This is a genomic window from Pseudomonas sp. zfem003, assembly GCF_032621675.1.
Taxonomy (GTDB): domain Bacteria; phylum Pseudomonadota; class Gammaproteobacteria; order Pseudomonadales; family Pseudomonadaceae; genus Metapseudomonas; species Metapseudomonas otitidis.
Window position 1 is genome coordinate 54,798 of record NZ_JAVYJG010000002.1, and the last position, 112,389, is coordinate 167,186.

Here is a 112,389-nt window from a genome sequence, read left to right on the forward strand (position 1 = left end):
TATAGACGGGTGATTTCGAATATCAAAGATGTTCGAAGAGAATTTATTGATATCGAGTCAATTCGAAGAACTTAAGTCCTGCTTAAATCCTAGTGCGACAAGGGTTTCGCTGGGATGACCCAAATTGGTGCAGTCAGGGAAGGCGACGAAAGGACGTGCAGCGAAGGGCGGGAGGTCGCCTGGAGCGTTATAGCCGGCTTCGACCTCTTTTGCGATGCCGTTGGTCAAGTCGGCATTTTCGCCATGGCGTCCGTTAACCATGTCAGTTATATGGCAGTTTGATGTTATTCGGATTCGTGCCCCCTGTAGGACTTCACTTTGACGAAGTTTTCACAGCGCCTTGGGCACAGTCCTTTCGGATAGCGCCGACCCTGTCGGTACCCGAAGCTCGAACTGGGGAGTCTGTATGTCGCAAGCGCAGGTTGCAGGGAAGCATGGAAAGGTCGACTGGGCCGGCATTGGCCGGTTGTTCCTGTACTTCTGGCTGTTCTCAGGCCTCACCCAGACCCTGATCCTCGCCACCGGCACCAGTGGTTTCACCGGCTTCCGCCAGGCCTTCCTGCTGAGCGGCCTGTGGCTGATCCCGGTGCTGCTGTTCCCCGCCCGTACCCGGCTGATCGCCGGCGTCATCGGCGTGGTCCTGTGGCTCGCCTCCCTGCCGGCGTTCTTCTACTTCCTGGTGTACGGCCAGGAGTTCTCCCAGAGCGTCATCTTCATCATGTTCGAGTCCAACACCGCCGAGGCCAGCGAGTACCTGACCCAGTACCTCGCCTGGTGGATCCCGCTGGTGGTGCTGGCCTACGCCGGCGTGGCCTGGCTGCTGTGGCGCGGTCTGCGGCCGATCCACCTGCCCCGGCGTACCGCCTGGGTGGCCAGCCTGGTGCTGGGCATCGCCCTGCTGGGCTACCCGGTGACCCGGCAGATGGTGGTGAACGCCAACATGGCCGAGGCCATGGACGCCATCGACAAGCGCCTGGAGCCGGCCGTGCCCTGGCAACTGGCCGTGGGCTACCGCCAGTACCGCCAGCAACTGTCGAACATGCAGGACCTGCTGGAAGGCAACCGCGCCGTGGCCACCCTGCCGGGCCTGAAGGACAGTCTCGGCAACGCACCGGCCACCCTGGTGCTGGTCATCGGCGAGTCCACCAACCGCCAGCGCATGAGCCTGTACGGCTACCCCCGCGCCACCACGCCCAACCTCGACCGCCTGCGCAGCGAACTGCAGGTGTTCGACAACGTCGTCACCCCGCGTCCCTACACCATCGAGGCGCTGCAGCAGGTGCTGACCTTCGCCGACGAGCAGCACCCCGACGCCTACCTGTCCACGCCTTCCATCGTCAACGTGATGAAGCAGGCCGGCTACAAGACCTACTGGATCACCAACCAGCAGACCCTGACCAAGCGCAACACCATGCTCACCACCTTCTCCAAGCAGGCGGACGAGCAGTTCTACCTGAACAACAACCGCAATCAGAACGCCCGCCAGTACGACGATGACGTCTTCGAGCCGTTCTCCAAGGTCCTGGCCGAGGACGCGCCGCGCAAGTTCATCGTGGTGCACCTGCTGGGCACCCACATGAGCTACCAGTACCGCTACCCGGAAGCGTTCGAGCGCTTCACCGACCGCCAGGGCGTGCCGCCGAACGTCACCGACGACCAGCTGCCCACCTACAACAGCTACGACAACGCCGTGCTGTTCAACGACCACGTGGTTTCCACCCTGATCGAGCGCTTCAAGGCCACCGACCCCAACGGCTTCCTGCTCTACCTGTCCGACCACGGTGAGGCGGTGTTCGACCCCGAGCACCCCACGGTGCTGGGTCGCAACGAGGCGGCGCCCACCTCGCCCATGTACACCATCCCCTTCATGGTCTGGACCAGCCCGAAGTGGAAGCGTGACCACCCGCAGCAAGTGGCCGGCGTCGAGTCGCGTCCGCTGAGCAGCAGCGCGCTGATCTACACCTGGGCGGACCTGGCGGGCCTGCGTTTCGACACCTTCGACCCCAGCCGCAGCGTGGTGAATGCCGCGTTCAAGGAACGCCCGCGGCTGATCGGCGACCCCGGCCAGCCCAAGTCGCTGATCGACTTCAGCCTGATCAAGCCGAAGCCAAAGGCGCCCGCCCCGGTGGAGGTGGCCCGTGAGGGCGATGAGGTGCCGCTCAAGAGCGGCCCGCCCAGCACCCGGGGCTGACCCCCCCAGCGGCCCGCGTCGGATGACGCGGGCCGTTTCGTTTCACCCCCTCGTCCGATCGCGCCGCTCTTCCATGAGCGGTGAGGGCGTCTTTTTTGTCGGTTTTTTCCATCCCGTGCATGGAATGGGGCAGGGCACTGTTGCATCATGCCGCCCCAGCGTTCCACCGCCCAACCGACGAAGGATTCCCCCATGGCCGGAGCCAGCCTGCTCACCCTGATCGACGACATCGCCAGCGTGCTCGACGACGTTTCCCTCATGACCAAGGTCGCCGCGAAGAAGACCGCCGGCGTATTGGGCGACGACCTCGCGCTCAATGCCCAGCAGGTTTCCGGCGTGCAGGCCGAGCGTGAGTTGCCGGTGGTGTGGGCCGTGGCCAAGGGCTCGGCGGTGAACAAGGCCATCCTGGTGCCGGCCGCGTTGCTGATCAGCGCCGTCGCCCCCTGGCTGGTGACCCCGCTGCTGATGGTGGGCGGCGCCTACCTGTGCTTCGAAGGCTTCGAGAAGCTCGCCCACAAGTGGCTGCACAGCGCCGAGGACGACGAGAAGGCCCATGCCGAGCACGTCGACGCCCTGGCCAAGAGCGACGTCGACCTGGTGACCTTCGAGAAGGACAAGATCAAGGGCGCGATCCGCACCGACTTCATCCTCTCGGCCGAAATCATCGCCATCACCCTCGGCACCGTCAGCGAGTCCAGCTTCGCCGTGCAGGTCGCGGTGCTGGTGGGCATCGCCGCGATCATGACCGTGGGCGTCTATGGCCTGGTGGCCGGCATCGTCAAACTCGACGACCTGGGGTTCTATCTGGTGCGCAAGGCCAGTGCGACGGCCCAGGCCATCGGTCGCGGCATCCTGCGGGCCGCGCCGTACATGATGAAGGCGCTCTCGGTGATCGGTACCGCCGCGATGTTCCTGGTCGGTGGCGGCATCCTCACCCACGGTATCCCCGCCGCCCATGAACCCATCCATCACCTGGCCGAGGCTGCCGGCTCCATGGGCGTGGCCGTCCCGACCCTGGTCAACGGCGTGGTCGGCATCCTCGCCGGCGCCGTGGTGTTGATGGGCGTGAGCCTGGTGAAGAAGGTGCTGGGCAAGGGCTGACCTTCAGCCGCTGCGCGTTCCCGGGCGGAAGCCCGGGCTGCAGGAGCCCCGCCTGGGGCGAGGGCGATCAGGCCTCGATCGGCTTGAAGGCGCAGTAGCCGGGGCGGGGGCCGATCTTCGGGTGGTTGCGGCAGGTTTCCGGGCGCTTGTCGTAGATGCTGCACAGGCGCGTCTTGCGGTTGAGGAAGTAGCAGTCGTTGTTGCTCATCCGCGTCAGGGTGAAGAGCCCGGTCTTCTGGTTGAAGCGCTCCACCACCCCGTCCTTCATCAGCCGCTTGGCGATGTTCTTCAGCGGCTCGCCGCGCTCGAATTCGTCCACCAGCTCCATGCGGATCAGGTCGCTCAGGCGGGCTTCCACCGGCATGGTGCAGCAGCTGGAAACGCATGCGTGGCACATGCTTTTCTCGTAGCGGATCCAGGTTTCGGTGCGATCGAGATCGGCGCCGACGATCAGCAGGGTCTTCATGTCAGGGCAGGGTCAGGGCTTGGAGGGGCGCGCATCATAGCGGGATTGGCCAATTTGTGAACAGCGCGCCGCCGACCGGCGCGTGACGGCCCGAATTTCCGTGAAATTGCTGTGTCTGTGAGGCAACCGGCATTCGTCTGTAGGGAGCGGCACCTTGCGCCGAATATACTGGCGCATCGCCGCAAGGCCCGGCCTCGATGCCGGCACGGCGACTTTCTCACTCTCGGGAAGACAGCGCATGCAATGGATTTTCATGCTGGTCGGCTTGGCCATGGGGGCGGCGGCTGGTGAATCGATCACCGGCGCCTTGCTGGGGGGGCTGATGGGCCTCGGCCTGGGGCAGGCGATCCGCCTGCAGGGCCTGGGGCAGGAAAATGCCCGCCTGCAGAAGGAACTCCGCGAATTCTCCACCCGCTTCGAAAAGGGCACCGAAGCCCTGTTCCAGCGCCTGCTGGAGGTGGAGAAACGCACCGCCGAGCGGCCGACCCGCGCCCCGGCGGCCGACGCGCCGCCCACCCCGGCGGTGGAAACGCCCGCCGCTGCGCCTCAGCCCGAGGTCACCGCCCGGCCCGAGCCGCAGCCTGAAGAGACCGAACTGGTCTGGGAACTGCCGGCCGACGTGGAGCCGCCCGTGGCCGCGCAGGTCGCCGCCGAGGGGCCTGCCGCGCCCGAAGCGCCGCTGGACTGGACCCTCGAGCCCCTCCCCGAACCCGTTGCCGCCGCTGAAGCGGCGCCTCAGCAACCGGAGCAACCTGCACCACGCCCCATCGTCCGGCATGCTCCGGCGCCCCGCCGCGAACCGGCCTACCGCCACGAGCCCTCGCTGTTCGAGCGCGGTTTTGCCGCGGCCAAGGCCTGGCTGTTCGGCGGCAACACCGTCCTGCGCATCGGTGTGCTGCTGCTGTTCCTCGGCCTGGCCTTCCTGCTGCGCTACGCCACCGAAGGCATGGTGGTGCCGATCCAGGTGCGCTACGCCGGCGTGGCGGCGGCCGCCATCGCCCTGCTGGGGCTCGGCTGGTGGCTGCGCCGCCGCAACCCCTCCTATGCCTTGATGCTGCAGGGCGCGGGGATCGCGGTGCTGTACCTGACGGTGTTCGCGGCCATGCGCCTGCACCCGCTGCTGGACCCGAAGGCCGCGCTGGTGCTGCTGGTGGTGGTCACGCTGTGCTCGGCCGTACTCGCGGTGCTGCAGGATGCACTCGGCCTGGCCGCTGCTGCGGCGCTGGGCGGTTTCGCCGCGCCGATCCTCACCTCCACCGGCAGCGGCAACCATGTGGCGCTGTTCTCCTACTTCGCCCTGCTCAATGCCGGCATCTTCGCCATCGCCTGGTTCAAGGCCTGGCGCCTGCTCAACCTGATCGGCTTCGTCGGCACCTTCGGCATCGGCATGGCCTGGGGCATGCGCTCCTACACGCCGGAACTGTTCGCCAGCACCGAGCCCTTCCTGGTGCTGTTCTTCCTGATGTACGTGGCCATCGGCCTGCTGTTCGCCCGTCGGCGCCTGCGCGAGGCGGCCAACGCACCGACGGAGCGTGACGCGCTGCTGAACTGGTCGGTCCGCCAGGGTGACTACCTCGACGCCACCGTGCTGTTCGGCCCGCCGCTGGTGGGCTTCGGCCTGCAGTACGCGGTGATCCGCCACCTGGAATTCGGTGCCGCCTTCAGCGCCCTGGCCCTCGGCCTGTTCTACATGGTGCTGGCGCGCCTGGTGGCCGGGCGCACCGCCGGCCGCGCACTGCTGCTGGTGGAAACCTGCCTGGCCCTGGGCGTGGTGTTCGGCACCCTGGCCATCCCGCTGGGGCTGGACGCCCGCTGGACCTCCGCCGCCTGGGCGGTGGAAGGGGCCGGCATCTTCTGGCTCGGCCTGCGCCAGGGTCGCCCGCTGGCCCGCGCCTTCGCCCTGGCCCTGCAGGCCGGCGCGGCGCTGGCCTTCATCAGCGGCCTGGAGCTGGGCCGCAACAGCCTGCTGGAAGGCGCGCCCCTGGGCGCCCTGATGCTGGGCGTGGCCGGCCTGTTCAGCTACTGGCAGCTGCGCATCACCCCGGCGGACCGCCTGCGCAGCCACGAGCCTGGCCTGCAGCCGGTGCTGGCGGCCTGTGGCCTGGGCTTCCTCTACCTGATCGCGCCGCTGTGCTGGTACGCCGAAGGCACCGCCATCGCCTGGGCGCTGGCCGGCCTGGCCACGCTGTTCGCTGGCCTGTGCCTGCGTTCGCGCACCTTCCTCTTCGCCGCCTTTGCGGTGCAGTTGCTGGGTGGGGCGGTGTTCCTGCTGGGCATCGACCGCGACAGCCTGGGCGCCGGCGGCGCGCTGGGCTGGCGCAGCCTGATCACCGCCTCGCTGATCGGCCTGGCGCTGATCGGCGGCATGCTGGTGGCCGCGCGGGACGAGATGGTGCGCGACGACGCGCGCCTGCTGCGTGGCATGTCCGTGGTGCTGCTGGCGGGCCTGGTGTTCATCAACCTGGCGGTGCTGTTCGTCCTGCCGTGGCGCTCGGCCGCCGCCGTCTGGGGCGGCAGCGGCCTGCTGATCATCTGGCTCAGCCTGCACCTGCAACTGCGCGCCAGCTTCGTCTTCGGCCTGGGGCTGCAGGCCGTGGCCGGCATCACCTTCCTGGCGGTCAGCCCGCTGCTGCTGGGTGAGCTGAGCAGCGAGGGGCTGCGCCCGCTGGCCCATGCCGGCTTCTGGACGCCGGCCGTGCTGGCCCTGGCGGCGCTGGTGGGGGCCTGGCGCCTGCACCGCGAGCACCGCCGCGAAGACCCGCGCCTGCCGGGCGTCAGCCTCGGCCACCTGGCCCAGCTGCTGCTGGTGTGGAGTGCCGGCTGGTGGGCCCTGGCGGGGCTGTCGGAGATCATCCGCTTCGCCGAGCCGGCGCTGCGCGTGCCCCTGGCACTGGTGCTGGCGGCCCTGAGCGTGGCGGCCTGGTCGCAACTGGCGCGTCGTGAGCGCTGGGAAGGCCTGGCGCTGCTCTGCCTGCTGCTGGTGCCGGCGGCGCTGGTGGCCCTGCTCGGTGCCTGGACGCCGCGCTACCACCCGGCGGCCGACTTCGGCTGGCTGGGCTGGGGGCTGGTGTTCGCCGCTCACCTGCTGGTGCTCAAGCGCCTGCATGACCTGCTGCCGGAGGGCGCGCGCAGTGCCGCCCACGTGCTCGGCTGCTGGTTGATCCTCGGTGTGCTGGCGCTGGAGCTGCGCTACCTGCTCCTGCTGCTTTCCGAGCACTACAACGCCTGGCGCTGGCTGGGCTGGGCGCTGCTGCCGAGCCTCTACCTGCTGGCGATGACCCGCCTGCCGCGCTTGCCCTGGCCGGTGTCCGCGCACCCGCGCGAGTACCGCCTGTGGGCCGCGCTGCCGCTGGCGCTGATGATGCTCGGCTGGTTCTGGGTGGCCAACGCCTGGAGCGACGGCAGCGCCGATCCGCTGCCCTACCTGCCGCTGGTCAACCCGCTGGAGCTGGGCCTGCTGTTCGCCCTGCTGGGGGTCAGCCTGTGGCTGCGCGACTACCTGTCCGAGTTCGGCCTGGGCGAAGACGTGGAGCGCTGGCTGCCCCAGGTGGTGGTGGGCGCCTCGCTGTTCGCCCTGGCCACGGCCGTGGTGTTCCGCACCGCCCACCATTGGGGCGGCGTGCCCTTCACCCTGCAGGCCCAGCTGGATTCCATGCTGGTGCAGGCGGGGCTGTCCCTGGTCTGGACCACCATCGCCCTCGGCCTGATGGTTGGCGGCCACCGCCGCGTGCACCGCGAGCTGTGGCTGGTGGGCGCGGCGCTGATCGGCGTGGTGGTGGCCAAGCTGTTCTTCGTCGAACTGGGCAACCGGGGCGGCCTGGAACGCATCATTTCCTTCATCGGCGTCGGCGTGCTGCTGCTGGTCGTCGGTTACTTCGCGCCCTTGCCGCCCAAGCGGGGCGCCGCTGAAACGGAGCAGGTCAGTACATGAGTCGTCTAACCTTGTTGCTGGGCGCCTGCCTGGCAGTGGCCAGCCCGGCGTTCGCCGCCGAGAAACTCGCCGACTACACCGCCCAGGTGCCGCTCAAGGTGGAGGGGCAAGGCCCCTGGTACCGCCTGGAGCTGCCCATGGCCCTGCAACTGGCAGCAGCCCATGGCGACCTGCGTGACCTGCGGGTGTTCAACGCCGAGGGCGAGCCGCTGGCCTATTCGCTGACTCGCAGCGAAGGCAGCACCGCCCGCACCGAGCAGGCGCTGGACCTCAAGTGGTTCCCCCTGCGTGGCCCGGCCAATGTGGACAGCGCGCCCCGCGTACGGGTGGAGCGCAGCACCACCGGCACCCTGGTGGAAGTGGTGCCGGAGGAGCCCGCCGCACCGGGCGAGCGCCTGCGCGGCTGGCTGCTGGACGCCAGCGCCGCCCAGGGCCCGCTGGAGCGCCTGGTGCTGGACTGGACGACGGGCGAGGAGGGCTTCCAGCGCTTCTCCATCGAGGCCAGCGACGACCTGCAGGACTGGCGCCCCTGGGGCACCGGCCAACTGGCCCGGCTGAGCTTCGGCGGGGATCGCATCGACCAGCGTGAAGTGGCGCTGCCGGGCCAGCCCGCCCGCTACTTGCGCCTGTTGTGGCTGGACGCCGAGGCTCCGGTGCTGTCCGCCGCGCGGGTCACCACGGCCAGCCGCGAGAGCCGTCCGGCGCCGATGGTCTGGTCCGATCCGCTGCCGGCGCGCAGTGAAGGGGAGGGTGAGTACCGCTGGGACCTGCCGCTGCCCATCGCCGCCGAGCGCCTGCGTTTCGCCCTGGAGCAGCCCAACACCCTGGCACCGGTCCAGCTGCAATCGCGCAACGACCCGGCCGGCCAGTGGCGGCCGCTCACTTCGGGCCTGCTCTACCGCCTGCCGGGGGAGGGCAAGGAAAACGTCCATGACGAGCTGATCCTCTCCGGCTGGGACCGCATCCAGCAGGTGCGCCTGAAAGTGGACCTGCGTGCCGGCGGCTTCGGCACCCAGGGCCCGGCGCTGCAGGTGGGCATGCGTGCCACCGAGGTGGTGTTCCTCGCGCGGGGCACCGGCCCCTTCGTGCTGGCCGTCGGGCGCCCGGCGGCCACGTCCTCGGCGCTGCCGCTGGGCACCCTGGTGCCCGGCCTGCGGAACGACTCGCTGGCGAAGATGGGCCAGGCGCGGATCGAGGGCGACCTGCGCGTCACCCAGGCCGTGGCGGAGGAGAAGGCCGCCGTCCAGGCCGAGCAGACCGACTGGAAGCGCTTCGGCCTGTGGGCCGTCCTGCTGCTGGGCGTGGGGCTGCTGGTGATGATGGCGGTCAGCCTGCTGCGCACCCAGAACAAGGGCGTATAAGCGGCGTTATTGCCACCATCTGTCACATGAATGGTGGCTTTTTGCTGTATCTTTGTCCGGTCGCGCGGCATGGGCCGCGCCTCCCTTCCAGACAGGTTCCGACGCCGTGAAACGCGCTTCCTCCCCGCTGCCCCATGCCCTTGTCCGGCATGCCGGGGCCGCTCGCCCGTTGGAAGCGCGTCGGTGAGCCTGTGTTCGATCCCGGGCTGGAGCCTCACGCCGCCGGTGCTGTTCACCGGGGTGGTGGCGGTCGGGGTCATCCTGCTGGCGCGCTGGGTCGGCCGGCAGCGTTACTTCCCCGGCCGCGCCAGCTTCATCCTCATGCACCTGGGCATCCTCTGGTGGCTGGGGGCCGCCGGCCTGGAGCTGGCTGCCGAGGGCGCCTCGTGCAAGGTGCTGTGGGCCACCATGGCCTGGCCGGGCATTGTCGGGGTACCGACGCTCTGGGCGGTGTTTCTCTGGCAGTACGTCAACAGCATCCGTGAGCCCCTGTCGCCGCGCCGTTACCTGGCGCTGTCCATCGCGCCGCTGCTGGCCTGGGCGCTGGCGGCCAGCAACCCCTGGCACCAGGCCTTCTACGGGCCGGGCACGTCGCCGCTGAGCGACCTGCCCGGCGCACCGGTGCGCTATGAGCACGGGGTGCTGTTCCACGGCGTGGCGGTCTACGTCTACCTGCAGATGCTGTTCTGCCTCTACGTGGTGGCGCGCGCGGTGCTGGCCAGCCACGGCCTGCACCGCCGGCACTACCTGGCGTTCGTCTTCGTCACCTGCGTGCCCTGGGTCGCCAATGCGTCCTACGTGATCTTCGGCTGGACCCTGTTCGGGTTCGATCCGACCCCCTTCAGCTTCGCCTTCACCCTGGCGGCATTCGCCTGGCTGATCGTCGGTGTGCGCCTGTTCGACCTGATGCCGGTGGCGCGCCACCTGCTGCTGGAGGAGCTGCCCGACCCGGTGCTGGTGGTGGATGCCAAGGGCCGGGTCATCGAGGCCAACCCGGCGGCCCTGCGCCTGGCCGGTCTGCGCGGTGGCTGGCAGGGCCGGGTGCTGGCGGAGTGGCCGGTGGTCGGCCAGCCGCTGCAGGCGCTGTTGCAGGAGTCGGGCAACCTGGAGGCGATGCTCACCCTGGAGGCGCCGGAGCGCTACTTCGAGGTGCGCTGCCGGGCCATCGAGCGGCTGACCCGCACCGGCAACCACGTGCTGGGGCGGATGATCTACCTGCGCGACGTCACAGCGCGGCATTGCAGCGAGCTGCAGCTGGCCGAGGCCCTGGCCACCAGCGAGGAACGACTGCGGACCATCTCCAGCCTCCACGAGCAGTTGCGCCAGCAGGCCCTGCGCGACCCGCTCACCGGCCTCTACAACCGCCGCTACCTCAGTGAGTTCTTCGAGCGCGAGATGGCCCGTGGCTTGCGCGAGCAGAGCCCGATCGCCCTGGCGCTGATCGACCTGGACCACTTCAAGCAGCTCAACGACCGCCACGGCCACCTGGTGGGGGACGACGTGCTCAAGGGCGTCGCCGGCTACCTGGAGTGCAGCCTGCGCAGCTCGGATGCGGTATTCCGCTTCGGCGGCGAGGAGTTCCTGCTGGTGATGCCCGGGGCCGATGCCCACGAGGCGGCCGAGCGCCTGGAGGCGATCCGCCGTGAACTGGCCACCACCGCCCTGGTGACCCGCAACGGCGAGCTGCGGGTGACCCTGTCCGCCGGCCTGGCGGTCTGGCCGGGCCAGGGGCAGGGCCTTGACGAGCTGCTGCAGATCGCCGACGCCGCCCTCTACGAGGCCAAGCGCAATGGCCGCAACCGCGTCTGCAGCCTGGCGAGCCTTTCGTCCTGAGCCGTCACTGAACCTGTGCGCCCGTGTCGCGTCTGATCCTTCGGCGCCGCTTCGTCAGGGCCCTGCCTGCCGTCCGCCGTGTCGCCTGGCGTGAAGCAATGCGCCGCGAGTCGCGCTAAACTGCGCGCGTTTTTTCCCCATTCCATCCGGAGCCAATTCATGTCCCGCGTTACCCTCAGTCGCTATCTGATCGAGCAGACCCGTAGCCACAACACCCCTGCCGATCTGCGCTTCCTCATCGAGGTGGTGGCGCGTGCGTGCAAGGAGATCAGCCACGCGGTGTCCAAGGGCGCGCTGGGTGGCGTGCTGGGCAGCATGGGCACCGAGAACGTCCAGGGCGAAGTGCAGAAGAAGCTCGACGTGCTCTCCAACGAGATCCTGCTGGAAGCCAACGAATGGGGCGGCCACCTGGCCGGCATGGCCTCCGAGGAAATGGACAACGCCTACCAGATCCCCGGCAAGTACCCCAAGGGCGCGTACCTGCTGGTGTTCGACCCGCTGGACGGCTCCTCCAACATCGACGTCAACGTCTCGGTCGGCACTATCTTCTCGGTGCTGCGCTGCCCGGATAAGTACCTCTCGCAGAATGACAGCCTGAACGAACAGGCCTTTCTCCAGCCCGGCACCCAGCAGGTCGCCGCCGGCTACGCCATCTATGGCCCGCAGACCATGCTCATGCTGACCCTGGGCGACGGCGTGAAGGGCTTCACCCTGGACCGCGAGCTGGGCTCCTTCGTGCTCACCCACGACAACATCCGCGTGCCGGAAACCACCGCCGAATTCGCCATCAACATGTCCAACCAGCGTCACTGGGAAGCCCCGGTGAGCCGCTACGTGGGCGAGATGCTGGCCGGCAAGGAAGGCCCGCTGGGCAAGAACTACAACATGCGCTGGATCGCCTCCATGGTGGCCGACGTGCACCGCATCCTGACCCGTGGCGGCGTGTTCATGTACCCCTGGGACGCCCGTGAGCCGGAGAAGCCCGGCAAGCTGCGCTTGATGTACGAAGCCAACCCGATGTCCTTCATCATCGAGCAGGCCGGCGGTGCCGCCACCAATGGTCGCCAGCGCATCCTCGACCTCCAGCCCGAGTCCCTGCACCAGCGTGTGCCGGTGTTCCTGGGCTCCAGGGAAGAAGTGGCCCGGGTCACCGGCTACCACCTGGAGTAACCCATGCAGCCCTGGCAGCCGCTGCTGGACTGGTGGTTCGGGCCCGAGGCCCCGGCCAGCGAGGTGGTGGCGAGCCGCCAGGGCCTGTGGTTCGGCAAGCGTGACAGCCAGGACCGCGAGGCCGGGGAGCGCTTCGGCCCGCTGGTGGAGCAGGCCCTGGCCGGCGGCCTCGCCGAGTGGGGCCAGTGCCCGGACGGCTGGCTGGCCCGGTTGCTGTTGCTGGACCAGTTGCCGCGCATGATCTTCCGCGACCAGCCCCGCGCCTTTGCCGGCGATGCCCTGGCCCGCGAGCAGGTTCGCGATGGCTTGGCGCAGGCTTGGGACCGGCAGCTCCCGCCGATCCGCCGCGTCTTCGCCTACCTGGTGCTGGAGCACGCCGAGGACCTGGCCCTGCAGGACGAAGCCGTGCAGCGCTTCGCCGCCCTGCGGGATGCGCTGCCCGAGGCCGAGCGCGGCCCCTTCGACAGCTACCTGGACTACGCCGAGCGGCACCGTGCGGTGATCGCCCGCTTCGGTCGCTTTCCCCACCGCAACGCCATCCTTTCGCGCGCCTCCACCGAGGCGGAGCTGCGTTTCCTCGAGGAACCCGGCTCGCGCTTCTGAATCCAATGGGCATCCGCCGCCTCGCTGTGCCAAGCTTTGCGGCGTTCCTACCCCTGAACGGAGTCATCCATGCGCCTGCGTATCCTCGCCCTGCTGTCCGTCTGCGTCGCACTCGCCGCGTGCAACAAGATCAACCAGGAGAACTACTCCAAGATCAAGGCCGGCATGGCCAAGACCGAGGTGGAGCAACTGATCGGCGAACCCACCGAGTGCTCCGGCGCGGTCGGCCTCACCAGTTGCACCTGGGGTGACCAGCAGACCTTCATCAGCATCCAGTTCGCCGCCGACAAGGTGGTGATGTACCAGGGCAAGGGGCTGAAATGATGCGCCGGACCCTGTTTGCTGCCGCCCTGCTGCTGGCCGGCTGCGCCGGCACCGGCAGCCCGGCGGAACCGCCGCGTACCGCCGGGCAGGTGGACCTGCAGCGCTACCAGGGCACCTGGTACGAGCTGGCGCGCCTGCCGATGTTCTTCCAGCGCAACTGCGCCCAGTCCGAGGCCCACTACAGCCTGGAAGGCGAGGGCCGCGTCGGCGTGCTCAACCGCTGCCGCACCCCCGAGGGCGAGTGGCAGGAGGCACGCGGCTACGCCGTGCCTCAGGTGGAGGGGCAGACCGACAAGCTCTGGGTGCGCTTCGACAACGTCTTCACCCGGCTCTTCCCGAACCTCGCCAAGGGTGACTACTGGGTGCTCTACCTGGACGAGGGCTACACCACCGCGCTGGTGGGCAACCCGAACCGCGAATACCTGTGGATGCTCTCGCGCACCCCGGTGGTCTCGGAGAAGACCCGCGCGCGCCTGGTGCGCCTGGCCCAGTCCCAGGGCTACGACACCGACCGGCTGATCTGGCGTACGCCCGACAGCCAGATGCCCTGACCCCGGCGGCGGGCCTTCAGCCCAGGACGGTCCGCAGCACCTCGGCGAAGGCCCAGGCCGTCGCTTCCTCGGCAGGGTGGTGGCCGTTGCGCACCACCCAGCGCCCGCCCACCATCACATCCCGCACCTGACGGTCGCCGCCGGCGAACAGCCAGCGGTTGAGCAGCGCATCCCCCTCGGCGGTGGCCAGGTAGGGGTCGGTGCCGTCCAGCACGATCCAGTCGGCCCGGCTGCCCTCGGCCAGTGCCCCCACCGGTTGGCCAAGGGCCTGGGCGCCGCCGGCCAGGGCCGCGTCGAACAGGGTGCGACCCACCTGGGGCTGCTCCGGGCGATACAGGCGATTGCGCCGCTGGTCACGCAGGCGCTGGCCGTATTCCAGCCAGCGCAGTTCCTCCACCACGCTCACCGACACATGGCTGTCGGAGCCGATGCCCAGGCGCCCGCCCCGGGCGAGGAAGTCCACCGCCGGGAAGATCCCGTCGCCCAGGTTGGCCTCGGTGGTCAGGCACAGACCCGCCACCGCACCGCTGCGGGCCATGGCCTGCACCTCATCGGCTTCGGCATGGGTGGCGTGCACCAGGCACCAGCGCGGGTCCACCGGCGCGTGTTCGTACAGCCACTGCAAGGGACGACGGCCGCTCCAGGCCAGGCAGTCGTCCACCTCCTTCTGCTGCTCGGCGATGTGGATGTGGATCGGCCGGGCCCCGTCTTCGGCGGCCAGCACCGTGGCCAGTTGGTCGGGCGTCACCGCCCGCAGGGAGTGGAAGCACAGCCCCAGCCCCTGGTCCGCCGGCAGTGCCTCGCGCAGGCACTGTTGCAGGGCCAGGTAGCTGTCGGTGCTGTGGATGAAACGGCGCTGGCCCTCGTTGGGCGGCAGACCGCCGAAGCCGGCGTGGCTGTAGAGCACCGGCAGCAGGGTCAGGCCGATGCCGCTGTCGCGGGCGGCGCGGCTGATGCACAGCGCCAGCTCGGCGGGGTCGGCATAGGGCCGGCCGGCCGGGTCGTGGTGAACGTAGTGGAACTCGGCCACGGCGGTGTAGCCGGCCTTGAGCATCTCCACGTAGAGCTGGCGGGCGATCACCTCCATCTGCTCGGGGCTGAGGCGGCCCACCAGGCGGTACATCAGCTCGCGCCAGGTCCAGAAGCTGTCATTGGGGTTGCCTGCCACCTCGGCCAGACCGGCCATGGCCCGCTGGAAGGCGTGGGAGTGCAGGTTGGGCATGCCCGGCAGCACCGGCCCATGGAGCCGCTCGGCGCCCTCGGAACCGGCATCGGGGAGGACCTGTTCAAGCAGGCCGGAAGCCCCGACCTCGAAGCGGACATTACGTGCCCAGCCCGAGGGCAGGAGGGCTCGTTCAGCGTGGAAGGCAGGCATGGCGCGGGCTCCCGGTGAGTGGTCTTATTTGTATATACATATACAGACGTTGTGGGGCGCCGTAAACTTGCGCCTGTCCGTGCTTGTCCGCCGGTGTCGAATCCGGTACATGCCGGTAGCGGGTGCCTGCCTGGTGCCCGCCGTTTCCACAAGGAGATTCCCGTGTCCCCATCGCCCTCCGCGCCGTCCTCCCTGGCCGCCCAGATCGGTGACGCCCCCGCGCCGCTGTACGCCCGGGTGAAGCAGATGATCACCCAGCAGATCCAGTCCGGCGCCTGGCCGCCGCACTACCGGGTGCCGTCGGAGAGCGAGCTGGTGAGCGAGCTGGGCTTCAGCCGCATGACCATCAACCGTGCCCTGCGCGAGCTGACCGCCGACGGCCTGCTGGTGCGCATGCAGGGCGTGGGCACCTTCGTCGCCGAGCCCAAGGGCCAGGCTGCGCTGTTCGAGGTGCACAACATCGCCGAGGAAATCGCTGCCCGTGGCCACCGTCACCACTGCGTGGTGGTCAGCCTGCAGGAAGAGCAGGCCGGCCCCGAGCGCGCCCTGGCGCTGGACCTGCGCGAAGGCCAGCGGGTGTTCCACTCGCGCATCGTGCACTTCGAGAACGACGTGCCGGTGCAGATCGAGGACCGCTACGTGAACCCCGCCGTGGCCCCCGACTACCTGGCCCAGGATTTCACCCGCCAGACGCCCCACGCCTACCTGTCCCAGATCGCCCCGCTCACCGAGGGCGAGCACGTGGTGGAGGCCATCCTCGCCGACGCCGACGAGTGCCGCCTGCTGCAGATCGAACGGGGCGAGCCCTGCCTGCTGATCCGCCGCCGCACCTGGTCCGGGCGCAACACCGTCACCAGCGCCCGCCTGCTGTACCCCGGCTCGCGTTACCGCCTCGAAGGACGCTTCGGCTCATGAACCGCATCCGCCTGCTCAAGGCAGCCGACTACCCGCGCATGCCGTGGAAGAACGGCGCCGGCTCCACCCTGGAGATCCTCCGGGATGCCGGGGACGGCCTCGACGGCTTCGGCTGGCGCCTGTCCATCGCCGATGTCGGCCAGTCCGGCCCGTTTTCCGCCTTCACCGGCTACCAGCGCGTCATCACCGTGCTGGAAGGTGCCGGCATGCGCCTGACCGTGGACGGCCAGCCTTCCCGCGACCTGGGCCCCCTGGATGCCTTCGCCTTCGACGGCGGGGCGGCCGTGGACTGCACCCTCATCGACGGGCCGATCCGCGACTTCAACCTCATCTACGCCCCCGCGCGCTACGCCGCCCGCTTGCAGTGGCTGCGCCTCGACGGGCCGCAGTCGCTGTTCAGCGATGCCGACCACCTGCTGCTGTTCGCCGCCGAAGCAGGCGCCGGCCTCCAGGGCGGCCCGCTGCTGGAGCGCCACGACTGCCTGCACCTGGAGCGCTCGGGCGGCCTGACCGAGGTCCGTCTCGAGGGGACCGGCACCCTCTGCCTGATCGAGCTGCTGGCGCGCTGAGGCGCGCCCGACCTTCCCTGCGTTCCCCACGCTGCTCGCCCTTGTCGGGCACCCCCGTCTGCCTGCCTCCCACTGTTACCGAACGCCTCAACGGTGTGCGGTGCTGCTCCCGAATGATGCGCCGCTGCCCCAGGTAGCGGTCGGATCGGTTGCGTCCGTGCAAACCGGGGATGCCTGCCCGAGCCCAGGTAATCCGGCGCTTCTCGCCGTCATGCAGGCGCAGCGGAGCGGGTTGGTCCCTGAATTGCATATGCTTGTATGTACAAGTAGATACGTGTCTGTTCCTGAACCCTGAACACCCTGTAACCGGAGACGCGCGATGCCTGGCAACCTTTCAGCGACTGCACAGCCGAACCGCGCCCTGGCACTCGCCCGCCTGCTGGGCTACAGCGCCATCGGCCTCGTGCTGTTCTTCGTCCCGTTCGAGATCGCCGGCCGTTCCACCATCCTGATCGACCACGCCGCCTCGGCCCTGCAGGTGCACGCGCGCCCGCTGGTCATCGGCCTGGCGTTGCTCTTCATGCTCTACGGTGCCATCGAGCCCTGGCGCAGCGGGCGCTGGCGCCAGGGCCTCACCCACCTGGTGTTCAGCGTCCTCAAGGGCGTCGGCTTGCTGGTCGGCGTCGCCTACCTGTTCCAGGCGGGCCCCGCCGCCGTCTATGAGCCGGGCATGCTGCCGTTCCTCTTCGAAAAGCTGGTGCTGAGCCTGGCCCTGATCGTGCCGCTGGGGGCCCTGGCGCTGGTGTTCCTCATCGGATTCGGCCTGCTGGAGCTGGTGGGCGTGCTGATGCAGCCGGTGATGCGCCCCATCTGGCGGACCCCGGGCAAGTCGGCCATCGACGCCGTGGCCTCCTTCGTCGGTAGCTACTCCGTCGGCCTGCTGATCACCGACCGCATGTACCAGCAGGGCCACTACAGCGTGCGCGAGGCCGCCATCATCGCCACCGGGTTCTCCACGGTGTCGGCGCCCTTCATGGTGATCATCGCCAAGACCCTCGGCCTGATGGGGCAATGGAACCTCTACTTCTGGGGCGCCATGCTGGTGACCTTCGCCGTGACCGCCGTCAGCGCGCGGATCTATCCGCTGTCGCGGCTGCCGTCCGAGGGCCGGGCCGAACCGCCGCTGGCACCCGGTGCCAGCCGCCTGGCCAGTGCCTGGCGCGCTGGGCTGGAGCAGGCGGCCCAGGCCCCGACGCTGGCGTCGGCCCTGCGGGAAACCTTCATCGATGGCCTGCGCATGACCGCCGCCATTCTGCCCAGCATCCTTGCCGTCGGGCTCCTCGGGTTGCTGGCCGCCCGCTACACGCCGCTGTTCGACGCCGTCGGCCTGCTGCTCTATCCCGTCACCTGGCTGCTGGGCCTGGGCGAGCCGATGGTGGTGGCCCGCGCCCTCGCCGCCGGCCTGGCCGAGATGTTCCTGCCGGCGATGCTGCTCAAGGACGCCGACGTGCTGGTGCGCTTCGTCACCGCCATCGTGTCCGTCAGCAGCGTGCTGTTCCTGTCCGCCTCGATCCCCTGCGTGCTGGCCACGCGGATCCCGCTCCGCCTGCGGGACCTGCTGCTGGTCTGGCTGCAGCGCACCCTTCTCAGCCTGGTGTTCAGCGTGCCGCTGGCCTACCTGGCGCAATTCCTGGGCTGGCTGTGAGCCGCCCGAACATCCATCCACCTTCGCTGGAGACTGCCATGACCAAGTACCGCGACATCGAGATCCGCGCCCCGCGCGGCACCACCCTCAACGCCCGGAGCTGGCTCACCGAAGCCCCGCTGCGCATGTTGATGAACAACCTCGACCCCGAGGTGGCGGAGAACCCGAAGGAGCTGGTGGTGTACGGCGGCATCGGCCGCGCCGCACGCAACTGGGAATGCTTCGACGCTATCGTCGACAACCTGAAGAAGCTCGGCGACGACGAGACTCTGCTGGTGCAGTCCGGCAAGCCGGTGGGGGTGTTCCGCACCCACGCCGACGCCCCCCGCGTGCTGATCGCCAACTCCAACCTGGTGCCGCACTGGGCCACCTGGGAACACTTCAACGAGCTGGATGCCAAGGGCCTGGCCATGTACGGCCAGATGACCGCCGGCAGCTGGATCTACATCGGCAGCCAGGGCATCGTCCAGGGCACCTATGAAACCTTCGTCGAGGCCGGCCGCCAGCACTACAACGGCGACCTCAAGGGCCGCTGGGTGCTCACCGCCGGCCTGGGCGGAATGGGCGGCGCCCAGCCCCTGGCCGCGACCCTGGCCGGGGCCTGCTCGCTGAACATCGAGTGCCAGCAGAGCCGCATCGACTTCCGCCTGAAGACCCGCTACGTGGACGAGCAGGCCAAGGACCTCGATGACGCCCTGGCGCGCATCGCCCGCTACACCGCCGAAGGCAAGGCCATCTCCATCGCCCTGCACGGCAACGCCGCCGAGATCCTCCCGGAGCTGGTGCGCCGGGGTGTGCGCCCGGACATGGTCACCGACCAGACCAGCGCCCACGACCCGCTCAACGGCTACCTGCCCGCCGGCTGGACCTGGGAGCAGTACCGCGACCGTGCGCAGACCGACCCGGCCGGCGTGGTCAAGGCCGCCAAGCAGTCCATGGCCGTGCACGTGCGCGCCATGCTCGACTTCCAGAAGCAGGGCATCCCCACCTTCGACTACGGCAACAACATCCGCCAGATGGCCCAGGACGAGGGCGTGACCAACGCCTTCGACTTCCCCGGCTTCGTCCCGGCCTACATCCGCCCGCTGTTCTGCCGGGGCATCGGTCCGTTCCGCTGGGCCGCGCTCTCCGGCGACCCGCAGGACATCTACAAGACCGACGCCAAGGTGAAGGAGCTGATCCCCGACGACGCCCACCTGCACCGTTGGCTGGACATGGCCCGCGAGCGCATCGCCTTCCAGGGCCTGCCGGCACGCATCTGCTGGGTCGGCCTGGGCCTGCGCGCCAAGCTGGGCCTGGCCTTCAACGAAATGGTGCGCTCGGGCGAACTGTCCGCCCCGGTGGTGATCGGCCGTGACCACCTGGACTCCGGCTCGGTGGCCAGCCCCAACCGTGAGACCGAAGCCATGGCCGACGGCTCCGACGCCGTCTCCGACTGGCCGCTGCTCAACGCCCTGCTGAACACCGCCAGCGGCGCCACCTGGGTGTCGCTGCACCATGGCGGCGGCGTGGGCATGGGCTTCTCCCAGCACTCCGGCGTGGTGATCGTCTGCGACGGCACCGACGCCGCCGCCGCGCGCATCGCCCGCGTGCTGACCAACGACCCGGCCACCGGCGTCATGCGCCATGCCGATGCTGGCTACGCTGTGGCCATCGATTGCGCCCGCGAGCAGGGCCTGAACCTGCCCATGATCGGCAAGGGGGAATAAGCCGAAATGAATGCCTTGCACCTCACTCCCGGCCACCTGACCCTGGCCCAGCTGCGCGCCGCCTTCCAGCAGCCCCAGCGCATCACCCTCGACGCCTCGGCCGATGCGCCCATCGCCGCCAGCGTCGGCTGCGTCGAAGCGATCATCGCCGAGGGCCGCACCGCCTATGGCATCAACACCGGGTTCGGCCTGCTGGCCTCCACCCGCATCGCCCCCCATGACCTGGAGAAGCTGCAGCGCTCCCTGGTGCTGTCCCACGCCGCCGGAGTCGGCGAGGCGCTGGACGACGCTATGGTGCGGCTGATCATGCTGCTCAAGGTCAACAGCCTGGCGCGCGGCTTCTCCGGCATCCGCCGCACGGTGATCGACGCCCTGGTGGCGCTGCTTAACGCCGAGGTGTACCCGCACATCCCGCTCAAGGGCTCGGTCGGTGCCTCCGGTGACCTGGCGCCACTGGCGCACATGTCCCTGGTGCTGCTCGGCGAGAGCCGCGCCCGCCACAAGGGCCAATGGCTGCCCGCCCGCGAGGCCCTGGCCATCGCCGGGCTGGAGCCGCTGACCCTGGCCGCCAAGGAAGGGCTGGCGCTGCTCAACGGCACCCAGGCGTCCACCGCCTACGCCCTGCGCGGGCTGTTCGAGGCCGAGGACCTGTTCGCCGCCGCCACCGTCTGCGGCAGCCTCAGTGTCGAGGCCATGCTCGGCTCGCGGGCACCGTTCGACGCGCGCATCCACGCCGCCCGTGGCCAGCGCGGCCAGGTGGACGTGGCGGCGGCGTACCGCGAGCTGCTCACCGCCAGCAGCGAGATCGCCCGCTCCCACGAGAAGTGCGACAAGGTCCAGGACCCGTATTCCCTGCGCTGCCAGCCCCAGGTCATGGGCGCCTGCCTGACCCAGCTGCGCCAGGCCGCCGAGGTGCTGGAGATCGAAGCCAACGCGGTTTCCGACAACCCCCTGGTGTTCGCCGAGGAAGGCGACGTGGTGTCCGGCGGCAACTTCCACGCCGAGCCGGTGGCCATGGCCGCCGACAACCTGGCCCTGGCCATCGCCGAAGTGGGCTCGCTGTCCGAGCGGCGCATCTCGCTGATGATGGACATGCACATGTCCCAGCTACCGCCCTTCCTGGTGGAGAACGGTGGGGTCAACTCGGGCTTCATGATCGCCCAGGTCACCGCTGCCGCCCTGGCCAGTGACAACAAGGCCCTGGCCCATCCCCACAGCGTCGACAGCCTGCCCACCTCGGCCAACCAGGAGGACCACGTGTCCATGGCGCCGAACGCCGGCAAGCGCCTCTGGGCCATGGCCGAGAACGTGCGCGGCATCCTCGCCATCGAGTGGCTGGGGGCCTGCCAGGGGCTGGACTTCCGCACCGGCCTGAAGACCTCGCCGAAGCTGGAGCAGGCCCGCACCACCCTGCGCCAGCAGGTGCCCTACTACCAGGAGGACCGCTTCTTCGCCCCCGACATCGAGGCCGCCAGCGACCTGCTGGCCAGCGGTTGCCTCAACGCCCTGGTGCCGGCCGGCCTGCTGCCGAGCTTCTGAGCCCCTTCGCCGCCCCGGTCCCGGGGCGGCTCCATGCCTGCCTCTGCATGACAAGAACAATCAGGAGAGCAATGGAATGACCACGTCACACTCTTCCCTCCAGCGAGGCCTGAGCGCCCGCCACATCCGCTTCATCGCCCTGGGCTCGGCCATCGGCACCGGCCTGTTCTACGGCTCCGCCTCGGCCATCCAGATGGCCGGCCCTTCCGTGCTGCTGGCCTACCTGGTGGCCGGTGTCGCGGTGTACATGGTGATGCGCGCTCTCGGTGAAATGGCCGTGCGCAACCCCACGCCCGGCGCCTTCGCCGAATACGCCAGCACCTACATCGGTCCGCTGGCCGGGTTCATCACCGGCTGGACCTATGCGTTCGAAATGGTGATCGTCTGCCTCGCCGACGTGACCGCCTTCGGCATCTACATGGGGTTCTGGTTTCCCGACGTGCCCCGCTGGATCTGGGTGCTGTCGATCATCTGCTTCATCGGCGCGCTGAACCTGTGCACGGTGAAGGTCTTCGGTGAGCTGGAGTTCTGGCTGTCGCTGATCAAGGTCGGGGCCATCGTTGCCATGATCCTCGGCGGCTTCGGCATCATGCTCTACGGTTTCGGCCTGGAGACCGGCCATGCCGGCACCGGTCTCGAGAACCTCTGGCAGCACGGCGGTTTCATGCCCCATGGTTTCGGTGGCCTGGTGGCCTCCCTGGCCGTGGTGGTGTTCGCCTTCGGCGGCATCGAGATCATCGGCGTGACCGCTGCCGAAGCCCGCGACCCGCAGAAGGTCATCCCCCGCGCGGTGAACGCGGTGCCGGTGCGCATCCTGCTGTTCTACGTGCTGACCCTGTTCGTGCTCATGGCGATCTTCCCCTGGCCGCAGATCGGCACCCAGGGCAGCCCCTTCGTGCAGATCTTCGACGGGCTGGGTATCGGCTCGGCCGCCATGATCCTCAACCTGGTGGTGATCTCCGCCGCCGTGTCGGCCATCAACAGCGACGTATTCGGCGCCGGTCGCATGCTCTATGGCCTGGCGCTGCAAGACCAGGCGCCGTCCGGCTTTGCCCGGGTCTCGCGCCACGGCGTGCCCTGGCTAACCGTGGTGGTGATGGCCGGCGCACTGCTGATCGGCGTGGTGCTGAACTACCTAATCCCGGAGCGGGTGTTCCTGCTGATCGCCTCCATCGCCACCTTCGCCACCGTCTGGGTCTGGCTGATGATCCTCGTTTCCCAGGTGGCCATGCGTCGGCGCATGAGCCCGGCCGAACAGCAGGCATTGGCGTTCAAGGTGCCGTTCTGGCCGGTGGGACCGGTCCTGGCCATCGCCTTCATGCTGTTCATCTTCGCCGTGCTGGGCTGGTTCCCGAAGACCCAGATGGCGCTGCTGGTGGGGCTGGTGTGGATTGCACTGCTGGTGCTCGCCTACTGGCTCTGGGTGCGTCCGTCGGGCCGCGAGCCCGAGCCGGTCGCCGAACTGCCTTGAACCCCGTGCCGCCCGCAATGCGGGCGGCCTCATCCATGGAGGACCCATGACCCTCGCCCATTCCAGCCATGCAAAGGGCCCACGATCATGAAGACGTTCTGGCACAACGCCCACATCGCCACCCTGCGGGACGGGCGCTATTCCATCATCGAGCAGGGTGCGCTGCTCACCGAAGGCGCGCTGATCCGCTGGGTCGGTCCGCTGGCCGAGGCCCCGGATACCGGCGATGCCAGGCGGGTCGACCTCGGTGGCGCCTGGGTCACCCCGGGGCTGATCGACTGCCACACCCACCTGGTGTTCGGCGGCGACCGCAGCGCCGAGTTCGAGCAGCGCCTGGAGGGCGTCAGCTACGCCGAGATCGCCGCCCGGGGCGGTGGCATCGCCAGCACCGTGCGTGCCACCCGCGAGGCCAGCGAGGACGAACTGCTGGCCAGCGCGGTGACACGCGCCCGGCACCTGCTGCGCGACGGCATCACCACCCTGGAGGTGAAGTCCGGCTACGGGCTGGACCTGGCCAGCGAGCGCAAGATGCTGCGGGTCGCCCGGCGCCTGGGCGAGGTGCTGCCGGTGACGGTGAAGACCACCTGCCTCGCCGCCCACGCCTTGCCGCCGGAATACGCCGGCCGCGCCGACGACTACATCGAGGTGGTCTGCACCGAAATTCTGCCGGCACTGGCCGCCGAGGGCCTGGTGGATGCGGTGGACGCCTTCTGCGAGCACCTGGCCTTCTCCCCGGCCCAGGTCGAGCGGGTGTTCCAGGCCGCGCGCGGGTTGGGGCTGCCAGTGAAGCTGCACGCCGAGCAGCTGTCGTCCCTGCATGGTTCCAGCCTGGCGGCGCGCTACGACGCGCTGTCGGCGGACCACCTGGAATACATGACCGAGGACGACGCCATCGCCATGGCCGATGCCGGTACCGTCGCCGTGCTGCTGCCGGGTGCCTTCTACCTGCTGCGCGAGACCCAGCTGCCACCCATCGACGCCCTGCGTCGCCATGGCGTGACCATGGCGGTGGCCAGCGACCTCAACCCCGGCACCTCGCCGGCGCTGTCCCTGCGGCTGATGCTCAACATGGCCTGCACCGCGTTCCGCCTGACCCCGGAAGAGGCCCTGGCCGGCGTCACCCTCAACGCCGCCCGCGCCCTGGGCCTGGCCGAGCGCTGCGGCAGCCTGGAAGCGGGCAAGCTCGCCGACTTCGTCGCCTGGGACATCCAGCGCCCGGCGGAGCTGGCCTATTGGCTCGGCGGCACCTTGCCCAACCGGGTGGTGCGCCACGGACAGGAGATCGACCTTGGATAACGTCCTCGACTTCACACCCGGCCGCGTGCCGCTGCTGATCAGCATGCCGCACCCCGGCACCCGCCTGACCCCGGCGGTGGAGGCCGGCCTGAGCGATGCCGCGCGCTCGCTGATCGACACCGACTGGCATATCCCGCTGCTCTACGACTTCGCTGCCGAGCTGGGGGGCGCGACCCTGGCGGCGCGCTACTCGCGCTACGTCATCGACCTCAACCGCCCGGCGGACGACGCGCCGCTCTACGCCACCGCCACCACCGGCCTGTTCCCCGACGTGATGTTCGACGGCCAGCCGCTGTTCCGCGAAGGCGCGGCACCGTCCGCCGAAGAGCGCGCCGGCTACCTGGAACGCATCTGGACGCCCTACCACGGGCGCATCGCCGAGGAGCTGGCGCGGCTGAAGCGCGAGTTCGGCTATGCGCTGCTGTTCGACGCCCACTCCATCCGCGCCTTCATTCCCCGCCTGTTCGACGGCCACCTGCCGGATTTCAACCTCGGCACCCACGCTGGCGCCAGCTGCGACCCGGGCCTGGCCGATGCGCTGGTCAGCGTCTGCGCCCGTGCCGAGGGCTACAGCCACGTGCTCAACGGCCGCTTCAAGGGCGGCCACATCACCCGCCACTACGGCCAGCCGGCCCAGCACATCCACGCCGTGCAACTGGAACTGGCCCAGCGCACCTACATGAATGAAGAGGAGCCCTTCGCCTTCCGCGAAGACCTCGCCGTCCCCACCCGCAAGGTCATCCGCCAGCTGCTGCTGGCGATGCTCGCCTGGGGGCGGGAGCGCTATGGGCGTTGAGCCAAACCGGGTACGTACATGAGACCGAGGCCGCGTTGCGGCCCTTGGGCGAATGAATTCGCCCCTACAGGCTTGTTGGCCGGGGCCTGCGCGTAGGGTGGGCAGGGCGGCGTTCCGCTTCAGCCCACCGGTACGCTGTCAGGCGTGGGGGAATGCTCAGGCCGGGATCACTCCCAACTGAGGCGGGCGAGCTTCCAGTCGCCGTCGTCGCGCCACCATTCGAGCTTCACGGCGTATTGGCGGGCGGCGTCGGGGATGAGGCCTTCGGCGCCGGTGAGGGCGACGCGGGCGTCGGTGTGGCCCTTTTCGCGGTAGGTGGGGTCGAGGCGGCTGTCCTGGCTCAGGGCGATAATCGCGATGTTCTTGTGGCGCATGAACAGCAGCGCCATGGTGCGCCGTGCCCATTCGCGGTCGTTGCCGTCTGCGGTGGTGAACTGCGGGTGCAGCTGCTTCATCACCGCGCCGGTGTCCTTCGCTTCCAGGTTGGCCTGCAGGGCCTTGACCGCTGCCTCCAGCTCGGCGGCCGGGTCTTCGCGGCCGCAACCGGCGAGCAGGGCCAGGAACAGTACGATCGGTAGGGTGAACAGCCTCGCTGACATATTCGAACTCCATTTCCCTCGTTTATGATGCCGGGCACATTAGGCGGCGGATGTCCCGTGGGGCATTGGCCTAGAGCACAGAATCGGAGCCCAGCATGCTGACTTTGTATCCGGAAATTAAGCCCTACGCCCGCCACGAACTGGCTGTGGACGAACCGCATGTGCTCTACATCGACGAGAGCGGCACCCCCGACGGCTTGCCGGTGGTGTTCATCCACGGCGGCCCGGGTGCCGGCTGCGATGCCCTGAGCCGGCGCTTCTTCGACCCGACCCTGTACCGCATCGTCACCTTCGACCAGCGTGGCTGTGGCCGCTCCACCCCCCACGCCAGCCTGGAGAACAACACCACCTGGGACCTGGTCGCCGACCTCGAACGCATCCGCGAGCACCTGGGCATCGACCGTTGGGTGCTGTTCGGCGGCTCCTGGGGTTCCACCCTGTCGCTGGCCTACGCCCAGGCCCACCCGGACCGGGTGCGGGCACTGATCCTGCGGGGCATCTTCCTGTGCCGTCCCCAGGAGCTGAAGTGGTTCTACCAGGAGGGCGCGAGCCGGCTGTTCCCCGACTACTGGGAGGACTACCTGGCGCCGATCCCGGCGGACGAGCAGGACGACCTGATCCAGGCCTTCTACAAGCGCCTCATCGGCACCGACCAGATCGCCCAGATGCACGCCGCCAAGGCCTGGTCCACCTGGGAAGGCCGCACCGCCACCCTGCGCCCCAGCGCCTCGGTGGTGGAGCGCTTCAGCGAGCCGATGCGCGCGCTGTCCATCGCCCGCATCGAGTGCCACTACTTCGTCAACAACGCCTTCCTCGAACCCAACCAGCTGCTGCGCGACATGCCGCGCATCGCCCACCTGCCGGGGGTGATCGTGCACGGTCGCTATGACGCCATCTGCCCCCTGGAGAACGCCTGGGAGCTGCACAAGGCCTGGCCCAACAGCGAGCTGCAGATCGTCCGCGACGCCGGCCACGCCGCCTCCGAAGCGGGCATCACCGATGCCCTGCTGCGCGCCACGGACAGCATCGCACGCCGCCTGCTGGACCTGCCGCCGGAAGAGGAAGCCTGATGAAGGCGCTGCTGCAACGGGTCTCCGCCGCCCGGGTGGATGTCGCCGGAGAGACCGTCGGCGCCATCGACCGCGGCCTGCTGGTGCTGGTGGGCGTTGAGCCCCAGGACACCGAGGCCAGCGCCGACAAGCTGCTGCACAAGCTGCTCAACTACCGCGTGTTCAGCGATGCCGAAGGGAAGATGAACCTGTCCCTCGGTGCCGTGGAGGGCGGCCTGCTGCTGGTCTCGCAGTTCACCCTGGCCGCCGACACCCGCAGCGGCCTGCGCCCGAGCTTCTCCAGCGCCGCGCCGCCGGCCCAGGGCGAGCGCCTGTTCGACTACCTGGTGGCGCGGGCCCGTGCCCAGCACGCCCAGGTCGCCACCGGGCGCTTCGGCGCCGACATGCAGGTGCACCTGGTCAACGACGGCCCGGTCACCTTCCTGCTGGAAAGCTGAGCCCGCTTCGCTCCGCGCCGCCTGTCCGATAGTGGCGTGCTTGTTGCTTCGGGTTGACTCGCCATCCACGGTCCGGGCGGTTAGGATTTCGCGCCATGCCCGTCGGGTCCGTGGGCGCCGCTTCACACAATAACGATCTGCCCTGTCAGGAGTAAGAATGAAGAAGCTTCTCGCATCCCTGTTGCTCTCCGCCTGCGCCTTCACCGGCCTGGCCCACGCCGGCGTCGTCGATGACGCGGTCAAGCGCGGCACCCTGCGGGTCGGCATGGACCCGACCTACATGCCCTTCGAAATGACCAACAAGCGCGGCGAAATCATCGGCTTCGAAGTGGACCTGCTCAAGGCCATGTCCAAGGCCATGGGCGTGAAGCTGGAGCTGGTGTCCACCAGCTACGACGGCATCATCCCGGCCCTGCTGACCGACAAGTTCGACATGATCGGCTCCGGCATGACCCTGACCCAGGAGCGCAACCTGCGCATCAACTTCTCCGAGCCCTTCATCGTGGTCGGCCAGACCCTGCTGATCCGCAAGGACCTGGAAGGCAAGATCAAGTCCTACAAGGACCTCAACGACGGCCAGTACCGCATCACCTCCAAGATCGGCACCACCGGCGAGATGGTCGCCAAGAAGCTGATCGCCAAGGCCCAGTACCACGGCTTCGACAACGAGCAGGAAGCGGTGATGGACGTGGTCAACGGCAAGGCCGATGCCTTCATCTACGATGCCCCCTACAACGTGGTTGCGGTGAACAAGGCCGGCGCCGGCAAGCTGGTGTACCTGGAAGAGCCCTTCACCTACGAGCCCCTGGCCTTCGGCCTGAAGAAGGGTGACTACGACAGCATCAACTGGATCAACAACTGGCTGCACCAGATCCAGAAGGACGGCACCTACGAGCGCATCCATGCCAAGTGGTTCAAGAACACCGCCTGGCTGAAGGACATGGAATAACGGGACGCGCTCCCCGCTGCACGCGACAGGTCCGGCCCACGAGGCCGGACCTGTCTTTTTCGCCCCCCAGGCATCGCCATGAGCGAGACCCATCGTGACTAGAAAACACCGCCGTACCTGGCCCTGGCACCTGCTGACGGGCCTGATCCTGCTGGTGGTCGCCTACGGCCTCTGGTACTCCACCTCCCTGATCTCCTACGAGTGGCGCTGGAACCGGGTGCCGCAGTATTTCGCCTACCAGGCCGAAGAGGCCCAGCGCGCGGCCGACTACGCGCGGGTCGAGGCCATTGCCGAGGAAGGCGCCAACGCCCGGGTGACCCTGGTCACCGAGGGCGGCGAGGAGCAACAGCTGCAGGTGGCCAAGGACAGCCTGCAGGTCAGCCAGGGCGACGACCTCTCCGAAGGCGACGTGGTCGGCGTGACCCGACACTGGGCGGCCGGCCCGCTGCTCTGGGGCCTATGGACCACCCTGTGGATATCCGTGCTCTCGGGCGCGCTGGGGCTGGTGATCGGCCTCTTCACCGGGCTCTGCCGGCTGTCGCAGAACCCCACCCTGCGTGACCTCTCCACCGTGTACGTCGAGCTGGTGCGGGGCACCCCGCTGCTGGTGCAGATCTTCATCTTCTACTTCTTCATCGGCACCGTGCTGGACCTCTCCCGGGAGTTCGCCGGCGTCGCCGCCCTGGCGCTGTTCACCGGGGCCTACGTGGGCGAGATCGTCCGCGCCGGCGTGCAGTCCATCGCCCGTGGGCAGAACGAGGCCGCGCGTTCCCTCGGCCTCACCGGAGGCCAGTCGATGCGCTACGTGATCCTGCCCCAGGCGTTCAAGCGCGTGCTGCCGCCACTGGCCGGGCAGTTCATCAGCCTGGTGAAGGACACTTCGCTGGTGTCGGTGATCGCCATCACCGAGCTGACCAAGAGCGGCCGCGAGGCGATCACCACCTCGTTCTCCACCTTTGAGATCTGGTTCTGCGTCGCCGCGTTGTACCTGGTCATCAACCTGCCGCTGTCGCAGATCGCCAACCGACTGGAGCGGAGGCTCGGGAAAAGTGATTGAAGTCCGCAACCTGATGAAAGTCTTCGACGCCCGTGGCCAGCAAGTGCGCGCCGTCGACGACGTGACCACCTCGGTCAAGCGCGGCGAGGTGGTGGTGGTGATCGGCCCCTCCGGCTCCGGCAAGTCCACCTTCCTGCGCTGCCTCAACGGCCTGGAGGAACTGGACGCGGGCTCGGTGAGCATCGACGGCGTCGACCTGGCCAACCCGAAGACCGATGTGAATGCCTACCGCCGCGAAGTCGGCATGGTGTTCCAGCACTTCAACCTGTTCCCGCACATGACCGTGCTGGAGAACCTGTGCCTGGCGCAGAAGGTGGTGCGCAAGCGCGGCAAGGCCGAGCGCGAGGAGAAGGCCCGGGCGCTGCTGGCCAAGGTGGGCATCGCCCAGAAGGCCGGCGAGTACCCCTCGCGCCTGTCCGGCGGCCAGCAGCAGCGCGTGGCCATTGCCCGGGCGCTGTGCATGGAGCCGAAGGTGATGCTGTTCGACGAGCCCACCTCGGCGCTGGACCCGGAGATGGTCGGCGAGGTGCTGGACGTGATGAAGCAACTGGCCCAGGAGGGCATGACCATGGTCTGCGTCACCCACGAGATGGGCTTCGCCCGCGAGGTGGCCGACCGGGTGTTGTTCTTCGACCATGGCAAGTTGCTGGAGGATGCGCCGCCGGCGCAGTTCTTCGATCAGCCCCGGGACCCGCGTGCGCAGGCGTTCCTCAGGCAGGTGCTGTAAGGGAATGGAAAGGGCCGCGATGCGGCCCTTTTTCTGTTGGTGGAGATGCAGGCCTCTAGTCCAGCTGATTACCGAGTTTTGCTGAGCCTTCTTGTTCCGCCTTCCCAGGCGAGTTTCTTTTGGCAGTCGCCCCAAAAGAAACCAAAAAGGCTTGCCCCGCCATCCGGGTCCCGCTTCGCGGGACTCCCCTCGCTCCGTCGCTGCTCCGGGGGCCGGCGCGATGGGCCATCCCTGGCCTGGCGCGCCTCTCGCGGCATCCATGCCGCTCGTCCCCCTGCGCAACGACTGCGCTTGGCCTTCTGAAGGGGCGCTGTCCCCGCCCCACCACAGACGCCAGGCAGAGCATTCAGTTGCGCATCGCGCTGGGTTCGAAGTCGTTAATGCAAAGGCGCCGCCGCCTGCAATTCGTTGTCCTCCAGCCAGTCCTGCGCCAGCTCTCTCAGACGGGCCGCTTCGAAGTGGTGCCAGGCTTCCAGCAGCACCGGGTATTCCATCAGCACGTGGCGGAAGGCACGGGCCGGTTTGCGGCCGGCCAGGGCCTGTTGCAGGGCGGTGTAGGCGTGGGGGTGGACGACTTCGTGGAGGAATTCCTCCATCAGCCGCAGCTCGTCTCCGTGGGTGAGGGGTTCCACCAGCAGGAAGCGCTCCGGCTCTTCGCGCAGGAGGGTTTCCAGCTGGGGATCGGCATCCTCTTCGGGGATCAGCAGGACCTTGCCGGTGAGCAGGTCCAGGTAGTGGTCCAGGCCCTCGGTGGAGAGGGCGAAGGCCAGTTGGTCGAGGTCGATGGTCAGGGGGCGCATGGCTCGGGCCTCGGCAAGGGGGAAGGCCCGATCCTACGCCCTCCGGCGGGCAGTGTCAGACCCGGAAGCGCCCGACCATCTGTTGCAGTTCGTTGCCCAGGCGCGCCAGCTCCACGCTGGATGCGGCGGTCTGGTCGCTGGCGGCGGCGGTCTGCTCGGAGATGTCGCGCACGTTGAGGACGCTGCGGTTGATCTCTTCGGCCACGGCGCTCTGCTGCTCGGCGGCGGCGGCGATCTGCTGGTTCATCGACTGGATGGCCGAGACGGCGCCGGTGATGGAGGTCAGCGAGTCGCCGGCCTCGCGGGCCAGGCGCAGGGTGTCTTCGGTCAGCTCCAGGCTGCTTTCCATCATGCCGGCGGCCTGCTGGCTGCCGTTCTGCAGGCCGGCGATCAGCTCCTGGATTTCCTCGGTGGACTGCTGGGTGCGCTGGGCCAGGCCGCGCACTTCGTCGGCCACCACGGCGAAGCCGCGCCCGGCCTCGCCGGCACGGGCGGCTTCGATGGCGGCGTTGAGGGCCAGCAGGTTGGTCTGGTCGGCGACGGTCTTGATCACGTCCAGCACGCTGCCGATCTTGTCGCTTTCCCGGCGCAGCTGCTGCACGGACTCGGTGGAGCGGCCCACTTCGGCAGCGAGGCGGTCCACCTGGCCGAGGGCCTGGCGCACCAGGCGGTCGCCCTGGGCGGCCTCGCGGTCGGCGGAGGCGGCGGCTTCGGAGGCCTGCTCGGCGTTGCGCGCCACGTCGTGGACGGTGGCGGCCATTTCGTTCATGGCGGTGGCGACCTGGTCGGTCTCGACCTTCTGCGCGTTCACGCCGGCGCTGGTCTGTTCGGTGACGGCGGAGAGTTCTTCGGCGGCGCTGGCGATCTGGGTGACGCCGTCGCCGATGCGCCCGATCAGCTGGCGCAGGTTGCCGGCCATGGCCTGCAGGGCGCGCTGCAGCTGGCCCAGTTCGTCCTGGCGATCGGCCTGCAGTTCGGCGCGCAGGTCACCGTCGGCGATGCGCGAGGCGAAGGCCAGCGCCTGGCGCAGCGGGGCGAGGATCTGCCGGCTGATGGACCAGGCGGCGAACACGGCGAGGCTGATGGCCAACAGGGTGCTAATGAGCAGTTGGCTGCGGGCGCTGGTGGCGTCGCTGCTGCGGGCCTTCACCTGCAGTTCGTAGATCCGGTTGCCCTGGTCGCGCATGGTCTCCGCGTGCTTGCCCATGGTGTCGATGGCGGCGCGGCTGGCCTCGACGCCCTGGCCGAACTGGCGCACGGCGCTGAGGTAGGCATCGAAGGAGGGGCGGGCGCGGGCCAGGTAGTCGGCGAAATCGCCGGTGGCCTGCTGCTTGAGTGCGTCGAGGTCGCGCTGCAACTGCGCCAGGGCGGCCTGGGCCGGTTGCTCGGATTCCGGGGTCTGCTGGAAGACGAAGCCGCGCACCAGGTAGCGGATGGACAGCAACTGCTGGTTGAGCCCGGTGATGGTGCGGGTTTCGTCCAGTAGTGCAGGGTTGGTCGGGTCGCGGGCGAGGTCGTCGAAGCGCCGCTTCTGCAGTTCGGCGAACTGGGCGAGTACGGCTTCGGCGGACTTGATCAGCACGGCACGGGCGGCGTTGCGGTCGTCCTGGGCGCGGATCAGGGCGGCGAGGGACTGGCGGTAGGCGTTGATCTCGCTGCGCAGTTGCTCCAGTCGGGTCCGGCCTTGGGCGGTGTGGGCGTCGGCCTCCAGGCGGTCGCTGATGGCGAGCATGGCGTCGATCAGCTGTTCGATGTTGCGGGCGTGCTGCAGGTCGCCGGTGCTGACGAACTGCAGGCGCTGGGCGCGGGCGTCCTTGATGGTGTTTTCCAGCTCGCTGACGGTGACCATCTGGTCGCTGCTGTCGATCATGCGGTCGATGCCGCGGATGCCGGTGAACATCACCGCCAGGGTGAGGAGCAGGACGAGGCCGAAGCCGAAGGCAAGTTTGCGGCCGACCCGCAGGTCGGCGAGCCGTTGTGTGCACCAGTGGTACATGGTTTCTCCCGGGAATGCGTAAGCCCGGCGGTGCGCGGGGCATCGCCGTGGCGGGTGAGGCGTCTGTTGGAGTTATTGGGAAAGGCGCTGCCGAGACGGCGGCCTGTGACGCGGGGGCGGGAGAGTAGCCGGCGCCCCGGGGCGCCGGCAAGAACATGGTGGCAGTTTGATATTTCGTCTGATGGCCGGCCCGGGCGGCCTGCTATCAGACGCGGAAGCGGCTGACCAAGTCCTGCAGGCTGCCGCCCAGGCGCGCCAGTTCGACGCTGGAGGTGGCGGTCTGGTGGCTGGCGGAGGCGGTCTGCTCGGAGATGTCGCGCACGCTGACCACGCTGCGGTTGATCTCTTCGGCCACGGCGCCCTGCTGCTCGGCGGCGGCGGCGATCTGCTGGTTCATGGCCTGGATGGTGGACACCGATTCGGCGATGGCGCCCAGGCGGCGGCCGGCGCGGCGGGTCAGCTCGACGGTGCTGTCGGTCAGCTCGCGGCTGGTTTCCATCAGGCTGGCGGCGCGTTGGGCACCGCTCTGCAGGCCGGCGATCAGCGCTTCGATCTCCTGGGTGGATTGCTGGGTGCGCTGGGCCAGGCCGCGCACTTCGTCGGCGACCACGGCGAAGCCGCGACCGGCTTCACCGGCACGAGCGGCTTCGATGGCGGCGTTGAGGGCCAGCAGGTTGGTCTGGTCGGCCACGGTCTTGATCACGTCCAGCACGCTGCCGATGCGCTCGCTCTCCTGCTTGAGGTGGGTGACGGCATCGCTTGAGCGAGTGACCTCGTCGGCCAGGCGATCCATCTGCTGCACGGCGTCGTTGACGGCCGTCTCGCCTTCGCGGGCCTGGCGGTCGGCGGCGCTGGCGGACTGGGAGGCGTCTTCGGCGTTGCGGGCGACCTCGTGGACGGTGGCGGCCATCTCGTTCATGGCGGTGGCGACCTGGTCGGTCTCGACCTTCTGGGCGTTCACGCCGGCGCTGGTCTGGGTGGTGATGGCGGACAGTTCTTCGGCGGCACTGGCGAGCTGGGTGACGCTGTCGCGGATGCGGCCGATCAGGTCGCGCAGGCTGGCGTTCATGCGCTGGATGCTGCCCTGCAACTGGCCGAGTTCGTCGCTGCGTTGCACCACCAGGTCGCGGCTGAGGTCGCCGGCGGCGATGCGCTCGGCGGCGTCGAGGGTGTCGCGCAGGGGCTGGGTAATTTGCCGGGTGATGAGCAGGGCGGCGAACAGGCCGAGCACCAGGGCGATGATCGAGGCCACCAGCAGCATGACGTGGGTCTGGCGGGTCTCGGCTTCGAGCTTGGCGTTCTGCTGGGTGTACAGGCGCGCGCTGATCTCCAGCAGGCGCTGGCCCTGCTGGCCCATGGCGTCGAACTGGGCCTGGGCGCTGTCGTTGGCACGGCGATAGGCGCTGATGGCGTCGCGGTAGGTCTTGAGGTTGCTGCCAACGCGGGCCAGGTCGGTGTCGTCGTTGCCCAGGGTGGCGGCCAGCTTGGCCTGGTTGCCGAGGGCGGCGTCCACGGCTTGCAGGGCGGCGTCCTGGAAGCTGGGGTCGTTGCTGAAGGTGTAGCCACGGACCTGGAAGCGGGCCTGCATTACCGAGAGGCGCAGGTCGGCCAGTTCGTGGAACTGGGTGAGGCGGCCGGCATCGTCGAGGGTGATGTCGGCGAGGACGCGCTCAATGAGGTTGCCGATGGAGGCCATGGCGGCGTCGGCGCTGGTGCCCAGTTGGCTGCGCGCGCCCTCGCGGGTCTGGTAGGCCTTGCCGAGCTCGGTGAAGGCGGCCTGGTAGGCCTGGGTCGCCTGGCGGGCCTGCTCCATGTGCTCGCGGTCGCGGGCGTCGGTGAAGTGCTGTTCGAGGGTGCGGGTGTGGTCGTCGATGGCCTGCACGCGCGCGCGTACACGCTCGGCGTTGTTGGCGTCCTGCTTGAGCTGGTAGGCCTGCTGGCTGATCTGCAGGTCCTTGGCCAGCTCGCTGAGGTTGGCCGAGTCCTGGAGTTTTTGGCCTCGATCCAGGGTCTCGTCGATGGCGAGCCAGCCGGTGAGGGTGATGAGCAGGGTGAGCAGCAGGACGAGGCCGAAGCCGATGGCGAGCTTGAGGCTGACACTGAGGTTACCGAACCAGCGTGACATGCTTCTTCTCCTGGCGAACGCGGCAGAGAGGTTGAGGGAGGTGGGAGGTTATCGGCGGAGTGCCGGGGCGCTTGATGGGGCGCCTGTCAGAACAGGCGGGCGAGCAGGGCGGTGACCGCCGTCTCGACCCGCAGGATACGTTCGCCCAGTTGCACCGCTTCGAATCCGGTGGCTTGCAGCTTCTCGACTTCGTAGGGGATCCAGCCGCCTTCGGGGCCGATGGCGAGGGTGACGGGGCCTTCCACGGCACGGGGGCATTCCGGCCAGGGGCCGGGGTGGCCGACCAGGGCACGGGTGCCGGCGGCGAGGGCGGGCAGGCGGTCTTCGACGAAGGGCTTGAAGCGTTTCTCGATCACCACCTCGGGGAGCACCGTGTCGCGGCCCTGTTCCAGGCCGAGGATCAGCTGCTCGCGGATGGCGGCGGGCTCGAGGAAGGGGGTCTGCCAGAAGCTCTTCTCGACCCGGTAGCTGTTGAGCAGTACCAGGCGCGGGACGCCCATTGTGGCGACGGTCTGCAGCACGCGGCGGAGCATCTTCGGGCGTGGCAGGGCCAGCAGCAGGGTCAGCGGCAGCTTGGCCGGCGGCGGCTGGTCGAGGCTCACCTGCAGTTCGGCGCGGTCGGCCTCCAGGGCGGTCAGCCGGCCTTCGCCCATGGCGCCGCCGAGCAGGCCGACCCGCAGGCTGTCACCGGCTTCGGCGCGGTGCACGTCATGCAGGTGCTTGAGGCGGCGGCCACGCAGGAGGGCGTGGCCGGGGGCGACGAAATCGCCCTCTTCCAGCAGCAGGAGGTTCACGGGCGGGTGGCGGGCGGCTGGTCTTCGGGCTCGCTTTCCGGCGTGTCGTTGCGCCGGCGCACCAGGCCGCCGCAGAACACGCCGACCTCGAACAGCAGCCACATGGGCACGGCCAGGAGGGTCTGGGAGAAGATGTCCGGCGGGGTGAGGATCATGCCGACCACGAAGCAGCCGATGATCACGTACGGGCGGATCTTCTTCAGGTAGGCCACGTCGACCACGCCGATCCAGATCAGCAGCACCACGGCGACGGGGATCTCGAAGGCGACGCCGAAGGCGAAGAACAGCGTCATGACAAAGTCGAGGTAGCTGGCGATGTCCGTCATCATCGCCACGCCTTCGGGGGTGACGCTGGCGAAGAAGTGGAAGATCAGCGGGAACACCAGGAAGTAGGCGAAGGCCATCCCGGAGTAGAACAGCACGATGCTGGACACCAGCAAGGGCATGGCTACGCGCTTCTCGTGCTTGTACAGGCCGGGGGCGATGAAGCCCCAGACCTGGTGCAGGATCACCGGCATGGCGAGGAACAGCGCCACCACCATGGTCAGCTTGAACGGGGTGAGGAAGGGCGAGGCCACGTCGGTGGCGATCATCGTCGCGCCTTCTGGCAGGTACTGGCGCAGCGGTGCGGAGACGAGGGTGTAGATCTTCTGGGCGAAGTAGAACAGCCCGGCGAAGATCAGGAACACCGCCGCGACGCAACGCAGCAGGCGGGTACGCAGTTCGGCGAGGTGCGAGACCAGGGGCATTTCCTGGTCGTATTCCGGCTTCTGGTCGCTCATAGGGGGCGGGGCGGCTGTGGCGGTTCGGCGGAGGGGGGCGTGGCAGCCGGCGGGGTCGCCAGCGGGGTGGCGACCGTGGCGCCGGATGCGGCGGGTGTCGTGCCGGGCACGGGCTGGCCAGCAGGCGACGGTGGAGCGCTGGCTGCCGCGACGGGAGCCGGTACTGGCTGCGGGGCGGCCGGGGTGGGCGAGGCCTCGGCGGCTTCGTCACGCTGCGCCGGGTCGGCCAGCAGGTTCTCCAGGCTGGGCGGCACGATGCTTTCCTTGATCTGCCGCTCCATCGCCATGATCTGCTCGTTGTGCAGTTGGCGACGGATCTCGTCGGCGCCGATCTCGCGCTCCACTTCCTGCTTGATGGCGTTGAAGCTGCGCTTCAGGCGGCCGATCCACAGGCCTGCCGTACGTGCAGCACCCGGCAGGCGCTCGGGGCCGAGCACCAGCAGGGCCACGAGGCCGATCAGCAGCAATTCACCAAAGCTGATGCCGAACATGGCGCATCAGTCCTTGCGCACAGTCGGCTCTTCGACCTTGTGCGCCTGGCCGTCGATGGTGTGCGGCTGGTTCAGCGGGGCGGCAGTCGGCTGGGCGGCGGGCTGCTGGGGCTGCTCGGCCTTCTGTTCGTCTTCGGTGTTCATGGCCTTGCGGAAGCCCTTGATGGCTTCGCCGACGTCGGAGCCGAGGTTCTTCAGGCGCTTGGTGCCGAAGACCAGGACGACGACGATCAGAATGACCACCCAGTGTTTCCAGTCGAAAATACCCATGGTTTGCTCCTGCGTATCGATTCGTTAGGCGGAAGGCTGGCGGGCGGCTTTTTCAGCGTGCCCGGACAGGCCGAAGCGACGCTCCAGTTCGTCCAGTACGGCCTGGGGATGCTGGCCGAGGGCGGCGAGCATGACCAGGCTGTGGAACCAGAGGTCGGCGGTTTCGTAGATCAGGTCGCTGCAGTCGCCGCTGGTGGCGGCATCCTTGGCGGCCAGGATGGTTTCAACCGATTCCTCGCCCACCTTCTCGAGGATCTTGTTCAGCCCCTTGTGGTACAGGCTGGCCACGTAGGAGGAGTCGGCCGGCGCGTTCTTGCGGGCTTCGAGCACCTCGGCGAGGCGGGAAAGGGTGTCACTCATGTGCATGTCCTGCGTGGTAGATCGCGTCGGGGTCCTTGATGACCGCGTCGACGGTCTTCCAGCCGCCGTTCTCGTAGACGCGGTAGAAGCAGCTTTCGCGGCCGGTGTGGCAGGCGATGCCGCCGATCTGCTCGACCATCAGCACGATCACGTCGGCGTCGCAGTCCAGGCGCAACTCGTGGAGCTTCTGCACATGGCCGGATTCCTCACCCTTGCGCCAGAGTTTGCCGCGCGAGCGTGACCAGTAGATGGCAAGGTTCTCGGCCACGGTCAGGGCCAGGGATTCGCGGTTCATCCAGGCCATCATCAGGATGCGTCCGGTCTTGTGGTCCTGGGCAATGGCCGGGACCAGGCCGTCGGCGTTCCAGTGGATGTCTTCCAGCCAGTCGTTCATGTCGGTTTCCACGAGCAGGCCGGGTGCGGGCCCGGCCGGGGGCAGTAGTGTGCCAGCGCTGGCGCGGCCTTGGCTATCGGCGAAGTACGAGATACAGACCACTGGCCAGCATCAGCCAGGCCGGCCAGGCGGCGAGGTGCTGCTCCAGGCCGGTACTGGCCGCGCCCACCAGCAGGGCGGCGCCGATCAGGCGCGGGGCGAGGCCGTCGCTGGCACGGCGCCAGGGCGGTGGCGGGTCGCTGGCGTGGGGTTGGCTCATGCGCTCCAGCAGGTCGCGGGTCATGCCGGCCAGGTGCGGCACCTGCTCGACCTGGGCCTGCAGGTTGGACAGCAGGCTCTTGGGGCTGACGCGCTCGCGCATCCAGCGTTCCAGGTAGGGCTGGGCGGTGCTCCAGAGGTCGAGGTCGGGGTAGAGCTGGCGGCCGAGGCCTTCGATGTTGAGCAGGGTCTTCTGCAGCAGCACCAGTTGCGGCTGCACTTCCATGTTGAAGCGGCGTGCGGTCTGGAACAGGCGCAGCAGCAGCTGGCCGAAGGAGATGTCCTTCAGCGGCTTTTCGAAGATGGGTTCGCAGACGGTGCGGATGGCCGCTTCGAAGTCGTTCACCCGGGTTTCCGCCGGGACCCAGCCGGAGTCGATGTGCAGCTGGGCGACGCGGCGGTAGTCACGCTTGAAGAAGGCGATGAGGTTGCGCGCGAGGTAGTCCTGGTCCTCGGGGGTGAGGCTGCCGATGATGCCGCAGTCGATGGCGATGTACTGCGGGTTCCAGGGCTGGCGGGTGCTGACGAAGATGTTGCCGGGGTGCATGTCGGCGTGGAAGAAGCTGTCGCGGAACACCTGGGTGAAGAAGATCTCCACGCCGCGTTCGGCCAGCAGCTTGAGGTCGGTGCGCTGGTCGGCGAGGGTGGCCAGGTCGGTGACCGGGACGCCGTAGATGCGCTCCATCACCAGCACCTTGGGGCGACACCAGTCCCAGTAGACCTGGGGCACGTAGAGCAGCGGCGAGCCTTCGAAGTTGCGCCGCAGCTGGCTGGCGTTGGCCGCCTCGCGCAGCAGGTCGAGCTCGTCGTAGATGGTCTTCTCGTAGTCGCTGACCACTTCCACCGGGCGCAGGCGGCGGGCGTCGCTGGAGAGGCGCTCGGCCAGGCGGGCGATGAGGAACAGCCAGGCGAGGTCTTGGCGGATCACCGGCTTGAGGCCCGGGCGCACCACCTTGACCACCACGTCTTCGCCGCTCTTCAGGCGTGCGGCGTGGACCTGGGCCACGGAGGCGGAGGCCAGCGGGGCGACGTCGAAACGGGTGAAGACGTCGCTGATGCGGGCGCCGAGCTGCTCTTCGATCAGGCGCACGGCCTGCTCGGGGTCGAAGGGGGGGACCTGGTCCTGCAGGCGTGCCAGCTCATCGGCGATGTCCGGCGGCAGCAGGTCACGGCGGGTGGAGAGCAGTTGGCCGAACTTGATGAAGATCGGCCCGAGGCCTTCGAGGGCCAGGCGCAGGCGCTCGCCACGGGTCAGCTGCAGGTCGCGCCGGGGGAACCAGCGCCAGGGCAGCAGGCAGCCGAGCATGCGCAGCCACCAGGGCAGCGGGAGGTCGAATATCAGGTCGTCGAGGCGGTAGCGGATGACCACGCTCTGGATGCGCAACAGGCGGCGGACGGCGAGCAGCTTCATGCGTCTGGGGGACTTTTCCGGGTCAGGCGACCGATGCGGGCTTCGAGACGGTCGAGATCGATCTTGAGACGGTCCAGTTCGGCGAAGCGGGCTTCCGCTTCACGCTGGCCCACCAGGGTGCGGGATTCCTCGGCGAGGTAGTCGGCGAGGTTCTGGTGCAGGCTGTCCAGGCTCTGCCCGGCCCAGCCGGCGCGGCTGCGCAGGTGGCCGGCGAGCAGTTGGGTGCCCACCGGGCCGAGCCAGCGGGAGACTTCGTATTCCCAGTCCAGCTCCAGGTCCTGCAGCACCGCGGCCAGTTCCATGAGCGCGGCGCTGTCGCCTTCCAGTTCCACCTCGGGGCGGTGCAGGACGGCGGTCTTCTCCTTGCTCAGGGCCAGGCGCAGCAGGCTCGCGGCGGGGGCGCGCAGGGTGCAGTCGGCCGGTGCGGCCCAGTGGGCGGCGAGGACCAGGCCGTCGCCGCCGGGCAGCAGGTAGAGCTCCAGCGCGGGGGCCTGGCAGTCGATGCGGATCACCTTGCCTTCCAGGCGGGACAGCCGGGGCAGGGCGGTGGCGTCGAGGCGCAGGACCCGGTTGAGGCCGTGTTCGGCGCCGGCCAGCAGGGCCTGGGTGAGCATCAGGGCTTGATGCCGCGATGCAGGGCGACGATGCCGCCGGTCATGTTGTGGAAGGTGGTCCGCTCGAACCCGGCTTCCACCATCATGGCCTTGAGGGTTTCCTGGTCGGGGTGCATGCGGATCGATTCGGCCAGGTAGCGGTAGCTCTCGGCGTCGTTGGTGATCAGCTTGCCCATCAGCGGCAGCAGGGTGAAGGAGTAGGCGTCGTAGGCCTTGCTCAGCAGGTTGCTGGTGGGCTTGGAGAACTCCAGCACCAGCAGGCGGCCCCCGGGCTTGAGCACGCGCAGCATGGAACGCAGGGCGGCGTCCTTGTGGGTGACGTTGCGCAGGCCGAAGGCGATGGTGACGACGTCGAAGTGGTTGTCGGGGAAGGGCAGCTTCTCGGCATCGGCCTGGACGAAGCTGACGTTGCCGGCGACGCCGCTGTCCAGCAGCTTGTCGCGACCGACCTGGAGCATGGAGGCGTTGATGTCGGCGAGGACCACTTCACCGGTGGGGCCGACCAGGCGGGAGAACTGGCGGGTGAGGTCGCCGGTGCCGCCGGCGATGTCCAGCACGCGGTTGCCCGGGCGCACGCCGGACAGCTCGATGGTGAAGCGCTTCCACAGCCGGTGGACGCCGCCGGACATCAGGTCGTTCATCAGGTCGTACTTGGCGGCCACCGAGTGGAACACTTCGGCGACCTTGGCGGCCTTCTGGCTCTCCGGCACGTTCTGGTAGCCGAAGTGGGTGGTGGGTTCGGCGTCGTGGCCTTTGCGCGGTTCGTTCATGTCGCTGCCCCGGAATAGAATTGGCGGCCATTCTAGGCTTGTCGGCCTGGTTTGTCTTGGGCTGCGCCCGGCGCCTGGAGTGGCCTGCTATAGTCGCGCGACCTTAAGTCGCAGTCCGGAGACACCCATGGCACGCATCCACGTCGAACGTTCCCACCAGCTCGGAAAAGCCGCCGTGCGGGAGAAGGCCGAGCAGCTCGCCGAGCGCCTGGCGCGCGAGTACGACGTGCGTTACCAGTGGCGCGGCGACACCCTGGAGTTCAGCCGCAGCGGGGCTGACGGGCGCATCGAGGTGAGCGACGACAGGGTCAATGTCGAGGTGAAGCTGGGCCTGCTGCTGTCGGCCATGGGCGGCAGCGTGAAGCGCGAGATCGAGAAGGCCCTGGACGAATACCTGGCCTGACGGCCGCCGCACCCGTCCTGCGGCTAGTATGCGGTTTCTAATTTTCCTGGCTAACGTGCACCCCAAGCCCCGATTCCGGGCGAGTCCCCCACAATCCGCGTGAGGTGCACCATGGCCAAGGCAACCACCGCCAAGAAGAAAGTCGAAGTAGAGAAGACCCCCGTTCTTTCCGACGTACGCCTCTATGCCAGGAAGATCTGGCTGGCGGGCCTGGGCGCCTACGCCAAGGCCGGCCAGGAAGGCGTCGACTACCTGCGTGAGCTGGTCAAGGCCGGCGAAGGCGTCGAGAAGCGCGGCCGCAAGAGCGTCGATGCCGGTGTCGAGGCGGCCAACAGCCAGCTCGATTCGGTCAAGGGCAGCGTGCTCGAGAGCGTGGCGGGCGTGAAGGAAAAGGTCGAGGTCCAGATCGACCGCATCGAGAAAGCATTCGACAACCGCGTAGCAGTGGCACTCAATCGCCTCGGGATTCCCTCCCGCCAGGACGTTGAGGCACTCTCTGCTAAGCTCGATGAGTTGAGCGCATTGCTCGAACACGTCGCGCGAACCAAATAAGGAGAGCAGGATGGCTGGTAAGAAGAAAACCGCAAAAGAAACCAACTCCTGGATCGGCGAGATCGAGAAATACTCGCGCCAGATCTGGTTGGCGGGCCTCGGGGCCTATTCCAAGATCAGCAACGACGGCACCAAGCTGTTCGACACCCTGGTCAAGGATGGCGAGAAGGCTGAGAAGCAGGCCAAGACCGAAGTCGACAAGCAGGTCGATGCCGTCAAGTCCCGTGTCGGTTCGCGCGTGGATTCGGCCAAGTCCCGGGTCGATGAAGTGAAGGACAAGGCGCTCGGCAAGTGGAGCGAGCTGGAAGAGGCCTTCGACAAGCGCCTGAACAGCGCCATCTCCCGCCTGGGCGTGCCCAGCCGCAACGAGGTGAAGGAACTGCACGGCAAGGTCGAGGCCCTGACCAAGCAGATCGAGAAGCTGACCGGTGTTTCCGCCAAGGCGGTCAAGCCGGCAGCCAAGCCCGCTGCCAAGCCCGCTGCCAAGGCAGCGCCGGCGAAGGCCGCTGCAGCCAAGCCGGCCGCTAAGCCTGCTGCCAAACCGGCGGCCAAGCCTGCTGCCAAGGCTGCTCCGGCGAAAGCCGCCGCTGCCAAGCCGGCCACCAAGCCCGCGGCTGCCAAACCGGCTGCTGCGAAGCCCGCTGCTAAACCGGCCGCCAAGGCTGCCGCTGCAAAACCTGCAGCCAAGCCTGCCGCCGCCAAGCCTGCTGCCAAACCGGCTGCGAAGAAGGCTCCGGCCAAGAAGCCGGCTCCGGCGAAAGCGGCGGCTCCGGCCCCGGCGGCTGCGCCCACTGCTCCGGCAGCACCGGCTCCGGCTGCTGCGGATGCGCCGAGTGCGGCAACACCCCAGGCCTGATCACCCCAGGTCACCTGAACGCCCGGCCCATGCCGGGCGTTCTCGTTTCAGGCTTCCAGGTAGCGACGGGCGAGGCCTTCGACTGCCATCCGCGCCTCCGGGCGCAGGTGGGGCGCCACCAGCATCATGATCTGGAAGACCACCAGCTGGCTCTCGCCGGCGCCGTTGCCGAGGATGCGCTGGTAGTCCAGCGAGAACAGCAGGGTGAGGGTGATCTGCTCCACCAGCTGGCCCAGTGCAGGAGTGTCGCTCACCAGCTGGTCGTCCGCCTTCAGGCGGGCCAGCAGGGCGGCCAGGGTGCGCTTGAGGGCGTTCAGCCAGTGGCGCATGCCGCGTGCGAGCCGGGGCAGGCGCCCGGCCAGGTTGGACAGGTCCTGGAAGAGGAAGCGGTAGCGCGCCACCCGCTCGACGATCAGATGCAGGAACAGCCAGTACTCCTCCACGTCCAGCCGGGCGCCATCGGGTGGGTCGAGCAGGGGCTCGGTCTCGGCCTGGAAGCGCTCCAGCAGCGCCATCACCAGCGGCTCCTTGCCGTGGAAGTGGTAGTAGAGGTTGCCGGGGCTGATGCCCAGCTCGGTGGCGATCTCCAGGGTGGTGACGTTGGGTTCGCCCTCCTGGTTGAACAGCGCCAGGGCGCATTCGAGTATGCGGTCGCGGGTCTTCATCCTGCCTTCTTGTTCTGTTCTGCCGGACCCGCCCACCGGGTCCGGCGACTTCCTGTTCAGCGTACGTGTACGTAGGTGCCGGGCGAGGCCTCCATCGGCGGGTAGTCCGGGTTGCCCAGCGCCACCTGGGTTTCCCGCTGCTCGCCCGAGCGCGCCTGGATCCACTCCAGCCATTTCGGCCACCAGCTGCCGGCGACGCTCTCCGCGTCGTAGTACCAGGCACGGTGGTCGGAGCTGAGGGTGGGGTTCTCCAGGTGGGTGGCCTTGGGGTTGCCGGGCGGGTTGAGGATGCTCTGGATGTGGCCGCTGTTGGAGAGCACGAAGCGGCTCTCGCCCCCTAGCAGCAGGGCGGAGCGGTAGACCGACTCCCAGGGCGTGATGTGGTCGTTGATGCCGGCCACGCTGAAGCTGTCGACGGTGACCTTCTTCAGGTCGATCGGCGTGCCACACACTTCCAGCGCGCCGGGGCGGGTCAGCGGGTTGTGCTTGAACAGGTCGAGCATGTCGCCGTGCATGGCGGCCGGCAGCCGGGTGTTGTCGTTGTTCCAGTAGAGGATGTCGAAGGCCGGTGGCTGGCGGCCCAGCAGGTAGTTGTTGATGAAGTAGTTCCACACCAGGTCGTTGGGACGCATCCAGGCGAAGATCTTCGACATGTCGCGGCCATCCAGCACGCCGGCCTGGTAGGAGCGGCGCTTGGCGGCTTCGAGGGTCTGTTCGTCGGCGAACAGCGCGGCCGGTGTTTCCACCTGGGAGTCCAGCAGGCTGACCAGGTAGGTGGCGCTGCTGACCTTGCGCAACTGCCGCTTGGCCTGCAGGTGGCCTTGCAGGGCGGCGATGGTCAGGCCGCCGGCGCAGGCGCCGACCAGGTTGAGGTCCTTGCTGCCGGTGATGGCGCGGCACACATCGGTGGCTTCCTCCAGGGCCTGCACATAGCTGGACAGGCCCCACTCGCGGTGACGCGCGTCGGGGTTGCGCCAGCTGATGGCGAACACCTGCAGGCCGTTCTTCAGGGCGTACTGGACGAAGCTCTTCTCCGGCGTCAGGTCGAAGATGTAGAACTTGTTGATCTGCGGGGGAACGATCACCAGGGGCTTGAGGTACTGCTTCTCGCTCATGGGCTTGTACTGGATCAGCTCCAGCATCTCGTTGCGGAACACCACCGAGCCCGGTGTGGTGGCCAGGTTCCGCCCGACTTCGAAGGCGTGCTTGCTGACCTGGCTGGGCATGGCGTTGTTGTGCAGCAGGTCGTCGAACAGGTGGCGCGCACCGTTGATCAGGCTGAGGCCGCCGGTGTTGAACAGCTCCTTGACCGCCAGCGGATTGAGCAGGCTGTTGGACGGGGCCACGGCATCGCTGAGCAGCGACAGCACGAAGCGTGCGCGGGTGCGGTCGTCTGGGGACAGTTCGCTGTCGTCGATCCACTCCATCAGGTGCTGCTGCCAGGCCAGGTAGGCCTGGAGTCCGCGCCGGTAGAAGGGGTTGAGCCGCCAGGACGGATCGGCGAAGCGCGCATCCTGCGGGTTGGGGGTGTAGGGCGTGTCTCCCAGTAGCACTCGGCCGAGCTTGCCGCCCAGCTTGAGCAGGTGGCGGGCGCTGTGCACCGGGCGCTTGGCGCTGTGCACGGCCAGGGTGCGGACGGTCGAGGCCAGGTCCTTGCCTCGGAGGCCGACAATGGCGCTCTGCACGTTCATGAAGTTAGCGGGGACCGGCAAGGCGCCCGAGTCCTTTTTCTCTCGCATTGGGGCAACACTCCGTAATCAGTCCATCGTCATGGAGGGTCAGCAAGGCTCGTACCACGAGCACGACAGGTGCATTCCAGACCAGTTCCCGGGAAATTCAAGTCCGGGCGGGCTGCACCGTGCCGGCGCTCAGGTAGGGAAGGGCCCCATCCTGGGGCGCGATTTGGCTCAGGGGGTGCGGGGCAGCAGCGGCTTGGGGTGCATGACTGCCCGCCGCCGCTCCTGGGCGAGGAACTTCATGATGATCGGCGCGACTGTTTCAGCGCGTGTCACCAGGAACAGGTGGCCGTCGTCGATCACGTGCAGCTCCGCATTGGGAATGCGCCAGGCCAGCAGGCGCATGTTCACCAGCGGGATGATCGGGTCGTCATCGCCGGCCAGCACCAGGGTCGGTTGGCGGATGCGGTGCAGCCAGTGGATGCTGGTCCAGCCGAGGCCGGCGAACAGTTGCCAGTAGTAGCCCAGCTTGCCGGAGGAGCGCACCTTGCTCGCGTGGGCCATGGCCAGGCCAGGGTCGCGGCGGAAGGCGCCGCCGTAGATGTCCGGGGCGATGTGCACGCCGTAGGACGGCTGGATGTAGCGGCGCGGGCTGGCCATGCGCATCAGCACCTTGGGCTTGCCGGGCACCATTACCGCGCCAGCGGAGGTGGCGGCGAGGATCAGCTTCTTGCAGCGCTCGGGGTAGTCGTGGGCGAACTGCTGGGCGAGCGCGCCACCCCAGGAGACGCCGATGGCGTTGACCTGGCCATAGTCGAGGTAGTCCAGCATCCGCGCGGCGAGCTTGGCCAGGCCGGGGAAGCGGTAGGGCGTGCTGGGGGTGGAGGAACCGCCGACGCCGGGGACGTCGAAGGCGATCACCTCCTGGTCCGGGTCCAGCGCCTGGACGAAAGGGAACACCAGCTCGAGGTTGGCGCCGATGCCGTTGAAGATCAGCAGCGGCGTCAGGTGTTCTCCGCCCGGACGTACCGCAGTGCGGATGGTCTGGCCGTCGAGGTCGATGGTGCGGAAGACGAAAGGTTGCGGCATGCGCGAGCCCCTATGGGTGGATACGGCGGGCGGCGCCGGCTGGGGCTCCGCCTGGACTGCCGGGGATGAGCCGGCTCAGGCCGCCGCCCATTCGGGCGGCGAACCGGTTCGGCACGTCCGGGTGCCGGGGCGACGATGCGCGCGAGGCGCTATCAGCGCTCGTGGACATAGGTTCCCGGGGACGCCTCGCCGGCCGGGTAGGCCTTGTTGCCTAGGGTCAGCGTGGCTTTCTTCAGCTTGCCCGAGCGCTCGGCCAGCCAGGCCTGCCAGTGCAGCCACCAGGAGTCGGCGTGCTTGGTGGCGTTCTCTTGCCAGGCCTTCGGGTCGGCGGGCATGTCGCTGCCGGTGGAGAAGCGCGCCTTGGGGTTGCCCGGCGGGTTGAGGATGCTCTGGATGTGGCCGCTGTTTGACAGCACGAACTCGCACTTGCCGCCCAGCAGGCGGGCCGAGCGGTAGCAGGCTTCCCAGGGGGTGATGTGGTCGGTTGTGCCGGCCACGCAGAAGAAGTCGCAGGTGACCTTCTTCAGGTCGATCGGGGTGCCGCAGACTTCCAGCGCGTCGGGCCGGGTCAGCGGGTTGGTCTTGAACATCTCCACCAGCTCGCCGTGGAAGGCGGCGGGCAGGCGCGTGGTGTCGTTGTTCCAGTAGAGGATGTCGAACACCGGCGGCTCGTTGCCCAGCAGGTAGTTGTTCACCCAGTAGTTCCAGATCAGGTCGTTGGGCCGCATCCAGGCGAACACCTTGGCCATGTCCTTGCCTTCGAGCACGCCCGACTGGTACGAGCGGCGCTTGGCGGCTTCGAGGGTCTGCTCGTCGGCGAACAGCGCGACCTGGGTGTCGAGGTTGAAGTCCAGCACGCTCACCAGCTGGGTGAAGGCGTGCACCTTCTGCTCGCCGATAGCCTGGTAGTGACCCAGCAGGGCGACGGTGGTGATGCCGCCGGAGCAGGCGCCGAGCATGTTGAGGTCCTTGGCGCCGGTGATCTTCAGCACCACCTCGATGGTTTCCTTGAGGGCCTCGATGTAGGTCGACAGGCCCCATTCGCGCTGGGCCTTGGTGGGGTTGCGCCAGCTGACGATGAAGGTCTGGATGCCGTTGCGCAGGTTGAAGCGCGCCAGGCTCTTCTCCGGGGAGAGGTCGAAGACGTAGAACTTGTTGATCTGCGGCGGCACCACCAGCAGCGGGCGTTCATGCACCTGCTCGGTGATGGGCTTGTACTGGATCAGCTCCAGCACGTCGTTGCGGAACACCACGGCGCCTTCGGTGGTGGCGAGGTTCTTGCCGACCTCGAAGGCGTCCATGTTCACCTGGCTCGGCATGCCGCCGTTGTTGACCAGGTCCTTGGCCAGGTGGGAGAGACCGTCGAGCAGGCTCTTGCCGCCGGTCTCGAAGAAGCGCTTGACCGCCGCCGGGTTGGCCATGGTGTTGGTGGGGGCCATGGCCTCGGTCATCAGGTTGATCACGAAGTGGCCGCGGCTGGTATCGGACTCGGACAGGTTGCTGTGCTCGATCCACTGGTGCAGTTCCTTGCGCCAGGCGAGGTAGGTCTGCAGGTAGCGGCGATAGAGCGGGTTCTGGCTCCAGGCCGGATCGTTGAAGCGGCGGTCGTCCGCTTCGGGGTGCAGTTCGGAGGAACCGAGCAGCACGTTCTTCAGTTCGACGCCGAAACGGGCGACATGCTTGGCACTGTGGAAGGGCTGCTTGACGGCCTGCAGCATGACCATGCGTGCGGAGGTCAGCAGGTCCTTCCCGCGGATGCCGATCACCGGGTTCAGGCCCAGGGTGTTCTCCGAGGCTTGTCGCTGCAGGTCTTCGTTGTTCTTGTTGCTCATCTACGACGCTCCATTGTCCTGAGACGGATACCGGCGAACTGCTGTACGGGACAGTTAAGCGTGGCCTGGTACTGCTCGGGTTACCGGGGGTGCGAAGAGAACTTCGCCTGTTTCTGTGAACCTTTGGTTGCCAAATGCATGGAACCTGCCAGTTCTGGTTACCCGAGTTTAGGTGAATGCGCAAGCTGGCCCGGGGGCTGGCGTGCGTCGAAGAGTATGGCGGCGGGATCTAGAAAATGCGCTCTAACCGCGTGCGCCCTGGCCAGGATGGGGCCAGGGTCTGCACCGCTTCAGAGCATGAGGCGGACGACGCTTTCGTCGGGGTCGCGGGAGCGCCCGGCAGCCTGGAGCTGCGCCAGGTAGTCCTTCCAGAGCTCGTCCTGGCGGGTGGCGAGTTCGTAGAGGTAGTCCCAGGTGAACAGGCCGCTGTCGTGGCCGTCGTCGAAGGTCAGTTTCAGGGCGTAGTTGCCGGCGGGTTCGACCTTCACCAGGGCGACGTTCTGTTTGCCGTATTGCAGCACCGGCTGGCCGTGACCTTGTACCTCGGCGGAGGGGGAATGCACGCGGAGGAATTCGGCGGGCAGGCTGTGGCGTTCAGTGCCGTAGCTGAGCACCAGGGTGCGGGATGCCTTGTGCAGTGCGATGGCGGTGGGGATGCGCATGGGCGGGGCTCCGGACCGGGGCGGCCAGCCGGGCGGGATGCCGCGGCTGGCACGCGAGTGTGTCGCACAGCTTAGAGGATGTAGCGCGACAGGTCTTCGTCCTGGGCCAGCTCGCCCAGGTGGCCGTTGACGTAGGCGGCGTCGATGCGGATCGGGGCCTCCTCGTGTTGTGCCGCGAGGTCGCCGGCGCTGAAGGAGACTTCCTCCAGCAGGCGCTCCAGCAGCGTGTGCAGGCGACGGGCCCCGATGTTCTCGGTCTTCTCGTTGACCTGCCAGGCGATCTCGGCCAGGCGCTTGATGCCCTCGGGGGCGAACTCGACGTTCAGGCCCTCGGTCTTCAGCAGTGCGGTGTACTGCTCGGTGAGGGAGGCATGGGGTTCGGTGAGGATGCGCTCGAAGTCCTCCGGGGAGAGGGCCTTGAGTTCCACGCGGATCGGCAGGCGACCCTGCAGCTCGGGCACCAGGTCACTGGGCTTGGCCAGGTGGAAGGCGCCGGAGGCGATGAACAGGATGTGGTCGGTCTTGACCATGCCGAGCTTGGTGTTGACGGTGCAGCCTTCAATCAGCGGCAGCAGGTCACGCTGCACGCCCTCGCGGGAGACGTCGGCACCACCGACGTTGGCGCGCTTGGCGACCTTGTCGATCTCGTCGATGAAGACGATACCGTTCTGCTCCACGGCTTCCAGGGCGCGGGCCTTGAGTTCTTCCTCGTTGACCAGGCGCGCGGCCTCCTCGTCGCGGACCATCTTCAGCGCGTCCTTGACCTTGAGCTTGCGGCTCTTGCGCTTGCCCTTGCCCATGTTGGAGAACAGGTTTTGCAGCTGGCTGGTCATCTCCTCCATGCCGGGCGGGGCCATGATCTCGACGCCGGCCGGGTTCTCGGCCACTTCGATGTCGATTTCCTTGTCGTCCAGCTGGCCTTCGCGCATGCGCTTGCGGAACAGCTGGCGGGTGTTGGTGTCCTCGCGCTGCGGCTCGTCGCCGAAGCCGCTGCGGGCGGGCGGCAGCAGGGCGTCGAGGATGCGCTCCTCGGCGGCGTCTTCGGCGCGGTGGCGAACCTTGTGGATCTCCTGCTCGCGCATCATCTTCACGGCGGCATCGGCCAGGTCGCGGATGATCGACTCGACGTCGCGGCCGACGTAGCCCACTTCGGTGAACTTGGTGGCTTCGACCTTGATGAACGGGGCGTTGGCCAGCTTGGCCAGGCGGCGGGCTATCTCGGTCTTGCCGACGCCGGTGGGGCCGATCATCAGGATGTTCTTCGGCGTCACCTCGGCCCGCAGCTCGGCGGGCAGCTGCATGCGCCGCCAGCGGTTGCGCAGGGCGATGGCGACGGCGCGCTTGGCGTCTTCCTGGCCGACGATGTGGCGGTTGAGTTCGTGGACGATCTCGCGGGGGGTCATGGACATGGATGTCGCTCCGGGGCTGGACAGGGCGCTCATTCGGCGCTGTCCAGCTCCTCTATGGTCAGGTTCTGGTTGGTGAACACGCAGATGGAGCCGGCGATGTTCAGGGCGGTCTCGGCGATTTCCCGCGCGGAGAGGTCGGTGCGCTGCAGCAGGGCGGTGGCCGCGGCCTGGGCGAAACCGCCGCCGGAGCCCATGGCGATCAGGCCGTGCTCGGGTTCGACCACGTCACCATTGCCGGTGATGATCAGCGAGGCGTCCTTGTTGGCCACGGCCAACATGGCTTCCAGGCGGCTCAGGGAACGGTCGGTACGCCAGTCCTTGGCCAGCTCGACGGCTGCCCGCACGAGGTGGCCCTGGTGTTTCTCCAGTTGGCCTTCGAAGCGCTCGAACAGGGTGAAGGCATCGGCGGTGGCGCCGGCGAAGCCGGCCAGCACCTGGCCGTGATACAGCCGGCGCACCTTCTTGGCGTTGCCTTTCATGACGGTGTTGCCGAGGGAAACCTGGCCGTCGCCGCCCATGACGACTTTGCCGTTGCGGCGGACTGAAACGATGGTGGTCAAGGGAGGAGTCTCCACGCAGCGGGGCGAAAATGCCCGAATGGAAACCCAGATGGGGGAGCCCGCGCGGCTTTTCAACCGCGCGGGGGTGATTCGTCGATCAGCGTGCCTGCCGCTGTTGCAACAGGAGATTACCGAAGCCGCTGCCGGCCAGCTGTTTCTGCGCGGTGGCGAGCTGCTCGCGGCTGGCGAAGGGGCCGACCAGCACGCGGTACCAGGTTTCCTCGCGCACGGTGCCGGACTCCACCTGGACGTTTTGGCCCAGCAGGATGATCTGGGCGCGGACGCGGTCGGCGTCTTCCTTCTTGCGGAAGGAGCCGGCCTGGAGGAAGAACTGGGTGGTGGTCGGCGCCTTGGCCACGGTGGGCGGAGGCGGCGGCACCTGGCCGGCGAGGGCGGCTTCGGCCCGTGCCTTGTCGATCTTCGCGGCTTCTTCCGGGGTCACCGGCTGCTGGGGCGTCGGCGGGGTGGCCGGCGTCTCCTTGGGCAGGGCGTCCGGCGGCACGATGACCTCGGACTCCGGCAGCAGCGTGTAGAAGTCGTACTTCGGCTTGGCCGGCTCGCTCTCCGCCGGGGGCTGCGCGGGCTGGGCCTGGCCCTGGGGCTTGGGCTTGCCGCCGGCGGCCTGCTGCTGTTGCTCGGGCTTGGCGCGGCGGATGTCGTCGCGGCCGGGCTCGAGCTTCATCAGCATGACCACGAAGCCGCCGATGACCAGGCCGATGGCCAGCCAGACCCAGCCGGGCACCGGCTTCTTCGCCGGTGCCTGGTAGCGGCTGGCTCCGCGTTTGGGGGCTGCTTTCTTCTTCGCCATGGGTCCGTTACATGCGTTCCAGGGTGTTCAGGCCGAGGAGTTCCAGGCCTTGCTTGAGGGTGCGACCGGTGAGGGCGGCGAGGCGCAGGCGGCTCTGCTGGGTGGCTTCGTCCTCGGCGGCGAGGATCGGGCAGTTCTCGTAGAAGCTGGAGAACAGGCCGGCCAGGTCGTAGAGGTAGGTGCAGAGGATGTGCGGCACGCCCTTGGCGGCGACGTTGTTGAGGATGTCGGCGAACTGCGCCAGCTTGGCGGCCAGGGCCTGCTCCTGCTCGGCGGCGAGGACGATCTGCCCGCCGATCTCGTCGACGCCCTTGCCCAGCTTGCGGAACACGCTGGCAGTGCGGGTGTAGGCGTAGAGCAGGTAGGGAGCGGTGTTGCCTTCGAAGCTCAGCATCTGCTCGAAGTTGAAGCTGTAGTCGCTGGTGCGGTGCTTGGAGAGGTCGGCGTACTTGACGGCGCCGATGCCGACGGCGCGGGCGATCTGGCGCAGTTCGGCCTCGTCCAGCTCCGGGTTCTTCTCCTTGACCAGGGCATAGGCGCGCTCTTCGGCCTCGTTGAGCAGGTCGATCAGCTTGATGGTGCCGCCGTCGCGGGTCTTGAAGGGCTTGCCGTCGGCGCCGTTCATGGTGCCGAAGCCCATGTGCTCCATCTCGAACTCGGGGCGCACGAAGCCGGCGAGGCGCGCGGCGGCGAAGACCATCTGGAAGTGCAGGGCCTGGCGCTGGTCGACGAAGTAGAGGGCGCGGTCGGCCTTGAGCACGCCGCTGCGGTAGCGGGTGGCTGCGAGGTCGGTGGTGGCGTAGAGGTAGCCACCGCCGGCCTTCTGCACGATCAGCGGCAGCGGGTCGCCTTCGGCGTTCTTGAACTCGTCCATGAACACGCACAGCGCGCCGTCGCTTTCGGTGAGCAGGCCCTTGGCACGCAGGTCGGCGACCACGTTGGGCAGGTCGTCGTTGTAGGCGCTCTCGCCCTTGACGTCGGCCATGGTCAGCTTCACGCCCAGGCGGTCGTAGACGGCCTGGCAGTGGCTGAGGGAGATGTCGTTGAAGCGGTTCCAGAGGCGCAGGCACTCGGCATCGCCGGCCTGCAGCTTGACCACCAGTTCGCGGGCGCGGTCGGCGAATTCGCTGGATTCGTCGAAGCGCTTCTTGGCGGCGCGGTAGAAGCCTTCCAGGTCCGACAGCTCGGCGTCGCTGTCCACCGGCTGCTCCTGCATGTAGGCCAGCAGCATGCCGAACTGGGTGCCCCAGTCGCCCACGTGGTTCTGGCGGATCACCTCGTCGCCGAGGAACTCCAGCACGCGGGCCACGCCGTCACCGATGATGGTGGAGCGCAGGTGGCCGACGTGCATCTCCTTGGCCAGGTTGGGGGCGGAGAGGTCGACCACCACGCGCTGGGCCGGGCCGGCCTTGCTCACGCCGAGGTGGGCGTCGGCCAGGGCGGCGTCCAGGCGCTGGGCCAGGGCCTGGGTGTTCTGGAAGAAGTTGAGGAAGCCGGGGCCGGCGATCTCCACCTTGCTCACCTGATCATCCTGGGGCAGGGCGGCGATCAGCTTCTCGGCCAGGTCGCGCGGCTTCAGGCCGGCGGGCTTGGCCAGCATCATGGCGATGTTGCTGGCGAAGTCGCCGTGGGTCTTGTCCTTGGTGTTTTCCACCTGGATGGTGGGGGTCAGGCCTTCGGGCAGTACGCCTTCGCTGGCGAGACGGTTCAGGGCGTGCTGGATCAGCTGGCGAATGGTGTCTTTCATGTTCTGCTCTCGGCCGGAAGTCGGCGGCGCCGTGGCGCTGGTTGAAAACCGCGCATTATCGGCGTGCAGTGCCTGCCGCTTCAAGCGCCAGGCGCCGAGGGGCGCCTGTGACTGTGGGGCGCGTCAGAACAGGTCGATCGGGTCGACATCCAGGGACCAGCGTACGGCCCGGCCGCCGGGGAGCTGTTCCAGGGCCTGGGACCAGGGGGTGAGCAGGCGGTGCAGGGTGGCGCGGCTGTTGGCCTGGAGCAGCAGCTGGGCGCGGTGCTTGCCGGCACGGCGCTCCATGGGGGCGGGGACGGGGCCGAGCAGCTCGACCCCGCTGAGGTGCAGCTCGGCCAGCTGCTGTTCGGCTTCGGCACAGGCGCTGTCGAGGAAGGCTTCGGCCTGCCCGGGCTTGTGTGCTTCGGCCCGCAGCAGGGCCAGGTGGGCGAAGGGCGGCAGGCCGGCGGCGCGACGCTCGGAGAGGGCCTGCTCGGCGAAGGCGAAGTAGCCCTCTTCGGTGAGTTGCACCAGCAGCGGGTGGTCGGCCAAGTGGGTCTGGATAATCACCCGGCCCGGTTCTTCCGCGCGGCCGGCGCGACCGGCCACCTGGACGATGAGCTGGGCCATGCGCTCGCTGGCGCGGAAGTCGGCGGAGAACAGGCCGCCATCGGCGTCGAGGATCGCCACCAGGGTGACCCGGGGGAAGTGGTGCCCCTTGGCGAGCATCTGGGTTCCCACGAGGATGCAGGGCTCGCCCTTGTTGATGGTGCCGAACAGCTGGGTCATCGCATCCTTGCGTGAGGTGCTGTCGCGGTCGATGCGCAGCACGGGGAACTGCGGGAAGAGGATGCCGAGGCGTTCTTCGGCGCGCTCGGTGCCGGCGCCGATGGGGCGCAGGTCGACCTTGCCGCAGTCGGGGCAGTTGTCCGGGCGGCGCTGGACGTGGCCGCAGTGGTGGCAGCGCAGCTCGTTGTGGCGCTGGTGCAGGGTCATACGGGCGTCGCAGCGGGTGCACTGGCTGATCCAGCCGCAGTCGTGGCACAGCAGGGTGGGTGAGAAGCCTCGGCGGTTGAGGAAGACCAGCACCTGCTGGCCAGCCTCCAGGGTCTGCTGGATGGCCTGTTGCAATGGGCCGGAGATGCCGCTGTCGAGCGGGCGGCTCTTCACGTCCAGGCGCAGGAAACGCGGCTGCCGGGCGCCGCCTGCGCGCTGGGTCAGCCGCAGCAGGCCGTAGCGGCCGGCGTAGGCGTTCTGCAGGCTTTCCAGGGAGGGGGTGGCGGAGCCCAGCAGGATCGGCACGTTCTCCTGGCGGGCGCGGACGATGGCCAGGTCGCGGGCGTGGTAGCGCAGGCCCTCCTGCTGTTTATAGGAAGCGTCGTGTTCTTCGTCGACGATGATCAGCCCGGGGTTCTTCATGGGGGTGAACAGGGCCGAGCGGGTGCCGATGATGATGTCGGCCTCGCCATCGCGGGCGGCGAGCCAGGCGTCCAGGCGTTCGCGGTCGTTGACGGCGGAGTGCAGCAGGGCGACGCGGGCGTTGAAGCGCCGGGAGAAGCGTTCGAGGGTCTGCGGGCCGAGGTTGATCTCGGGGATCAGCACCAGGGCCTGCTTGCCGGCCTGCAGGGTCTCGCGGATCAGTTGCAGGTAGACCTCGGTCTTGCCGCTGCCGGTGACGCCGGCGAGCAGGAAGGCGTTGAACTGGCCGAAGGAGGACTGCACCGCGTCGAAGGCGGCCCGCTGCTCGCCGTTGAGTGGCAGTTCGGCCTGGGCCAGCCAGTGTTCGTGGCGTGGCGCGGGGGCATGGCGGCGGGTCTCCACGCGCGCCAGTCCCTTTTCCAGCAGCAGGTCGAGGCTGTCCTTGTTCAGCTGCAACTGTGCGAGCAACTGGTGGGCGACGCCGTGGGGGTGCTGGGCGAGGATGGCCAGGGCCTGGCGCTGGCGTGGTGCGCGGGCCAGGCGTGGGTCGTCGGCGCGGGCGCCTTCGCAGGCGTGCCAGAAGCGCTCCTGGCGGGCTTCGGCCGGTTCGCCCTGGCGCAGCAGCACGGGGAGTGCCCAGCTGAGGGTGTCGCCGAGGCTGTGTTGGTAGTACTGGGCCGTCCACAGGCAGAGCTGGAACAGCGGCGCCGGCAATGGCGGCTGGCGGTCCAGCAGGGCAAGTGCGGGGCGGAGCTTGTCCTCCGGGACTTCGCTGCGGTCGCTGACTTCCACCAGCACGCCGATGATTTCGCGACGGCCGAACGGCACCCGCACGCGTATGCCGGGCTGCAAGGCGGCCGGGGCCACGCCGGCAGGGGCGCGGTAGTCGAACAGGCGGCGCAGGGGCGAGGGCAGGGCGAGTCGCAGGATGGGGCTGGGCACGGGGAACTCCGGTGGGGGCCCGGGGATGCTAGGGGGATGCCGTTCCCGTCGCAAGCGGCGGGGTGGGTGCCGTGCGTCGCTCGGCGCAGGCTGCGCTTGCGCGTCGGGGAAGGTCTGGTATCATCTCGCGCCTGTTTCCGTGCGGTACTCGACATAGGGTCGGGTGGCGGCACGCCAGACCTGAGGATCAAGCCATGAAACCGGAAATCCATCCCGAATACGTAGCGATCGAAGCTACCTGCAGCTGCGGTAACGTCATCAAGACCCGCTCCACCCTGGGCAAGAACATCAGCCTCGACGTGTGCTCCGAGTGCCACCCGTTCTACACCGGTAAGCAGAAGGTCCTGGACACCGGCGGCCGTATCGATCGCTTCAAGCAGCGCTTCGGCGTGTTCGGCGCCAAATAAGGCCCGTTCGCCGGGAGGCTCGCAACGAGCTCCCAGCTGCACGAAAAGGCGCCCCGAGGGGCGCCTTTTTCATGCCCGCCTTCTGGGCATTGACGCTGTACCGCCGGGCGGCGTAGAACCGCGGCTCCTGGCGCGGTGAACCTCAACGAGGTGGCGATGCCCTTTCTTCCCTGGCTGCTGCTGGTGGTGTGCATGGCACTGGCGAGCGGATGCGCGGTGAACCCGGCCACGGGGCGGGACGACTTCGTGCTGATGGACGAGGCGACCGAGCAGGAGCTTGGCATCCGTTACAACCAGGACGTGCAGCAACGCTACCCCCGCTACCCGGATGCGCAGCTCCAGGCCTATGTCCAGCAGGTCGGGGAGCGGGTGGCCCGGCACAGCCATCGTCCTGACCTGGTCTTCATCTTTACGGTGATCGATTCGCCGGATCTCAACGCCTTTGCCCTGCCGGGCGGCTACATCTATGTGCACCGGGGGCTTTTGGCCTACCTGGGGTCGGAGGCGGAGCTGGCGGCGGTGCTGGCCCATGAGATCGGCCACGTCACGGCGCGCCATGGTGCGCGACAGCGGAGTCAGTCCCAGGCCTGGGGTGCAATCGGCCAGGTAGCGGCGCTGGGCACCGGGGTGGGGGCCGTGGCGGATGCGACGCAACTCCTGGGCGGGGCGCTGGTGCGTGGCTACGGCCGGGAGATGGAGTTGCAGGCCGACGAGTTGGCGCTGCAGTACCTCGCGCGCAGTGGCTATGACCCGCAGGCGCTGGTGAGGGTCATCGAGGTGCTCCAGGCTCAGGATGCCTTCCTCCGCTCGGAGCGTGCTGATCCCGGCCGACAGGTTGGCAGCTACCACGGGCTGTTCGATTCGCATCCGGCCCACGAGGCGCGCCTGCGCCAATTGATGAGTCGAGAAACGGGCTCGGGGGTCTGGAATCGCGATGCCTACTTCCAGGCGCTGGATGGGTTGGTGATCGGGGGGCCGGTGGGGCAGGGCGTGCTGCGTGGTCGACATCTCTCGCACGGGCCCCTGGGGGTGATGCTCGACTATCCGCCGGGGTGGCGAGTGGTCAGCGAGCCGGATTCCGTGACGGCCTACTCGCCAGATGGGGCCGTCTACCTCGGGTTGCACTCGGAACCTGTCGATCCAGGGCTATCGCCGATGGCATTCCTCGGTGCTCGCGTGGGGGATCGGCATCTACTGGACGCGCGCACCCTGGACGGCGCCGCCTTGCCCGGGGCGACGGCCTGGCTCGCTGGCCCGCCGGCCCGACGCGTGGCGGTGGCTTTTGGAGACGCGCGCGCGTATCTCTTCGTCGCCGGGGCCGAGAAGGACGCGACCCTGCGGGATGCCGATGCACAGGTGCTGGCCACCGTCCTTAGTCTCCGTGAAATGACGGAGCAGGATGCGTTCCTCGCCGAACCGGTACGGATTCGTACGGTTAAGGTGGGGAAGGGGCAGCATCTGACAGATTTCATTTCCGTCGGAAACGCTACGGTTTCCACCCACGACCTGGAAAATAGGATACGATTGCTCAAAAATCTGTATCCAATCGGTGATGTGCAACCTGGGGATTGGCTGAAAGTCGTACGTTAGAGGGGTTGACGAGCCGTGACTGCTTAGTCTTGTAGGCCCCTTGCTTCTTGCGTATGCTCGCCCGTCCGTCTGTCATAACAGTAAAAGCGGAATGCCAACATGTCTGATCTGAAAACTGCCGCTCTCGAATACCATGCCCAACCCCGCCCCGGGAAACTGAGCGTCGAGCTGACCAAGCCGACCGCCACTGCCCGCGACCTCTCGCTGGCCTACAGCCCGGGCGTCGCCGAGCCGGTGCGCGAGATCGCCCGTGATCCCGAACTGGCCTACAAGTACACCGGCAAGGGCAACCTGGTGGCAGTGATTTCCGACGGCACCGCCATCCTTGGCCTCGGCAACCTCGGCCCGCTGGCCTCCAAGCCGGTCATGGAAGGCAAGGGTGTTCTGTTCAAGCGCTTCGCCGGTGTCGACGTGTTCGACATCGAGGTGGACGCCGAGAGCCCGCAGGCCTTCATCGACACCGTCAAGCGCATCTCCATCACCTTCGGCGGCATCAACCTTGAAGACATCAAGGCGCCCGAGTGCTTCGAGATCGAGCGCACCCTGATCGAACAGTGCGACATCCCGGTCTTCCACGATGACCAGCACGGCACCGCCATCGTGACGGCCGCCGGCATGCTCAATGCCCTGGAAATCGCCGGCAAGACCCTGCCGGAAGCCCAGATTGTCTGCCTGGGTGCCGGCGCTGCCGCCATCTCCTGCATGAAGCTGCTGGTGAGCATGGGCGCCAAGGTCGAGAACATCTACATGGTCGACCGCAAGGGCGTGATCCACGCCGGCCGTGATGACCTGAACCAGTACAAGGCCGTCTTCGCCCACGAGACCTCCAAGCGCACTCTGTCCGATGCCCTGGAAGGGGCGGACGTGTTCGTCGGTCTGTCCGGCGCCAACCTGCTGAGCGCGGAAGATCTCAAGCGCATGGCGGCCAACCCGATCGTCTTCGCCTGCTCCAACCCGGATCCGGAAATCCAGCCGGAGCTGGCCCATGCGACCCGCAGCGACGTGATCATGGCCACCGGCCGTTCGGACTACCCGAACCAGGTGAACAACGTGCTGGGCTTCCCCTTCATCTTCCGCGGTGCGCTGGACGTTCGTGCCACTCGCATCAACGAAGAAATGAAGATCGCAGCAGCGCTGGCGCTGCGTGACCTGGCCAAGCAGCCGGTGCCCAAGGATGTCTGCGATGCCTACGGCGTGGCTTCCCTGGAGTTCGGCCGTGAGTACATCATTCCGAAGCCGATGGACAAGCGCCTGATCACCGTGGTTTCCGACGCGGTTGCCAAGGCGGCCATCGAGTCCGGCGTAGCGACCCTGCCGTATCCGAAGCACTACCCGCTGAAGTCGGTGGACGATGTGTTTCAGGGCTGATCGCCGCTGATGTGAAGAACCCGCCTGCTGGCGGGTTTTTCATGCCTGGCGGATGTGTTCGGCTGAAAAGGAAGAGCCCGCTGATCGCGGGCTCTTCTCGTTTGCTCAGAACAGATCGATGGGTGCAGCTTCGTCCGCTGGCAGGGGGCTGCCTGGGATGCTGGAGCCCGGGTCGAGCTCACTCATGGGTGGAGGCGAGTCTTCGCTCTTGAATAGCTCGAAGAATGCATTGGGCGTTCCCGGTGTTGCTGCGCGCCCGCTCAGGGGGTCGATGCGCAGCGTGAGAATCCCCTCGGGTTCTGGCTGGACGTGCTCCGGTTTGTCCTTCAGGGCTGCACTCATGTAGCTCATCCAGATCGGTAGGGCGACCGTGCCGCCGTACTCGTGCCGACCCAGGCTCTCGGGCTGGTCGAAGCCGACCCACACCGTGGTGATGTAGTCGGCGTTGTAGCCGGAGAACCAGCTGTCCTTGGATTCGTTGGTGGTGCCGGTCTTGCCCGCGATATCGCCACGCCCCATGGCCAGGGCGCGTCGGCCGGTGCCGCGCTTGATCACGTCCTGCAGCATGCTGGTCAGGATGTAGGTGGTGCGGGCATCGACGATACGCTCGGCGGTGGCCGGTTCCGCAGTTGCATCATGGTTGAGCTGGGTGTCGGGCGCTGCGTTGACCTGGGCCATGCTGGTGCTGGGTTTGTCGTCCTGCGGCACGCGGGGCGGGTTGGCGTTGAAGATGACCTTGCCTTCCCGGTTTTCGATTCGCTCGATCAGGTAGGGCTGGATCTTGTAGCCGCCGTTGGCGAAGGTGCTCCAGCCGGTCGCGATCTCCATCGGGGTGAGGGTGGCAGTGCCCAAGGCGAGGGAGAGGTTACGCGGCAGTTCCTCCTTGTTGAAACCGAAGCGGCTGATGTAGTTGATCGCGTAGTCGATCCCCACGGCCTGCAGAAGGCGGATGGAAACCAGGTTGCGCGACTTGTACAGCGCTTCCCGCATGCGGATGGGGCCGAGGAAGGTGTTGTTGTCGTTCTTGGGGCGCCACACCTTGTCCAGGTATTCGTCGACGAAGACGATGGGGGCGTCGTTGACCAGGCTGGCGGCAGTGAAGCCGTTATCCAGTGCTGCACTATAAAGGAAGGGTTTGAAGCTCGAGCCGGGTTGGCGCTTGGCCTGGGTGGCGCGGTTGTAGTTGCTCTGCTCGAACGAGAAGCCGCCGACCAGGGAGAGGATGGCGCCGCTGTAAGGGTCGAGTGAAACCAGGGCACTCTGGGCTGAAGGCTGCTGGCTGAACAACAGGGCGCCGTCAGGTTGGCGCAGTACGCGGATCAGGTCGCCAACCTGTACCACGTCTGCCGGCTGGCGCGGGCGGGCGCCGAGGCTGTTGGTGTTCAGGTAGGGGCGGGCCCACTTCATGCTGTCCCAGCTGACTGCCTCTTCATTGCCGCTGCGAGTCAGCACGAGGATGCCGCTCTGCTCGACCTGGGTGACGATAGCGGGCTCAAGGCCGCCAATCGTGCGCTGCTTGGCAAGCTCCTGACCCCATCCTTCGCGGGTCATGCCGGGAAGTCGGGTTTCCGGGCCGCGGTAGCCGTGGCGCTGGTCGTACTCCATCAGGCCGCTGCGCAGGGCGACGTTGGCGGCTTCCTGCAGGTCGCTCGGTGTCGTGACAGTGACGCGGAACCCTTCGGTGTAGGCGTCGCTGCCGTAACGTCCGACCATTTCGGCGCGAGCCATCTCGGCGATGTAGGGTGCGTTCACTTCTGGGGTCGGAACATGGTAGCTCGCGTCGATCGGTTCACTGATGGCGGCCTCGTAGCGCGCCTGGTCGATCTTGCCCAGCTTGAACATGCGCCCGAGGATCCAGTCGCGACGCTCCTTGCTGCGGGTCGGGTTGACCAGTGGGTTGAAGCGAGAAGGCGCCTTCGGCAGGCCGGCGATCATGGCCATCTGGGCCAGGCTCAGCTCCCGGATTGACTTGCCGTAGTAGACCTGTGCAGCGGCTTCGATGCCGTAGGCGCGGTTGCCCAGGTAGATCTTGTTGACGTAGAGCTCAAGGATCTCGTCTTTGCTGAGCTCTCGTTCGATCTGCAGGGCAAGAAGTATCTCGTTGATCTTTCTGGAGAAACTCCGCTCGCTGGTGAGGAAGTAGTTCTTCGCCACCTGCATGGTGATGGTGCTGCCGCCGCTCTGGATATGTCCGCTTTTCAATAATTGAGTGGCAGCGCGCACCAGGCTCGTGAGGTCGACGCCATAATGGTTGGCAAAGTTGTCGTCTTCCGCCGCCAGCAGGGACTGGATGAATTCCGGGGGGATGTCCGCGAAACGGATCGGTGCCCGCCTCATCTCGCCGAACTCGGCGATCAGCTTCCCATCGCTGCTATACACGCGCAGCGGTATCTGCAGCTGGATGCTGCGCAGGGAATCGACAGACGGAAGACTCGGGCTAAGGTAGAGATAAGCGCCGCTGAAACTGAGCAACAGCCCACAAAAAACAGCAACGCAAGACCACCAGAAAAACTTCAGCAGGCGTATCAAGATTCTTGGATTTCCAGGCAAAAGAATGAGTTAAGCGGAAACAGATCTGAAAAGGGAAAAACTGATCACATTATAAGCGTTTTTTTTCCCGGGGAGCCATTTGCGCTTCTGTCAAGACTGTTATTTAATGTGGAAAAACATAAATCGTCCGTAAGTCACGGACGCTGATAGGAAATCGGTCGTGCTAGGGCTCTTCAACAAGAAAGCGAATTCGCTGCTGGGGATCGACATAAGCTCGACCTCGGTCAAGCTCCTCGAATTGAGTCGCTCGGGTGGCCGCTACAAGGTAGAGGCCTACGCCGTCGAGCCGCTCCCGCCAAATGCTGTCGTCGAAAAGAACATTGCTGAGCTGGAAGGCGTCGGCCAGGCACTGTCGCGTGTGGTCGCCAAGGCGAAGGCAGGCTCCAAGCTGGCAGCCGTTGCTGTGGCGGGGTCGGCCGTCATCACCAAGACGATCGAGATGGATGCGGGGCTGTCCGATGACGAGCTGGAGAACCAGCTCAAGATCGAAGCTGACCAGTACATTCCTTATCCCCTTGAAGAAGTAGCCATCGATTTCGAGGTTCAGGGCGTTTCTGCACGAAACCCCGAGCGAATGGATGTGCTGCTGGCAGCCTGCCGTCGCGAGAACGTCGAGGTGCGCGAGGCAGCGCTTGCTCTCGCCGGGCTCACCGCGAAAGTCGTGGATGTCGAGGCCTATGCGCTTGAGCGCGCCTATGGGCTCCTTGCTTCCCAGTTGGGGAATGGATCGGAAGATTTGACGGTTGCGATCGTGGACATCGGCGCGACGATGACCACCCTGAGCGTCTTGAATAATGGTCGCACCATATACAGTCGCGAGCAGTTGTTCGGAGGTCGCCAGTTGACCGAAGAAATTCAGCGCCGCTATGGCCTGTCTGTCGAGGAAGCGGGCTTGGCCAAGAAGCAGGGCGGTCTTCCGGATGACTACGACAGCGAGGTTTTGCAACCGTTCAAAGAGGCAGTTGTCCAGCAAGTCTCGCGGTCGCTGCAGTTCTTTTTTGCAGCGGGTCAGTACAACGATGTCGACTACATCCTCCTGGCTGGCGGGACGGCCTCTATCCCTGATCTGGATCGCCTGATCCAGCAGAAGATCGGAACGCCGACGCTGGTCGCAAACCCCTTCGCCGACATGGCACTGAGCGGCAAAGTCAACGCAGGTGCGCTGGCAAGTGATGCGCCGGCCTTGATGATCGCTTGTGGCTTGGCAATGAGGAGTTTCGACTGATGGCGCGTATTAACCTGCTACCGTGGCGTGAGCAGCTGCGGGAAGAGCGCAAGCAGCGATTCCTGGTGGCCTTGGGCGGTGTGGTCGTTATTTCTGCAGGCCTCGTGTTCCTTGGTGACCAATACCTCAATGGCGAGATCGATAACCAGAACGCCAGAAATGAATTCGTACGCAAGGAAATTTCTGTTCTGGATACGCGCATCAAGGAAATCAGCGAGCTCAAGACGCGCCGGCAGCAGTTGCTGGAGCGCATGAAGATCATTCAGGACCTGCAGGGCAACCGCCCGATCATTGGTCGTGTCTTTGATCAGCTCGTTCGCACTCTACCCGATGGTGTGTATTTCACGACCGTGAAGATGGCAGGGTCCAGTATTGCCATCACTGGGGCAGCTGAATCCAACAACCGTGTTTCCAACTTGATGCGGAATCTGGATGCCTCCGAGTGGTTGACCGCACCGAACCTGACAGAAGTCAAGGCGATCACCGCCGGTGCTGTTGATCAAGCCAACGTGTTTCAACTGACCGTGCAGCAGACACAGCCTGCTGCGGACAATGCCGGAGCCAAGAAATGAGTCTGGCTGATTCTCTGGAAAGTCTGCGCAAGATCGACCTCAACGATCTTGACCTGAATAACGTCGGTTCCTGGCCGTCTGCCGTTAAGGTCATAGCCTGCATTTTGGTGATGGCTGCGATCTTGGCACTGGGTTACAACTTTCACCTCAAGGATCTTGAGGTGCAGCTCGACCAGCAGCGTGCTGAAGAAGAGTCGCTGAAGCAGCAGTTCACCACCAAGGCTTTCCAGGCTGCCAACTTGGAAGCCTACAAGGACCAGATGAAGGAAATGGAGACTTCCTTCGGTGCGCTTCTTCGTCAGCTTCCAAGCGACACCGAAGTTCCTGGTTTGCTTGAGGACATTACGCGCACTGGACTGGGTAGTGGTTTGGAGTTCGAAGAGATCAAGCTCCAGCCGGAAGTGGTTCAGCAGTTCTATATCGAACTGCCTATCCAGATATCGGTAGTAGGCAGCTATCACGACTTGGCGACATTTGTGAGTGGCGTCGCCAGCTTACCGCGTATTGTCACACTGCATGATTTCAGTATTGCTCCGCTCAGCCCGGAAAGTACTTCCAAACTGCGTATGAGTATTTTGGCCAAAACTTACCGATACAACGACAAGGGGCTGCAGAAATGATGCGCGTCAGCTCCAAGGCTGTTCTTGCCTTAGTGGTGTTTTCCAGTTTGTCGGGGTGCGGGAATAGCGGTGATTTCTCGGATCTTCAGGCTTACATGGATGAGGTCCGTGCGCGTCCCAAGGGGACCATTGAACCGTTGCCGAAGTTCCAGCCCTATGAGGCCTTTACTTATAGTGCCGCTGCACTACGGAGTCCCTTCCAGCCTCCGGTGAAAATCGATCTGGCTAACAAGGTGAAAGGCAGCAAGGATGTCCACCCGGATGAAACCCGGGTCAAGCAATTCCTCGAAGGGTTCAATATCGAGACCTTCGAGATGGTGGGTACGCTTTCCAATAACGGTGGGATGTTCGCGTTGGTCCGTGGGGCAGGAGGGGTGCACCGGATCAAGGTTGGCGATTATCTGGGGCGAAATGACGGCAAGGTTGTTTCTATCAGCGAAGGCAAGATTGATGTCGTCGAGATCGTCCCGGATGGAGAGGGTGGCTGGCTTGAGCGTCCTCGGAGTCTCACGCTCATGGAACGCTCTTAAGGGCGGGGTGACTTTATGAACTACAAACACCGGTCTGCACAACGGAATTTGACAATGAACAGCTCCCTAACGCGCCTTGGACTTTCTCTTCTGGCGGCCATGTTTTCACCCATGTTGCTGGCTGCTGACCTCAAGGCTCTGGACGTCGCGGCCCTGCCGGGCGGAAAGGTCGAGCTGAAACTCGGTTTCGACGGCCCCGTTGTACAGCCGAGAGGCTACACGATTGAGCAGCCTGCAAGGATCGCATTGGACCTGCCTGGCGTTGCCAACAAACTTGGCAGCAAGAACCGCGAGCTCGGGGTAGGTAACGCTCGGAGCGTCACTCTTGTCGAGGCGAAAGATCGCACTCGCATGATCATCAACCTGTCAACGTTGGTGCCTTACAGCACGCGAGTTGAGGGTAACAACCTTTATGTCCTGGTTGGCGATGCTGCCGGTGCTGCTCAACAGGCTGCACGCACCAGTGCGCCAGTAGCGGCTCCGTCACAGCCTGCCGCACCTGTAAAAGCGTTCGCGCCTGCGGGCAAGGCAATCAGCAACATTGATTTCCAGAGAGGCGAGCAGGGCGAGGGTAACGTTGTGATTACCCTGTCCGACCCCAGTGTGAGTCCCAACATCCAGGAGCAGGGTGGAAAGATTCGCCTGGACTTTTCCAAGACCCAAATTCCGGAGTCTCTGCGTGTTCGTCTTGATGTAAAGGATTTCGCGACCCCGGTTCAGTTCGTCAGTGCCTCTGGCAGCTCGGGTGATGCCAGTATCGTGATCGAGCCGACGGGCTTCTACGACTACCTGGCCTACCAGACTGAAAACAAGCTGACTGTCAGTATCAAACCGCTTACCCAAGAAGATATGGAGAAGCGCAAGACCGAGCGCTTTGCCTATTCTGGCGAAAAGCTCTCGCTCAATTTCCAGGATATTGATGTCCGCTCGGTACTGCAGCTGATTGCTGACTTCACCGATCTGAACCTGGTTGCGTCCGATACCGTACAAGGCAACATCACGCTCCGCCTGCAGAACGTACCTTGGGATCAGGCACTTGATCTCGTCCTGAAAACCAAGGGCCTGGACAAGCGCAAGGTCGGTAACGTGCTGCTGGTTGCACCAGCGGACGAGATCGCTGCCCGTGAACGCCAAGAATTGGAGTCTCAGAAGCAGATTTCCGAATTGGCTCCGCTGCGCCGCGAGCTCATTCAGGTCAACTACGCCAAGGCGGCTGACATCGCCAAGCTCTTCCAGTCCGTCACGAGCGGAGAGCCGTCAACCACCGATGAACGGGGCTCCATTACCGTCGATGATCGTACCAACAGCATTATCGCCTACCAGACCCAGGACAAACTGGACGAATTGCGTCGCATCGTTACCCAGCTCGACATCCCGGTTCGCCAGGTAATGATCGAGGCGCGGATCGTTGAGGCAAACGTCGACTATGACAAGTCGCTCGGTGTGAATTGGCGTGGTGCAAGTATTGGTGACAATAACTTCACCATCGGCGGCAAGGGCGGCGTTCGTACAGGTGCAAACCCGACCAGTCCTAATGCTGCACTGGGGACGTTCGTTGACATGGGGGCAACCAACTCGACGTCATCGATTGGTATCGGCTTCGTAACCGACAACACCATCCTCGACCTTGAACTCTCGGCAATGGAGAAGACCGGTAACGGTGAAATTGTTTCCCAGCCGAAGGTTGTCACCTCTGACAAAGAGACCGCCAAGATCCTGAAGGGTGCAGAAATCCCTTACCAGGAAGCCAGCTCCAGTGGCGCCACCAGCACCTCCTTCAAAGAGGCCGCTCTGTCCCTCGAGGTGACCCCGCAGATCACGCCTGACAACCGCATCATCATGGAAGTCAAGGTGACCAAGGATGCTCCTGACTTCTCCAATGCCCTTAATGGCGTACCCCCGATCAACAAGAACGAGGTTAACGCCAAGGTCTTGGTGAATGACGGCGAAACCATCGTGATCGGTGGCGTGTTCTCAAACACCCAGACCAAGTCGACCGACAAGGTACCGTTCCTGGGCGATCTCCCTTACCTCGGCCGGCTGTTCAAGCGTGACACCGTCCAGGACAAGAAAGCCGAGCTGCTGGTATTCCTGACTCCGCGTATCATGAACAACCAGGCTATCGCTGTGAGTCGCTGATATCAGTGCACAATCTGATCCTCGTTGGCCCGATGGGAGCTGGAAAGAGCACCATCGGGCGTTTGCTTGCCAAGGAACTCCGTTTGCCGTTCAAGGACTCCGACAAGGAGATCGAACAGCGAACTGGGGCGAATATTCCCTGGATTTTCGATGTGGAGGGGGAGCAGGGCTTCCGTGACCGCGAACAGGCCATGATCCAGGAGCTTTGCGAAGCCGATGGGCTGGTCGTGGCGACGGGTGGGGGGGCCGTGCTTCGGCCTGCCAACCGTGAAGCGCTGCGATCGGGCGGTCGGGTGGTTTACCTCCACACCTCTGTCGACCAGCAGATCGGCAGGACGTCCAAGGACCGCAACCGGCCGCTTCTGCGGACGGCAGATCCGGCCAAGGTCCTCCGTGACCTCATGGCCATTCGTGATCCGCTCTACCGTGAGATCGCCGACATCATCATCGAGACCGATGAACGTCCGCCGCGGATGGTGGTGCAGGAAATACTTGAGCGACTACAGGGCCTTCCGCCCCGTTAAAGGGCGGGCGGAACTGCGCTATCCTAGTGCCCTTTTTCATAGTGGGGGCCTCATGCGGACACTTCAGGTCGATCTCGGCGAGCGTAGCTATCCCATCCACATCGGTGCCGACCTGTTGTCGAAGGCCGAGCTGTTTGCGCCGCATATCGCGGGCAAGCAGGTGGCCATCGTCACCAACGAAACCGTCGCCCCGCTTTATCTCGAACGGCTGACCCAGACCCTCGCCGGCTACAAGGTCCAGCCAATCGTTCTGCCTGATGGCGAGTCCTTCAAGAACTGGGAAACCCTCCAGCTCATCTTCGACGGCCTGCTCACCGCACGTCATGACCGCCGCACCACCATCATCGCGCTGGGTGGCGGCGTCATCGGCGACATGGCCGGCTTTGCCGCCGCCTGCTACCAGCGTGGCGTCGACTTCATCCAGGTCCCGACCACCCTCCTGTCCCAGGTGGATTCCTCGGTCGGTGGAAAGACCGGCATCAACCACCCCCTCGGCAAGAACATGGTGGGTGCCTTCTACCAGCCCAAGGCCGTGCTGATCGATACTGCGACCCTGCGCACGTTGCCGCCTCGCGAACTCTCCGCCGGGCTCGCCGAAGTGATCAAATACGGCCTGATCTGCGATGCGCCATTCCTGGACTGGCTGGAAACGCACATGGAGGCCCTGCTGGCCCTCGAGCCGACGGCGCTGACCGAGGCCATCGAGCGCTCCTGCGCCGCCAAGGCCCGCGTAGTGGGTGCCGATGAACGCGAATCCGGCATCCGCGCCACCCTCAACCTGGGGCATACCTTCGGCCACGCCATCGAGACCCACATGGGCTACGGCGTCTGGCTGCATGGCGAGGCGGTAGCCGCCGGGACCGTCATGGCCCTGGAAATGTCCCGTCGCCTCGGTTGGATCGACGCCGCAGAGCGCGACCGCTCCATGCGCCTGCTGTGTGCAGCGGGCCTGCCGATCGTACCGCCCCAGGAGATGACCCCCGCCCATTTCCTGGAGCACATGGCCGTAGACAAGAAAGTGATCGATGGCCAGTTGCGCCTTGTGCTGCTGAGCCGGCTCGGAGAGGCGGTGGTCACCGCCGATTACCCGGGCAACATTCTGGACGAGACCCTGAGCGCCGATTACCGCGCCCTGGCCGAAGAGCTTGGAGAGTAAAAACAGTCCCATGAGCAGCCTGCACGCTGAAGAGGCCTTCCTGGCCCACTACCAGTTCACCCATGACCCGTTCGCCGCGCGGGTCCCCGGCTTCAAGTTCTACCCGGCCCAGCGCAAGCCCGTCCTCGGCCAGCTGCACCACCTGGCCCGCTACAGCCAGCTGTTGCTGGTCGTGACCGGGCCCAACGGCGCCGGCAAGACCCTGCTGCGCCAGGCCCTGGTCGCCAGCACCAACAAGCAGGCCGTGCAGAGCGTGGTCGTGTCCGCGCGCGGCGCCGCCGAGGCCGGTGGCCTGATGCGCCTCATCGCCCAGGCGCTCGGCATTCCCCAGGCAGACAGCCGCTCCATCCTCGCCCAGGTCGGCCAACTGGCCCTGACCGGCCAGGAGGTCTACCTCCTCGTCGATGATGCCGAGGACCTGGACGACGCCGGCGTCGACAACCTGCTGGCCCTGGCGGCCGGCAGCGGCGAATCGCGTCCCCATGTCTTCCTCTTCGCCGACTCCTCGCTGCTGCCGCGCCTGGAACTGGTCGCTGATGGTGAAGAACGCTTCCACGCCATTGAACTTCTGCCCTACAGCGAGGACGAAACCCGCGAATACCTGGCGCAGCGCCTCGAAGGCGCCGGCCAGAGTATCGACCTGCTGACCGAGGAACAGATCGAAGACATCCACCTCCAGTCCGGAGGCTGGCCCGGCGGCATCAATCAGGCCGCTCGCGAGCTCCTGGTAGAAGCGATGCTCGCCGAGCGGGGCGCATCGCGCAAAGGAGGGTTCAGCTTGAATCTACCGAAGAAGCACCTGCTGGCACTGGGCGTCGTCGCGGTCGGTGTCGTCGCCGCCTGGCTGATGCAGGGTCGTTCCGATCACACTGCACCGGCCCAGCCCACTACCGCACAACTGCCCCTGGGCCAGGGCGTTGCCCCGTCCACGCCTGAGCAGCCGGGCAAACCCGGTGAAGCGCCGGCCGTCGAATTCGCCGGCTCGTCGCAGCCGCTGCCCCTGCCGCTGGTGGGCGAAGCCCAGCCGGTCATCCGTGAGCCGCTGGCCCAGGCCGCCGGCCAGGAAGACCAGGATGAAGCCGGTGCCCCGCCCGTAGGCAGCACCGTGCCGCCCACCGTGACCACGGTCGCCCCGCCCGTCGGAGCCACGGCCAGCCCCGCGCCGGCCCAGCCGCCCGCACCCATCGTCACCCAGCAGCCGGCTACCCGACCGGCAGCGCCGGCCACCGCGCCTGCCGCTCCGGTCGTGGCCCAGGCCACCCCCAGTGCGCAGCCGGCCAAGCCCGCAGCAACCCCGGCGCCGACCGCCAAGCCTGCAGCGACCGCACCGGCAGCCAAGCCGGCCGAGAAGCCCGCTGCCAAGCCGGCTGCAGTCGCCTCCGCGGGTGGTGGTGCAGGTGATGGTTGGTACCGTGCCCAGGCAGGTGGCAACTACGCCGTGCAGATTCTCGGCACCAGCTCCGAAGCCAGCGCCAAGTCGTTCGTCCAGCAGAACGGCGGCGAGTACCGTTACTTCAAGAAGCTGCACCAGGGTAAGCCACTGTACGTGGTCACTTATGGTAACTTCCCCAGCCGCAACGCCGCCCAGGCCGCCATCAAGGCCCTGCCCGCCAAGGTGCAGGCCGGCAAGCCCTGGCCGAAGAGCTTCGCCAGCATCCAGCAAGAGATGGCCCGCTGAGCCCGGTCCCGGGCTCACCTGTCACTTGACATCTCCAGATGTGACCGGAAAGTCGCTAGCACGACCTTCCGGTCTATTCCTTCGCTTTTGCGACAAAAACTTTCACCGAATCGTCGTGCAGATTTGTAACGACCCCAGTGGATATGTACACTGACCTCCCTTTTGCCTACGCAAAGCTGGCGTCAAGTCCGGCGCGAGAGGTAAGTGGTTGAATTAAAAGAAATTCCGCCTCTAAAAAGAGGCTGCTCTGGTGAGAGTTCCCCCTATGAAAGCAGGTCTGTACCATCCTGATGAGTTCAAGGATAACTGCGGCTTCGGCCTGATCGCCCACATGCAGGGCGAGGCCAGTCACCATCTTCTGCAAACCGCGATCGAAGCACTGACCTGCATGACCCACCGCGGCGGTATCAACGCCGACGGCAAGACCGGCGACGGCTGTGGCCTGCTGATCCAGAAACCCGACCTGTTCCTGCGTGCAATCGCCAAGGAAACCTTCGGCGTCGACCTGCCCGGGCAATACGCCGTGGGCATGGTGTTCTTCAACCAGGACAACGCCCGTGCCGAGGTCGCTCGCGCGAACATGAACCGCGAGATCGAAGCCGCCGGCCTGCAACTGGTCGGCTGGCGCAAGGTCCCGGTGGACACCAGCGTGCTCGGCCAACTGGCCCTGGAGCGCCTGCCGCAGATCGAGCAGGTGTTCATCGGCGGCGAAGGCCTGTCCGACCAGGAGATGGCGGTCAAGCTGTTCAGCGCGCGTCGTCGTTCGTCCGTGGCCAACGCCGCCGACGCCGACCACTACGTCTGCAGCTTCTCCAACAAGACCATCATCTACAAAGGCCTGATGATGCCGGCCGACCTGCAGCAGTTCTACCCGGACCTGGGTGACGAACGCCTGCAGACCGCCATCTGCGTCTTCCACCAGCGCTTCTCCACCAACACCCTGCCGAAGTGGCCGCTGGCGCAGCCCTTCCGCTTCCTCGCCCACAACGGCGAGATCAACACCATCACCGGCAACCGCAACTGGGCCGTCGCCCGTCGCACCAAGTTCGCCAACGAGCAACTGCCCGACATCGACGAACTCGGCCCGCTGGTCAACCGCGTCGGTTCCGACTCCTCCAGCATGGACAACATGCTCGAACTGATGGTCACCGGCGGCATCGACCTGTTCCGTGGCGTGCGCATGATCATCCCGCCGGCCTGGCAGAACATGGAAACCATGGATGCCGACCTGCGTGCCTTCTACGAATACAACTCCATGCACATGGAGCCCTGGGACGGCCCCGCCGGCGTCGTGCTGACCGACGGCCGCCACGCCGTCTGCCTGCTCGACCGCAACGGCCTGCGCCCGGCCCGCTGGGTCACCACCAAGAACGGCTACATTACCCTCGCCTCCGAAATCGGCGTGTGGGACTACAAGCCCGAGGACGTCATCGCCAAGGGCCGCGTCGGCCCCGGCCAGATCCTTGCCGTCGACACCGAGACCGGCCAGATCCTCAACACCGAGGACATCGACAGCCGCCTCAAGTCGCGCCACCCCTACAAGCAGTGGCTGCGCCAGAGCGCCGTGCGCATCCAGGCCAAGCTCGACGACGACCACGGCGTCGCCAGCTACGACAGCGACCAGCTCAAGCAGTACATGAAGATGTTCCAGGTCACCTTCGAAGAGCGTGACCAGGTACTGCGTCCGCTCGCCGAGCAGGGCCAGGAAGCGGTCGGCTCCATGGGCGACGACACCCCCATGGCCGTCCTGTCCAAGCGCGTGCGCTCCACCTACGACTACTTCCGCCAGCAGTTCGCGCAGGTCACCAACCCGCCGATCGACCCGCTGCGCGAAGCCATCGTCATGTCCCTGGAGATCTGCCTGGGCGCCGAGCGCAACATCTTCTCCGAGTCCCCGGCCCATGCCAGCCGCGTCATCCTCAGCAGCCCGGTGATTTCCCCGGCCAAGTGGCGCGCCCTGATGACCCTCGACCGCGAAGGCTTCGAGCGCCAGGTCATCGACCTCAACTACGACGAGTCCATCGGCCTCGAAGCCGCCGTGCGCAACATCGCCGACCAGGCCGAAGAAGCCGTGCGCGCCGGCAAGGTGCTGCTGATCCTCACCGACCGCAACATCGCCCCCGGCAAGCTGCCCGCCCACGCCTCCCTGGCCGTCGGCGCCGTGCACCACCGCCTGGTGGAGCAGGGCCTGCGCTGCGACTGCAACATCCTGGTCGAGACCGCCACCGCCCGCGACCCGCACCACTTCGCCGTCCTGGTGGGTTTCGGCGCCTCCGCCGTCTACCCCTACCTCGCCTACGAAGTGCTTGCCGACCTGATCCGCACCGGCGAAGTCCTCGGCGACCTCTACGAAGTCTTCAAGCACTACCGCAAAGGCATCTCCAAGGGCCTGCTGAAGATCCTCTCGAAGATGGGCATCTCCACCATCGCCTCCTACCGTGGCGCCCAGCTGTTCGAAGCCGTCGGCCTGGCCGACGAAGTCGTCGACCTCAGCTTCCGTGGCGTTGCCAGCCGCATCCAGGGCGCCCGCTTCGTCGACATCGAGAGCGAACAGAAGCTGCTTGCCCAGGAAGCCTGGAGCAACCGCAAGCCGATCCAGCAGGGCGGCCTGCTCAAGTTCGTCTACGGCGGCGAGTACCACGCCTACAACCCCGACGTGGTCAACACCCTGCAGGCCGCCGTGCAGCAGGGCAGCTACGAGACCTACAAGCAGTACAGCGCCCTGGTGGACCAGCGCCCGGTGTCCATGATCCGCGACCTGCTCAAGGTCAAGGAGAGCACCCAGCCCCTGTCCCTCGATGACGTCGAACCCGTCGGCGACATCCTCAAGCGCTTCGACTCCGCCGGCATCTCCCTCGGCGCCCTCTCGCCCGAAGCCCACGAAGCCATCGCCGAGGCCATGAACCGCCTGGGCGCGCGCTCCAACTCCGGCGAGGGCGGCGAAGACCCGGCCCGCTACGGCACCGTGCGCAGCTCCAAGATCAAGCAGGTCGCCACCGGCCGCTTCGGCGTCACCCCCGAGTACCTGGTCAACGCCGAAGTGCTGCAGATCAAGGTCGCCCAGGGTGCCAAGCCCGGCGAAGGCGGCCAGCTGCCCGGCGGCAAGGTCAACGGCCTGATCGCCCGCCTGCGCTATGCCGTGCCCGGCGTCACCCTGATCTCGCCGCCGCCGCACCACGACATCTACTCCATCGAAGACCTGGCCCAACTGATCTACGACCTCAAGCAGGTCAACCCCCAGGCCCTTGTCTCGGTGAAGCTCGTGGCCGAGCCCGGCGTCGGCACCATCGCCGCCGGCGTGGCCAAGGCCTATGCCGACCTGATCACCATCTCCGGCTATGACGGCGGCACCGGCGCCTCCCCGCTGACCTCCATCAAGTACGCCGGCAGCCCCTGGGAGCTGGGCCTCTCCGAAGCGCACCAGACCCTGCGTGGCAACGACCTGCGCGGCAAGGTCCGCGTGCAGACCGACGGCGGCCTGAAGACCGGCCTCGACGTCATCAAGGCCGCCATCCTCGGCGCCGAGAGCTTCGGCTTCGGCACCGCCCCGATGATCGCCCTGGGCTGCAAGTACCTGCGCATCTGCCACCTGAACAACTGCGCCACCGGCGTCGCCACCCAGAACGACAAGCTGCGCAAGGACCACTTCATCGGCACCGTCGAAATGGTGATGAACTTCTTCACCTACGTCGCCGAAGAAACCCGCGAGTGGCTGGCCCGCGTCGGCGTGCGCAGCCTCGGCGAACTGATCGGCCGCACCGACCTGCTGGACATCCTGCCGGGCGAAACCGCCAAGCAGGGCAACCTCGACCTCACCCCCCTGCTGGGCAGCGACCGCATTCCGGCCGACAAGCCCCAGTACTGCCAGGTGGACCGCAACCCGCCGTTCGACCCCGGCCTGCTGGCCGAGCGCATGTGGGACATGGCCAAGGGCGTCATCGAGAGCAAGTCCGGTGGCTGCTTCGACCTCACCATCGGCAACTGCGACCGCTCCATCGGCGCACGCATCTCCGGCGAGATCGCCCGTCGCTACGGCAACCAGGGCATGAAGGACACCCCCGTGACCTTCCGCTTCAAGGGCACCGCCGGCCAGAGCTTCGGCGTGTGGAACGCCGGCGGCCTGGACCTCTACCTCGAAGGCGATGCCAACGACTACGTCGGCAAGGGCATGACCGGCGGCAAGCTGGTCATCACCCCGCCCAAGGGCAGCCCGTTCAAGAGCCAGGAGTCGGCCATCATCGGCAACACCTGCCTCTACGGCGCCACCGGCGGCAAGCTGTTCGCCGCCGGTACCGCCGGCGAGCGCTTCGGCGTGCGCAACTCCGGCGCCCATGCCGTCGTGGAAGGTACCGGCGACCATTGCTGCGAATACATGACCGGCGGCTTCGTCTGCGTCCTCGGCAAGACCGGCTACAACTTCGGTTCCGGCATGACCGGCGGCTTCGCCTACGTGCTGGACATGGACAACAGCTTCGTCGACCGGGTCAACCACGAACTGGTGGAAATCCAGCGCATCAGCAACGAGTCCATGGAGGCCTACCGCAGCCACCTGCACAGCGTGCTGGTGGAGTACGTCAAGGAAACCTCCAGCGACTGGGGTGCCCACCTGCTGGAAAACCTGGACGACTACCTGCGCCGGTTCTGGCTGGTCAAGCCGAAGGCTGCGAACCTCGCGTCGCTGCTCTCCAGCACCCGAGCCAACCCGCAATAACAAGCGCCCGAGCCGCGAGCCCGCGCGTCACCGACGCCGGGCCCGCTGGCCAACCGTGATGAGTCTTGCAGCGTGCCGCCCTGACGTGCCGCTGCTGTTAAGAGGTTTTCCAAATGACTGAACGTCTGAACAACGACTTCCAGTTCATCGAGGTCGGGCGCAAGGATCCGAAGAAGAAACTGCTGCGCCAGCGCAAAAAGGAATTCGTCGAGATCTATGACACCTTCAAGCCCCAGCAGGCGGCCGACCAGGCCCACCGCTGCCTGGGCTGCGGCAACCCCTATTGCGAATGGAAGTGCCCGGTCCACAACTTCATCCCCAACTGGCTGAAGCTGGTCTCCGAAGGCAACATCCTCGCCGCCGCCGAACTGTCCCACCAGACCAACACCCTGCCCGAGGTCTGCGGCCGCGTCTGCCCGCAGGACCGTCTCTGCGAAGGGGCATGCACCCTCAACGACGGCTTCGGCGCGGTCACCATCGGCTCGGTGGAGAAGTACATCACCGACACCGCCTTCGCCATGGGCTGGCGCCCTGACATGTCCAAGGTCAAGCCCACCGGCAAGCGCGTCGCCGTCATCGGCGCCGGCCCGGCCGGCCTCGGCTGTGCCGACGTCCTGGTGCGCAACGGCGTGACCCCCGTGGTGTTCGACAAGAACCCCGAGATCGGCGGCCTGCTGACCTTCGGCATCCCCGAGTTCAAGCTCGAGAAGCACGTCCTCAGCCGTCGCCGCGAAGTCTTCACCGGCATGGGCATCGAGTTCCGCCTCAACACCGAAGTCGGCAAGGACATCACCATGGAGCAACTGCTCGGTGAGTTCGATGCCGTGTTCATGGGCATGGGCACCTACACCTACATGAAGGGCGGCTTCCCCGGCGAAGATTTGCCCGGCGTGCATGACGCGCTGGACTTCCTCATCGCCAACGTCAACCGCAACCTCGGCTTCGAGAAGTCCCCCGAGGACTTCGTCGACATGAAGGGCAAGCGCGTCGTCGTCCTCGGCGGCGGCGACACCGCCATGGACTGCAACCGCACCTCCATCCGCCAGGGCGCCAAGGCCGTCACCTGTGCCTACCGCCGCGACGAAGAGAACATGCCCGGCTCGCGCAAAGAGGTGAAGAACGCCAAGGAAGAGGGCGTGAAGTTCCTCTTCAACCGCCAGCCCATCGCCATCGTCGGCGACGGCAAGGTGGAAGGCGTCAAGGTCGTCGAAACCCGCCTCGGTGAGCCCGACGCGCGTGGTCGCCGCAGCCCCGAGCCGATCCCCGGTTCCGAAGAGATCATCCCGGCCGAAGCCGTGCTGATCGCCTTCGGCTTCCGTCCCAGCCCGGCGCCGTGGTTCGAGCAGTTCGACATCCGCATCGACAGCCAGGGACGCGTCGTCGCCCCGGCCCAGGCGCAGTACAAGCACCAGACCAGCAACCCCAAGGTCTTCGCCGGTGGCGACATGGTGCGCGGCTCCGACCTAGTGGTCACCGCGATCTTCGAAGGCCGCACCGCCGCCGAAGGCATCCTCGACTACCTGGGCGTTTAAGCGGCAAGCCACACGCCGCCAGTGCGTAGGGTGGATGCCGCTCTTGGCATCCACCGGCGGTGCCGATCCGCACACCGCTGCGGTGGACCTAAATGCGTAGGGTGGATGCCGCTCTTTGCATCCACCAGGCGGAGTGGCCGGCGAACACGAAAGGTGGATCGATAAAGCGCGGTCCACTCTAATGTGCCCCTCGGCCTGTAGCCCTTCGCCGCGACATTCTGTCGCGAAAGACAAAAGGCACGGCACCCGCCGTGCCTTTTGCGTTGGGCTTTGCGAAAATGCCGGCACTTTTTTGCTGGGAACCTGCCATGACCGCTCTGAAGAACGACCGCTTCCTTCGCGCCCTGCTCAAGCAGCCCGTCGACGTCACCCCCGTCTGGATGATGCGCCAGGCCGGTCGTTACCTGCCCGAGTACCGCGCCACCCGCGCCAAGGCCGGTGACTTCATGAGCCTGTGCATGAACCCGCAACTGGCCTGCGAAGTGACCCTGCAGCCCCTGGACCGCTACCCGCAGCTGGACGCGGCCATCCTCTTCTCCGACATCCTCACCATCCCCGACGCCATGGGCCAGGGCCTGTACTTCGAGACCGGCGAAGGCCCGCGCTTCCGCAAGGTGATCAACACCCGCGCCGACATCGACGCCCTGCCCATCCCCGACGCCGAGGAGGACCTGGGCTACGTCATGGACGCCGTGCGCACCATCCGTCGCGAACTCGATGGCCGCGTCCCGCTGATCGGCTTCTCCGGCAGCCCCTGGACGCTCGCCACCTACATGGTCGAAGGCGGCTCCAGCCGTGACTTCCGCAAATCCAAGGCCATGCTCTACAACGACCCACAGGCCATGCACGCCCTGCTGGACAAGCTGGCCCGCTCGGTCACCACCTACCTCAACGGCCAGATCCTCGCCGGCGCCCAGGCCGTGCAGATCTTCGACTCCTGGGGCGGCGCCCTCTCCGCAGCGGCCTACCAGGAGTTCTCCCTGGCCTACATGAAGCAGATCGTCGACGGCCTGATCCGCGAGCACGAAGGCCGCCGCATCCCCGTCATCCTCTTCACCAAGGGCGGCGGCCTGTGGCTGGAGTCCATGGCCGACACCGGCGCCGAAGCCCTCGGCCTGGACTGGACCTGCGACATCGGCAGCGCCCGCGCACGGGTCGGCGGCAAGGTCGCCCTGCAGGGCAACATGGACCCGTCCGTGCTCTACGCCAGCCCCACCGCCATCCGCAACGAAGTCAGCCGCATCCTCGCCGCCTACGGCCAGGGCACCGGCCACGTCTTCAACCTCGGCCACGGCATCACCCCCGAAGTGGACCCGGCCCACGCCGGCGCCTTCTTCGAAGCCGTCCACGAGCTGTCGGCCCAGTACCACGGCTGATCGCCACCCCAATGAAAAAGGCCGCATCAGCGGCCTTTTTCATGTCCACGCAGGCGCGTCAGTAAGCCGTGTAGCGCTCCTCCACCTGGCGCCGCTGCAGCGTGTATTCCTTCAGGTCGATCTCATTGCCCGCCAGTTTCGCGTCCAGCTCGTCCAGCGCCTTCTTGCGCTGCCGTTCGATGTGGGTACGGGTGGCCTGGTAGTTGATGGAGCGCGACGCCTCGTAGCCGCTGACCGGGTCCCAGAGGATCGACAGCGGCCACAGCAGCAGGTTGACCACCCCGAAGCCGTACTCCCGCCCGTAGAACGACCCGCCGCCCGGCAGCAGGCCCAGACCCGCGCCCAGGCCCGGGTTCTTTTCCTGCACCGCCATGCCGCGGGCTTCGTAGTGGTCCAGCTCGGCCTTCTGCACCGAGTTCAGGCCGGTGGCGCAACCGGTGGTGAGGGCGAGGGCCAGGGTGGCGATGGCAAAACGTACACGCACGGCTTGTTCCTTCTTGTTGGAGTTTGGAGACCCGCAAGCGCGGGGCCGCGAGGCTAGCACGGGGTCCTGGGGCGCCCGGGCGTAGGGCCTTGAAGGAAATTTCCGAGGATCAGGCGTGTATCGGCAGGCCCTTGGAGGGCGGCCGAACCAGCCGCCGCCAGAAAGCAAAAAGGCCGCACAAGGCGGCCTCTTTTCACAGCAATGCGGCTTACTTGACGTTGGCCACCTTGCCCTTCAGGGCAACGCCCGCCATGAGCGCACCGGCGTGGCACTCGTACTTGGCGCTGTCCTTGTATTCCTTGTTCTTGTAGTTGCTGGCGATGTCGACCACCGCGTTGGCACCGGCGGACTTGGCCGCGTTCTGCAGGCGGATCAGCGCCGATTGCAGGGCCCAGCGGCAGGCTTCCTCGTCGGTCTTGTTGAAGGCGTTGGTCTTCTGGCTGGTGGTCACGTTCGGGTTGATCACCGTCACCTGGCCCGCCGGGGTGTTGCCCGCCAGGTAGAACTTCACGGTGCCGTCCAGGCGGCCGGCCTGCACGGCCTCGGCGACCACGGAGTTGAAGTCGAGGAAGTGCGTCGTGTCGCGGGCTTGGCTGATGCCCGGCAGCAGGGTGGCGGTGAGCAGGGCTACGGCGGTCCAGGTCTTGCGTTGCATGGTCGTCTCCTTGACGGCTTTTGGGGTCATTGTCCGGCGATCGCTGCGCGGGTCTGGATCTCGCGCAGGATGGTGTTGCTGAGGTTGTTCACCCAGCGGTTGTAGTTGCGGTGGATCTCGCCGTTCTCGTAGTTCAGCCCGCTGCTGTTGCGGTACTGGATGTCGAAGTCCAGGGGGCTGTAGGCGATGGCGATCTCCGCGCGATGACGGTTGCGCACATTGATGCTGGCGCTGATCTCGGTCGGCGTGACGCGGGTCGGCGTCCAGTCGCGGGCCTGCAGCGCCGCGAGGATGGCCGCCTGCATCTGCGACTGGCTCACGTTCAGGCTCGGCGGCACCGGCTCGTGGGGGTTCAGGACCGGGCGCTGGGTGCTGCAGCCGGTGGCCAGTGCCAGGGCCAGCGCGAGGACGGCGAGGGGACGTGTTCCTTTCATCGTGGGGCTCCGTGTCAGCGCCAGCGACGGAAGATCAACGAGGTGTTGACCCCGCCGAAGGCGAAGTTGTTGTTCATCACGTACTCGTTGCTCATCTGGCGCGGGCCGTCGCGCAGGTAGTCCAGCTCGCCGCAGGCCGGGTCCACCGCGTCCAGGTTGAGGGTGTGGATGTACTGGTCGCGGTTCATCATCTCGATGCTGAACCAGGACTCCAGCGCGCCGCAGGCACCCAGCGTGTGGCCGAGGAAGCTCTTCTGCGAGCTGATGGGCATCCGCGCGCCGAACAGGCTGCTGGTGGCCAGGGTCTCCGCCACGTCGCCCTGCTCGGTGGCGGTGCCGTGGCCGTTCACGTAGCCGATGGCCGAAGGCGGCAGGCCCGCGTCCTGCAAGGCCAGTTCCATCGCCCCGCGCATGGTCGCCTGCTCCGGCTTGGTGGTGTGCTGGCCATCGGCGTTGCAGCCGAAGCCGACGATCTCGGCGTGGATCCGCGCGCCACGGGCCAGGGCATGCTCCAGTTCCTCCAGCACCAGGATGCCGGCGCCCTCGCCGATCACCAGGCCGTCGCGGCCGGTGTCGTAGGGGCGCGGCGAGGTGTGCGGCGCATCGTTCTTCAGGCTGGTGGCGTAGAGCGCATCGAACACCATCGCCTCGGTGGGGCAGAGCTCCTCCGCACCGCCGGCCAGCATCATCGGCAGGCGGCCGAACTTGATCGCCTCGTAGGCGTAGCCGATGCCCTGGCTGCCGCTGGTGCAGGCGCTGGAGGTGGGGATCAGCCGGCCCTTGAGGCCGAAGAAGATGCTGATATTGGCCGCCGCCGTGTGCGGCATCATGCGCACGTAGGAGTTGGCGTTGAGGCCGTCGGCCACCGAGTTCAGCAGCATGTTGCCGAAGGCCTTGATCTCCTCGGTGCTGCCGGTAGACGACCCGCAGGCCACGCCCATGCGCCCGTCACGGATGCGCTCGTCGCCCGCCAGCCCGGCGTCCGCCAGGGCCCGCTCGGCGGCGTAGACCGACAGCTTCGAGACCCGCCCCATGCTGCGCATCTGCTTGCGGGTCCAGTGCGACGGCGTGGTGAAGCCGTCGATGGGCCCGGCCAGGCGGGTGTTCAGCTCGGCGAAGCGGTCCCACTCGTCCATCCGGCGGATACCGCTGCGGTTGGCCGTGAAATGGCTCCAGATACTGTCCCAGTCGTCGCCCAGGGAGGTGATGCCGGCCATGCCGGTGACCACTACACGTTTCATCAGCACAGCCCACCGTTCACAGCGAGGACCTGCCGGGTGATGTAGCCGGCCTCCTCGGACATCAGGAAATTCACCGCACCGGCCACTTCTTCCGGCGTGCCCATGCGCTGGGCCGGGATCATCTTGAGGATCTCCTCCACCGGCACCCGCTCATCGAGGATCTCGGTATCGATCAGCCCCGGCGCCACGCAGTTGACCGTGATGCGGCGCTTGGCCAGCTCGATGGCCAGCGCCTTGGCGGCACCGATCACCCCGGCCTTGGAGGCGCTGTAATTGACCTGCCCGCGGTTGCCCACCAGCCCCGACACCGAGGTGATGCAGACGATGCGCCCCGGCTTGCGGCGACGGATCATCGGCATGCTCAGCGGGTGCAGCACGTTGTAGAAGCCGTCCAGGTTGGTGCGCAGCACGCTGTCCCAGTCCTCGTCGCTCAGCGCCGGGAAGGCGCCGTCGCGGGTCAGGCCGGCGTTGCACACCACCCCGTAGTAGGCGCCGTGGGCTTCCACGTCGGCCTCCAGCTGCTCGCGGCAGGCGGCGCGGTCGGAGACGTCGAACTGCAGCACCCGGGCGCTGCGGCCCAGGGCTTCGATCTCGGCCTTCACCGCCTCGGCCTCGTCGCGGCGCGAGCGGCAATGCAGCACCAGGTCGTAGCCCGAGCGCGCCAGGCGCAGGGCGATGGCGCGGCCGATGCCGCGGCTGGAGCCGGTGACCAGGATGGTCTCGGTCATGCTTGGGGTTCCTCCAGGTAGCTCGCCACCTGCGGCGGACGGAAGACGTTGAGGCGGGCGAAGGCCTCGATGCCCGGCCCGGTCAGGCGGCATTCGAAGACGCCCATGCCGCTGTCGTCCTGCAGGGAGCGGGTGGCGGTGATGTGCAGGTCCACGCCGGCCGGGAAGCGGTCGACGTTGCATTGGTAGTGGCGGGTGCCGAGCAGAAAGCCCAGCTCCACCGGTTGTCCCGCCTGACGGGCCTGGCAGCCGGCGTAGGCGGCGATGCTCTGGGCCATCAGTTCCACGCCGACCCAGGCCGGCAGGCTGCCGTCGTCCTGGGTGAACAACCCCGGGCGCACGGTCAGGCGGGTTTCCACGTCCTCGTCGCCAAAGCGCAGGACCTGGTCGATCAGGATCATGTCCCCGGCATGGGGGACCAGTTCGGCTATCGGCCAATCGCTCATGGCGCGTCTCCGAGAATCAGGCTGATGTTGCTGCCGCCGAATGCGAAGGAGTTGCTCATCAGGCGGCGCGGGCGCTGGGCGGGCAGGCGCGAGGCCCCGTCCACCAGGCGCAGGGCCGGCAGCTCGGGGTCGGGCTCGCCGTCCCAGCGGTGGGGCGGCAGGCGGTGCTCCGGGTTCCATGGGCTCAGGGCCAGCCAGCAGAAGGCCGCCTCCAGGGCCCCGGCGGCGCCCAGGGTGTGGCCGGTCAGCGGCTTGGTGGACGAAGCCGGCACGCCCTCGGGGAACACCGCCGTGGTGGCCAGGCTCTCCATCGCATCGTTGTGCTGGGTGGCCGTGCCGTGCAGGTTCAGGTAGTCGATCGCTGACGGCTCCAGCCCGGCATCGGCCAGGGCCTGGCGCATCGCGCGCTGGGCCCCCAGGCCGCTGGGCTCGGGGGCGGAGATGTGGTGCGCATCGGAGCCGGCACCCGCGCCCAGCAGGGCGATGCCGCCGGCGTCGCGCTCCATCAGGAACAGCGCCGCGCCCTCGCCGATGTTGATGCCCCGGCGGTTGCGCGAGAGCGGGTTGCACAGGCTGTCGGAGACCGCCTCCAGCGCGGCGAAGCCGTTCAGGGTCAGCCCGCACAGCGAGTCCACCCCGCCGCACACCACCGCATCGCACACCCCCAGCTGCAGCAGGCGGCGCGCGCTGAGCAGGGCCCGGGCGCTGGAGGTGCAGGCGGTGGAAATGCAGTAGGCCGGCCCGGCGCTGCCCAGCCAGGCCGCCAGGAAGGCCGCCGGCGCCACCAGCTCCTGCTGGGCGTAGCGGTAGTCCGCCGGCAGGGCGCCGGTGCGCAGCTGCTCACCGATGCCCAGGCTGGCTTCCTGGATGCCCGAGGTGCTGGTGCCCAGCACCACGCCCACCCGTGCCGCGCCATGGCGGGCCACGGCGGCGCGCAGTTCCGGCTCGATCTCCAGGGCGGCGGCCAGCAGCAGGCGGTTGTTGCGGCTGTCGCAGGCGGCCAGCTCGGCCGGCAGTGCCGGCAGTTCGGCGTCCACCGCGCCGAGGGTCAGGGTGCGCTCGGGCACCCAGTCGGCGTGGGGGCGCATGCCGGCGGTGTCGCCGGCCAGGAGGTTGCGGGCCACGGCGGCCTTGCCCTGGCCCAGGGCACAGACCAGGCCCAGTGCGTTGAGGGATGCGGTCATCGAGGCTCCTCGCCCGTCAGCGGGCTGATGCGGTAATGCGGTCCTTCGCGGCGTTGCAGGTCGAACTGCAGGGGCGTGCGGTAGGCCACCCGCCAGCGGCCATCCAGCTCGCGGCTGCCGTCGGCGCCCACCTGCTGGGGGATGCCGGCGTAGACGCGGGGCAGGGCCTCGGAAGGCACCAGCGCGTAGAGCAGCGCGGCGAACAGCTCGCGGGCTTCGGGGTTGGGCGGCAGCAGGCCGTCGTTGTGCCAGGCGCCGGCCTCCAGGCGCTGGCGCGCCAGGGGCACGCCCAGCGGGTCGAACAGCGACCAGCGCAGCACGCCGCCCTCGTCCTGCACCACCAGCAGCCAGTCGCGCTGCTCGCCCCGGGCCTCGCGTGCCACGTGCAGCGACAGCGGCAGCTCCAGCGGCGGCAGGCGCGCCGGCACCGGGGTGGTCCCGGCACAGGCGGCCAGCAGCAGGCAGGCCAGCAGGGTCAGCGCGCGCCAGGTCATGCTGCGGGTGCCTCCAGGGGCTTGCGGGCCACCAGGTTCACCAGCGTCTCGTTGCGCTGCCCGGGCGGAGGCGGCGTGCGCAGGCCCCAGCGCTCCAGCAGGCCGAAGTCGCTGGAGCGGCTCCACCACAGGTAGGGGTAGGAGACGTTGCGCGGCTCGAACACGAAGCCCTGGCCGCGCACCATCGCCTCGTACTCGGCGGCGGTGCGCTGCACGTGCATCGGGTGGCGGAACAGCCAGCGGATCACCCAGGTGTCGATGTAGTAGCGCGTGGACTCGGCGAACAGCAGGTAGCCGCCCGGCTTCAGCACCCGCCAGAACTCCGCCAGGGCGCGCTCCTGCTCCACCAGGTGGTGGAAGGTCTGGTGGCAGAACAGCAGGTCCACGCTGGCGTCCGGCAGCTGCAGTTCGGCGCAGTCGCTGGCCAGCAGCTCCACCGCCAGCCCCTGGCGCTCGGCTTCGGCGCGGGCGCAGTCGAGGCTGTGCGGATCGGCGTCCAGGCCGATCATCCGCGACGGTGCGAAGGCGTCCGCCAGCAGGCGGAAGGACTTGCCCTGGCCGCAGCCGGCGTCCAGCAGCACCGGCGCCTCCGGCAGTGGCGCGTGGAACAGGCCCTTGAGGTCATTGATCGCCACCCGCAGCACGTGGTGCTCCCAGGTGTGGCTCTGCAGGAACCAGAAGCCGAAGCGGGTTTCCTCGACGTAGGTGGCGGCGGCGCGCTGCATGCTCATGCCCTCACTGCGCCGCGCACAGTTCGCTGATCATCCGCAGCCGGCGCTTGGGCTCGGCGACGAAGGGGTTGCGGGTGTCCCAGGCGTAGCCGGCGAGGATCGAGCAGATCATCCCGCGGATCTCCGGCGAGCCGCCCTGGTAGAAGATCACGTCCTGGAAGGTGCCCTCGTACCAGCCCTCGACGTAGGCGCGGAAGGCGTCCACGCCCTTCTTCAGCGGCGTGGCGAAGTCGCTTTCCCAGTCCACCTGCTCGCCGTTCAACTGACGGTCCAGCAGGTTCGCCGCCATGCTCGACGAGCGCATGGCGATGGTCACGCCGGAGGAGAACACCGGGTCGAGGAACTCGGCGGCGTTGCCCAGCAGGGCGAAGCCCGGGCCGTGCAGGGTCTTCACGTTGGCCGAGTAGCCGCCCAGGGCGCGGGCCGGGGTGTCCCACACGGCATTGGCCAGCAGGCGGCGCAGGTTCGGCGTCTCGGCGACGAAGGCCTTCAGGCAGGCGTCCAGGTCCTCCGGGCGGTTGGCGAAGTGGCTGCTTTCACCGACCACGCCCAGGGAGCAGCGGCCGTTGCTGAAGGGGATCAGCCAGAACCACACGTCGCGGTACTCGGGGTGGATGGTGATGAGGATCTTCTCGCGGTCGAAGGCCGGGTCGTCGATGCGGTCCTCGATGTGGGTGAACACCGCCTGGCGCACCGGGAAGCTGGACGGCGCCTCCAGGTCCAGCAGGCGCGGCAGCACCCGGCCGTAGCCGCTGCCGTCGAGCACGAAGGCGGTTTCCACCTGGTACTGGCTGCCGTCCAGGCGCTGCACGGTCAGGCGCGGGCAGTCGCTGGAGAAGTCGGCGGCGATGATCTCCTCCTCGTAGCGGATCTCCACGCCCTGGCGTGCCGCCTCATCGGCCAGCAACTGGTCGAAGGGCGCCCGCTGCACCTGGAAGGTGCTGCCCTTGCCGGGGGTGAATTTCTCCCGGAAGTCGAAGTCGGTGTAGCGCTCGCCCCAGGCGAAGGCCGCGCCGTGCTTGACCTGGAAGCCGGCGGCCATGACCGCGTCGAGCATCCCCGCTTCCTCGACGAAGTCCAGGCAGTGGGACAGCAGGCTCTCGCCGATGGAGAAGCGCGGGAAGCGCTGGCGCTCGAGGATCAGCACGTCGTGGCCCTTGCGCTTGAGCAGGGCGGCGGCGATGGCGCCGGAGGGGCCGGCACCGATCACCACCACCTGGCGTTGCTGGACTTCAATGGACTTCATGGGGACTCCTTTCCGAAACGGTAGAGGGAACGGCCCGGGCGCGTTGGGTCAGGGCCGGCAACAGGGTGGCGATCAGTCCCATCAGCATCAGCGCGAAGTACAGCTGCGCGCTGATGATCTGCTGCTGGAACAGGAGGTTGAGGAAGACGATCTCGGTCAGCCCGCGGGTATTGAGCAGCACGCTCTGGCGCCATTTCGCCGGGCTCGCGGCCAGGCGGCCCTCGGCCCAGGACAGCCCCAGCCAGTTGCCCGCCAGCTTGCTCAGCACCGGCAGCACCAGCAGCGCACTGAACTGCACCCAGGAATAGCCCTGCCAGGCCGTGTGCCAGTCGATCTGCAACAGGCCGTAGGCGAGGATCAGCGGCACCGCCAGCCACACCTGCAGGGCATGGAACACCGCCACCGGCAGCGGCAGGCGGAAGGGCACGCGCAGCGCCGCCATCACCAGCAGGTAGGCGATGCCGAACACCAGGGCATTGAGCTTGAGCTGTTGCAGGGTCAGCAGCAGGGCGAAGAAGGCCAGGCTGTAGACCAGCGGCGCACGCACCCGCACCAGGTGCAGTGCCAGCGGCAGCAGCGCGGCCAGCAACGGCCAGAGCAGGGTGGTGGGCGCGGCGCTGCCCTGGGCCAGGCCGAACAGGCACCAGCACATCAGGTCCATCAGGATCGCCGCCTGCAGCAGGCGGCGGATGGTCGGCTCCGGGTAGCCCAGGTGGCGCAGGTAGAGGAACAGCACCGGGATCGCGGTGAGGGCGAACAGCAGCCCCACCGCCACGTTCGACAGCAGGCTCGCCGCCGGCAACAGCCAGGTGGCGCAGGCCAGGCCGCAGAAGAACGGCACGAAGAAGCTCGGCAGCGCGATCTTCACGCTGGCCGCCTCCAGGCGCAGGTCGATCACATCGCTGAGGATGTGCCCCAGCAGCAGGGTGAAGGCCACCCCGTAGAGCGGCTTGAGCCAGGGCGCGGCGAGCACCTGGGCGTTGTCCAGGCCCACCGGCGCAGCCAACCAGAGCATCACCAGGGGCAGGCCGAAGCTGGCCAGCAGCAGCTGGCTGACGATGGGGATCAGCCCCAGCAGGCGACCCACCCGGGTGAACAGGGCGAACAGCCCCAGCAGGCCGATCCAGAACAGCACCAGGGTCATGCCGGCACCTCCTGGCCGTGGGGCACGTCCGCCTGGGCCCAGGGCGCCAGCAGGAAGCAGAAGAACAGCCCGAGGCTGATGGTCAGGCCGAAATTGGCGATGGCCGGGGTCTGGCTCAGCAGCAGCAGGCCGAACGACAGCCAGCTGGTCAGGCCCGACAGCAGCGTGCCCAGCAGGCTCACTGCCGCACCGCCCACCGCCTCGCGCATGAGGATCGCGTAGTCCACGCCTATGGCCGTCACCAGCAGCAGCCCGAACAGGCTGAACAGCGTCAGCGGCTGGCCCAGCCAGCCGAGGCAGGCCAGGGACGCCAGCGCCGCCAGCAGCGGCAGCGCCACCACCCGCAGCGCGCCGCCGAGGCCGAAGGGCAGGCACAGCAACAGCAGGATCACCGCACAGGAGGCCAGCTTCAGCTCGGCCGCGCTGACCTGGGTGGCGGCGAACAGCCGGTTCAGCTCACCGATGCGGTCCACCGCCTGCACGCCCTCCAGCCCGGCCGCGGCCTGCTCCAGCAGCGCCGGGGAGGCCGCGCCTTGCAGGCTGACGATGCCGGCCACCCGGCCCTGGGCATCGCGCCCCAGCCAGAGCGGGCGCCAGGCCTCGCCCAGGGGGCCGGCCAGGGCCGCCTCCAGAGGCAGCGGCGGGGTGTTCAGCAGGCGCGCGCGTTCGGCCTCCAGGGCGTCCAGCGGCAGGCCCAGGTCCAGCAGCGGCTGCCAATGAGCGGGCAGGGCCTCCAGGGCCTGGTGCAGGGCCGCCAGGCGGCTGGGCGGTGCCGCCAGCTGACTGAGGGCGCGGTAGCCCTGCAACTGGCCGTCGGCCACCGCCCGGTCCAGGCGCTCGGTGAGGGCGGCCTGGCGTTCCAGCAACTGGGCCTCGTCGGCGGCGCGCACCAGGAAGAACTGGCTGGTGGGCTGCAGGCCGGTGAGGCGGGCGATCTCGCGGGCTTCGTTCAGCAGCTGCGGCTCGGCACCGAGCCACTGGCGCAGGTCGTTCTGCGGGCGCACCTGCCACACCCCGGCGGCGCAGAAGGCCAGCAGGGCCAGCAGCCAGGGCAGGCTGCCGGTGCGCGCCAGCAGCGCCGTGCGTCGGGCCAGCAGGCCCTCGGCTAGGCGCAGCGGCGCCGTCGGCGGGGCCAGGCGCAGGCCGCCGAGCAGGGCCGGCAGCAGGCACACCGAGCAGAGGTAGGCGGCCACCAGCCCGGCGGCGGAGAACACCGCGATCTGGGTCAGCGCCGGGAAGGGGGTGAAGGCCAGGGCCAGGTAGCCCACCAGGTTGGTGCCCAGGCTCAGGCTGAGGCCGGGCAGGGTGGCGCGCACCGCGTCCCAGGCGCGCCAGCGCGGGTCGCTCCAGCCCTTGCTGAGGTAGTGCAGCGGGTAGTCGGCGGCGACCCCGGTGAGGCTGGCGCCGAGCACCAGGGTCAGCGCGTTGATCTCGCCGAACACCAGCACGCAGGCGGTGCAGCCCGCGCCCAGGGCCAGGGCCACCGGCAGCAGGCTGAGCAGGGGGCGCGGGCGGCGGAACACCACCAGCATCAGCAGCAGGGTGCCGAGGCTGGCGCCGCCGCCGATCAGCGCGATCTCGCGGCTGGCCTTGGCCTGGCCGGCGGCCGCGTGCAGCAGCCCGCTGGCGGCCAGCAACCGGCCACCCTCGGCCTCCACCTGCTGGCGGGCCTGGGCCACCTGCCCGGCCAGCCAGGGCGGGGTCTGCATGTCGAAGGCGCCGTCACGGGTGCGCAGCCGCAGCAGCGCCCAGGTGGTGTCGCCGTCCTTCACCAGCAGCGCGCCGCTGGCCAGGTCGGCCCGCACCCGCCCGGCGGGCACCAGGGCCTGCTGGCCGAGGCCGGCCAGGCCCAGCCAGTCGTCCTCGGTGGCCACCAGGCCGGTGCTGGCGAAGGGGTCGAAGAGGCGTTCGGCGCGGGCGGCGACGAAGGCCCCCGGCTGCTGTTCCAGGCGCGTGCGGTCCGCCGCGCCGAGCAGCGCCAGGCGGCTGTCCAGCAGTTGCCGGCGCACGGCCGGCAGGTCGGCCTCCAGGCTCCACTGGGCGCGCTCGATGTGCGGGTCGTTCTGCCAGTCCTGGCCCAGGCGCCGGGCCAGGTCGATGGCGCGCGCCGCGTCGGGGTGGCCCACCAGCAGCAGGACTTCGCGGTTGAGCGGCTCCTGCATGCGCTGCTCGGCCTGGCGCACCAGCGCATCACCGGCGCCCTGGGGCAGCAGCGCGAGCATGTCGGCGGCCACCGGCGGGCCGTTGCGCCACTGCCAGGCGGCCAGCGCCAGCAGGCCCGCCAGGGCCAGCAGGAACAGGCGCGGCAGCAGGCGCTCAGCGCGCAAGGTCGGCGGCCTCGTCGGCGGTCAGGGTGTCGGCGGCCTGGCTGGCCGGCAGGCGCAGCAGGGTGCGGTCGCCCTGGGTTTCCACCAGTTCGATGCGCTCCACCAGGGCGCCCCCCTCGATGCGGATGGCGCTGAAGATCTGTTGCAGCAGCAGGGCGCGCGGCGCCAGGTGCAGGGTCCAGTGCTGGCTGTCGCCCTCCAGCGTCAGCGCGAAGTCACGCTCCAGGCCGCTGCGGTCGCCCTTGAGCACGGCGAGGAACAGCCGGCTCTGCTGGGCGGCGACGTCCTGGCCGGGCTGGGCCTGCCACTGGCCGTCCACGCGCCGGGCGATGCCCTGGTCGCTGATGCGGTAGTCCTGGCGCAGGGGCTTTTCCAGGCGCCAGAGCAGGCCGCCTTCGCGGGCCAGGGTGAACTGGCCGGTGCTGGTCAGGGGCTGCGGCAGGGCGCGCAGGTGCTTCTCCTGCACGAAGGGCCCGCGCACCACCGCCGGGGCGGCGAGGCGCTGGGCCAGCTGGTCGAGGTCGAAGGCCTGGGCAAGGCCGCTGGCCAGCAGCGCTGGCACCAGCAACAGGGCCCGCAGCCAGGGCGCGCGGATCATGGCAGGGCGCGCTCCACGGCATCGGTGAACACCTTGGGTGAGGCCAGCTGCATCTCGCGGCTGGCGATCTCCACCGCCACCTGCACGCTGCTGGCGCGGGTCATGCGTTCGCCGGTCTCGGCGTCGGTGATCAGGTAGTTGATCTTCAGGCGGTTCTCCCACTCCACCAGGTCCGCCCGCACGCGGATGCGCTGGCCGAAGCGCGCGCCGCGCACGTAACGCAGCTGCAGGTCGATGATCGGCCAGGCGTAGCCGGCGTCGCGCATGTGCCCGTAGTTGTGGCCGATGCGGTCCAGCAGGGCGCAGCGGGCCACCTCCAGGTACTTCACGTAGTGGCCGTGCCAGACCACTTCCATCATGTCCACGTCGAAGAACGGCACGAGGATCTCCACCTCGGCCTGGATCACCCCGGCGCTACGCATAGAGCCTCCAGTGGCGGGCGCGGATGCGCTCCAGGCACAGGCGCAGTTCGCCTTCCAGGGCGCGGTCCTCGATCACCGGCGGGAAGTCCCCGGCCAGTTGCCGGTGCATGGCGGCCAGGGGCGCGGGCAGGTCACGCTCGCCGGCGCGCTGGCGCAGCCACACGCCCTGGTTGGCGGCCAGCAGGGTGGCGGCGGCCACCTGCTCGGTCAGCTCCAGGCTGCGCAGGGCGTCGCGGGCGGCGATGGTGCCCATGCTCACCTTGTCCTGGTTGTGGCATTCGGTGGAGCGCGAGAAGACGCTGGCCGGCATGGTGTTCTTCAGCGCCTCGGCGGTCCAGGCGCTGGCGCCGATCTGCACGGCCTTGAAGCCGTGGTTGATCATCGCCGTGGCCTGGGGCGCGCCGGAGAGGTTGCTCGGCAGGCCGTGGTTGTAGCGCACGTCCACCAGCAGGGCGAGCTGGCGGTCGAGCAGGTCGGCGACATTGCCCACCAGGTTCTTCAGGCTGTCCATGGCGAAGGCGATGTGGCCGCCGTAGAAGTGCCCGCCGTGCAGCACGCGCTCGGCCTCGGCGTCGATCAGCGGGTTGTCGTTGGCGCTGTTCAGCTCGGTCTCGATGAACTGCCGCAGCAGGCCCAGGCTGTCGGCCAGCACGCCCAGCACATGGGGTGCGCAGCGCAGCGAGTAGCGGTCCTGCAGGCGGTGCAGCGGCGCGGTCGGTGCGTCGATGGCCAGGTCCTGGCGAAGCCAGGCGGCCACCTGCATCTGCCCCGGGTGCGGCTTGGCGGCGAACAGGCGCTCGTCGAAGTGCTCGGGGTTGCCCTCCAGCGCTACCACGTTGAGCGCGGTGATGCGGGTGGCCAGTTGCAGCAGGTAATCGGCGCGGGCGTAGGCCAGGCAGGCCAGGGCGGTCATCACGGCGGTGCCGTTCATCAGCGCCAGGGCTTCCTTGGGGCGCAGCACCAGGGGCTCCCAGCCCAGCTCGGCGTGCACCTCGGCGGCGCTGCGGCGCTGGCCCTGGTAGACCACCTCGCGCTGGCCGGAGAGGGTGGCGGCCACGTAGGACAGCGGGGTGAGGTCGCCGCTGGCGCCCACCGAGCCTTCCTCCGGGATCACCGGCAGCACGTCGTGTTCGAGGAACGCCTGCAGGCGCTCCAGCAGCTCCACGCGCACGCCGGAAACGCCGTGGCACAGCGACTGCAAGCGCGCCGCCAGCACTGCGCGGGTGGCGGCCTCGTCCAGCACCTTGCCCAGGCCGCAGCCGTGGAAGGTGAACAGGTGGCGCGGCAGGGCTTCCACCTGCTCCAGCGGCACGGCCACCACGCAGGAGTCGCCGTAGCCGGTGGTGACGCCGTAGATCACGCCTTCCTTGTCCAGCAGGGTGTCGAGGAAGCGCGCGCCCTTGGCGATGCGCTCGCGCCAGGCGGCGTCGCCCTGCAGCAGGGCGGGGACGCGGCGCTGGGACAGGGCCACGACGTGCTCGATGGACAGCGGCTGTTCGCCGAACACCACCGGTTCAGGCTGTTGTGTCGTCATGTTCGTTCCAGAACGGATAGAAGTTGAACCATTGCAGCGGTGCCAGCAGGCACAGCTCGCCCAGGCGTTGGGCATAGCGGGCCACCCAGGCCTCGATCACCGCGTCACGCTCGCCCCGGCGCCACTGCACCTGCTCGGCGAAGGGTTCGAGGTGGACCTGGTAGCGCCCGCCGATCTTCAGGCAGGTCATCAGGTTGAGCGGGCACTTGAGCAGCCCGGCCAGCAGCCAGGGCCCCTGGGGGAAGGCGGCGGGGCGACCGAGGAAGTCGACCCGGACGTTGCGACCGCCGTGCAGCGGCACGCGGTCGCCGGCAATCGCCAGCCACTCGCCGCGCTCCAGGCGTTCGCTCAATTGGAGCATGACCGCCGGGTCCAGCTCGCTGACCTGGATCAGCCGCAGGTGCGTGGCCCCGGCTTCGCCCAGCAGGCGGTTGAACTGTTCGGCATGGCGGGTATGCACCAGCACGTTCATGGTCACCTGCTCGCTCAGCTCGGCCAGCGCGCGGCACACCTCCAGGTTGCCCAGGTGGGCGCCCACCAGCATCTGCCCGCGCGTGCTGCGCATGTGCTGGTGCAGGCCGCTGGGGTCGTGCAGGTCCACCTGGTCCAGGCCGATGCGCCCGCCCCAGATGTCCAGCTTGTCCAGGAGGGCGTCGGCGAAGGCCATGAACTGGGCGAACACCGAGCCGAGGCTGGGCGCCAGTTCCGGGCGGCCGCTCCAGTCGGCCAGGCGCTGCTGGTAGTAGCGCGCCGCGCGGCGGGCCTTGCCGCCGAAGAGGAAGAAGTACAGGACGATCAGGTGCAGCAGCGGGCTGAGCACCCGCCGCCCGAGACGCCGCGCGATCAGCGCGGTGAACTTCATCAGCAGGAAGCTGCCGCGCTCGCGCTGGTCGGCCCAGTGTTCGCGGCTCATCTCCGGCACCTGCGCCAGAGGATCAGCGGCGCGCGCAGCAACATGCCGAAGAACAGCTTGGCGTGCATCTTCGAGATCAACGCGTTGTCGTGGAACAGGCGGAAGTGCGAGAGCCCGTCCAGCGGGTAGTGCACCTTGGTCGGCAGCCAGTGCATGGGCTGGTTGCGCCAGGCCAGGCGCACGAGGACCTCCGGGTCGAAATCCATGCGCTTGCCGAGGCGGGTGGTTTCGGTGAGTGCCAGGGTCGGGGCCAGGGGGTAGACGCGGAAGCCGCACATGCCGTCGCGGATCGACAGCGACAGGCTGTTGATCCACACCCACACGTGGGTCAGGTAGCGGGCGTAGAGGCGGCTCTTGGGCACGCTTTCGTCGTACTGCGGGTAGCCGCAGATCAGCTCGCCCGGGCGGGCCTGGGCGGCGGCGAGGAAGCGCTGCACGTCGGCGAGGTCGTGCTGGCCGTCGGCGTCCACCTGCAGGGCGTGGGAGAAGCCCAGCCGGCCGGCTTCGCGCAGGCCGGCCATGACGGCGCCGCCCTTGCCCTGGTTGACGGCCAGGCGCACCAGGTGGACGTCGGGCTGGGTGGCCAGCTGGTCCATCACCTGGGCGCAGGCGGGGCTGGAGGCGTCGTCCACCAGTACGCAGGGCAGGCCGTGCTGGCGCAGGGCGTCGACCACCAGGGGCAGGGCGTGCTCGTGGTTGTAGACGGGGATGACGGCGCAGGGCTTAAACATTGCGCGCTTCCCCTTGAAGTGCGTGGGTGTCTGGCTGATTGCCGTGCATGGTGGGCAGCGCCTGTTTCGCCTTGCCGGGCGAGTTTCTTTTTTCAGTCGCCAAAAAAGAAACCAAAAAGGCTTGCCCCTGCATCCGGCCCCGGCTTTGCCGGGGTGCCCTCACTCCGGCGTCGCTCCGGAGGTCGGCGCGACAGGCCATCCATGGCCTGACACGCCTCTCGCGGCATCCATGCCGCTCGTCCTCCTGCGCAACGCCTGCATTCGGCCTCCTGAAGGGGCGTTTGCCCCGCCCACCTTCTGAGCAGGGCATGAGCAGGTGTTCGCCGATCCAGAGCGGCAGGTTCATATCCACGGTTGAGAAGGCAACGCTGGTGTTAGGCATGGTCGGCCACCAGCAGGATGCGCCCGGAGGAGCAGGCGGCTTCGCCGTTGCGGAAGGCGAAGTAGAGCTTGCCCTTGTCGGTGTCGAAGCGCAGGGACAGGTGCAGGCGGTCGCCGGGGCGGACCAGTTGCTGGAACTTGAGGACTTCCATGCCGGCGAAGCGCGGGGGCAGGGCCATGACCTGGCGGGCGAGGTGCTGGGCCCAGTCGATCTGCACCACGCCGGGCAGCACGGGGGTGGCGGTGAAGTGGCCGGAGAAGTGGGCGAGGTCCAGGGGGACCTCCAGCTCCAGGCGCCATTCGCCGTCCTGTTCGTGGGCGCTGAGGGGGTCGACGCGGGTCGGGCGCGGGGCCTTGAGCTGGGCGTCCACCTGCACCTGGGGCAGCTTGCCCTGGCTGCTCCACGGCAGTTGCCGCACCAGGCGCCAGCGGCGCGGCAGGGCGATGGCTTCGCAGTGGCCGGCCAGGTGCTTGCGCAGGGTTTCGGTCAGGGCGCGGCGGCCGCCGTTGCGCAGGGCGTGCAGGCCCTGGGGCGAGAGGGCGACCAGGGCGCCGAGGAAGGCGCGGTTTTCCTGCACCACGCCCAGGCGCGCTTCGGCGACGAAGGGGTGCTCGCCGAGGGCCTGTTCCAGCATGGGCAGGGAGATACGTTTCTCTTCCAGCTTGACGATGCGGTCGAGGCGGCCGAGCAGTTCGAAGCGGCCGTCGGCGTCGATGCGCACGGCGTCGGCGGTCTGCTCGCGGTGCCCTTCGGGCAGGTAGGGCGAGGTGAGGTGCAGGGCGCCGTCGGCGTCCTGGCCGACCACCACACCGGCGAAGGGCGTCCAGCGGCTGCCGCCCTGGCGCCAGGCGATGCCGCCGGTTTCGGAGCTGCCGTAGATTTCCGTCGGCCACTGGCCGAGGCGCTGTTGCAGGGCTTCGGCGGCGTCGGCGGGCAGCGCGCCGCCGGAGGAGAACACCCGGCGCACGGCGGCCAGGGCGGGCCAGTCGAGGTTGTCGCCCATGCGCTTGAGCAGGGCGGGGCTGGCCACCCAGGCGAAGCCGGCGGGCGCGGCGGCGAGGCTGGCGCGCTGGAGGTCTTCGGCGAAGGGCTGGGCGCGGCGCACGAAGGGGCGGCCGGCGGACAGCGGCCAGAGCACGCGGAACAGCAGGCCGTAGATGTGCTGGGCGGAGACGCTGGCGACCAGGGTGGCGCCGGCGAGGTCGGCGCCCCAGAGCCCTTCCAGGGCCTCTACTTCGTTGCCCAGCTGGCGCAGGGTCTTGCCGATCAGCTTGGGTTCGCCGCTGGAGCCGGAGGTGCACAGGGTCAGCCGGCAGTGCTCGGGGTCGAGGGCGGCGGCGGGCAGGGCCGGGCCGTCGAGGCCGTCGAGGCTGTCGAGCCAGAGGTCGCAGCCGTCGGCCAGGCGCCGGCGGGTCTCGGGCTGGGCGTCGGCCGGCAGCAGCACGTCGACGCCGGCACGCCAGGCGCCGAACAGGGCGATGGCCAGGTCTGCGCCATCTTCCAGGTACAGGGCCACGCGCTGGGTGCCGCGTGCCTGCAGGGCACCGGCCAGGGCCAGGGCACGCTGGGCGAAGCCGGCGTGGTCAAGGGCGGGGTCGAGTGCCACCGGGCGCCCGGGGGGGGCGTCGAGCAGCAGCTCCTGTGGGACGATCCAGGTCACGCGAATCTCCGTACACGCTGGCGCACCAGCCATTCCCCGGCGAACAGCAGCCCCATCAGCAGGTAGGCGATGAGGCCGGTATAGAGCGTCCACCAGGTCAGCGGCGCCCACAGGGTGAGGGCGGCCGCCACCAGGCCGTTGAGCAGGAAGAACAGGGTCCACACCGCCGTCACGCGGCGGGTGTAGCGCACGGCCACCTCAGGCAGCTCGGGCTCGCGCAGGCGGGCCAGGCGTTCCACCACGGGCATGCCGTGCAGCAGGCTGGCGCCGAACAGGCCGAGCAGCACGGCGCTCATCAGCACTGGGTACCAGCGCAGCAGGTCGGCCTGGTTGGCCAGCCCCAGCAGCAGGCAGAAGCCCAGGGCGGCGAAGGCCGTCAGGCGGCTGCCGGGGCGCTGCGCGCTGCCCAGGCTGCGGGCCAGCCAGAGGCCGCCGAGCAGCAGGGCGAACAGGCGCGGCGAGAGGTGCTCCATGCCGTAGTACACGGCGAAGGGGTAGCCCAGCCCGGCCAGCACCAGCAGCAGCCCGACGAGCCGGCTCATTCGGCGGGGTTCACCAGGCGGTGCACGGCCTCGACCACGTCGCCCACGGTGCGCACGGCCTTGAATTCCTCGGCGGCGATCTTGCGCCCGGTCTGGCGCTTGATGTGGTCGATCAGGTCGACGGCGTCGATGCTGTCGATCTCCAGGTCTTCGTAGAGGTTGGCCTCCAGGGTGACGCGCTCGGGCTCCAGCTCGAAGAGCTCGACCAGGGCGTCGCGCAGGGTGGCGAAGATCTCATCACGGTTTTGCATCGCGGCCCCCTCAGGCGGCTTTCTGTGCCGACACGAAGGCCGCGAGGCTGGCCACGTTGGCAAAGTGTTTGCGGGTGTCCTTGGCTTCGGCGTCGATCTTGATGCCGAAGCGTTTCTGGATGGCCAGGCCCAGTTCGAGGGCGTCCACCGAGTCCAGGCCGAGGCCTTCGCCGAACAGGGTCTGCTCGTCGCCGATGTCTTGCGGGCCGATGTCTTCGAGGCCGAGGGCCTCGATGATCAGGTTCTTGATCTCAAGTTGCAGAGCGCTCATCCAGGCCGAGCTCCTTCATGAAATGGTGGTGGAGATGGTCGTTGAGGCGGCGCGAGGCGATCGGCGCCGGCCCCTGGTCGGCGAAGGCCTTGGGATCGATGTCCTGGCCGACGCGCAGATGGAAGTGGAAGCGCCGCGACGGGATGCTGTACCAGGGCTCGGCCTTGGTCAGGGTGGTGGGCGTCACGCTGATGGTCACCGGGGTGACGATGCGTGCGCCGCGCAGGGCGATGGCGGCGGCGCCCCGGTGGAACTGCGGGGCCTGCCCCGGCGTGGTGCGGGTGCCTTCGGGGAAGACGATCAGGGTCTGGCCTTCCTCCAGCACACGGGCGGCCTCGTCGAGCATGTCCATGCTGCCGCTGTTGCTGATGTACTGGGCGGCGCGGATCGGGCCGCGCATGCAGGGGTTGTCCCAGAGGCTCTGCTTGACCACGCAGTTGGCGTCGCGGATCAGGCCGATGAGCACCACCACGTCGATCAGCGAGGGGTGGTTGGCGATGACCATCTGCCCGGGGCGGCCCAGGCGTTCGGCGCCTTCCACTTCATAGGTGAGCACGCCGCTGCGGTGCATGAACTGCACGAACAGCCAGAACAGCCGGCTGGTGGTGGCGCGGGCGCGGCGGCGGTGGTCGGTGGCGTCGCCCGGCAGCAGCGAGAGCAGGGGGAACACGAGGATGCGCAGCAGCACCCCGCCGATGCCGAACAGGGTGAAGGACAGGGCGGTGGCGATCAGGCGCCACCAGTAGGGCGCGTCGGGACGCTCGACGCTGGCCGGGGTGAGGAAGCGCTCCGGTGCGTTCATCGGGCACCTGCCGTGCGGGCGGTGGGGAGCGGGGCGCAGGGGCTCAGGGTCGGTTGCGTTGCCAGGTCCATGTACGGCTCTTCCAATGATGCTGAATACGTGGCAGGTCCAGGTGCAGGGCCCGCAGCAGGCCCAGGGCATGGGGCCAGGCGGCGGGGGTGGCCTCCGCCGGGGCGGGGGCCAGGGTCAGCGACCAGTCGTGGCCGGGCACCAGGCGCAGGGCCAGGGCGTAGGCGAACGGCACGTCGTCGACCAGGGGGCGGTAGAGGTCCGGCGGGCTCTCTTCGGTGATCACCAGCAGCACCGCCGGTGCGCCGTCGGCCAGCAGGCCGGCCGCTTCCAGCAGGGCGTGTTCCAGGCCGTCGCCTTCGGCGGCCACGGCGGTCATCTCGCTGGTGTCGCCGCGCAGGATCGACCACTGGCCGATGACCGCGTTGTGCACCGAGAGGCTGAACTGGGTGGGCGAGAGCGGCTCGCCGCGCGCCAGGTCCTGCAGCAGCGCGAGGGTGCGGGGCGTTTCCCCGTGCCGCGAGGCGAACACCATGGGCACCTGCTCGCCGTCGCTCACCAGGGGCCAGGCGACGCTCATGGCCATGCGCGCCAGGCGCGACAGGCGGCGGCGCTGCATGGCCGGGAGGAAGGCGACATCAGGCTGGGCATCGACAAGATCGGGCAGGAAAGGCTCTGCGCACCAGGTACGCCAGGCGTCCACGGTTTCCAGGCCTGGGGCCCAGGCACGCCATTGTTCGATGCTGAAGTGAGTCACGCTGAAAGAGCTCTTTTCGGCCCCTGTCGGGCGTCCATGTCGACTGGCAATCGCTGACGGCAGAAGCCCGGTCGATGACGCCATAGCAAAGCGCCACATTATTTCAGTCCTACGGACCTATCTGCAAATTGCTGACACAAAATTCGGATGTAAGGCACAACTTCTGACGGGTGGGGAAAAGTCCTGCACGTCCCTCGCCCTTGTCATGGGCTTTGCATAGAATCCGGGGTCTATTCCAAGGGACAGGGGGTGTGAGATGCGGCGAGTGGTGTTCAACCAGAAGGGCGGCGTGGGCAAGTCCAGCATCGCCTGCAACCTGGCGGCGGTGAGTGCGGCGGAGGGCTATCGCACCCTGCTGATCGACCTGGACGCCCAGGCCAACTCCACCCACTACCTGACCGGCCTCACCGGGGAGGACATCCCCATCGGCATTGCCGACTTCTTCAAGCAGACGCTGGCCTCCAGCCCCTTCACCCGCAAGGGCAAGGTGGACATCTACGAGACGCCCTTCGACAACCTCCACGTGGTGACCGCCACCGCCGAGCTGGCGGACCTGCAGCCCAAGCTGGAGGCCAAGCACAAGATCAACAAGCTGCGCAAACTGCTGGACGAGCTGGCCGAGGACTACGACCGCATCTACCTGGATACGCCGCCGGCGCTGAATTTCTATACGGTTTCGGCGCTGATCGCGGCGGATCGCGTGTTGATTCCCTTCGATTGCGACAGCTTCTCGCGCAATGCCCTCTACGGCCTGCTGGCCGAGATCGAGGAACTGAAGGAAGACCACAACGAGGACCTGGAGGTGGAGGGCATCGTGGTCAACCAGTTCCAGCCCCGTGCTACGCTGCCCCAGCAGCTGCTGGACGAGCTGGTCGCCGAGGGCCTGCCGGTGCTGCCGGTGAACCTGATGAGTTCGGTGAAGATGCGCGAGTCCCACCAGGTGTGCACGCCGCTGATCCACCTGGACCGCAGCCACAAGCTGACCCAGCAGTTCGTCGAACTGCACGACCTGCTGGACGCCTGACCTCCCACCGGGGCGCGTTGCGCGCCCCGTCTCCCCTTACTTGACGATCAGCACGTCGCACGGCGGGCGCTGCAGCAGATGCAGCGCCTGGCTGCCGAGCAGGGCCTGGGCGACCATGCTGCGGCTGTGGCTGCCGAGGGCGACGAACTGCGGCTTGGCGGCGGCGATGCGCTCATCCAGGGCGTGGGGCAGAGCTCCCTGGGTCACCTGCAGGTCGATGCCGGGGGTGTCCTTGACGTGGCCCAGCTCATCGGCCAGCAGGCGCTCCAGCAGGCCGCGCTGGGTGCCGACGTAGTCCCCGGCGGTGCCGGCCTTGGCCAGCAGGCGCCCGGTCAGCTCCATCACGTTCACTGCTGTCAGGCGGCCTTCCGCGCCCAGCAGCGAGCAGGCGGCGCGCAGCGCGTCGCAGGCGCACAGGGAGAAGTCCAGGGCCACCACGCCGCTGCGGTAGGGCTCGGGCTTCTCGCCCACCACCAGCAGCACGGGGATGGCCACGTGGCGGGTGACGCGCTCCAGGGTGGTGCCGATGAACAGTTCCGGTGCGTTGTGGTGGTGGTTGCCGATCACCAGCAGGTCGGCGCCGCTTTCCTCCACCTCTTCGAGAATCTGCAGGGCCGGCCGGCCCTTGCGCAGCAGCACCTGGGCGTCCAGGGCGCCGAGTTGCTCCAGGCGTTGCTGGAACAGCTTCTGGGCGCCGTCGCGCAGGTTCTCCTGCAGGGTGCTGGGCAGGTGATCTTCCAGGACGTGCAGCAGTGTCAGGCGTGCGCCGTAGCCGTGGGCCAGGGCGACGGCGCGCTGCAGGGCGAGGTCGGATTCGCGGCTCAGGTCATGGGTGATGAGGATGTGCTTGAACATGGTGGCGGGAACCTCCTGTAAGGGCCTGTCGAAAACGACCTGCATTGACGGCCTCGCCTGCGTTTTCGGAGGCGAGGCTGGCGCTGCCGGAGTCAAGCAGGGCGCCCACCAGGGCGCTCAGGCCAAGAGGCGCCACTGTGAGGCATGGCGCCGCGCGGCAATTTGATCCACGGCAAGGGCCCCGCGCGGTCAGTGGGCGCGCAGCTGGTACAGCCCCCGGCTCTTGGCCACCACTTCGCCGCTGGCGTCCACCAGGTCCAGCTCCAGCAGGTACTCGGCCTTGCCGGTCTCGCTGGCCTCGGCCTGGATGCGGGCGATCTCATCGGCACCGAGCCGCGCCTCCACGGTGATGTCGCCGGTGGCGGGGCGGCGGAAGCGCAGGTTCATCTCCTTGACGATGGGGTAGAAGCGCCGGGTGTCGAAGCTGGTGAGGAACAGCGCGCCGCCAGGCACCTCGGCCAGGGTGAAGAGGGCGCCGGCATAGAGGGTGCCGATGTGGTTCTGGTTGCCGGCCAGCGGGGCCATCAGCTTCACGTAGCCCGGCTCCAGGGTCAGGGCCTTGAGGCCCATGCGGCTGACGAAGGCGATCTTGTCTTCGGTGAAGTGGCGGGCCATCTCTTCGTTGAATTGCATGGCGAACTCCGGCTGGACGAATGCCTGGAGCCTAGTCGCTCATGCCCACCGGGCAATGACCGGCGCGGCCAGCGGGGGTGACCGAAACGCTCAGGGGCATGGGCTTCAACCGGGGTGATGGGCGGCGTATGCCGGATACTCGGGTGCAGGTTCCCGGACTGAAGTCCGGGCTACGGCTTGGCAGCGCGCTCCGTAGGATGGGCTGAGCTGTGCGAAGCCCATAATTGCCGGCGTGCGCATGGGCATCAGCCATTTCCCACGCGCTAACTGCCTTGCTGCTTCTCTGAGGTGCCCATAGCCTCCGTCCCCGGCGCCTAAGAAACGCTTACCCACGTAGCGGCCTGACCGCTCCCGATAGCCAGCGGCTTTTTTGTGCTTGCGGCACACTCGCGCACGCTCAAAACCTCTGCTTTGTCGGGAGTGGGCTAATACAAGACCCGAAAGGGAAATACGCCCGGCCTTCTACGTGGGGTTTCTTAACTCCCGACGCCAACAGCCCTGAGAAAGCTGTCAGACCACGTAGAGGTAATGGACATGCCCGATTCCCCCCGTCACGACGACGAAATCCTTATTCCTTCCCTGTTCACCCGTCATCGCCGCCAGCTCCGTGCGCTGTTGCTGGACGACGAGCCCTGGTTCGTTCTCAACGACCTGGCGCGGTTGATCAACCGCGTACCGCTCGACGAGCGTGCGCCGCGCAACCTGGACCCGGACCAGCTACAGCCCGCCTGGGTGCGCGACAGCCGTGGCGAGTACCGGCGGGAGCTGCTGGTGAGCGACTGCGGGGTCTATGCGTTGCTGATCTTCTACTACCACCCGGAGAACAGCGGCATCCGTCGCTGGATCAGCCGCGAGGTGATCCCGCGCCTGCGCGAGGCCCAGCACCCGGACACCCTGCGGCCTTACCGCGATGTGGTGCAGTGGCAGGCGTGCCCGCTGGAGGTGTTGCGCTGGCAGGGCAAGGCCTGGGTCCACCTGGGTGATTGCCCGGTCTTGCCCCAGGCCCGGCCCCGGGTTATCGGCTGACCGACAGGCGCGCAACCTGCGTGGCGGGCGAGGCGCCCCGTAGCCCGGACTTCAGTCCGGGGCCTGCCGAACGCCTGAACGCCCGCGATGATGGGCTTCGCACAGCTCAGCCCATCCTACGGGTGCCTGGTATGCGATCTAGGCGATCCCTGGCTCTTGAGCCCGTAGCCCGGACTTCAGTCCGGGGCCTGCTGCATGCCCGAACGCCCGCGATGATGGGCTTCGCACAGCTCAGCCCATCCTACGGGTGCCCGGTATGCGATCCAGGCGATCCCTGGCTCTTCAGCCCCGTAACCCGGACTTCAGTCCGGGACCTGCTGCATGCCTGAACGCTCGCGATGATGGGCTTCGCACAGCTCAGCCCATCCTACGGGTGCCTAGGCGATCCCCTGGCTCTTGAGCCAGCCCAGCAGTTGCGGCAGGGGCAGGGCGCCGCTCTGGCGGGCGATTTCGACGCCGCCCTTGAACAGGATGAGCGTGGGGATGGAGCGGATGTTGAGCTGCCCGGCCAGTTGCCGGTTGGCTTCGCTGTCCAGCTTGCCCAGGCGGCAGCGGCCCTGGAGCTGGGCGGCGGCTTGCTGGTAGGTGGGGGCGAAGGCCTTGCAGGGGCCGCACCAGTCGGCCCAGACGTCCACCAGCAGCGGCAGGTCGCCGCGCAGCTGCTTGGCGAAGGTGGCTTCGCTGAGGTCGAAGGGGCTGGCCGGCAGCACGGGGGCCTTGCAGTGGCCGCAGCGGGGCGCGTCGCCCAGGCGGTTGGCGGGGATGCGGTTGAGGCCGGCGCAGTGGGCGCAGGGAATCATCAGGGGGTCGGTCATGGTCGGCTCCGGATCAGGTTTCCCTGATCTGGAGCCGACCGGCCGAATATCAAGCCCCGCGCGTCAGCCGCGCGATGCCTCCAGGGCCTGGCCGAGGTCGGCGAGGATGTCGTCGATGTGCTCGATGCCGATGGACAGGCGGACCATGTCGCGCGGTACGCCGGCCTTCTCCAGCTCTTCGTCGTTGAGCTGGCGGTGGGTGGTGGAGGCCGGGTGGCAGGCCAGGGACTTGGCGTCGCCGATGTTCACCAGGCGCACCACCAGGTTGAGGGCGTCGATGAAGCGCGCGCCGGCTTCGGCGCCACCGACGATGCCGAAGGAGAGGATCGCCGCCGGCTTGCCGCCGGTGTAGCGCTGGGCCAGTGCGTGCTCGGGGTGGTCCGGCAGGCCGGCGTACTTCACCCAGGCCACCTGGGGGTGGGCCTGGAGGAACTGGGCGACCTTCTGGGCGTTCTCGGTGTGGCGCTCCATGCGCAGGGCCAGCGTCTCCAGCCCCTGGAGGATGAGGAAGGCGTTGAACGGCGACAGGGCGGCGCCCATGTTGCGCAGCGGCACCACGCGGCAGCGGCCGATGAAGGCGGCGGGGCCGAAGGCTTCGGTGTAGGTGACGCCGTGGTAGGACGGGTCGGGGGTGTTGAGCAGCGGGAAGCGGTCCTTGTGCTCGGCCCAGGGGAATTTGCCGGAGTCGACGACGATGCCGCCGATGCTGTTGCCGTGGCCGCCGATGTACTTGGTCAGCGAGTGCACGACGATGTCGGCGCCGTGCTCGAAGGGGCGGCAGAGGATGGGCGTGGCGACGGTGTTGTCGACGATCAGCGGTACGCCGTGGCGGTGGGCGGCGGCGGCCAGGGCCGCGAGGTCGATGATGTTGCCGGCCGGGTTGCCGATGGATTCGCAGAACACGGCCTTGGTGCGCTCGTCGATCAGCGCTTCCAGGGCGGCGATGTCGTCATGGGCGGCGAAGCGCACCTGGATGCCGGAGCGCGGCAGGGTGTGGGCGAACAGGTTGTAGGTGCCGCCGTAGAGCTTGGCCACCGAGACGATGTTGTCGCCGGCTTCGGCGACGGTCTGGATGGCATAGGTGATGGCGGCCATGCCGGAGGCCACGGCCAGGGCGCCGACGCCGCCTTCCAGCGCGGCGACGCGCTTCTCCAGCACGTCGTTGGTGGGGTTCATGATGCGGGTGTAGATGTTGCCGGCGACCTTGAGGTCGAACAGGTCGGCGCCGTGCTGGGTGTCGTCGAAGGCGTAGGAGGTGGTCTGGTAGATCGGCACGGCCACGGCCTTGGTGGTCGGGTCGGGGCTGTAGCCGGCGTGGATGGCAAGGGTTTCCGGTTTCATTGGGCCTGCGTTCCTTCAGGGTGCGATGGAGGTGCGCAGCATGGAAAACGCCGGGGCCCCGGGTCAATGACCTGAGGCAATCGGATTCGGGCGTTTTTAGACCAAAAAGCCTGGGGGCTAGAACCGGTCAGCGCAGGGCGATGTAGATGTTGAAGGCGCTGATGAGGGTGATCAGGGTGCCGACCAGGGTCAACAGGGTGCGCGCCGGCAGCTTCTTGCACAGCAGTGCGGCGAAGGGCGCGGCGAACAGGCCGCCGAAGACCAGGCCGGCCACCATGAACCAGGTGTTCAGCTCGCCCGCCAGGAGGATGAAGGAGGTGGCGCTGGAGATGGTCAGGAAGAACTCGGCGAAGTTCACCGAGCCGATGGTGGTGCGCGGGTCGCTGCCCGAGCCCAGCAGGCTGCTGGTGACCACCGGGCCCCAGCCGCCGCCGCCGGCGGCGTCGACGAAGCCGCCGAACAGCGCCAGCTTGGCCACGTGCTTGGGCGCGCGGCGCTGGGCGACGTGGCGGTAAGCCTTGCTGAGGATGTACAGGCCCATCAGCAGCAGGTAGGCGGAGATGAAGGGCTTGAGCACGGCGCCGTCGAAGGAGGTGATCAGCACCGCGCCGAGCACGGCGCCGATGATGCCGGGCAGCAGCAGGCGCAGGAACAGGGACTTGTTGACGTTGCCCAGCTTGACGTGGGAGATGCCGGAGAGGCCGGTGGTGAACACTTCGGCGATGTGCACGCTGGCGCTGGCCGCCGCCGGGGAGGCGCCGGCGGTGAGCAGGAAGGTGGTGGCGGTGATGCCGTAGGCCATGCCCAGGGCGCCATCCACCACCTGGGCGAGGAAGCCCACGGCGACGGCGCTCCAGAAGCTGGGGCTGGTGAGGGCGCGTTCGATGATGTCGAGGCCGGTTTCGCCGCCGTGGTCACCGAAGAACAGGCGCCAGGCGAGGAAGCCGAGCAGGCTCACGAGGATCAGCACTGCGACCCACATCGCGGCGCGCAGCACCGGGTGGTTGTCGGGGTGGGTGACGAAATCCTCGACGGGGGGGATGCCGAGCGCCTGGTGTTCGCTGTTGACCGGGCTCTGGCTGAGGTCGAGGTTGCGGATCTTCATGAGGGGTACGGCGCCTGACAGTGGGTGGTAGAACAGGCCGGAATAAGCAGGCGGCGAAGATAAGCGGCTTTGCTTAGAGAGTCTAAGAAGATTTCCGCAGGTTCTTATTCCATTTGCTTTGAATGGGCATCGGCCACCGGGCTGTACCGGCCCATCCCTCGGCAACTGTATGCGCCGTCCGTTGCGGGCCCTGGGCTAGGCTGGGGGCCTTTTCCGGGAGGTGTGTATGAAGGTGCTGGGTGTTCTGGGCGGGATGAGCTGGGAGTCGACCCTGAGCTACTACCGGCTGCTCAACGAGGGGGTGCGTGCGCGCCTGGGTGGCCTGCATTCGGCGCCGCTGCTGGTGCATTCGGTGGACTTCGCCGGCATTGCCGCGCTGCAGGCCGGTGGCCGCTGGGACGAGGCCGGCCAGCGCCTGGCCGAGGCGGCGCAGGGGCTGGAGCGGGCCGGTGCCGGCGCGCTGCTGCTGGCCACCAACACCATGCACAAGGTGGCCCCGGCCCTGGAGGCGGCGCTGGCGATCCCGCTGCTGCACATCGGCGATGCGGTGGGCCACAGACTGCAGGCGATGCAGGTGGACAACGTGGCCCTGCTGGGCACCCGCTTCACCATGCAGGAAGCCTTCTACCGCGAGCGCCTGGCGCAGCGCTTCGGCATCCACGTGCAGGTGCCGGGGGCGGAAGCGATGGCCGAGGTGGACCGGGTGATCTACGAGGAGCTGTGCCAGGGCCGCTTTCTGCCGGCCTCGCGGGACTTCTACCTGGCCGAACTGGAGCGCCTGCGCGCATCCGGCGCCCAGGCGGCGATCCTCGGCTGCACCGAGATCGGCCTGTTGCTGGAAGGCTGCGAGGCGCCGCTGCCGCTGGTGGACAGCACCGAGCGGCACGTGGCGATGGGGCTGGAGTGGTTGCTGGCGTCCTGAGCGGGGTTCAGGAGGAACAACTGATCTCCAGGTGCTTGCCCCACTCCGGCGGGCGTTCGGCGTAGCGCTCCATGCCGGGCTGTTCGTCGAAGGGGCGGGCGAGCACGGCGTGCAACTGGCGCACTTCGCTGTAGTCCCCCTGCTCGGCGGCCTCGATGGCGCGCTGGGCGAGGTAGTTGCGCAGGATGTAGCGGGGGTTCACGGCGTGCATGCGCTGGCGCCGCTCGGCCGGCTCGCCACCGTCGCGTGCTGCACGCTGGCAGTAGTCGGCCGCCCAGGCGTCGAAGCCGGCGAGGTCGACGAATTCATTGCGCAGCACGGCCACGGCCTGCTCGGGCGCGTCTTCGCCGAGGCGGCGGAAGAAGCCGGTGTAGTCCACCGCGCTGGTCTGCATCAGTTGCAGCAGGCGCTGCACCCGGTCGGCGTCGTCGTCTTCGGCGCGGGTCAGGCCGAGGCGGCGGCGCATCAGGTCCAGCCAGTGGGCCTGGTACAGGGGCAGGAACAGGCCGAGGGTTTCGCGCAGTTCGTCCACCTCCACCTGGGGCGTGAGGGCCTGGGCGAGGGCGGCGAGGTTCCAGTGGGCGATGGGCACCTGGTTGCTGAAGCTGTAGCGGCCGCTGTCGTCGGAGTGGTTGCAGATGTGGTTGGCGTCGAAGTCGTCGAGGAAGGCGTAGGGGCCGAAGTCGAAGGTGATGCCGAGGATCGACATGTTGTCGGTGTTCATCACGCCGTGGCAGAAGCCGTAGGCCTGCCAGCGGGCGATGAGTTCGGCGTTGCGCTCGACGATTTCGCGGAACATCGCCGCCCAGGGGCGCTCATGGCCCTGCAGGTGGGGGAAGTGGCAGGCCAGTACGTGCTCGCCGAGGGCCTGCAGCTGCTCGTGCTGGCGGGTGTAATAGAAGTATTCGAAGTGGCCGAAGCGCACGTGGCTGGGCGCCATGCGTAGCAGGGTGGCACCGGTCTCGCGGCGCTCGCGGTACACCGGGGTGCTGGAGCCGATCACGCACAGGGCGCGGCTGCTGGGGATGCCGAGAGCGTGCAGGTGTTCGCTGGCGAGAAATTCGCGGATGGAGCTGCGCAGCACGGCGCGGCCGTCGCCCATGCGCGAGTAGGGCGTCTGCCCGGCGCCCTTGAGGTGCAGGTCCCAGTGCTCGCCGGCCTGGTTGACCACTTCGCCCAGCAGCAGGCCGCGACCGTCGCCGAGGCGCGGGTTGTAGGCGCCGAACTGGTGGCCGGAATAGACCATGGCCCGGGGTGCGGCGTCGGCCCAGAGGCGGTGCCCGCCGAACAGTTCGGCGAACAGCGGGCTGTCGGCTTCGGCCGGGTCCAGGTCCAGCAGGGCCAGGGCGGCGGGGCTGGCCACTACCAGACGCGGGTCGTCCAGCGGGTCGGGCAGCACGTCGGTGGAGAAGGCGTCGCCGAGGCGGGCGAAGCGGTTGTCGAACTGCAGGGCGTCGAGATTTTTCATGGCGGCAGCTTGTCACGGCCCGGAGGCGGGGGAAACCCGTGGGGACCGACGGTCCCCACGGGGCGGGGTCAGGGCGCGGCGGGGGCCTCGTCCTCGGTGGCAGGCGCGGGGGCGGGCGGGAGCTTGCGGCTGAGGGTGACGTCCATCTTCGGCACCGAGGCGATGTTGATGCCGTGTTCCTGGAACAGCTGGTCGATGCGCCGGTTGAGTTCGTCGGTGGCCAGGCCCCGGTCGCCCAGTTCGCGCACGTACACCTTCAGCTCGTGCTCCAGGGCGGTGGCGCCGTAGGTCTTGAGCTGCACGCTGGGGGCCGGGTCGCGCAGCACGCGGCTGTTCTCCTGGGTGGCCTGCAGCAGCAGCTTGCGCACCAGTTCCAGGTCGGCGCCACGGTTGACGTTGTAGATCAGCACGATGCGGGTGACGGTGTCGGTCAGCGTCCAGTTGATCAGCTGGCTGGTGAGGAAGGTCTGGTTGGGGACGATCACTTCCTTGCGGTCGCTGTCGGTGATGTGGGTGGCGCGGATGCGGATCCGGTTCACGGTGCCGGTGACGGTGCCGATGGTCACCAGGTCGCCGATGCGCACGGGGCGCTCGAACAGCAGGATGAGGCCGGAGATGAAGTTGGCGAAGATCGCCTGCATGCCGAAGCCGATGCCCACGGAGAGGGCGGCCACCAGCCATTGCAGCTTGTCCCAGCTGACCCCGAGGGTGGACAGCGCGCTGACGAAGCCGAGCCCGGCGATGGCGTAGGAGAGCAGCGTGGTGGTGGCGTAGGCGCTGCCCTGGGCGAGCTTCATGCGCGAGAGCACCAGCACTTCCAGCAGGCCCGGCAGGTTGCGTGCGAGCACGACGGTGATGCCGGCGATGATCAGCGCGCCGAGCATGTCCAGCAGACTGATGGGCACCTGGGTGGCGGCGTCGCCGGTGCCGGCGCCGTACTGGTAGAGGGTGATCTGGTCGAGGTAGGCGAACACGGTGATGAGGTCGGCCCAGACCAGGTACATGCAGGCGATGAAGCCGCCCAGCAGCGCCAGGCGGATCAGCCGCAGGGACTGCTGGTTGACCTGTTCGATGTCCAGCACCGGTTCTTCCACCGCGACTTCTTCGCCTTCGGCGTTCTCCTTGGTCTGCGCCTGGCGCTTGGCCAGGGCGCGGGCGTAGGCCAGGCGGCGGGCGGCGACGGCCAGGCCACGGACGAAGGCGGCTTCGATCAGCAGGGCGAGGATCAGCAGGTAGAGGGTGTTGATCAGCCGGTCGGTGAGCTTGAGCGAGGTGTAGTAGTAGCCGAAGCCCACGGCGACCATGAAGGCCAGGGGCAGCAGGGTGAAGGCGATGCCGATCAGCAGGCGGAAGGGCGAGGTCTGCTCGCGCATCGGTTCGGCCAGCAGCAGGTTGCTCAGCACCAGGGCCATCAGGGCGTAGCAGGTGAGCACGACGATGATGCCGATGACGTCGTCGGCCAGGGCCTGGGGCTGGTGCTCGGCGACGGTCACCACGGCCACCAGGGCCATGACCACCACGCCGAGGCGGCGGATCTGCTTGCTCAGCAGCGCCACCTGGGGGCGCGGCCAGCGGAAGTGCAGCTCGGCGACGCCGCCCGGGGCGAGGATGCGGTACAGGGTGTAGAACACCAGCCAGGCCAGGGCCATCTCCAGCAGGGCGGAGCCGAGGGTGGCGTTCTGGCCACGGGCGTCGATGTGCAGGGCCAGGCCGCAGAGGGCGAGGAACAGGGTCACCGGCAGCGCCAGCAGCACGTTGAGCAGCAGCGCCAGGGGCGTATGCATCTGGCTGTCGCGCTTGTAGTGGCCGATGTCGCGGTGCAGGTCGTTGAGCTTGCTGTACAGCCAGCCACGCCGCCAGAGCAGGGCGCCGATCAGCAGCAGCAGGGGGATGAACAGCCAGGGGCGGTCCACCAGGCCTTCCCAGAGTTCGGTGACGCCTTCGCCCCAGGGCAGTTCGGCGAGCTGGGTCTTCAGGTGCTGCGGGGCGCCCTTGAGCCAGGCCAGGTCCAGCGGTTTGTTGCTGGGGATCCAGAACATCTGCTCTTCGAGGGTGTTGCGCAGGGCTTGGGCAGTGGTGGCGAGCTGCTTCTGGTTGAGCTGCAGGGTGATGGATTCGTTGAGCAGGGCGTTGAGTTCGCGGCCCAGGCGGTCGAACAGTTCGACCCGGGTGGTGGCCAGGTCGAGCAGGGTTTCGCGCAGGTCCGGGGTGACCTGCTCGGGCGGCTGGCGGGCCAGCAGGTTGTCGACGTAGTCCTGCGGGTTGCCCATCTTGTCGCGCTGCTGGCCCAGTTCGAACTGGTAGAGGCGGATGTCGGCGATCTCGTCGGCGAGGTTGGCGTCCAGGCGCAGGTGCGGCAGGGCCTGCTTCTGCTGGTAGAGGATCTTGGACAGCAGCAGGCTGCCCTTGAGCACGCTGATCTGCTCTTCCAGGGCCTGGTCGGCCTGGCTGAGGGTGTCCAGTTGCTGGCGGGTCTGCAGGTTCTGCTGGGTCAGTTCGTTGAGGCGGTCGGTGGAGCGCAGCAGGTAGTCGGAGAGCTTGAGGTTGGTGGCGCTCTCGGCGGCCAGCAGGCTGTCGGGGGTGGCCTTCTGGGCCTCGCGGGAGAGTTCGGCGACGGTCTGCTCGGAGCTTTCCCGGCGCTTGATGTTGATCAGCGACTGCAGGTCCTGGCTTTCCTGCTCCAGGCGGTGGGTGCGTTCCACCATCAGGTCGCGGCGGCTGTTGCCCAAGTCCTGCAGCAGGCTGTTGCCGGCCAGTTCCTGGCGGCGCAGCTGGGTCTGGGCTTCGAGGGCGGCCAGTTCGGCGTTGTACTGGTCGCGCAGCTCTTCGCTGATGGGCTTGCCGGCGTCCTTGCCGACCTTGAGCAGGGCGTTGAGCTGCTGGGTGCGGGCCTGGTTGCTGCTGATCTCGGCCTGGGCGCGCTCGGGGCGGGTCTGGGCGGTGATGATCAGGCTGTTGGCTTCGGCCAGCTGCTTCTGCGCGTCGGAGAGCTGGGTGCTGCGCTGGCTGAGCACCTGTTCCAGCTGGGCGAGGCTGGACTTGGCGTAGCGCTCGCTCACCGGCACCTGGCGGGTGGCCTTGAGCCGTGCCAGCTCGCGCTGGGCGTCGCTGATCTGCCGGGGGGCCTCGGCCAGCTGGCGCTTGAGGTCGGCCAGGCGCTTTTCGCTGTCGGCCTGGTTCTCCAGCAGGGTGAGGGTCTGTTCGAGGATGGCCTTGAGGGCCTTCTGCTCGGCCTCCGGCAGCTTGCGCTCGGCGAGGGTGTCGAGGCTCTGCTGGACTTCGGAGCTGCTGGGCGGGGCGGCGGCGTGGGCGCCGGGGCCGAGCAGGCAGAGGCTGAGCAGGGCGGCAGTGAGTAAGGGGCGCAGGGAGGGCATGGTCGCGTGGGGCGGCTCTGGTTGGTTGCGGTGAATCTTATGCCAGCGTGGCGGGCCGGTTGTGGTGCCCGGTCACGCGGCGTTGATCAGGTCGCTGCTGCCGGCAGCAGCTTAGCTGCAATCGTCGTGATCAGAGGAACAGGCCCGGTCCGGGGCGGGCGTGACCTTCGGGGAATCTGACGCCGACCTTGCGCACCTTGTTCCCTTCCATCAGGGCGACGGTCCAGGTCAGGCCGTTCCACTCCACCTGGTCGCCCACCACCGGCTCGCCGCCGATCTCGTGGGCGATGAAGCGGCCGAGGGGCTGGCTGCCGTCGATGTCGTCCAGGCGCAGGCCGTAGAGCGCGGCCACGGCGGACAGCTGGGCGTCGCCTTCGAGGACGAAGTCGCCGAAGAAGCGCAGGTCCAGGCCGCGCTGGGGCGCTTGGCTGAACAGTTTGCCGAGGCCGGGCAGGTCCTGTTCGTGGCCGACCACGCAGAGGATGTCGCCGGCTTCCAGCACGGTGGAGCCGGAGGGGTGCAGCAGTTCGGTGCCGCGGAACAGGGCGGCGATGCGGGTGCCTTCGGGCATCTTCAGTTCGCGCAGGGCGGCGCCGATGCACCACTTCTCGGCACCCAGGCGGTAGACGAACAGCTCCCACTCGCTGGTGGGGTGCACCTCCAGCCCGGCACGGGAGATGGGCGCCGGCTCCGGCGGTACCGTCACCCGCAGCAGCTTGGCCGCCCAAGGCAGGCTGGTGCCCTGCAGCACCAGCGACACCAGGACGATGAAGAAGGCGACGTTGAAGAACAGCTGGGCGTTGGGCAGGCCGGCCATCAGCGGGAATACCGCGAGGATGATGGGCACCGCGCCGCGCAGGCCGACCCAGGCGATGAAGGCCTTCTCGCGGTTGTGGAAGGCGCGGAAGGGGATCAGCCCGACCGCCACCGACAGCGGGCGGGCGACGAGGATCATCCACAGCGCCAGGCCCAGCGCCGGGACGATGATGGGCAGCAGGTCATGGGGGGTGACCAGCAGGCCGAGCACCAGGAACATGCCGATCTGCGCCAGCCAGGTCAGGCCGTCGAGCATGTGCAGGATGCCGTGGCGCGAGCGGATCGGACGGTTGCCGAGGAACAGGCCGAACAGGTACACGGCGAGGATGCCGCTGCCGCCCACGGCGTTGGTGACGGCGAAGACCAGCAGGCCACCGGCGACCACCAGCAAGGGGTAGAGGCCGTTGGCGAGGGTCAGGCGGTTGATCAGCTGCAGCATCAGCCAGCCGCCGCCCAGCCCCAGCAGGGCACCCAGGCCGAACTGCTGGGCGATGTGCACGGGGAAGCTCCAGCTGAAGCCGGTCTCGCCGCTGCTGAGCATCTCGATCAGGGTGATGGTCAGGAACACCGCCATCGGGTCGTTGCTGCCGGACTCGATCTCCAGGGTAGCGCTGACCCGCTCGTTGAGCCCGCGCCCGCCCAGCAGGCTGAACACCGCTGCGGCATCGGTGGAGCCGACGATGGCGCCGATCAGCAAGCCTTCCAGCAGGCTCAGGTTGAACAGCCAGGCGGCGGCCACGCCGGTCAGGCCGGCGGTGATCAGCACCCCGACCGTGGCCAGGGACAGCGACGGCCAGAGGGCCACGCGGAAGGTCGCGACGCGGGTTCGCAGGCCGCCGTCCAGCAGGATCACGGCCAGGGCCAGGTTCCCCACCAGGTAGGCCTGGGGGTAGTTGTCGAAAATGATGCCGCCGGGCCCGTCGTTGCCGGCGAGCATGCCGACCACCAGGAAGATCACCAGGATCGGGATGCCGAAGCGCGAGCCGAACGCACTGACGAGGATGCTCATGCCCACCAGCAACGCGCCGATCAGGAACAGGCTGTTGATGGTGGTTGCATCCACGTTGGCGGAACTCCTGCAAAGGGGGTACGAGGGCGGGGCGGAAAGGTGCATGCAGCGTGCATGCCAGCCGGATTCTAACCTGCCGACCGCAACGGCCCGCAAGCACAGTTTGGCCATGATCCGCAGGTTTTTTGGAACGGGTCTGACGAGCGCGGGGACGTTTTCGACTCGTTGGTCGGCGTGTCGGGCCGTGGGGCGGATGAGTGGGTTCCGCAGGGCGGGGGACGTTCTTCCCCTCGCTGTCGGTTGCTGTACGGGCGATCTGAAGGCTCCTGGGACGGCAGTTCCAGCTTGGTGCGGGTTCTTTTACCTGGGTCACAGTTCTGACAGGAAGGTGTGCAACTGGTCGTGTGGTCGTTGTGTGGCGCCCTGCACTTCTTAGAATTCGCGCCCCGATGTCGATGTGCCACCACTCCAAGGAAGGTCGTCATGCGCATGCAGCCGTTTGCAGTCGGCTTCTGCCTGCTGTTGTTTCCTGTTTTCCAAGTCTTTGCCGCCGATCCCGTGGTGCCGTCCCCCGGTGACCGCGACCTGATCCGCGACCGCCAGGAACGGCTGCTGGAAGAGCAGCGCAAGCGCCTGCAGGAACTGCAGCAACTGCCCGGCCGTGCCGAGCCGGTTGCGCCCAGCC

At 67.7% G+C, this 112,389-nt stretch carries 101 protein-coding genes and 2 pseudogenes (1 of these 103 cut by a window edge); 43 read left to right on the plus strand and 60 right to left on the minus strand.

What is annotated here, in order from left to right; genetic code table 11:
• Window positions 1-406 precede the first annotated feature (406 nt).
• Window positions 407-2,191: a phosphoethanolamine transferase CptA gene (gene cptA, locus RTK35_RS03765; RefSeq protein WP_316907419.1), complete on the plus strand. Its 1,785-nt coding sequence runs from the start codon at window positions 407-409 to the stop codon at window positions 2,189-2,191.
• 192 nt (window positions 2,192-2,383) lie between these two features.
• Window positions 2,384-3,292 (plus strand): DUF808 domain-containing protein, encoded by a 909-nt coding sequence (locus RTK35_RS03770; protein ID WP_172434871.1) that lies wholly within the window; start codon window positions 2,384-2,386, stop codon window positions 3,290-3,292.
• 67 nt (window positions 3,293-3,359) lie between these two features.
• On the opposite strand, the gene RTK35_RS03775 is transcribed toward RTK35_RS03770, so the two are convergent.
• Complete coding sequence (locus RTK35_RS03775; RefSeq protein ID WP_069559939.1) at window positions 3,360-3,758, minus strand: YkgJ family cysteine cluster protein; 399 nt, start codon at window positions 3,756-3,758, stop codon at window positions 3,360-3,362.
• 238 nt (window positions 3,759-3,996) lie between these two features.
• Here RTK35_RS03775 and RTK35_RS03780 point away from each other — a divergent pair, with 238 nt between their 5' ends.
• The 7 genes from RTK35_RS03780 to RTK35_RS03810 all read left to right on the plus strand — a co-directional run bounded on the left by RTK35_RS03780 (window position 3,997) and on the right by RTK35_RS03810 (window position 13,531).
• Window positions 3,997-7,689, plus strand: coding sequence for a DUF2339 domain-containing protein (locus tag RTK35_RS03780; protein ID WP_316907420.1), 3,693 nt, complete (start codon window positions 3,997-3,999; stop codon window positions 7,687-7,689).
• On the plus strand, window positions 7,686-9,050 hold the full coding sequence (locus tag RTK35_RS03785; protein WP_316907421.1) for a DUF3999 domain-containing protein: 1,365 nt from the start codon (window positions 7,686-7,688) through the stop codon (window positions 9,048-9,050). The genes RTK35_RS03780 and RTK35_RS03785 overlap by 4 nt, the downstream gene beginning before the upstream one ends.
• Before the next feature lie 183 nt (window positions 9,051-9,233).
• The gene (locus tag RTK35_RS03790; protein WP_316907422.1) at window positions 9,234-10,883 is read left to right on the plus strand and encodes a histidine kinase N-terminal 7TM domain-containing protein; all 1,650 of its coding nucleotides are present in this window, start codon (window positions 9,234-9,236) and stop codon (window positions 10,881-10,883) included.
• A 159-nt stretch (window positions 10,884-11,042) separates the two neighbouring features.
• A complete protein-coding gene (locus RTK35_RS03795; RefSeq protein ID WP_316907423.1) occupies window positions 11,043-12,053 on the plus strand; it encodes a class 1 fructose-bisphosphatase in 1,011 nt (336 codons plus the stop codon).
• Between the two features lie 3 nt (window positions 12,054-12,056).
• Window positions 12,057-12,656, plus strand: coding sequence for a DUF924 family protein (locus RTK35_RS03800; RefSeq protein WP_316907424.1), 600 nt, complete (start codon window positions 12,057-12,059; stop codon window positions 12,654-12,656).
• A gap of 69 nt (window positions 12,657-12,725) precedes the next feature.
• Entirely contained in the window at window positions 12,726-12,980 is a 255-nt protein-coding gene (locus RTK35_RS03805) for a lipoprotein (RefSeq protein WP_044405457.1), read from the plus strand.
• Window positions 12,980-13,531: a lipocalin family protein gene (locus tag RTK35_RS03810; RefSeq protein ID WP_316907425.1), complete on the plus strand. Its 552-nt coding sequence runs from the start codon at window positions 12,980-12,982 to the stop codon at window positions 13,529-13,531. The genes RTK35_RS03805 and RTK35_RS03810 overlap by 1 nt, the downstream gene beginning before the upstream one ends.
• 16 nt (window positions 13,532-13,547) lie before the next feature.
• Here the strand turns inward: RTK35_RS03810 and RTK35_RS03815 are convergent, their stop codons facing one another.
• The gene (locus RTK35_RS03815; RefSeq protein ID WP_316907426.1) at window positions 13,548-14,906 is read right to left on the minus strand and encodes a formimidoylglutamate deiminase; all 1,359 of its coding nucleotides are present in this window, start codon (window positions 14,904-14,906) and stop codon (window positions 13,548-13,550) included.
• Window positions 14,907-15,068: 162 nt separating this feature from the next.
• Between RTK35_RS03815 and hutC the strand changes: the two genes are divergently transcribed.
• The 8 genes from hutC to hutG all read left to right on the plus strand — a co-directional run bounded on the left by hutC (window position 15,069) and on the right by hutG (window position 24,846).
• Window positions 15,069-15,821: a histidine utilization repressor gene (gene hutC / locus RTK35_RS03820; protein WP_069559931.1), complete on the plus strand. Its 753-nt coding sequence runs from the start codon at window positions 15,069-15,071 to the stop codon at window positions 15,819-15,821.
• On the plus strand, window positions 15,818-16,390 hold the full coding sequence (locus tag RTK35_RS03825) for a HutD family protein (protein WP_316907427.1): 573 nt from the start codon (window positions 15,818-15,820) through the stop codon (window positions 16,388-16,390). The genes hutC and RTK35_RS03825 overlap by 4 nt, the downstream gene beginning before the upstream one ends.
• A 319-nt stretch (window positions 16,391-16,709) precedes the next feature.
• On the plus strand, window positions 16,710-18,035 hold the full coding sequence (locus RTK35_RS03830) for a YjiH family protein (protein WP_316907428.1): 1,326 nt from the start codon (window positions 16,710-16,712) through the stop codon (window positions 18,033-18,035).
• A 38-nt stretch (window positions 18,036-18,073) separates the two neighbouring features.
• Entirely contained in the window at window positions 18,074-19,744 is a 1,671-nt protein-coding gene (hutU, locus tag RTK35_RS03835) for a urocanate hydratase (RefSeq protein WP_316907429.1), read from the plus strand.
• A 6-nt stretch (window positions 19,745-19,750) separates the two neighbouring features.
• On the plus strand, window positions 19,751-21,283 hold the full coding sequence (gene hutH / locus RTK35_RS03840) for a histidine ammonia-lyase (RefSeq protein WP_044405477.1): 1,533 nt from the start codon (window positions 19,751-19,753) through the stop codon (window positions 21,281-21,283).
• Between the two features lie 76 nt (window positions 21,284-21,359).
• Window positions 21,360-22,754, plus strand: coding sequence for an amino acid permease (locus RTK35_RS03845; RefSeq protein WP_316907430.1), 1,395 nt, complete (start codon window positions 21,360-21,362; stop codon window positions 22,752-22,754).
• An 87-nt stretch (window positions 22,755-22,841) separates the two neighbouring features.
• Window positions 22,842-24,050: an imidazolonepropionase gene (hutI, locus tag RTK35_RS03850; RefSeq protein ID WP_316907431.1), complete on the plus strand. Its 1,209-nt coding sequence runs from the start codon at window positions 22,842-22,844 to the stop codon at window positions 24,048-24,050.
• On the plus strand, window positions 24,043-24,846 hold the full coding sequence (gene hutG, locus RTK35_RS03855) for an N-formylglutamate deformylase (protein WP_316907432.1): 804 nt from the start codon (window positions 24,043-24,045) through the stop codon (window positions 24,844-24,846). Before hutI ends, hutG begins: the two co-directional genes overlap by 8 nt.
• 167 nt (window positions 24,847-25,013) lie before the next feature.
• Here hutG and RTK35_RS03860 read toward each other — a convergent pair whose 3' ends face one another.
• Entirely contained in the window at window positions 25,014-25,445 is a 432-nt protein-coding gene (locus RTK35_RS03860) for a hypothetical protein (protein WP_074973641.1), read from the minus strand.
• Window positions 25,446-25,540: 95 nt separating this feature from the next.
• On the opposite strand from RTK35_RS03860, the gene pip reads away from it, so the two are divergent.
• The 5 genes from pip to RTK35_RS03885 all read left to right on the plus strand — a co-directional run bounded on the left by pip (window position 25,541) and on the right by RTK35_RS03885 (window position 29,685).
• A complete protein-coding gene (gene pip / locus RTK35_RS03865; RefSeq protein ID WP_044405487.1) occupies window positions 25,541-26,515 on the plus strand; it encodes a prolyl aminopeptidase in 975 nt (324 codons plus the stop codon).
• Entirely contained in the window at window positions 26,515-26,952 is a 438-nt protein-coding gene (gene dtd, locus RTK35_RS03870) for a D-aminoacyl-tRNA deacylase (protein ID WP_044405489.1), read from the plus strand. Before pip ends, dtd begins: the two co-directional genes overlap by 1 nt.
• A 157-nt stretch (window positions 26,953-27,109) precedes the next feature.
• Window positions 27,110-27,901 (plus strand): transporter substrate-binding domain-containing protein, encoded by a 792-nt coding sequence (locus RTK35_RS03875; RefSeq protein ID WP_044405490.1) that lies wholly within the window; start codon window positions 27,110-27,112, stop codon window positions 27,899-27,901.
• A gap of 94 nt (window positions 27,902-27,995) precedes the next feature.
• Window positions 27,996-28,958 (plus strand): amino acid ABC transporter permease, encoded by a 963-nt coding sequence (locus RTK35_RS03880; RefSeq protein ID WP_074973645.1) that lies wholly within the window; start codon window positions 27,996-27,998, stop codon window positions 28,956-28,958.
• Window positions 28,951-29,685, plus strand: coding sequence for an amino acid ABC transporter ATP-binding protein (locus RTK35_RS03885; RefSeq protein WP_316907433.1), 735 nt, complete (start codon window positions 28,951-28,953; stop codon window positions 29,683-29,685). The genes RTK35_RS03880 and RTK35_RS03885 overlap by 8 nt, the downstream gene beginning before the upstream one ends.
• A gap of 377 nt (window positions 29,686-30,062) precedes the next feature.
• On the opposite strand, the gene RTK35_RS03890 is transcribed toward RTK35_RS03885, so the two are convergent.
• From RTK35_RS03890 to ubiE, 14 genes and pseudogenes are all read right to left on the minus strand, one after another.
• Complete coding sequence (locus tag RTK35_RS03890; RefSeq protein WP_069562689.1) at window positions 30,063-30,485, minus strand: UPF0158 family protein; 423 nt, start codon at window positions 30,483-30,485, stop codon at window positions 30,063-30,065.
• 55 nt (window positions 30,486-30,540) lie between these two features.
• Window positions 30,541-31,404 (minus strand): methyl-accepting chemotaxis protein, encoded by an 864-nt coding sequence (locus tag RTK35_RS30455; protein ID WP_409563821.1) that lies wholly within the window; start codon window positions 31,402-31,404, stop codon window positions 30,541-30,543.
• A pseudogene (locus RTK35_RS30460) lies at window positions 31,396-32,481 on the minus strand (methyl-accepting chemotaxis protein); the annotation flags it as partial. The pseudogene RTK35_RS30460 and the gene RTK35_RS30455, both read right to left, overlap by 9 nt.
• A 205-nt stretch (window positions 32,482-32,686) precedes the next feature.
• Window positions 32,687-33,550, minus strand: a complete 864-nt coding sequence (locus tag RTK35_RS30465; RefSeq protein ID WP_371320947.1) for a methyl-accepting chemotaxis protein — start codon at window positions 33,548-33,550, stop codon at window positions 32,687-32,689.
• Window positions 33,545-34,606, minus strand: a pseudogene (locus RTK35_RS30470) (methyl-accepting chemotaxis protein); the annotation flags it as partial. The gene RTK35_RS30465 and the pseudogene RTK35_RS30470, both read right to left, overlap by 6 nt.
• Before the next feature lie 86 nt (window positions 34,607-34,692).
• Window positions 34,693-35,400, minus strand: a complete 708-nt coding sequence (locus tag RTK35_RS03905; protein WP_107331891.1) for a 16S rRNA (uracil(1498)-N(3))-methyltransferase — start codon at window positions 35,398-35,400, stop codon at window positions 34,693-34,695.
• Window positions 35,397-36,182: a twin-arginine translocase subunit TatC gene (tatC, locus tag RTK35_RS03910; RefSeq protein WP_044408006.1), complete on the minus strand. Its 786-nt coding sequence runs from the start codon at window positions 36,180-36,182 to the stop codon at window positions 35,397-35,399. The genes RTK35_RS03905 and tatC overlap by 4 nt, the downstream gene beginning before the upstream one ends.
• Window positions 36,179-36,673, minus strand: coding sequence for a Sec-independent protein translocase protein TatB (gene tatB, locus RTK35_RS03915; protein ID WP_182851215.1), 495 nt, complete (start codon window positions 36,671-36,673; stop codon window positions 36,179-36,181). The genes tatC and tatB overlap by 4 nt, the downstream gene beginning before the upstream one ends.
• Before the next feature lie 6 nt (window positions 36,674-36,679).
• Entirely contained in the window at window positions 36,680-36,943 is a 264-nt protein-coding gene (locus RTK35_RS03920; RefSeq protein ID WP_044406660.1) for a twin-arginine translocase TatA/TatE family subunit, read from the minus strand.
• A gap of 24 nt (window positions 36,944-36,967) precedes the next feature.
• Window positions 36,968-37,303 carry a phosphoribosyl-ATP diphosphatase gene (locus RTK35_RS03925; protein WP_044406663.1) on the minus strand — a complete coding sequence of 112 codons (336 nt, stop codon included), beginning with the start codon at window positions 37,301-37,303 and terminating at the stop codon, window positions 36,968-36,970.
• Window positions 37,296-37,697 (minus strand): phosphoribosyl-AMP cyclohydrolase, encoded by a 402-nt coding sequence (gene hisI, locus RTK35_RS03930; protein WP_316907436.1) that lies wholly within the window; start codon window positions 37,695-37,697, stop codon window positions 37,296-37,298. Before hisI ends, RTK35_RS03925 begins: the two co-directional genes overlap by 8 nt.
• Window positions 37,698-37,770: 73 nt before the next feature.
• Window positions 37,771-39,366, minus strand: a complete 1,596-nt coding sequence (gene ubiB, locus RTK35_RS03935) for a ubiquinone biosynthesis regulatory protein kinase UbiB (protein ID WP_044406669.1) — start codon at window positions 39,364-39,366, stop codon at window positions 37,771-37,773.
• Window positions 39,363-39,980 (minus strand): SCP2 domain-containing protein, encoded by a 618-nt coding sequence (locus RTK35_RS03940; RefSeq protein ID WP_316907437.1) that lies wholly within the window; start codon window positions 39,978-39,980, stop codon window positions 39,363-39,365. Before RTK35_RS03940 ends, ubiB begins: the two co-directional genes overlap by 4 nt.
• Window positions 39,980-40,750: a bifunctional demethylmenaquinone methyltransferase/2-methoxy-6-polyprenyl-1,4-benzoquinol methylase UbiE gene (gene ubiE / locus RTK35_RS03945; protein ID WP_044406675.1), complete on the minus strand. Its 771-nt coding sequence runs from the start codon at window positions 40,748-40,750 to the stop codon at window positions 39,980-39,982. Before ubiE ends, RTK35_RS03940 begins: the two co-directional genes overlap by 1 nt.
• 127 nt (window positions 40,751-40,877) lie before the next feature.
• Between ubiE and RTK35_RS03950 the strand changes: the two genes are divergently transcribed.
• From RTK35_RS03950 to RTK35_RS03960, 3 genes are all read left to right on the plus strand, one after another.
• Complete coding sequence (locus RTK35_RS03950; protein ID WP_044406678.1) at window positions 40,878-41,153, plus strand: polyhydroxyalkanoic acid system family protein; 276 nt, start codon at window positions 40,878-40,880, stop codon at window positions 41,151-41,153.
• Between the two features lie 111 nt (window positions 41,154-41,264).
• Window positions 41,265-41,705 (plus strand): phasin family protein, encoded by a 441-nt coding sequence (locus RTK35_RS03955; protein ID WP_316907438.1) that lies wholly within the window; start codon window positions 41,265-41,267, stop codon window positions 41,703-41,705.
• A 10-nt stretch (window positions 41,706-41,715) separates the two neighbouring features.
• Window positions 41,716-42,561, plus strand: a complete 846-nt coding sequence (locus tag RTK35_RS03960; protein ID WP_316907439.1) for a phasin family protein — start codon at window positions 41,716-41,718, stop codon at window positions 42,559-42,561.
• 47 nt (window positions 42,562-42,608) lie between these two features.
• On the opposite strand, the gene RTK35_RS03965 is transcribed toward RTK35_RS03960, so the two are convergent.
• From RTK35_RS03965 to RTK35_RS04010, 10 genes are all read right to left on the minus strand, one after another.
• On the minus strand, window positions 42,609-43,226 hold the full coding sequence (locus tag RTK35_RS03965) for a TetR/AcrR family transcriptional regulator (protein ID WP_044406688.1): 618 nt from the start codon (window positions 43,224-43,226) through the stop codon (window positions 42,609-42,611).
• Between the two features lie 56 nt (window positions 43,227-43,282).
• Window positions 43,283-44,965, minus strand: a complete 1,683-nt coding sequence (gene phaC, locus RTK35_RS03970; RefSeq protein WP_044406691.1) for a class II poly(R)-hydroxyalkanoic acid synthase — start codon at window positions 44,963-44,965, stop codon at window positions 43,283-43,285.
• A 168-nt stretch (window positions 44,966-45,133) separates the two neighbouring features.
• Entirely contained in the window at window positions 45,134-45,991 is an 858-nt protein-coding gene (gene phaZ / locus RTK35_RS03975) for a poly(3-hydroxyalkanoate) depolymerase (RefSeq protein WP_044406694.1), read from the minus strand.
• A gap of 152 nt (window positions 45,992-46,143) precedes the next feature.
• The gene (gene phaC / locus RTK35_RS03980) at window positions 46,144-47,823 is read right to left on the minus strand and encodes a class II poly(R)-hydroxyalkanoic acid synthase (protein ID WP_309042576.1); all 1,680 of its coding nucleotides are present in this window, start codon (window positions 47,821-47,823) and stop codon (window positions 46,144-46,146) included.
• A gap of 290 nt (window positions 47,824-48,113) precedes the next feature.
• The gene (locus RTK35_RS03985) at window positions 48,114-48,485 is read right to left on the minus strand and encodes a gamma-butyrobetaine hydroxylase-like domain-containing protein (protein WP_074973668.1); all 372 of its coding nucleotides are present in this window, start codon (window positions 48,483-48,485) and stop codon (window positions 48,114-48,116) included.
• A gap of 71 nt (window positions 48,486-48,556) precedes the next feature.
• Entirely contained in the window at window positions 48,557-49,894 is a 1,338-nt protein-coding gene (gene hslU, locus RTK35_RS03990) for an ATP-dependent protease ATPase subunit HslU (protein ID WP_316907440.1), read from the minus strand.
• A 29-nt stretch (window positions 49,895-49,923) separates the two neighbouring features.
• A complete protein-coding gene (gene hslV / locus RTK35_RS03995) occupies window positions 49,924-50,454 on the minus strand; it encodes an ATP-dependent protease subunit HslV (RefSeq protein WP_044406703.1) in 531 nt (176 codons plus the stop codon).
• Between the two features lie 97 nt (window positions 50,455-50,551).
• Window positions 50,552-51,262, minus strand: a complete 711-nt coding sequence (locus RTK35_RS04000; protein WP_044406706.1) for an SPOR domain-containing protein — start codon at window positions 51,260-51,262, stop codon at window positions 50,552-50,554.
• A gap of 7 nt (window positions 51,263-51,269) precedes the next feature.
• The gene (gene argS / locus RTK35_RS04005) at window positions 51,270-53,009 is read right to left on the minus strand and encodes an arginine--tRNA ligase (RefSeq protein WP_316907441.1); all 1,740 of its coding nucleotides are present in this window, start codon (window positions 53,007-53,009) and stop codon (window positions 51,270-51,272) included.
• Window positions 53,010-53,132: 123 nt separating this feature from the next.
• Window positions 53,133-55,352 (minus strand): primosomal protein N', encoded by a 2,220-nt coding sequence (locus RTK35_RS04010; protein ID WP_316907442.1) that lies wholly within the window; start codon window positions 55,350-55,352, stop codon window positions 53,133-53,135.
• Between the two features lie 194 nt (window positions 55,353-55,546).
• Between RTK35_RS04010 and rpmE the strand changes: the two genes are divergently transcribed.
• The 3 genes from rpmE (at window position 55,547) to RTK35_RS04025 (ending at window position 58,717) form a co-directional block, all read left to right on the plus strand.
• Complete coding sequence (gene rpmE / locus RTK35_RS04015) at window positions 55,547-55,759, plus strand: 50S ribosomal protein L31 (protein WP_003453200.1); 213 nt, start codon at window positions 55,547-55,549, stop codon at window positions 55,757-55,759.
• A gap of 156 nt (window positions 55,760-55,915) precedes the next feature.
• A complete protein-coding gene (locus tag RTK35_RS04020; protein ID WP_316907443.1) occupies window positions 55,916-57,349 on the plus strand; it encodes a M48 family metalloprotease in 1,434 nt (477 codons plus the stop codon).
• 99 nt (window positions 57,350-57,448) lie between these two features.
• A complete protein-coding gene (locus RTK35_RS04025) occupies window positions 57,449-58,717 on the plus strand; it encodes a malic enzyme-like NAD(P)-binding protein (protein WP_074973678.1) in 1,269 nt (422 codons plus the stop codon).
• Between the two features lie 105 nt (window positions 58,718-58,822).
• On the opposite strand, the gene RTK35_RS04030 is transcribed toward RTK35_RS04025, so the two are convergent.
• Window positions 58,823-61,243 carry a penicillin-binding protein 1A gene (locus RTK35_RS04030; RefSeq protein WP_316907625.1) on the minus strand — a complete coding sequence of 807 codons (2,421 nt, stop codon included), beginning with the start codon at window positions 61,241-61,243 and terminating at the stop codon, window positions 58,823-58,825.
• A 184-nt stretch (window positions 61,244-61,427) separates the two neighbouring features.
• On the opposite strand from RTK35_RS04030, the gene RTK35_RS04035 reads away from it, so the two are divergent.
• From RTK35_RS04035 to hemE, 11 genes are all read left to right on the plus strand, one after another.
• Window positions 61,428-62,492 carry a pilus assembly protein PilM gene (locus tag RTK35_RS04035; protein WP_044406728.1) on the plus strand — a complete coding sequence of 355 codons (1,065 nt, stop codon included), beginning with the start codon at window positions 61,428-61,430 and terminating at the stop codon, window positions 62,490-62,492.
• Window positions 62,492-63,064, plus strand: a complete 573-nt coding sequence (gene pilN, locus RTK35_RS04040; RefSeq protein ID WP_044406731.1) for a type 4a pilus biogenesis protein PilN — start codon at window positions 62,492-62,494, stop codon at window positions 63,062-63,064. The genes RTK35_RS04035 and pilN overlap by 1 nt, the downstream gene beginning before the upstream one ends.
• Window positions 63,061-63,684 carry a type 4a pilus biogenesis protein PilO gene (gene pilO / locus RTK35_RS04045; protein ID WP_142013726.1) on the plus strand — a complete coding sequence of 208 codons (624 nt, stop codon included), beginning with the start codon at window positions 63,061-63,063 and terminating at the stop codon, window positions 63,682-63,684. The genes pilN and pilO overlap by 4 nt, the downstream gene beginning before the upstream one ends.
• The gene (gene pilP / locus RTK35_RS04050; protein WP_107331194.1) at window positions 63,684-64,214 is read left to right on the plus strand and encodes a type 4a pilus biogenesis lipoprotein PilP; all 531 of its coding nucleotides are present in this window, start codon (window positions 63,684-63,686) and stop codon (window positions 64,212-64,214) included. Before pilO ends, pilP begins: the two co-directional genes overlap by 1 nt.
• Window positions 64,215-64,268: 54 nt before the next feature.
• A complete protein-coding gene (gene pilQ / locus RTK35_RS04055) occupies window positions 64,269-66,353 on the plus strand; it encodes a type IV pilus secretin PilQ (protein ID WP_142013728.1) in 2,085 nt (694 codons plus the stop codon).
• A gap of 5 nt (window positions 66,354-66,358) precedes the next feature.
• Window positions 66,359-66,877, plus strand: a complete 519-nt coding sequence (gene aroK / locus RTK35_RS04060) for a shikimate kinase AroK (protein WP_074973697.1) — start codon at window positions 66,359-66,361, stop codon at window positions 66,875-66,877.
• Between the two features lie 52 nt (window positions 66,878-66,929).
• A complete protein-coding gene (aroB, locus tag RTK35_RS04065; protein ID WP_316907444.1) occupies window positions 66,930-68,033 on the plus strand; it encodes a 3-dehydroquinate synthase in 1,104 nt (367 codons plus the stop codon).
• A gap of 10 nt (window positions 68,034-68,043) precedes the next feature.
• A complete protein-coding gene (locus tag RTK35_RS04070) occupies window positions 68,044-69,711 on the plus strand; it encodes an SPOR domain-containing protein (RefSeq protein WP_316907445.1) in 1,668 nt (555 codons plus the stop codon).
• A 265-nt stretch (window positions 69,712-69,976) separates the two neighbouring features.
• Complete coding sequence (gene gltB, locus RTK35_RS04075) at window positions 69,977-74,422, plus strand: glutamate synthase large subunit (protein ID WP_316907446.1); 4,446 nt, start codon at window positions 69,977-69,979, stop codon at window positions 74,420-74,422.
• Between the two features lie 113 nt (window positions 74,423-74,535).
• Window positions 74,536-75,954, plus strand: a complete 1,419-nt coding sequence (locus tag RTK35_RS04080) for an FAD-dependent oxidoreductase (RefSeq protein ID WP_074973707.1) — start codon at window positions 74,536-74,538, stop codon at window positions 75,952-75,954.
• Window positions 75,955-76,262: 308 nt separating this feature from the next.
• A complete protein-coding gene (hemE, locus tag RTK35_RS04085) occupies window positions 76,263-77,330 on the plus strand; it encodes a uroporphyrinogen decarboxylase (RefSeq protein ID WP_044406752.1) in 1,068 nt (355 codons plus the stop codon).
• Between the two features lie 58 nt (window positions 77,331-77,388).
• Here the strand turns inward: hemE and RTK35_RS04090 are convergent, their stop codons facing one another.
• From RTK35_RS04090 to RTK35_RS04205, 24 genes are all read right to left on the minus strand, one after another.
• Window positions 77,389-77,814, minus strand: a complete 426-nt coding sequence (locus tag RTK35_RS04090; protein ID WP_044406755.1) for a hypothetical protein — start codon at window positions 77,812-77,814, stop codon at window positions 77,389-77,391.
• 208 nt (window positions 77,815-78,022) lie between these two features.
• A complete protein-coding gene (locus RTK35_RS04095; RefSeq protein WP_044406758.1) occupies window positions 78,023-78,469 on the minus strand; it encodes an excinuclease in 447 nt (148 codons plus the stop codon).
• A 26-nt stretch (window positions 78,470-78,495) separates the two neighbouring features.
• Complete coding sequence (locus RTK35_RS04100; protein WP_160481830.1) at window positions 78,496-78,903, minus strand: hypothetical protein; 408 nt, start codon at window positions 78,901-78,903, stop codon at window positions 78,496-78,498.
• A gap of 14 nt (window positions 78,904-78,917) precedes the next feature.
• Window positions 78,918-80,144 (minus strand): beta-ketoacyl-ACP synthase, encoded by a 1,227-nt coding sequence (locus RTK35_RS04105; RefSeq protein WP_222900446.1) that lies wholly within the window; start codon window positions 80,142-80,144, stop codon window positions 78,918-78,920.
• Complete coding sequence (gene fabG, locus RTK35_RS04110; RefSeq protein ID WP_316907447.1) at window positions 80,144-80,872, minus strand: 3-oxoacyl-ACP reductase FabG; 729 nt, start codon at window positions 80,870-80,872, stop codon at window positions 80,144-80,146. The genes RTK35_RS04105 and fabG overlap by 1 nt, the downstream gene beginning before the upstream one ends.
• Entirely contained in the window at window positions 80,869-81,318 is a 450-nt protein-coding gene (locus tag RTK35_RS04115) for a hotdog family protein (protein WP_160481833.1), read from the minus strand. Before RTK35_RS04115 ends, fabG begins: the two co-directional genes overlap by 4 nt.
• Entirely contained in the window at window positions 81,315-82,502 is a 1,188-nt protein-coding gene (locus tag RTK35_RS04120) for a beta-ketoacyl-[acyl-carrier-protein] synthase family protein (RefSeq protein WP_316907448.1), read from the minus strand. The genes RTK35_RS04115 and RTK35_RS04120 overlap by 4 nt, the downstream gene beginning before the upstream one ends.
• Window positions 82,499-82,996 carry a hypothetical protein gene (locus tag RTK35_RS04125; RefSeq protein ID WP_316907449.1) on the minus strand — a complete coding sequence of 166 codons (498 nt, stop codon included), beginning with the start codon at window positions 82,994-82,996 and terminating at the stop codon, window positions 82,499-82,501. The genes RTK35_RS04120 and RTK35_RS04125 overlap by 4 nt, the downstream gene beginning before the upstream one ends.
• Window positions 82,993-83,727 (minus strand): class I SAM-dependent methyltransferase, encoded by a 735-nt coding sequence (locus RTK35_RS04130; protein WP_394354011.1) that lies wholly within the window; start codon window positions 83,725-83,727, stop codon window positions 82,993-82,995. The genes RTK35_RS04125 and RTK35_RS04130 overlap by 4 nt, the downstream gene beginning before the upstream one ends.
• A gap of 4 nt (window positions 83,728-83,731) precedes the next feature.
• Window positions 83,732-84,973 carry an NAD(P)/FAD-dependent oxidoreductase gene (locus RTK35_RS04135; protein WP_316907450.1) on the minus strand — a complete coding sequence of 414 codons (1,242 nt, stop codon included), beginning with the start codon at window positions 84,971-84,973 and terminating at the stop codon, window positions 83,732-83,734.
• Entirely contained in the window at window positions 84,960-86,117 is a 1,158-nt protein-coding gene (locus tag RTK35_RS04140; protein ID WP_074974127.1) for a sodium:proton antiporter, read from the minus strand. The genes RTK35_RS04135 and RTK35_RS04140 overlap by 14 nt, the downstream gene beginning before the upstream one ends.
• On the minus strand, window positions 86,114-88,444 hold the full coding sequence (locus RTK35_RS04145) for a hypothetical protein (RefSeq protein WP_316907451.1): 2,331 nt from the start codon (window positions 88,442-88,444) through the stop codon (window positions 86,114-86,116). Before RTK35_RS04145 ends, RTK35_RS04140 begins: the two co-directional genes overlap by 4 nt.
• Complete coding sequence (locus tag RTK35_RS04150) at window positions 88,434-89,042, minus strand: outer membrane lipoprotein carrier protein LolA (RefSeq protein WP_074974123.1); 609 nt, start codon at window positions 89,040-89,042, stop codon at window positions 88,434-88,436. The genes RTK35_RS04145 and RTK35_RS04150 overlap by 11 nt, the downstream gene beginning before the upstream one ends.
• Complete coding sequence (locus tag RTK35_RS04155; RefSeq protein WP_044406790.1) at window positions 89,039-89,464, minus strand: acyl-CoA thioesterase; 426 nt, start codon at window positions 89,462-89,464, stop codon at window positions 89,039-89,041. The genes RTK35_RS04150 and RTK35_RS04155 overlap by 4 nt, the downstream gene beginning before the upstream one ends.
• On the minus strand, window positions 89,457-90,998 hold the full coding sequence (locus tag RTK35_RS04160) for an aromatic amino acid ammonia-lyase (RefSeq protein ID WP_316907452.1): 1,542 nt from the start codon (window positions 90,996-90,998) through the stop codon (window positions 89,457-89,459). Before RTK35_RS04160 ends, RTK35_RS04155 begins: the two co-directional genes overlap by 8 nt.
• The gene (locus RTK35_RS04165) at window positions 90,979-91,911 is read right to left on the minus strand and encodes a glycosyl transferase (RefSeq protein ID WP_044406796.1); all 933 of its coding nucleotides are present in this window, start codon (window positions 91,909-91,911) and stop codon (window positions 90,979-90,981) included. Before RTK35_RS04165 ends, RTK35_RS04160 begins: the two co-directional genes overlap by 20 nt.
• Window positions 91,908-92,642, minus strand: a complete 735-nt coding sequence (locus RTK35_RS04170) for a glycosyltransferase family 2 protein (RefSeq protein ID WP_316907453.1) — start codon at window positions 92,640-92,642, stop codon at window positions 91,908-91,910. Before RTK35_RS04170 ends, RTK35_RS04165 begins: the two co-directional genes overlap by 4 nt.
• Window positions 92,635-93,024: a hypothetical protein gene (locus RTK35_RS04175; RefSeq protein ID WP_316907454.1), complete on the minus strand. Its 390-nt coding sequence runs from the start codon at window positions 93,022-93,024 to the stop codon at window positions 92,635-92,637. Before RTK35_RS04175 ends, RTK35_RS04170 begins: the two co-directional genes overlap by 8 nt.
• Window positions 93,017-94,684: an AMP-binding protein gene (locus RTK35_RS04180; RefSeq protein WP_316907455.1), complete on the minus strand. Its 1,668-nt coding sequence runs from the start codon at window positions 94,682-94,684 to the stop codon at window positions 93,017-93,019. The genes RTK35_RS04175 and RTK35_RS04180 overlap by 8 nt, the downstream gene beginning before the upstream one ends.
• Complete coding sequence (locus RTK35_RS04185; protein WP_107330500.1) at window positions 94,681-95,226, minus strand: hypothetical protein; 546 nt, start codon at window positions 95,224-95,226, stop codon at window positions 94,681-94,683. The genes RTK35_RS04180 and RTK35_RS04185 overlap by 4 nt, the downstream gene beginning before the upstream one ends.
• The gene (locus tag RTK35_RS04190; RefSeq protein WP_074974116.1) at window positions 95,223-95,477 is read right to left on the minus strand and encodes an acyl carrier protein; all 255 of its coding nucleotides are present in this window, start codon (window positions 95,475-95,477) and stop codon (window positions 95,223-95,225) included. The genes RTK35_RS04185 and RTK35_RS04190 overlap by 4 nt, the downstream gene beginning before the upstream one ends.
• Window positions 95,478-95,487: 10 nt before the next feature.
• The gene (locus tag RTK35_RS04195) at window positions 95,488-95,748 is read right to left on the minus strand and encodes a phosphopantetheine-binding protein (protein ID WP_044406810.1); all 261 of its coding nucleotides are present in this window, start codon (window positions 95,746-95,748) and stop codon (window positions 95,488-95,490) included.
• Window positions 95,729-96,550, minus strand: a complete 822-nt coding sequence (locus RTK35_RS04200) for a lysophospholipid acyltransferase family protein (protein ID WP_164707400.1) — start codon at window positions 96,548-96,550, stop codon at window positions 95,729-95,731. The genes RTK35_RS04195 and RTK35_RS04200 overlap by 20 nt, the downstream gene beginning before the upstream one ends.
• 43 nt (window positions 96,551-96,593) lie before the next feature.
• Window positions 96,594-97,316, minus strand: a complete 723-nt coding sequence (locus tag RTK35_RS04205) for a beta-ketoacyl synthase chain length factor (RefSeq protein WP_268193434.1) — start codon at window positions 97,314-97,316, stop codon at window positions 96,594-96,596.
• A 256-nt stretch (window positions 97,317-97,572) separates the two neighbouring features.
• Here RTK35_RS04205 and RTK35_RS04210 point away from each other — a divergent pair, with 256 nt between their 5' ends.
• Window positions 97,573-98,340 (plus strand): ParA family protein, encoded by a 768-nt coding sequence (locus tag RTK35_RS04210; RefSeq protein ID WP_044400610.1) that lies wholly within the window; start codon window positions 97,573-97,575, stop codon window positions 98,338-98,340.
• Window positions 98,341-98,376: 36 nt separating this feature from the next.
• Here the strand turns inward: RTK35_RS04210 and RTK35_RS04215 are convergent, their stop codons facing one another.
• Window positions 98,377-99,195 carry a universal stress protein gene (locus RTK35_RS04215; RefSeq protein ID WP_253122216.1) on the minus strand — a complete coding sequence of 273 codons (819 nt, stop codon included), beginning with the start codon at window positions 99,193-99,195 and terminating at the stop codon, window positions 98,377-98,379.
• 189 nt (window positions 99,196-99,384) lie between these two features.
• Window positions 99,385-99,828, minus strand: a complete 444-nt coding sequence (locus RTK35_RS04220; protein ID WP_044400616.1) for a YiiD C-terminal domain-containing protein — start codon at window positions 99,826-99,828, stop codon at window positions 99,385-99,387.
• Between the two features lie 534 nt (window positions 99,829-100,362).
• Between RTK35_RS04220 and RTK35_RS04225 the strand changes: the two genes are divergently transcribed.
• Window positions 100,363-100,854: a Bro-N domain-containing protein gene (locus RTK35_RS04225; protein WP_232104234.1), complete on the plus strand. Its 492-nt coding sequence runs from the start codon at window positions 100,363-100,365 to the stop codon at window positions 100,852-100,854.
• Between the two features lie 377 nt (window positions 100,855-101,231).
• On the opposite strand, the gene trxC is transcribed toward RTK35_RS04225, so the two are convergent.
• From trxC to RTK35_RS04240, 3 genes are all read right to left on the minus strand, one after another.
• A complete protein-coding gene (gene trxC, locus RTK35_RS04230) occupies window positions 101,232-101,669 on the minus strand; it encodes a thioredoxin TrxC (protein WP_308725791.1) in 438 nt (145 codons plus the stop codon).
• Between the two features lie 63 nt (window positions 101,670-101,732).
• Window positions 101,733-103,010, minus strand: a complete 1,278-nt coding sequence (locus RTK35_RS04235; protein WP_182851185.1) for a bifunctional O-acetylhomoserine aminocarboxypropyltransferase/cysteine synthase — start codon at window positions 103,008-103,010, stop codon at window positions 101,733-101,735.
• A 127-nt stretch (window positions 103,011-103,137) separates the two neighbouring features.
• Window positions 103,138-104,115 carry a sulfite exporter TauE/SafE family protein gene (locus RTK35_RS04240; protein ID WP_044400627.1) on the minus strand — a complete coding sequence of 326 codons (978 nt, stop codon included), beginning with the start codon at window positions 104,113-104,115 and terminating at the stop codon, window positions 103,138-103,140.
• Between the two features lie 226 nt (window positions 104,116-104,341).
• Here RTK35_RS04240 and RTK35_RS04245 point away from each other — a divergent pair, with 226 nt between their 5' ends.
• Window positions 104,342-105,037: an aspartate/glutamate racemase family protein gene (locus RTK35_RS04245; protein WP_316907456.1), complete on the plus strand. Its 696-nt coding sequence runs from the start codon at window positions 104,342-104,344 to the stop codon at window positions 105,035-105,037.
• 7 nt (window positions 105,038-105,044) lie between these two features.
• Here RTK35_RS04245 and selO read toward each other — a convergent pair whose 3' ends face one another.
• The 3 genes from selO to RTK35_RS04260 form a co-directional block, all read right to left on the minus strand.
• Window positions 105,045-106,505, minus strand: coding sequence for a protein adenylyltransferase SelO (gene selO / locus RTK35_RS04250; RefSeq protein ID WP_074974103.1), 1,461 nt, complete (start codon window positions 106,503-106,505; stop codon window positions 105,045-105,047).
• Between the two features lie 68 nt (window positions 106,506-106,573).
• Window positions 106,574-109,879 (minus strand): mechanosensitive channel MscK, encoded by a 3,306-nt coding sequence (gene mscK / locus RTK35_RS04255; RefSeq protein WP_316907457.1) that lies wholly within the window; start codon window positions 109,877-109,879, stop codon window positions 106,574-106,576.
• A gap of 130 nt (window positions 109,880-110,009) precedes the next feature.
• Window positions 110,010-111,758, minus strand: coding sequence for a potassium/proton antiporter (locus tag RTK35_RS04260; protein ID WP_142013765.1), 1,749 nt, complete (start codon window positions 111,756-111,758; stop codon window positions 110,010-110,012).
• Window positions 111,759-112,187: 429 nt separating this feature from the next.
• Between RTK35_RS04260 and RTK35_RS04265 the strand changes: the two genes are divergently transcribed.
• Window positions 112,188-112,389: the start of a ShlB/FhaC/HecB family hemolysin secretion/activation protein gene (locus RTK35_RS04265; protein ID WP_410478628.1), read on the plus strand. Its footprint extends 1,502 nt past the window's final position; only the first 202 of its 1,704 coding nucleotides appear in the window; it begins with the start codon at window positions 112,188-112,190; its stop codon lies off the right edge, out of view.

Excerpts from the sequence above, each read along its gene's own strand:
- ubiB (WP_044406669.1), bottom strand. The coding sequence starts at position 39,366 with ATGAAGCTGCTCGCCGTCCGCCGCCTGTTGCGCATCCAGAGCGTGGTC.
- RTK35_RS04080 (WP_074973707.1), top strand. The coding sequence starts at position 74,536 with ATGACTGAACGTCTGAACAACGACTTCCAGTTCATCGAGGTCGGGCGC.
- RTK35_RS04210 (WP_044400610.1), top strand. The coding sequence starts at position 97,573 with ATGCGGCGAGTGGTGTTCAACCAGAAGGGCGGCGTGGGCAAGTCCAGC.
- RTK35_RS03830 (WP_316907428.1), top strand. The coding sequence starts at position 16,710 with ATGCCTGGCAACCTTTCAGCGACTGCACAGCCGAACCGCGCCCTGGCA.
- tatC (WP_044408006.1), bottom strand. The coding sequence starts at position 36,182 with ATGAGCGACCAGAAGCCGGAATACGACCAGGAAATGCCCCTGGTCTCG.
- RTK35_RS04150 (WP_074974123.1), bottom strand. The coding sequence starts at position 89,042 with ATGATCCGCGCGCCCTGGCTGCGGGCCCTGTTGCTGGTGCCAGCGCTG.
- phaZ (WP_044406694.1), bottom strand. The coding sequence starts at position 45,991 with ATGCCGCAACCTTTCGTCTTCCGCACCATCGACCTCGACGGCCAGACC.
- RTK35_RS04095 (WP_044406758.1), bottom strand. The coding sequence starts at position 78,469 with ATGCAACGCAAGACCTGGACCGCCGTAGCCCTGCTCACCGCCACCCTG.
- RTK35_RS04190 (WP_074974116.1), bottom strand. The coding sequence starts at position 95,477 with ATGCAAAACCGTGATGAGATCTTCGCCACCCTGCGCGACGCCCTGGTC.
- ubiE (WP_044406675.1), bottom strand. The coding sequence starts at position 40,750 with ATGAACGAACCGCGCAAAGGCCACGACGCCGAACCCACCACCCACTTC.
- RTK35_RS04160 (WP_316907452.1), bottom strand. The coding sequence starts at position 90,998 with ATGACGACACAACAGCCTGAACCGGTGGTGTTCGGCGAACAGCCGCTG.
- RTK35_RS04135 (WP_316907450.1), bottom strand. The coding sequence starts at position 84,973 with ATGAAGTCCATTGAAGTCCAGCAACGCCAGGTGGTGGTGATCGGTGCC.
- RTK35_RS03770 (WP_172434871.1), top strand. The coding sequence starts at position 2,384 with ATGGCCGGAGCCAGCCTGCTCACCCTGATCGACGACATCGCCAGCGTG.
- RTK35_RS04185 (WP_107330500.1), bottom strand. The coding sequence starts at position 95,226 with ATGAGCCGGCTCGTCGGGCTGCTGCTGGTGCTGGCCGGGCTGGGCTAC.
- RTK35_RS03890 (WP_069562689.1), bottom strand. The coding sequence starts at position 30,485 with ATGCGCCCCCTGACCATCGACCTCGACCAACTGGCCTTCGCCCTCTCC.
- RTK35_RS03875 (WP_044405490.1), top strand. The coding sequence starts at position 27,110 with ATGAAGAAGCTTCTCGCATCCCTGTTGCTCTCCGCCTGCGCCTTCACC.
- hslU (WP_316907440.1), bottom strand. The coding sequence starts at position 49,894 with ATGTCCATGACCCCCCGCGAGATCGTCCACGAACTCAACCGCCACATC.
- pilN (WP_044406731.1), top strand. The coding sequence starts at position 62,492 with ATGGCGCGTATTAACCTGCTACCGTGGCGTGAGCAGCTGCGGGAAGAG.
- RTK35_RS03815 (WP_316907426.1), bottom strand. The coding sequence starts at position 14,906 with ATGCCTGCCTTCCACGCTGAACGAGCCCTCCTGCCCTCGGGCTGGGCA.
- rpmE (WP_003453200.1), top strand. The coding sequence starts at position 55,547 with ATGAAACCGGAAATCCATCCCGAATACGTAGCGATCGAAGCTACCTGC.
- RTK35_RS04070 (WP_316907445.1), top strand. The coding sequence starts at position 68,044 with ATGAGCAGCCTGCACGCTGAAGAGGCCTTCCTGGCCCACTACCAGTTC.
- hutH (WP_044405477.1), top strand. The coding sequence starts at position 19,751 with ATGAATGCCTTGCACCTCACTCCCGGCCACCTGACCCTGGCCCAGCTG.
- hutU (WP_316907429.1), top strand. The coding sequence starts at position 18,074 with ATGACCAAGTACCGCGACATCGAGATCCGCGCCCCGCGCGGCACCACC.
- trxC (WP_308725791.1), bottom strand. The coding sequence starts at position 101,669 with ATGACCGACCCCCTGATGATTCCCTGCGCCCACTGCGCCGGCCTCAAC.
- RTK35_RS03920 (WP_044406660.1), bottom strand. The coding sequence starts at position 36,943 with ATGGGTATTTTCGACTGGAAACACTGGGTGGTCATTCTGATCGTCGTC.
- RTK35_RS03805 (WP_044405457.1), top strand. The coding sequence starts at position 12,726 with ATGCGCCTGCGTATCCTCGCCCTGCTGTCCGTCTGCGTCGCACTCGCC.
- dtd (WP_044405489.1), top strand. The coding sequence starts at position 26,515 with ATGAAGGCGCTGCTGCAACGGGTCTCCGCCGCCCGGGTGGATGTCGCC.
- hemE (WP_044406752.1), top strand. The coding sequence starts at position 76,263 with ATGACCGCTCTGAAGAACGACCGCTTCCTTCGCGCCCTGCTCAAGCAG.
- RTK35_RS03950 (WP_044406678.1), top strand. The coding sequence starts at position 40,878 with ATGGCACGCATCCACGTCGAACGTTCCCACCAGCTCGGAAAAGCCGCC.
- RTK35_RS04245 (WP_316907456.1), top strand. The coding sequence starts at position 104,342 with ATGAAGGTGCTGGGTGTTCTGGGCGGGATGAGCTGGGAGTCGACCCTG.
- pilQ (WP_142013728.1), top strand. The coding sequence starts at position 64,269 with ATGAACAGCTCCCTAACGCGCCTTGGACTTTCTCTTCTGGCGGCCATG.
- RTK35_RS04130 (WP_394354011.1), bottom strand. The coding sequence starts at position 83,727 with ATGAGCATGCAGCGCGCCGCCGCCACCTACGTCGAGGAAACCCGCTTC.
- gltB (WP_316907446.1), top strand. The coding sequence starts at position 69,977 with ATGAAAGCAGGTCTGTACCATCCTGATGAGTTCAAGGATAACTGCGGC.
- RTK35_RS04195 (WP_044406810.1), bottom strand. The coding sequence starts at position 95,748 with ATGAGCGCTCTGCAACTTGAGATCAAGAACCTGATCATCGAGGCCCTC.
- phaC (WP_309042576.1), bottom strand. The coding sequence starts at position 47,823 with ATGAGCAACAAGAACAACGAAGACCTGCAGCGACAAGCCTCGGAGAAC.
- RTK35_RS04140 (WP_074974127.1), bottom strand. The coding sequence starts at position 86,117 with ATGACCCTGGTGCTGTTCTGGATCGGCCTGCTGGGGCTGTTCGCCCTG.
- tatB (WP_182851215.1), bottom strand. The coding sequence starts at position 36,673 with ATGTTCGGCATCAGCTTTGGTGAATTGCTGCTGATCGGCCTCGTGGCC.
- RTK35_RS04220 (WP_044400616.1), bottom strand. The coding sequence starts at position 99,828 with ATGCAATTCAACGAAGAGATGGCCCGCCACTTCACCGAAGACAAGATC.
- RTK35_RS03960 (WP_316907439.1), top strand. The coding sequence starts at position 41,716 with ATGGCTGGTAAGAAGAAAACCGCAAAAGAAACCAACTCCTGGATCGGC.
- RTK35_RS03965 (WP_044406688.1), bottom strand. The coding sequence starts at position 43,226 with ATGAAGACCCGCGACCGCATACTCGAATGCGCCCTGGCGCTGTTCAAC.
- RTK35_RS30455 (WP_409563821.1), bottom strand. The coding sequence starts at position 31,404 with ATGGCCGGCAACCTGCGCCAGCTGATCGGGCGCATCGGCGACGGCGTC.
- RTK35_RS03795 (WP_316907423.1), top strand. The coding sequence starts at position 11,043 with ATGTCCCGCGTTACCCTCAGTCGCTATCTGATCGAGCAGACCCGTAGC.
- RTK35_RS03775 (WP_069559939.1), bottom strand. The coding sequence starts at position 3,758 with ATGAAGACCCTGCTGATCGTCGGCGCCGATCTCGATCGCACCGAAACC.
- fabG (WP_316907447.1), bottom strand. The coding sequence starts at position 80,872 with ATGACCGAGACCATCCTGGTCACCGGCTCCAGCCGCGGCATCGGCCGC.
- RTK35_RS03825 (WP_316907427.1), top strand. The coding sequence starts at position 15,818 with ATGAACCGCATCCGCCTGCTCAAGGCAGCCGACTACCCGCGCATGCCG.
- RTK35_RS04170 (WP_316907453.1), bottom strand. The coding sequence starts at position 92,642 with ATGTTTAAGCCCTGCGCCGTCATCCCCGTCTACAACCACGAGCACGCC.
- RTK35_RS03940 (WP_316907437.1), bottom strand. The coding sequence starts at position 39,980 with ATGCTCACCCAGGCCCTGCTGGCCGGCGCCGAACACGGCCTCAACCGG.
- RTK35_RS03800 (WP_316907424.1), top strand. The coding sequence starts at position 12,057 with ATGCAGCCCTGGCAGCCGCTGCTGGACTGGTGGTTCGGGCCCGAGGCC.
- hutI (WP_316907431.1), top strand. The coding sequence starts at position 22,842 with ATGAAGACGTTCTGGCACAACGCCCACATCGCCACCCTGCGGGACGGG.
- RTK35_RS04125 (WP_316907449.1), bottom strand. The coding sequence starts at position 82,996 with ATGACCTGGCGCGCGCTGACCCTGCTGGCCTGCCTGCTGCTGGCCGCC.
- RTK35_RS04105 (WP_222900446.1), bottom strand. The coding sequence starts at position 80,144 with ATGAAACGTGTAGTGGTCACCGGCATGGCCGGCATCACCTCCCTGGGC.
- cptA (WP_316907419.1), top strand. The coding sequence starts at position 407 with ATGTCGCAAGCGCAGGTTGCAGGGAAGCATGGAAAGGTCGACTGGGCC.
- RTK35_RS04025 (WP_074973678.1), top strand. The coding sequence starts at position 57,449 with ATGTCTGATCTGAAAACTGCCGCTCTCGAATACCATGCCCAACCCCGC.
- pilO (WP_142013726.1), top strand. The coding sequence starts at position 63,061 with ATGAGTCTGGCTGATTCTCTGGAAAGTCTGCGCAAGATCGACCTCAAC.
- argS (WP_316907441.1), bottom strand. The coding sequence starts at position 53,009 with ATGAAAGACACCATTCGCCAGCTGATCCAGCACGCCCTGAACCGTCTC.
- aroB (WP_316907444.1), top strand. The coding sequence starts at position 66,930 with ATGCGGACACTTCAGGTCGATCTCGGCGAGCGTAGCTATCCCATCCAC.
- RTK35_RS04115 (WP_160481833.1), bottom strand. The coding sequence starts at position 81,318 with ATGAGCGATTGGCCGATAGCCGAACTGGTCCCCCATGCCGGGGACATG.
- RTK35_RS03955 (WP_316907438.1), top strand. The coding sequence starts at position 41,265 with ATGGCCAAGGCAACCACCGCCAAGAAGAAAGTCGAAGTAGAGAAGACC.
- pilP (WP_107331194.1), top strand. The coding sequence starts at position 63,684 with ATGCGCGTCAGCTCCAAGGCTGTTCTTGCCTTAGTGGTGTTTTCCAGT.
- RTK35_RS04215 (WP_253122216.1), bottom strand. The coding sequence starts at position 99,195 with ATGTTCAAGCACATCCTCATCACCCATGACCTGAGCCGCGAATCCGAC.
- RTK35_RS04155 (WP_044406790.1), bottom strand. The coding sequence starts at position 89,464 with ATGCGTAGCGCCGGGGTGATCCAGGCCGAGGTGGAGATCCTCGTGCCG.
- RTK35_RS04200 (WP_164707400.1), bottom strand. The coding sequence starts at position 96,550 with ATGAACGCACCGGAGCGCTTCCTCACCCCGGCCAGCGTCGAGCGTCCC.
- RTK35_RS04020 (WP_316907443.1), top strand. The coding sequence starts at position 55,916 with ATGCCCTTTCTTCCCTGGCTGCTGCTGGTGGTGTGCATGGCACTGGCG.
- RTK35_RS04225 (WP_232104234.1), top strand. The coding sequence starts at position 100,363 with ATGCCCGATTCCCCCCGTCACGACGACGAAATCCTTATTCCTTCCCTG.
- mscK (WP_316907457.1), bottom strand. The coding sequence starts at position 109,879 with ATGCCCTCCCTGCGCCCCTTACTCACTGCCGCCCTGCTCAGCCTCTGC.
- RTK35_RS04240 (WP_044400627.1), bottom strand. The coding sequence starts at position 104,115 with ATGAAGATCCGCAACCTCGACCTCAGCCAGAGCCCGGTCAACAGCGAA.
- phaC (WP_044406691.1), bottom strand. The coding sequence starts at position 44,965 with ATGCGAGAGAAAAAGGACTCGGGCGCCTTGCCGGTCCCCGCTAACTTC.
- RTK35_RS03810 (WP_316907425.1), top strand. The coding sequence starts at position 12,980 with ATGCGCCGGACCCTGTTTGCTGCCGCCCTGCTGCTGGCCGGCTGCGCC.
- hisI (WP_316907436.1), bottom strand. The coding sequence starts at position 37,697 with ATGAACGACTGGCTGGAAGACATCCACTGGAACGCCGACGGCCTGGTC.
- selO (WP_074974103.1), bottom strand. The coding sequence starts at position 106,505 with ATGAAAAATCTCGACGCCCTGCAGTTCGACAACCGCTTCGCCCGCCTC.
- RTK35_RS03780 (WP_316907420.1), top strand. The coding sequence starts at position 3,997 with ATGCAATGGATTTTCATGCTGGTCGGCTTGGCCATGGGGGCGGCGGCT.
- RTK35_RS04175 (WP_316907454.1), bottom strand. The coding sequence starts at position 93,024 with ATGCCTAACACCAGCGTTGCCTTCTCAACCGTGGATATGAACCTGCCG.
- RTK35_RS03785 (WP_316907421.1), top strand. The coding sequence starts at position 7,686 with ATGAGTCGTCTAACCTTGTTGCTGGGCGCCTGCCTGGCAGTGGCCAGC.
- RTK35_RS04235 (WP_182851185.1), bottom strand. The coding sequence starts at position 103,010 with ATGAAACCGGAAACCCTTGCCATCCACGCCGGCTACAGCCCCGACCCG.
- RTK35_RS30465 (WP_371320947.1), bottom strand. The coding sequence starts at position 33,550 with ATGAACGCCAGCCTGCGCGACCTGATCGGCCGCATCCGCGACAGCGTC.
- RTK35_RS04100 (WP_160481830.1), bottom strand. The coding sequence starts at position 78,903 with ATGAAAGGAACACGTCCCCTCGCCGTCCTCGCGCTGGCCCTGGCACTG.
- RTK35_RS03860 (WP_074973641.1), bottom strand. The coding sequence starts at position 25,445 with ATGTCAGCGAGGCTGTTCACCCTACCGATCGTACTGTTCCTGGCCCTG.
- RTK35_RS04000 (WP_044406706.1), bottom strand. The coding sequence starts at position 51,262 with ATGGCGAAGAAGAAAGCAGCCCCCAAACGCGGAGCCAGCCGCTACCAG.
- pip (WP_044405487.1), top strand. The coding sequence starts at position 25,541 with ATGCTGACTTTGTATCCGGAAATTAAGCCCTACGCCCGCCACGAACTG.
- RTK35_RS03845 (WP_316907430.1), top strand. The coding sequence starts at position 21,360 with ATGACCACGTCACACTCTTCCCTCCAGCGAGGCCTGAGCGCCCGCCAC.
- RTK35_RS03925 (WP_044406663.1), bottom strand. The coding sequence starts at position 37,303 with ATGAGTGACACCCTTTCCCGCCTCGCCGAGGTGCTCGAAGCCCGCAAG.
- RTK35_RS04165 (WP_044406796.1), bottom strand. The coding sequence starts at position 91,911 with ATGAGCCGCGAACACTGGGCCGACCAGCGCGAGCGCGGCAGCTTCCTG.
- RTK35_RS04120 (WP_316907448.1), bottom strand. The coding sequence starts at position 82,502 with ATGACCGCATCCCTCAACGCACTGGGCCTGGTCTGTGCCCTGGGCCAG.
- RTK35_RS03985 (WP_074973668.1), bottom strand. The coding sequence starts at position 48,485 with ATGCGCATCCCCACCGCCATCGCACTGCACAAGGCATCCCGCACCCTG.